The 115,343-nt window shown below is 67.3% G+C and carries 103 protein-coding genes, 4 tRNA genes and 2 pseudogenes (2 of these 109 running past the window's edge); 37 read left to right on the top strand and 72 right to left on the bottom strand.

From position 1 onward, the window contains the following. Positions 1 to 108 carry the final stretch of a saccharopine dehydrogenase NADP-binding domain-containing protein gene (locus tag IPN02_01140; GenBank protein ID MBK9295485.1) on the top strand. It extends 1,131 nt beyond the left edge of the window, so the window shows 108 of its 1,239 coding nt (coding positions 1,132-1,239); the start codon falls outside the window, past its left edge; its stop codon occupies positions 106 to 108. A 310-nt stretch (positions 109 to 418) separates the two neighbouring features. On the opposite strand, the gene IPN02_01135 is transcribed toward IPN02_01140, so the two are convergent. The 3 genes from IPN02_01135 to IPN02_01125 form a co-directional block, all read right to left on the bottom strand. Further along, positions 419 to 4,432: a DNA-directed RNA polymerase subunit beta' gene (locus IPN02_01135; protein MBK9295484.1), complete on the bottom strand. Its 4,014-nt coding sequence runs from the start codon at positions 4,430 to 4,432 to the stop codon at positions 419 to 421. A 110-nt stretch (positions 4,433 to 4,542) separates the two neighbouring features. Continuing rightward, a complete protein-coding gene (locus tag IPN02_01130) occupies positions 4,543 to 8,130 on the bottom strand; it encodes a DNA-directed RNA polymerase subunit beta (GenBank protein MBK9295483.1) in 3,588 nt (1,195 codons plus the stop codon). 220 nt (positions 8,131 to 8,350) lie between these two features. Continuing rightward, positions 8,351 to 9,046: a class I SAM-dependent methyltransferase gene (locus tag IPN02_01125; protein ID MBK9295482.1), complete on the bottom strand. Its 696-nt coding sequence runs from the start codon at positions 9,044 to 9,046 to the stop codon at positions 8,351 to 8,353. A 207-nt stretch (positions 9,047 to 9,253) separates the two neighbouring features. On the opposite strand from IPN02_01125, the gene IPN02_01120 reads away from it, so the two are divergent. Further along, positions 9,254 to 10,912, top strand: coding sequence for a DUF2142 domain-containing protein (locus tag IPN02_01120; protein ID MBK9295481.1), 1,659 nt, complete (start codon positions 9,254 to 9,256; stop codon positions 10,910 to 10,912). 30 nt (positions 10,913 to 10,942) lie between these two features. Here the strand turns inward: IPN02_01120 and rplL are convergent, their stop codons facing one another. From rplL to secE, 6 genes and pseudogenes are all read right to left on the bottom strand, one after another. Continuing rightward, positions 10,943 to 11,320, bottom strand: coding sequence for a 50S ribosomal protein L7/L12 (rplL, locus tag IPN02_01115; protein ID MBK9295480.1), 378 nt, complete (start codon positions 11,318 to 11,320; stop codon positions 10,943 to 10,945). A 2-nt stretch (positions 11,321 to 11,322) separates the two neighbouring features. After that, entirely contained in the window at positions 11,323 to 12,042 is a 720-nt protein-coding gene (gene rplJ / locus IPN02_01110; GenBank protein ID MBK9295479.1) for a 50S ribosomal protein L10, read from the bottom strand. A 276-nt stretch (positions 12,043 to 12,318) separates the two neighbouring features. Continuing rightward, positions 12,319 to 13,012, bottom strand: a pseudogene (locus IPN02_01105) (50S ribosomal protein L1). A gap of 111 nt (positions 13,013 to 13,123) precedes the next feature. Beyond that, positions 13,124 to 13,729 carry a 50S ribosomal protein L11 gene (gene rplK, locus IPN02_01100; GenBank protein MBK9295478.1) on the bottom strand — a complete coding sequence of 202 codons (606 nt, stop codon included), beginning with the start codon at positions 13,727 to 13,729 and terminating at the stop codon, positions 13,124 to 13,126. 127 nt (positions 13,730 to 13,856) lie between these two features. Next, positions 13,857 to 14,714: a transcription termination/antitermination protein NusG gene (gene nusG / locus IPN02_01095; protein ID MBK9295477.1), complete on the bottom strand. Its 858-nt coding sequence runs from the start codon at positions 14,712 to 14,714 to the stop codon at positions 13,857 to 13,859. Positions 14,715 to 14,790: 76 nt separating this feature from the next. After that, the gene (gene secE / locus IPN02_01090; protein ID MBK9295476.1) at positions 14,791 to 15,087 is read right to left on the bottom strand and encodes a preprotein translocase subunit SecE; all 297 of its coding nucleotides are present in this window, start codon (positions 15,085 to 15,087) and stop codon (positions 14,791 to 14,793) included. 371 nt (positions 15,088 to 15,458) lie between these two features. Between secE and IPN02_01085 the strand changes: the two genes are divergently transcribed. The 3 genes from IPN02_01085 to IPN02_01075 all read left to right on the top strand — a co-directional run bounded on the left by IPN02_01085 (position 15,459) and on the right by IPN02_01075 (position 17,677). Then, positions 15,459 to 15,851 (top strand): PPOX class F420-dependent oxidoreductase, encoded by a 393-nt coding sequence (locus IPN02_01085; GenBank protein ID MBK9295475.1) that lies wholly within the window; start codon positions 15,459 to 15,461, stop codon positions 15,849 to 15,851. A gap of 97 nt (positions 15,852 to 15,948) precedes the next feature. Next, positions 15,949 to 16,425 carry a MarR family transcriptional regulator gene (locus IPN02_01080; GenBank protein ID MBK9295474.1) on the top strand — a complete coding sequence of 159 codons (477 nt, stop codon included), beginning with the start codon at positions 15,949 to 15,951 and terminating at the stop codon, positions 16,423 to 16,425. Continuing rightward, a complete protein-coding gene (locus tag IPN02_01075) occupies positions 16,415 to 17,677 on the top strand; it encodes an MFS transporter (GenBank protein MBK9295473.1) in 1,263 nt (420 codons plus the stop codon). Before IPN02_01080 ends, IPN02_01075 begins: the two co-directional genes overlap by 11 nt. An 829-nt stretch (positions 17,678 to 18,506) precedes the next feature. Here the strand turns inward: IPN02_01075 and IPN02_01070 are convergent. Beyond that, a complete protein-coding gene (locus IPN02_01070; GenBank protein ID MBK9295472.1) occupies positions 18,507 to 19,820 on the bottom strand; it encodes a cation:proton antiporter in 1,314 nt (437 codons plus the stop codon). A gap of 72 nt (positions 19,821 to 19,892) precedes the next feature. Between IPN02_01070 and IPN02_01065 the strand changes: the two genes are divergently transcribed. The 7 genes from IPN02_01065 to IPN02_01035 all read left to right on the top strand — a co-directional run bounded on the left by IPN02_01065 (position 19,893) and on the right by IPN02_01035 (position 25,056). Next, a complete protein-coding gene (locus IPN02_01065; protein ID MBK9295471.1) occupies positions 19,893 to 20,993 on the top strand; it encodes an ABC transporter ATP-binding protein in 1,101 nt (366 codons plus the stop codon). Next, positions 20,990 to 21,856 (top strand): sugar ABC transporter permease, encoded by an 867-nt coding sequence (locus IPN02_01060; protein ID MBK9295470.1) that lies wholly within the window; start codon positions 20,990 to 20,992, stop codon positions 21,854 to 21,856. The genes IPN02_01065 and IPN02_01060 overlap by 4 nt, the downstream gene beginning before the upstream one ends. Next, positions 21,846 to 22,085, top strand: coding sequence for a hypothetical protein (locus tag IPN02_01055; GenBank protein MBK9295469.1), 240 nt, complete (start codon positions 21,846 to 21,848; stop codon positions 22,083 to 22,085). The genes IPN02_01060 and IPN02_01055 overlap by 11 nt, the downstream gene beginning before the upstream one ends. Then, positions 22,076 to 22,693 carry a carbohydrate ABC transporter permease gene (locus IPN02_01050; GenBank protein MBK9295468.1) on the top strand — a complete coding sequence of 206 codons (618 nt, stop codon included), beginning with the start codon at positions 22,076 to 22,078 and terminating at the stop codon, positions 22,691 to 22,693. Before IPN02_01055 ends, IPN02_01050 begins: the two co-directional genes overlap by 10 nt. A 15-nt stretch (positions 22,694 to 22,708) precedes the next feature. Continuing rightward, the gene (locus IPN02_01045) at positions 22,709 to 24,199 is read left to right on the top strand and encodes an extracellular solute-binding protein (protein ID MBK9295467.1); all 1,491 of its coding nucleotides are present in this window, start codon (positions 22,709 to 22,711) and stop codon (positions 24,197 to 24,199) included. A 302-nt stretch (positions 24,200 to 24,501) separates the two neighbouring features. Further along, positions 24,502 to 24,744, top strand: a complete 243-nt coding sequence (locus tag IPN02_01040; protein MBK9295466.1) for a type II toxin-antitoxin system RelE/ParE family toxin — start codon at positions 24,502 to 24,504, stop codon at positions 24,742 to 24,744. 3 nt (positions 24,745 to 24,747) lie between these two features. Further along, on the top strand, positions 24,748 to 25,056 hold the full coding sequence (locus tag IPN02_01035; GenBank protein MBK9295465.1) for an XRE family transcriptional regulator: 309 nt from the start codon (positions 24,748 to 24,750) through the stop codon (positions 25,054 to 25,056). 394 nt (positions 25,057 to 25,450) lie between these two features. Here the strand turns inward: IPN02_01035 and IPN02_01030 are convergent. The 7 genes from IPN02_01030 to IPN02_01000 all read right to left on the bottom strand — a co-directional run bounded on the left by IPN02_01030 (position 25,451) and on the right by IPN02_01000 (position 28,386). Next, positions 25,451 to 25,523: transfer RNA gene (locus tag IPN02_01030), tRNA-Trp, on the bottom strand. A 94-nt stretch (positions 25,524 to 25,617) separates the two neighbouring features. Further along, a complete protein-coding gene (locus tag IPN02_01025; GenBank protein ID MBK9295464.1) occupies positions 25,618 to 25,986 on the bottom strand; it encodes a hypothetical protein in 369 nt (122 codons plus the stop codon). After that, positions 25,976 to 26,653, bottom strand: a complete 678-nt coding sequence (locus IPN02_01020) for an RNA polymerase sigma factor (protein MBK9295463.1) — start codon at positions 26,651 to 26,653, stop codon at positions 25,976 to 25,978. Before IPN02_01020 ends, IPN02_01025 begins: the two co-directional genes overlap by 11 nt. A 100-nt stretch (positions 26,654 to 26,753) precedes the next feature. Next, a complete protein-coding gene (gene rpmG, locus IPN02_01015) occupies positions 26,754 to 26,915 on the bottom strand; it encodes a 50S ribosomal protein L33 (GenBank protein ID MBK9295462.1) in 162 nt (53 codons plus the stop codon). An 11-nt stretch (positions 26,916 to 26,926) separates the two neighbouring features. Then, complete coding sequence (gene tuf / locus IPN02_01010; protein ID MBK9295461.1) at positions 26,927 to 28,114, bottom strand: elongation factor Tu; 1,188 nt, start codon at positions 28,112 to 28,114, stop codon at positions 26,927 to 26,929. A gap of 56 nt (positions 28,115 to 28,170) precedes the next feature. After that, positions 28,171 to 28,247 (bottom strand) — tRNA-Met (locus IPN02_01005). A gap of 66 nt (positions 28,248 to 28,313) precedes the next feature. Continuing rightward, positions 28,314 to 28,386, bottom strand: a tRNA-Thr gene (locus IPN02_01000). A 260-nt stretch (positions 28,387 to 28,646) separates the two neighbouring features. Between IPN02_01000 and IPN02_00995 the strand changes: the two genes are divergently transcribed. From IPN02_00995 to IPN02_00980, 4 genes are all read left to right on the top strand, one after another. After that, positions 28,647 to 29,078 carry a hypothetical protein gene (locus tag IPN02_00995; GenBank protein ID MBK9295460.1) on the top strand — a complete coding sequence of 144 codons (432 nt, stop codon included), beginning with the start codon at positions 28,647 to 28,649 and terminating at the stop codon, positions 29,076 to 29,078. Between the two features lie 132 nt (positions 29,079 to 29,210). Continuing rightward, positions 29,211 to 29,702 carry a DUF1269 domain-containing protein gene (locus IPN02_00990; protein MBK9295459.1) on the top strand — a complete coding sequence of 164 codons (492 nt, stop codon included), beginning with the start codon at positions 29,211 to 29,213 and terminating at the stop codon, positions 29,700 to 29,702. Between the two features lie 143 nt (positions 29,703 to 29,845). Next, on the top strand, positions 29,846 to 30,535 hold the full coding sequence (locus tag IPN02_00985; GenBank protein MBK9295458.1) for a hypothetical protein: 690 nt from the start codon (positions 29,846 to 29,848) through the stop codon (positions 30,533 to 30,535). A gap of 67 nt (positions 30,536 to 30,602) precedes the next feature. After that, positions 30,603 to 31,115 (top strand): N-acetyltransferase, encoded by a 513-nt coding sequence (locus IPN02_00980; GenBank protein ID MBK9295457.1) that lies wholly within the window; start codon positions 30,603 to 30,605, stop codon positions 31,113 to 31,115. A gap of 45 nt (positions 31,116 to 31,160) precedes the next feature. Here IPN02_00980 and IPN02_00975 read toward each other — a convergent pair. Further along, a tRNA-Tyr gene (locus tag IPN02_00975) sits at positions 31,161 to 31,245 on the bottom strand. Positions 31,246 to 31,383: 138 nt separating this feature from the next. On the opposite strand from IPN02_00975, the gene IPN02_00970 reads away from it, so the two are divergent. Beyond that, positions 31,384 to 31,872, top strand: coding sequence for a YajQ family cyclic di-GMP-binding protein (locus IPN02_00970; protein MBK9295456.1), 489 nt, complete (start codon positions 31,384 to 31,386; stop codon positions 31,870 to 31,872). Positions 31,873 to 31,908: 36 nt separating this feature from the next. Here the strand turns inward: IPN02_00970 and IPN02_00965 are convergent, their stop codons facing one another. The 3 genes from IPN02_00965 to IPN02_00955 all read right to left on the bottom strand — a co-directional run bounded on the left by IPN02_00965 (position 31,909) and on the right by IPN02_00955 (position 33,908). After that, complete coding sequence (locus IPN02_00965) at positions 31,909 to 32,436, bottom strand: hypothetical protein (GenBank protein MBK9295455.1); 528 nt, start codon at positions 32,434 to 32,436, stop codon at positions 31,909 to 31,911. A gap of 10 nt (positions 32,437 to 32,446) precedes the next feature. Then, entirely contained in the window at positions 32,447 to 33,049 is a 603-nt protein-coding gene (locus IPN02_00960; GenBank protein ID MBK9295454.1) for a hypothetical protein, read from the bottom strand. Between the two features lie 64 nt (positions 33,050 to 33,113). Then, positions 33,114 to 33,908, bottom strand: a complete 795-nt coding sequence (locus tag IPN02_00955) for a zinc metalloprotease HtpX (GenBank protein ID MBK9295453.1) — start codon at positions 33,906 to 33,908, stop codon at positions 33,114 to 33,116. A 188-nt stretch (positions 33,909 to 34,096) separates the two neighbouring features. Here IPN02_00955 and IPN02_00950 point away from each other — a divergent pair, with 188 nt between their 5' ends. Then, on the top strand, positions 34,097 to 34,744 hold the full coding sequence (locus tag IPN02_00950; protein MBK9295452.1) for an endonuclease III: 648 nt from the start codon (positions 34,097 to 34,099) through the stop codon (positions 34,742 to 34,744). 16 nt (positions 34,745 to 34,760) lie between these two features. On the opposite strand, the gene acs is transcribed toward IPN02_00950, so the two are convergent. Continuing rightward, the gene (gene acs, locus IPN02_00945) at positions 34,761 to 36,794 is read right to left on the bottom strand and encodes an acetate--CoA ligase (protein ID MBK9295451.1); all 2,034 of its coding nucleotides are present in this window, start codon (positions 36,792 to 36,794) and stop codon (positions 34,761 to 34,763) included. A 296-nt stretch (positions 36,795 to 37,090) separates the two neighbouring features. On the opposite strand from acs, the gene IPN02_00940 reads away from it, so the two are divergent. After that, positions 37,091 to 37,888: an HAD hydrolase family protein gene (locus IPN02_00940; protein MBK9295450.1), complete on the top strand. Its 798-nt coding sequence runs from the start codon at positions 37,091 to 37,093 to the stop codon at positions 37,886 to 37,888. Between the two features lie 106 nt (positions 37,889 to 37,994). On the opposite strand, the gene IPN02_00935 is transcribed toward IPN02_00940, so the two are convergent. From IPN02_00935 to ndhC (IPN02_00865), 15 genes are all read right to left on the bottom strand, one after another. Beyond that, a complete protein-coding gene (locus IPN02_00935) occupies positions 37,995 to 38,750 on the bottom strand; it encodes a FixH family protein (GenBank protein ID MBK9295449.1) in 756 nt (251 codons plus the stop codon). A 130-nt stretch (positions 38,751 to 38,880) separates the two neighbouring features. Beyond that, complete coding sequence (locus IPN02_00930) at positions 38,881 to 40,713, bottom strand: copper resistance protein CopC/CopD (GenBank protein MBK9295448.1); 1,833 nt, start codon at positions 40,711 to 40,713, stop codon at positions 38,881 to 38,883. Further along, positions 40,700 to 41,836: an SAM-dependent methyltransferase gene (locus IPN02_00925; GenBank protein MBK9295447.1), complete on the bottom strand. Its 1,137-nt coding sequence runs from the start codon at positions 41,834 to 41,836 to the stop codon at positions 40,700 to 40,702. Before IPN02_00925 ends, IPN02_00930 begins: the two co-directional genes overlap by 14 nt. 11 nt (positions 41,837 to 41,847) lie before the next feature. Further along, on the bottom strand, positions 41,848 to 43,362 hold the full coding sequence (locus IPN02_00920; GenBank protein MBK9295446.1) for an NADH-quinone oxidoreductase subunit N: 1,515 nt from the start codon (positions 43,360 to 43,362) through the stop codon (positions 41,848 to 41,850). 4 nt (positions 43,363 to 43,366) lie between these two features. Continuing rightward, the gene (locus IPN02_00915) at positions 43,367 to 44,896 is read right to left on the bottom strand and encodes an NADH-quinone oxidoreductase subunit M (protein ID MBK9295445.1); all 1,530 of its coding nucleotides are present in this window, start codon (positions 44,894 to 44,896) and stop codon (positions 43,367 to 43,369) included. 131 nt (positions 44,897 to 45,027) lie between these two features. After that, positions 45,028 to 47,271: an NADH-quinone oxidoreductase subunit L gene (locus IPN02_00910; protein MBK9295444.1), complete on the bottom strand. Its 2,244-nt coding sequence runs from the start codon at positions 47,269 to 47,271 to the stop codon at positions 45,028 to 45,030. Between the two features lie 4 nt (positions 47,272 to 47,275). Then, positions 47,276 to 47,572 carry an NADH-quinone oxidoreductase subunit NuoK gene (nuoK, locus tag IPN02_00905; protein ID MBK9295443.1) on the bottom strand — a complete coding sequence of 99 codons (297 nt, stop codon included), beginning with the start codon at positions 47,570 to 47,572 and terminating at the stop codon, positions 47,276 to 47,278. A gap of 2 nt (positions 47,573 to 47,574) precedes the next feature. Beyond that, positions 47,575 to 48,099, bottom strand: coding sequence for an NADH-quinone oxidoreductase subunit J (locus tag IPN02_00900; protein MBK9295442.1), 525 nt, complete (start codon positions 48,097 to 48,099; stop codon positions 47,575 to 47,577). After that, entirely contained in the window at positions 48,099 to 48,653 is a 555-nt protein-coding gene (locus IPN02_00895) for an NADH-quinone oxidoreductase subunit I (GenBank protein MBK9295441.1), read from the bottom strand. Before IPN02_00895 ends, IPN02_00900 begins: the two co-directional genes overlap by 1 nt. Before the next feature lie 179 nt (positions 48,654 to 48,832). Beyond that, positions 48,833 to 49,438: a hypothetical protein gene (locus tag IPN02_00890; GenBank protein ID MBK9295440.1), complete on the bottom strand. Its 606-nt coding sequence runs from the start codon at positions 49,436 to 49,438 to the stop codon at positions 48,833 to 48,835. 240 nt (positions 49,439 to 49,678) lie between these two features. After that, on the bottom strand, positions 49,679 to 50,713 hold the full coding sequence (locus tag IPN02_00885; GenBank protein MBK9295439.1) for an NADH-quinone oxidoreductase subunit H: 1,035 nt from the start codon (positions 50,711 to 50,713) through the stop codon (positions 49,679 to 49,681). Beyond that, complete coding sequence (locus IPN02_00880) at positions 50,710 to 51,792, bottom strand: NADH-quinone oxidoreductase subunit D (GenBank protein MBK9295438.1); 1,083 nt, start codon at positions 51,790 to 51,792, stop codon at positions 50,710 to 50,712. Before IPN02_00880 ends, IPN02_00885 begins: the two co-directional genes overlap by 4 nt. 86 nt (positions 51,793 to 51,878) lie before the next feature. Next, positions 51,879 to 52,694: an NADH-quinone oxidoreductase subunit C gene (locus IPN02_00875; protein ID MBK9295437.1), complete on the bottom strand. Its 816-nt coding sequence runs from the start codon at positions 52,692 to 52,694 to the stop codon at positions 51,879 to 51,881. After that, positions 52,691 to 53,209 carry an NADH-quinone oxidoreductase subunit B gene (locus IPN02_00870; GenBank protein ID MBK9295436.1) on the bottom strand — a complete coding sequence of 173 codons (519 nt, stop codon included), beginning with the start codon at positions 53,207 to 53,209 and terminating at the stop codon, positions 52,691 to 52,693. The genes IPN02_00875 and IPN02_00870 overlap by 4 nt, the downstream gene beginning before the upstream one ends. Beyond that, positions 53,200 to 53,577, bottom strand: a complete 378-nt coding sequence (ndhC, locus tag IPN02_00865) for an NADH-quinone oxidoreductase subunit A (GenBank protein ID MBK9295435.1) — start codon at positions 53,575 to 53,577, stop codon at positions 53,200 to 53,202. Before ndhC (IPN02_00865) ends, IPN02_00870 begins: the two co-directional genes overlap by 10 nt. A 101-nt stretch (positions 53,578 to 53,678) precedes the next feature. Here ndhC (IPN02_00865) and IPN02_00860 point away from each other — a divergent pair, with 101 nt between their 5' ends. Then, a complete protein-coding gene (locus tag IPN02_00860; protein ID MBK9295434.1) occupies positions 53,679 to 53,906 on the top strand; it encodes a hypothetical protein in 228 nt (75 codons plus the stop codon). Continuing rightward, the gene (locus IPN02_00855; protein MBK9295433.1) at positions 53,903 to 54,445 is read left to right on the top strand and encodes a hemerythrin domain-containing protein; all 543 of its coding nucleotides are present in this window, start codon (positions 53,903 to 53,905) and stop codon (positions 54,443 to 54,445) included. Before IPN02_00860 ends, IPN02_00855 begins: the two co-directional genes overlap by 4 nt. 14 nt (positions 54,446 to 54,459) lie before the next feature. Here the strand turns inward: IPN02_00855 and IPN02_00850 are convergent, their stop codons facing one another. Beyond that, the gene (locus IPN02_00850) at positions 54,460 to 54,792 is read right to left on the bottom strand and encodes a hypothetical protein (GenBank protein MBK9295432.1); all 333 of its coding nucleotides are present in this window, start codon (positions 54,790 to 54,792) and stop codon (positions 54,460 to 54,462) included. Between the two features lie 93 nt (positions 54,793 to 54,885). On the opposite strand from IPN02_00850, the gene IPN02_00845 reads away from it, so the two are divergent. From IPN02_00845 to IPN02_00825, 5 genes are all read left to right on the top strand, one after another. Continuing rightward, complete coding sequence (locus IPN02_00845) at positions 54,886 to 56,424, top strand: ATP-dependent DNA ligase (protein ID MBK9295431.1); 1,539 nt, start codon at positions 54,886 to 54,888, stop codon at positions 56,422 to 56,424. A gap of 250 nt (positions 56,425 to 56,674) precedes the next feature. Beyond that, positions 56,675 to 60,937: an FHA domain-containing protein gene (locus IPN02_00840; protein MBK9295430.1), complete on the top strand. Its 4,263-nt coding sequence runs from the start codon at positions 56,675 to 56,677 to the stop codon at positions 60,935 to 60,937. A 318-nt stretch (positions 60,938 to 61,255) separates the two neighbouring features. Continuing rightward, entirely contained in the window at positions 61,256 to 62,092 is an 837-nt protein-coding gene (locus IPN02_00835; GenBank protein ID MBK9295429.1) for a hypothetical protein, read from the top strand. After that, the gene (locus IPN02_00830) at positions 62,092 to 62,679 is read left to right on the top strand and encodes a hypothetical protein (protein MBK9295428.1); all 588 of its coding nucleotides are present in this window, start codon (positions 62,092 to 62,094) and stop codon (positions 62,677 to 62,679) included. Before IPN02_00835 ends, IPN02_00830 begins: the two co-directional genes overlap by 1 nt. 94 nt (positions 62,680 to 62,773) lie before the next feature. Next, entirely contained in the window at positions 62,774 to 65,227 is a 2,454-nt protein-coding gene (locus IPN02_00825) for a protein kinase (protein MBK9295427.1), read from the top strand. 88 nt (positions 65,228 to 65,315) lie between these two features. On the opposite strand, the gene IPN02_00820 is transcribed toward IPN02_00825, so the two are convergent. From IPN02_00820 to IPN02_00760, 13 genes and pseudogenes are all read right to left on the bottom strand, one after another. Continuing rightward, on the bottom strand, positions 65,316 to 66,500 hold the full coding sequence (locus tag IPN02_00820) for an MFS transporter (protein MBK9295426.1): 1,185 nt from the start codon (positions 66,498 to 66,500) through the stop codon (positions 65,316 to 65,318). A 65-nt stretch (positions 66,501 to 66,565) separates the two neighbouring features. Continuing rightward, positions 66,566 to 68,605: an FHA domain-containing protein gene (locus IPN02_00815; GenBank protein MBK9295425.1), complete on the bottom strand. Its 2,040-nt coding sequence runs from the start codon at positions 68,603 to 68,605 to the stop codon at positions 66,566 to 66,568. A gap of 153 nt (positions 68,606 to 68,758) precedes the next feature. After that, a complete protein-coding gene (locus IPN02_00810; GenBank protein ID MBK9295424.1) occupies positions 68,759 to 70,300 on the bottom strand; it encodes an NADH-quinone oxidoreductase subunit N in 1,542 nt (513 codons plus the stop codon). A gap of 8 nt (positions 70,301 to 70,308) precedes the next feature. Next, on the bottom strand, positions 70,309 to 71,922 hold the full coding sequence (locus IPN02_00805; protein ID MBK9295423.1) for an NADH-quinone oxidoreductase subunit M: 1,614 nt from the start codon (positions 71,920 to 71,922) through the stop codon (positions 70,309 to 70,311). Beyond that, positions 71,922 to 73,988, bottom strand: coding sequence for an NADH-quinone oxidoreductase subunit L (nuoL, locus tag IPN02_00800; GenBank protein MBK9295422.1), 2,067 nt, complete (start codon positions 73,986 to 73,988; stop codon positions 71,922 to 71,924). Before nuoL ends, IPN02_00805 begins: the two co-directional genes overlap by 1 nt. Before the next feature lie 4 nt (positions 73,989 to 73,992). Then, positions 73,993 to 74,319, bottom strand: coding sequence for an NADH-quinone oxidoreductase subunit NuoK (nuoK, locus tag IPN02_00795; protein MBK9295421.1), 327 nt, complete (start codon positions 74,317 to 74,319; stop codon positions 73,993 to 73,995). Next, complete coding sequence (locus IPN02_00790) at positions 74,316 to 75,014, bottom strand: NADH-quinone oxidoreductase subunit J (GenBank protein ID MBK9295420.1); 699 nt, start codon at positions 75,012 to 75,014, stop codon at positions 74,316 to 74,318. The genes nuoK (IPN02_00795) and IPN02_00790 overlap by 4 nt, the downstream gene beginning before the upstream one ends. Before the next feature lie 104 nt (positions 75,015 to 75,118). Then, positions 75,119 to 75,712: pseudogene (nuoI, locus tag IPN02_00785) on the bottom strand (NADH-quinone oxidoreductase subunit NuoI). After that, the gene (nuoH, locus tag IPN02_00780; protein ID MBK9295419.1) at positions 75,712 to 76,986 is read right to left on the bottom strand and encodes an NADH-quinone oxidoreductase subunit NuoH; all 1,275 of its coding nucleotides are present in this window, start codon (positions 76,984 to 76,986) and stop codon (positions 75,712 to 75,714) included. The pseudogene nuoI and the gene nuoH overlap by 1 nt, the downstream one beginning before the upstream one ends. Continuing rightward, positions 76,986 to 79,667 (bottom strand): NADH-quinone oxidoreductase subunit NuoG, encoded by a 2,682-nt coding sequence (nuoG, locus tag IPN02_00775; GenBank protein ID MBK9295418.1) that lies wholly within the window; start codon positions 79,665 to 79,667, stop codon positions 76,986 to 76,988. Before nuoG ends, nuoH begins: the two co-directional genes overlap by 1 nt. Then, positions 79,660 to 81,123 (bottom strand): NADH-quinone oxidoreductase subunit F, encoded by a 1,464-nt coding sequence (locus tag IPN02_00770; protein MBK9295417.1) that lies wholly within the window; start codon positions 81,121 to 81,123, stop codon positions 79,660 to 79,662. The genes nuoG and IPN02_00770 overlap by 8 nt, the downstream gene beginning before the upstream one ends. Continuing rightward, positions 81,120 to 81,767 carry an NAD(P)H-dependent oxidoreductase subunit E gene (locus tag IPN02_00765; protein MBK9295416.1) on the bottom strand — a complete coding sequence of 216 codons (648 nt, stop codon included), beginning with the start codon at positions 81,765 to 81,767 and terminating at the stop codon, positions 81,120 to 81,122. The genes IPN02_00770 and IPN02_00765 overlap by 4 nt, the downstream gene beginning before the upstream one ends. Positions 81,768 to 81,899: 132 nt before the next feature. Then, a complete protein-coding gene (locus IPN02_00760; GenBank protein MBK9295415.1) occupies positions 81,900 to 83,432 on the bottom strand; it encodes a cellulase family glycosylhydrolase in 1,533 nt (510 codons plus the stop codon). A 252-nt stretch (positions 83,433 to 83,684) separates the two neighbouring features. Here IPN02_00760 and IPN02_00755 point away from each other — a divergent pair, with 252 nt between their 5' ends. Next, positions 83,685 to 84,569 carry a hypothetical protein gene (locus IPN02_00755; protein MBK9295414.1) on the top strand — a complete coding sequence of 295 codons (885 nt, stop codon included), beginning with the start codon at positions 83,685 to 83,687 and terminating at the stop codon, positions 84,567 to 84,569. Between the two features lie 60 nt (positions 84,570 to 84,629). Here the strand turns inward: IPN02_00755 and IPN02_00750 are convergent, their stop codons facing one another. Further along, positions 84,630 to 85,664: a magnesium transporter CorA family protein gene (locus tag IPN02_00750; protein ID MBK9295413.1), complete on the bottom strand. Its 1,035-nt coding sequence runs from the start codon at positions 85,662 to 85,664 to the stop codon at positions 84,630 to 84,632. A gap of 78 nt (positions 85,665 to 85,742) precedes the next feature. Here IPN02_00750 and IPN02_00745 point away from each other — a divergent pair, with 78 nt between their 5' ends. Continuing rightward, positions 85,743 to 86,717, top strand: coding sequence for a DMT family transporter (locus tag IPN02_00745; protein MBK9295412.1), 975 nt, complete (start codon positions 85,743 to 85,745; stop codon positions 86,715 to 86,717). Here the strand turns inward: IPN02_00745 and IPN02_00740 are convergent. The 11 genes from IPN02_00740 to IPN02_00690 all read right to left on the bottom strand — a co-directional run bounded on the left by IPN02_00740 (position 86,714) and on the right by IPN02_00690 (position 95,590). Beyond that, a complete protein-coding gene (locus IPN02_00740) occupies positions 86,714 to 88,015 on the bottom strand; it encodes an NADH-quinone oxidoreductase subunit D (protein MBK9295411.1) in 1,302 nt (433 codons plus the stop codon). The genes IPN02_00745 and IPN02_00740 overlap by 4 nt on opposite strands. A gap of 102 nt (positions 88,016 to 88,117) precedes the next feature. Beyond that, positions 88,118 to 88,615 carry an NADH-quinone oxidoreductase subunit C gene (locus IPN02_00735; GenBank protein ID MBK9295410.1) on the bottom strand — a complete coding sequence of 166 codons (498 nt, stop codon included), beginning with the start codon at positions 88,613 to 88,615 and terminating at the stop codon, positions 88,118 to 88,120. Then, a complete protein-coding gene (locus IPN02_00730) occupies positions 88,612 to 89,193 on the bottom strand; it encodes an NADH-quinone oxidoreductase subunit B (protein ID MBK9295409.1) in 582 nt (193 codons plus the stop codon). Before IPN02_00730 ends, IPN02_00735 begins: the two co-directional genes overlap by 4 nt. Further along, positions 89,193 to 89,684, bottom strand: coding sequence for an NADH-quinone oxidoreductase subunit A (gene ndhC, locus IPN02_00725; GenBank protein ID MBK9295408.1), 492 nt, complete (start codon positions 89,682 to 89,684; stop codon positions 89,193 to 89,195). The genes IPN02_00730 and ndhC (IPN02_00725) overlap by 1 nt, the downstream gene beginning before the upstream one ends. A gap of 2 nt (positions 89,685 to 89,686) precedes the next feature. Then, positions 89,687 to 90,676: a hypothetical protein gene (locus IPN02_00720; protein MBK9295407.1), complete on the bottom strand. Its 990-nt coding sequence runs from the start codon at positions 90,674 to 90,676 to the stop codon at positions 89,687 to 89,689. A gap of 3 nt (positions 90,677 to 90,679) precedes the next feature. Then, positions 90,680 to 92,128, bottom strand: coding sequence for a c-type cytochrome (locus IPN02_00715; GenBank protein MBK9295406.1), 1,449 nt, complete (start codon positions 92,126 to 92,128; stop codon positions 90,680 to 90,682). Between the two features lie 72 nt (positions 92,129 to 92,200). After that, entirely contained in the window at positions 92,201 to 93,082 is an 882-nt protein-coding gene (locus IPN02_00710; GenBank protein ID MBK9295405.1) for a Rieske 2Fe-2S domain-containing protein, read from the bottom strand. 70 nt (positions 93,083 to 93,152) lie between these two features. After that, positions 93,153 to 93,911 (bottom strand): menaquinol-cytochrome c reductase cytochrome b subunit, encoded by a 759-nt coding sequence (locus IPN02_00705; GenBank protein ID MBK9295404.1) that lies wholly within the window; start codon positions 93,909 to 93,911, stop codon positions 93,153 to 93,155. Positions 93,912 to 93,924: 13 nt separating this feature from the next. Then, positions 93,925 to 94,710, bottom strand: coding sequence for a cytochrome b N-terminal domain-containing protein (locus IPN02_00700; GenBank protein MBK9295403.1), 786 nt, complete (start codon positions 94,708 to 94,710; stop codon positions 93,925 to 93,927). 33 nt (positions 94,711 to 94,743) lie between these two features. Beyond that, entirely contained in the window at positions 94,744 to 95,160 is a 417-nt protein-coding gene (locus IPN02_00695) for a 4Fe-4S dicluster domain-containing protein (protein ID MBK9295402.1), read from the bottom strand. A gap of 4 nt (positions 95,161 to 95,164) precedes the next feature. Beyond that, complete coding sequence (locus IPN02_00690) at positions 95,165 to 95,590, bottom strand: hypothetical protein (protein ID MBK9295401.1); 426 nt, start codon at positions 95,588 to 95,590, stop codon at positions 95,165 to 95,167. A 230-nt stretch (positions 95,591 to 95,820) separates the two neighbouring features. On the opposite strand from IPN02_00690, the gene IPN02_00685 reads away from it, so the two are divergent. The 3 genes from IPN02_00685 to IPN02_00675 all read left to right on the top strand — a co-directional run bounded on the left by IPN02_00685 (position 95,821) and on the right by IPN02_00675 (position 100,692). After that, positions 95,821 to 96,564 (top strand): c-type cytochrome, encoded by a 744-nt coding sequence (locus tag IPN02_00685; GenBank protein ID MBK9295400.1) that lies wholly within the window; start codon positions 95,821 to 95,823, stop codon positions 96,562 to 96,564. Positions 96,565 to 96,711: 147 nt separating this feature from the next. Continuing rightward, positions 96,712 to 98,064: a geranylgeranyl reductase family protein gene (locus IPN02_00680; protein MBK9295399.1), complete on the top strand. Its 1,353-nt coding sequence runs from the start codon at positions 96,712 to 96,714 to the stop codon at positions 98,062 to 98,064. Between the two features lie 192 nt (positions 98,065 to 98,256). Beyond that, positions 98,257 to 100,692, top strand: a complete 2,436-nt coding sequence (locus IPN02_00675) for a flippase-like domain-containing protein (GenBank protein ID MBK9295398.1) — start codon at positions 98,257 to 98,259, stop codon at positions 100,690 to 100,692. Positions 100,693 to 100,772: 80 nt separating this feature from the next. Here IPN02_00675 and IPN02_00670 read toward each other — a convergent pair whose 3' ends face one another. The 4 genes from IPN02_00670 to IPN02_00655 form a co-directional block, all read right to left on the bottom strand. Beyond that, positions 100,773 to 102,251: a sugar transferase gene (locus tag IPN02_00670; protein MBK9295397.1), complete on the bottom strand. Its 1,479-nt coding sequence runs from the start codon at positions 102,249 to 102,251 to the stop codon at positions 100,773 to 100,775. A 181-nt stretch (positions 102,252 to 102,432) separates the two neighbouring features. Further along, positions 102,433 to 102,654, bottom strand: a complete 222-nt coding sequence (locus tag IPN02_00665) for a hypothetical protein (protein MBK9295396.1) — start codon at positions 102,652 to 102,654, stop codon at positions 102,433 to 102,435. A gap of 69 nt (positions 102,655 to 102,723) precedes the next feature. Continuing rightward, positions 102,724 to 103,044, bottom strand: coding sequence for a hypothetical protein (locus tag IPN02_00660; protein MBK9295395.1), 321 nt, complete (start codon positions 103,042 to 103,044; stop codon positions 102,724 to 102,726). Between the two features lie 37 nt (positions 103,045 to 103,081). Further along, a complete protein-coding gene (locus IPN02_00655; GenBank protein ID MBK9295394.1) occupies positions 103,082 to 103,888 on the bottom strand; it encodes a hypothetical protein in 807 nt (268 codons plus the stop codon). Positions 103,889 to 104,012: 124 nt separating this feature from the next. On the opposite strand from IPN02_00655, the gene IPN02_00650 reads away from it, so the two are divergent. The 4 genes from IPN02_00650 (at position 104,013) to IPN02_00635 (ending at position 106,384) form a co-directional block, all read left to right on the top strand. Then, on the top strand, positions 104,013 to 104,465 hold the full coding sequence (locus tag IPN02_00650) for a hypothetical protein (protein MBK9295393.1): 453 nt from the start codon (positions 104,013 to 104,015) through the stop codon (positions 104,463 to 104,465). A 74-nt stretch (positions 104,466 to 104,539) separates the two neighbouring features. Then, positions 104,540 to 105,061 (top strand): DUF4916 domain-containing protein, encoded by a 522-nt coding sequence (locus IPN02_00645; GenBank protein MBK9295392.1) that lies wholly within the window; start codon positions 104,540 to 104,542, stop codon positions 105,059 to 105,061. 153 nt (positions 105,062 to 105,214) lie between these two features. Further along, the gene (locus tag IPN02_00640; protein ID MBK9295391.1) at positions 105,215 to 106,057 is read left to right on the top strand and encodes a MoxR family ATPase; all 843 of its coding nucleotides are present in this window, start codon (positions 105,215 to 105,217) and stop codon (positions 106,055 to 106,057) included. A gap of 33 nt (positions 106,058 to 106,090) precedes the next feature. Beyond that, a complete protein-coding gene (locus IPN02_00635) occupies positions 106,091 to 106,384 on the top strand; it encodes a Dabb family protein (GenBank protein MBK9295390.1) in 294 nt (97 codons plus the stop codon). A 61-nt stretch (positions 106,385 to 106,445) separates the two neighbouring features. On the opposite strand, the gene IPN02_00630 is transcribed toward IPN02_00635, so the two are convergent. After that, entirely contained in the window at positions 106,446 to 107,420 is a 975-nt protein-coding gene (locus tag IPN02_00630) for an NYN domain-containing protein (protein MBK9295389.1), read from the bottom strand. A 51-nt stretch (positions 107,421 to 107,471) separates the two neighbouring features. Next, entirely contained in the window at positions 107,472 to 107,891 is a 420-nt protein-coding gene (locus IPN02_00625) for a type II toxin-antitoxin system VapC family toxin (GenBank protein ID MBK9295388.1), read from the bottom strand. 190 nt (positions 107,892 to 108,081) lie between these two features. Here IPN02_00625 and IPN02_00620 point away from each other — a divergent pair, with 190 nt between their 5' ends. Both IPN02_00620 and IPN02_00615 read left to right on the top strand, forming a co-directional pair. Next, complete coding sequence (locus tag IPN02_00620; protein MBK9295387.1) at positions 108,082 to 108,222, top strand: hypothetical protein; 141 nt, start codon at positions 108,082 to 108,084, stop codon at positions 108,220 to 108,222. Next, positions 108,219 to 108,920, top strand: a complete 702-nt coding sequence (locus IPN02_00615; protein MBK9295386.1) for an HAD family hydrolase — start codon at positions 108,219 to 108,221, stop codon at positions 108,918 to 108,920. Before IPN02_00620 ends, IPN02_00615 begins: the two co-directional genes overlap by 4 nt. Positions 108,921 to 109,032: 112 nt before the next feature. On the opposite strand, the gene IPN02_00610 is transcribed toward IPN02_00615, so the two are convergent. The 3 genes from IPN02_00610 to IPN02_00600 form a co-directional block, all read right to left on the bottom strand. Then, entirely contained in the window at positions 109,033 to 113,700 is a 4,668-nt protein-coding gene (locus tag IPN02_00610) for a DEAD/DEAH box helicase (protein ID MBK9295385.1), read from the bottom strand. A gap of 52 nt (positions 113,701 to 113,752) precedes the next feature. After that, positions 113,753 to 114,556, bottom strand: a complete 804-nt coding sequence (locus IPN02_00605) for a VIT1/CCC1 transporter family protein (GenBank protein ID MBK9295384.1) — start codon at positions 114,554 to 114,556, stop codon at positions 113,753 to 113,755. Positions 114,557 to 114,620: 64 nt separating this feature from the next. Further along, positions 114,621 to 115,343, bottom strand: the 3' portion of a protein-coding gene (locus IPN02_00600; protein ID MBK9295383.1) for a TetR/AcrR family transcriptional regulator. The gene runs 36 nt beyond the window's last position; only the last 723 of its 759 coding nucleotides appear in the window; its start codon lies beyond the right edge, outside the window; it ends in the stop codon at positions 114,621 to 114,623.

The raw sequence follows: 115,343 nt of genomic DNA, 5'->3' as shown, positions 1-115,343 counted from the left end.
GGCGACGCGCTCCCAGAGGCTGCCGGCGTGCTTACCCCGGCCACCGGGATTGGTCGGGCGCTGGTCGACCGGCTGATCACCCGCAACTTCGACATCTCGATCCGCTAACCCGGGGCCAATCGCACAGCACCTCTCGGCAACTCGGGAGCCCAAACAACCGCCAGACCGCGCCCTGCACTCCCCACTTCGCCTGGTGACGGCGACTCACCGCAACTCGGGAGCCCACACAACCGCCAGACCGCGCCCTGCACTCCCCAGTTCGCCGGGTGACGGCGGCTCACCGCCACCGGGTCCCCCTCGCCGGGCCAGGGGCCAGGTTCGCCGGGTAAGGGCCGGGGCCGGACGCGGCACTGCCCGACAGCCGTCGCTGCCGGGCAGTGCCGTAGTCATCGGTGGCGGCACACGTCGTGCCGCCCGGCTAGCCGCCGACGCCGGCTTCGGGGGTGGTCCCGGCGTCGGGCACGGAGCCGATCACGCCACTGCCCTCGGCGGGCGCTGCTGCGCCGACCAACTCGGCGTTGGCGCCGGCCTGCTGTGCCAGGTAATCGGCACCGCCCTGTCCGTCGTCGTCGGAGCTGAAGTACGCCATCGGCTCATAGTCGGGGGCATAGGTGTCGATCTCGGTGAAGCGCTCCATACCGGTACCGGCTGGGATGAGCTTGCCGATGATGATGTTCTCCTTCAACCCCATCAGGCCGTCGTAACGGCTCTCAATGGCGGCCTCGGTGAGCACCCGGGTGGTCTCCTGGAACGACGCTGCCGACAGCCACGAATCGGTGGCCAGCGACGCCTTGGTGATGCCCATCAGCTCCGGGCGGCCGTCGGCGGGGCGACGACCCTCTTGAAGCAGGCGGGCGTTGGTCTCACGGAACGTCTGGGAATCGACGCGCTCACCGGGAAGGAACGACGAGTCGCCAGGCTCCTGAATGGCCACGCGGCGGGTCATCTGGCGGACGATCAACTCGATGTGCTTGTCGTGGATCGACACACCCTGGTCGCGGTACACCTTCTGTACCTGGTCGACCAGGTACCGCTGGGTGGAGTACACGCCCTGGATGTCCATCAGCTCCTTCGGGTCGCGAGGACCCTCGACCATCGGGTCGCCGGCGGTGATCTCGTCACCGTCGGCTACCTCGAGGCGAGCCTCGCGGGCCACCGTGTAGGTGTCCTCCTCGCCGTCGTCGGAGACGATCGTGATCACGCGACCCTTGCCGTCGTCCTCGCCGATGCGCACGAGGCCGGAGGTGCGAGCCAGCACGGCCTTGTTCTTCGGGGTACGGGCCTCGAAGAGCTCGACCACGCGGGGCAGACCACCGGTGATGTCGCCGCCGGCGGAGGCGATACCGCCGGTGTGGAAGGTACGCATGGTCAGCTGGGTACCGGGCTCGCCGATCGACTGGGCGCCGATGACGCCCACCGCTTCGCCGGGCTCGATCGTCTTCGACGTGGCGAGCGACGTGCCGTAGCCCTTGGCGGTGATACCGAAGGTGGACTCGTCGGTCAGCGGCGACAGCACCCGAACCCGGGTGACCGAGTCGTCATCTCGCAGGGTGGCCATCAACTCGAGGCCAACCTCGGTGCCCTTTTCGACAACCCGGCCATCGCTCAGCGTGATGTCATCGGCCAGGGTGCGGCTGAACAGGCGGGTATCGAGGTAGCTCTTCACGGCGCGGTCGCTGGGCGACGTGCGCTCGGTGCCGACGAAGTTGCCCTCCAAGTCGGAGAAGCCGTCGGGGTGCACCTCGTTGACCCAGATACCGCGAACCGGACCACCGGTGGAGAAGGGGTCCTCCTCGTTGATGATCAGTTCCTGGGCGACGTCGACCAAGCGGCGGGTGAGGTACCCCGAGTCGGCGGTACGCAGTGCCGTGTCGACCAGGCCCTTACGGGCGCCAGGCGTGGCGATGAAGTACTCCAACACATCCAACCCCTCACGGAAGTTGGACTTGATCGGGCGAGGAATCATGTCGCCGCGAGGGTTGGCCACCAGGCCACGCATGCCGGCGATCTGACGTACCTGCATCATGTTTCCGCGGGCACCGGAGCCGACCATCATGTTCAGCGAGTTGAACTTCTCGTTGCCCATGGCTTCGGACACGGCCTCGGTCACCTCGGTGGTGGCCTCCGACCAGATCTCGACCGCCTTCTGGATGCGCTCGCCGTCGGTGATGACACCACGGCGGAAGTTGCGCTCCACCTTCTCGGTGTCGTCCTCGAAGCGGTCGAGGATCGACTTCTTCGACTCCGGGGTCTTGACGTCGGAGATCGCCATGGTCAGACCCGACTTGGTCGACCATTTGAGGGTCAGTTCCTTCAACAGGTCCAGGCTGTGAGCGACGGTCGAGTTGGGGTAGAAGATCACCAACTGGTCGACCAGATCGGACATCTCGTTCTTGCGGATCGAGTGGTTCCAGTAGGGGAAGTCCTCAGGCAGCACGGTGTTGAACAACACTCGGCCGGCGGTGGTTTCCAGCCGGTCGGAGCCGTCGGGGCCAGGACGCAGCGTGATGCGGGCGTGGGCCTCGAGCATGCCGGCCTCGATGTCGCGCTCGACCTGCTCGAGGTGACGGTAGGTGCGACCCTCGCCGATGGCCCCTTCTTCGGGCTCGGTGAGGTAGTAGGCGCCGATCAGCATTTCCTTGGTCGGTGTGACCATCGGGCGACCGTGGGCGGGCGACAACAGGTTGTGCGCCGACAGCATCAGCACCCGGGCCTCGGCCTGCGCCTCGGCGCTCAGCGGCAGGTGCACCGCCATCTGGTCGCCGTCGAAGTCGGCGTTGAACGCGGTGCACACCAGCGGGTGGATCTGGATGGCCTTGCCCTCGACCAGCACGGGCTCGAAGGCCTGGATGCCGAGGCGGTGCAGCGTTGGTGCACGGTTCAACATCACCGGGTGTTCCCGAATGACGTCCTCGAGCACGTCGTAGACGGCGGACCGGCGGCGCTCAACCATGCGCTTGGCCGACTTGATGTTCTGGGCCAGCTCACGGTCGACCAGCGCCTTCATCACGAAGGGCTTGAACAGCTCGAGCGCCATCAGCTTGGGCAGGCCGCACTGGTGCAGCTTGAGCGTGGGGCCGACCACGATGACCGAGCGGCCGGAGTAGTCGACGCGCTTGCCGAGCAGGTTCTGGCGGAACCGGCCCTGCTTGCCCTTCAGCATGTCCGACAGCGACTTCAGCGGGCGGTTGCCCGGGCCGGTGACCGGCCGGCCGCGGCGGCCGTTGTCGAACAGTGCGTCGACGGCCTCCTGCAGCATGCGCTTCTCGTTGTTGACGATGATCTCGGGTGCGCCGAGGTCCAACAGCCGCTTGAGGCGGTTGTTGCGGTTGATCACCCGGCGGTACAGGTCGTTGAGGTCGGACGTGGCGAAGCGGCCACCGTCGAGCTGCACCATCGGGCGCAGTTCCGGCGGGATCACCGGGACCACGTCGAGGATCATCGCCCGCGGGTCGTTCTCGCGGGCACCTTCCTCGGCGGTGCGGTTGAAGGCGGCAACGATCTTCAGGCGCTTGATGGCCTTCTGCTTGCGCTGGGCCGACAGCGGCTTCTGGCCCTCGGCCGGGTCGATCTGCGCCCGCAGCTTGACCTCTTCCTCCACCAGGTCGATCTCCTCGATCAACAACTTGATGGCCTCGGCGCCCATGCCGCCGGTGAAGTAGTCGCCGTAGCGGTCCTCCAGCTCACGCCAGAGCTCTTCGTCCTCGATGATCTGACGGGCGTGCAGGGTGCGGAACTCGTCCCACACCCGCTCGAGGAGGTCGAACTCCTCCTCGTAGCGCTCGCGGATGGCGGTCAGGTCCTTCTCCGCGTCCTTCTGGCGCTTGCGGATCTCGGCGTCCTTGGCTCCGCCCTTTTCCAGCTTGCGAACTTCGCTCTCCAGCTCGGTGTGGCACTCGGCCAGCTCGAGCTCGAGCTCCTTGTTGATCTCCTCGCGCTCGGCCAGATAGTCGGCCTCGAGGCTCTGAAGGTCCTCATGGCGCTGATCGACGTCGACGGTCACCACCAGGTTGGCGGCGAAGTAGATCACCTTCTCCAGCTGCTTGGCCTTGAACTCCTCCTTGGGCTCGGTGCCCGAGAGGAGGTAGGCCAGCCAGGAGCGGGTGCCGCGCAGGTACCAGATGTGCACCGAGGGAGCCGCCAACTCGATGTGGCCCATGCGCTCACGTCGCACCTTGGACCGGGTGACCTCGACGCCACAGCGCTCACAGATGATGCCGCGGAAACGCACCCGCTTGTACTTGCCGCAGTAGCACTCCCAGTCCTTGGTCGGACCAAAGATCTTCTCGCAGAACAGGCCGTCCTTCTCGGGCTTGAGCGTGCGGTAGTTGATGGTCTCGGGCTTCTTGACCTCGCCGTTGGACCACATGCGGATCTGTTCGGCGGTGGCGAGTCCGATGCGCAACTGTGAAAAGTTGTTGACGTCAAGCATGAAAGGCGCTGACTCCTCTATCTGGGCTTGCTGGGTGGCGTTACTGCGTGGTGTGGGTAAGCGGTGGAGCCCACAAATGGGGCGGCCGCGACGAGCCGTTGTTGACGGGGTTAGCCGCGCATGGCGGGGCGACGCATGTCGTCCTCGTCCGAGCCTCGCTCGGGGCGGGACAGGTCGATGCCCAGCTCCTCGGCGGCACGGAAGAACTCCTCGTCGAGCTCCCGCATCTGAATCTCGTCGCCTTCCTCGGAGAGGACCTCGACGTTCAGGCACAGGGCCTGCATCTCCTTGATGAGCACCTTGAAGCTCTCGGGGATGCCCGGCTCGGGGATGTTCTCGCCCTTGACGATCGCCTCGTAGACCTTGACCCGTCCCAGGGTGTCGTCCGACTTGATCGTCAGCAGTTCCTGCAGGCAGTAGGCGGCGCCGTAGGCCTCGAGGGCCCACACCTCCATCTCGCCGAACCGCTGACCGCCGAACTGGGCCTTACCACCCAGCGGCTGCTGGGTGATCATCGAGTACGGGCCGGTCGACCGAGCGTGGATCTTGTCGTCGACCAGGTGGGCCAACTTCAGGATGTACATGTAGCCGATCGAGATCGACTGGTGGAACGGCTCGCCGGTCAGACCGTTGAAGAGCGTGGTCTTGCCGGTGGTCTCGATCAGCCGCTTGCCGTCGCGGGACTCCGGGTTGAGGTTCTCGAAGATCTTCTGGATCGTCGGGTGCTTGCCGGCCAGCTCGGTCTCGTCCCACTTGGCGCCGTCGAACACCGGCGTGGCGACGAGGGTGGCGGGGCGGGTGGTCGGGCGGGTCTTGGTTTCGGTGCCACGCAGCGGGGGTTCGCCGACAAAGTCGCCGTCGTTCTCCCAGCCCCAACGGGCGGCCCAACCGAGGTGGGTCTCCAGCACCTGTCCCACGTTCATACGGGACGGCACGCCGAGCGGCGTGAGCACGATGTCCACCGGGGTGCCGTCTGCGAGATACGGCATGTCCTCGATCGGCATGATGCGGCTGATGACGCCCTTGTTGCCGTGGCGCCCGGCGAGCTTGTCGCCCACCGAGATCTTGCGCTTCTGGGCGACGTAGACCCGCACCAGCTGGTTGACGCCCGGAGCCAGCTCGTGATGCTCGTCACGGCTGAACACCTTGACGTCGATCACCTTGCCCTGCTCGCCGTGGGGCACCTTCAGGGAGGTGTCGCGAACCTCGCGTGCCTTCTCGCCGAAGATCGCCCGCAACAGGCGCTCCTCGGGGGTCAGCTCGGTCTCGCCCTTCGGCGTGACCTTGCCGACCAGCACGTCGCCGGCGTCGACCTCGGCGCCGATGCGCACGATGCCGCGCTCGTCGAGGTCGGCCAGGATCTCCTCGGACAGGTTGGGGATGTCCCGGGTGATCTCCTCTTCGCCCAGCTTGGTGTCGCGGGCGTCCACCTCGTACTCGTGGATGTGGATCGAGGTGAGGACGTCGTCCTTGACCAGCCGCTCCGACAGGATGATGGCGTCGTCGTAGTTGTAGCCCTCCCACAGCATGAAGGCGACGAGCAGGTTCTTGCCCAGCGCCAGCTCGCCGTTGTCGGTCGAGGGGCCCTCGGCGAGGATGTCGCCTTCGACGACCTTCTGACCGGCGGCCACGCGGGGACGCTGGTTGATCGACGTGTCCTGGTTGGAACGCTCAAACTTGTGCAGCCGGTAGGTCGTGCGACCCTTCTTGGCGTACTCGACCGTGATCGTGCGACCGTCGACCTGGGTGACGATGCCGTTTTCTTCGGCCATCACCATGTTGGCGGCGTCACGGGCGGCCCGTGCCTCGATGCCGGTGCCGATGAAGGGCGCTTCGGCCCGAACCAGCGGCACGGCTTGGCGCTGCATGTTGGCGCCCATCAGGGCGCGGTTGGCGTCGTCGTGCTCGAGGAACGGGATCAGCGCGGTGGCGACCGACACGATCTGCTTGGCCGACACGTCCATCAGCTGAACCTCGGAAGGCTCGACCAACTCGATGGCGGTGGTGGCGCCGAGGAACACGTCGCGCTCGAGCTGGAGCTTCAGGTCCTGCAGCGAGGCGGCCTGGGGCGAGCGGCGCACCAGCACACGCTCGTCGAGGAAGTTGCCGTCGTCGTCGAGCACGGCGTTGGCCTGAGCGACGGTGTAGAGCTCCTCCTCATCAGCGGGCAGCCATACGATCTCGCTGGTCGCCCGACCGTCGGTCACCTTGCGGTACGGGGTCTCGATGAAGCCGAACTCGTTGACCCGGGCGTAGGTGGCCAGGGCGCCGATCAGGCCGATGTTCGGGCCCTCCGGCGTCTCGATGGGGCACATGCGGCCGTAGTGGCTGAAGTGCACATCTCGAACTTCGAAGCCTGCCCGCTCGCGGGACAGACCGCCGGGGCCGAGCGCCGACAGGCGGCGCCGGTGGGTGAGGCCCGACAGCGGGTTCACCTGGTCCATGAACTGGCTGAGCTGCGAAGTTCCGAAGAACTCCTTGATCGCAGCGACCACAGGGCGGATGTTGATCAGGGTCTGGGGCGTGATCGCCTCGACGTCCTGGGTGGTCATGCGCTCGCGCACCACCCGCTCCATGCGGCTCAGGCCGATGCGGACCTGGTTCTGGATCAGCTCGCCCACCGACCGGATGCGGCGGTTGGCGAAGTGGTCCTGGTCGTCCAGGCGGTAACCGGGGGTTCCGGCGGCCAGGTTCAACAGATAGGTGGTGGCTGCGAGCAGCTCCACCCGCGACAGCACCGACAGATCTGCGTCGGGCACGTCGACGTGGCCCTCGAGCATGGGGAACACCTCGAGCAGGTGCTGCACCTCGGGGCCGAGCTTGCGGTTCAGCTTGTAGCGGCCGACCCGGGACAGGTCGTAACGACGGCTCTCGAAGAAGGCGTTCTGGAAGTAGTTGCGCGAGGACTCGGGCGTGGCCGGCTCACCGGGCCGGGCGCGCTTGTAGATCTCGATCAGCGCTTCTTCCTGGGTCGGCGCCAGGTCCTGATCCTTCTCCCACTGCCCCTCGAGGAAGTCGAAGTGACGCACGAAGGCGTCGAGGAACCCGGGGACGTTGTCTTCACCGAAGCCCAATGCCCGGATGAGCACGAACAGGCTGAGACGACGCTTGCGGGCCACGCGGGTGCCGGCGGTGACGTCCTTGCCGGGCTTCTGCTCGACGTCGAACTCGATCCACTCACCTCGGTAGGGGTGGACCGTGCCGGTCACCAGCTGGTGCTTGGACAGGTTGCGCAGGCGGAAGCGTTCGCCTGGCTGGAAGATCACGCCGGGCGAACGGACCAGCTGCGACACGACGACACGCTCGGTACCGTTGATCACGAACGTGCCCCGGTCCGTCATCATGGGGAAGTCGCCCATGAACACGGTCTGTTCCTTGATCTCGCCCGTGTTCTGGTTGACGAACCGCGCCTTCACGAAGATGGGCGCCGAGTAGGTCATGTCCTTTTCTTTGCACTCCTCCACCGTGAACTTGGGTGGGGGGCGCAGATCCTCGTCGTGAGGATCGAACTCCAGCTCGAGGCTGAGCGTCTCGGTGAAATCTCGAATGGGCGAGATATCCCGAAAGGCGTTGGCCAAGCCGAAATCAACGAACCATTTGAAGGACTTCCGTTGAACGGCGATGAGGTCCGGGATGTCCAAAACCTCTTGGAGGTTTCCGAACGAATAGCGTTCCCGAAGCGGTGGTGCTGACGACAAGGCCTACTCCTCGCTGACGCGATGCAATCGTGGTGAGTTCCGTGCCGAGGCGCGCAAGGTCCCCGGGGATGGATCCAGGGGGAAGAACGGGCGCTGGCACGGCTAAGAGAGTCTAGGACTCCCCAGGGGCAGCCCACAAGGCGCGATCCGCAGAAAACTCCACGATGAGCACAGACTCGGATCTCAGTCGACCACGAGGTTGCGCTGCAGGATAGGAAGATCAGGCCGGATCGTCAACGGTTTGTGCCAATTTGTTCTCCCCCGACGGCTCGTCGGGGCGGCGCAGACGGATGAGGTAGTGGGCATACGGGGCCAGAGCATGGTCAAGCCGTCGCTGTTCTTCGACGACCAGCCCGGCGGCCTCAAAGATCTGGGCCATCTCCCCGACCGGGCGGCAGTGGATCGGTTCGGGGCCGGCGACCAGCCGGTCGTGCAGCCGGTTCCAGTGGTATTTCCAGCGGGGGGCCACGTCCAGGTCCTTGACCAACGCCTGCCCACCGGGAACGAGCGCCGCCGCAACCGCCTGGGCCACCCGAGCATGGCTCTCCGCCGGGAAGTGGTGCAGGGCGTCGCAGATCAGCACCGTGTCGTACACGGCCGGCTCGTCGATCGCCGTGGCGTCACCTCGTCGCAGCGTGACCCGGGGGCTGCGCTCCTGAGTGCTGGCGATCAGGTCCACCTTGGCCTCGTCGAGGTCGATACCGACGAACTCCAGGTTGGGGTTGGTCTCGGCCAGATAGCGCTCCAGCATGCACAGCCCGCTGCCCAGCGACAGCACCCGCCCGCCGCGTCCGCGCAGCTCGGCATCGAGCGGGCCGACTGGCGCCACCAGGAAACGAGCGACGACGAAGGCTCGGGTCACCGGAGGCGCGCCCCGGTAGGAGGCGATCGTCGAGCGCAACGCGGCGAGGTTCATCGGTCGGCCAGGGCCATGGAGGGTCACCGGATCCTGCCAGTACACCTGGCTGAGCGATTGCGGACTCCAGGAAGCTAGCGGCCCGGCCCATCCGATCGCACAGCCCTCCTGGTTCGGTCACAAAGCCCTTCAGGTTCGATGCCCTAGCCTGCGGGAGCCGTTTGAACTCCCCGCAGCGAGATCGCCCCAAGGTTCGGACATGATTCGATGAGCACGACCGAACCCCCCCGGCGGCCCGCCGAGCGCCACACGTGGTGGCGAACCTTCGGCCTGTTGACGTTGGCGGGGGTGGCGTGGGTGCTGGCGACGCCGTTGATGACCGGCCCCGATGAGGTCTACCAGGCCAGGCGGGCCGCAGCTGTGGTGCGCGGCCAACTGACGGGGAACGAAACCTCGCTCTCCCCGTTGCTGGTCGAGGTGAAGGTTCCAGAAAGCTATCGACGGGCCGACGAGGTGGAGCGCTGCTTCCTCGGCGATTTGGTGGAGGGAGTCCCCCAGGAGGGAATGAAGCTCCCACCCTCAGACTGTCCCCCGTTTGGCGGGTCAGACCGGATCGTTGGCGCCAACACCGGTCAATACAGGGGCCAGCCCTTCTTTTATGCTCTGGTCGGGCTGCCGACGCTGATCGACTCCGGGGCTGCCGGCGCGTACCTCATGCGGCTCATTGGTGTGGTCGCCACAACGGCGCTGCTGGCCTCTGCGACGGTCTCGGTTCGCCGAAGCCAACGGTCCCGCTTGGCATGGCTGGCGCTGTTCGGCACCGTGACCCCGATGACGATGTATCTGTCGGCCTCGACCAACCCGAGCGCCGTCGAGATCGCCGCCGCCCTCGGAGTCTGGGCCACGGGCATGCTCCTTGCGCGAAGCGACGTCGAGTTCACCCGCCGGGAGGTCGCCAGGTTCGGCATGGCCCTCATCGTCCTCATCGGGGCGCGAGGACTCGGCCCCGTCTTCGCCGTGCTGCTGCTCGTCCTGCTCTCGGCGATGGCCGGCAGATCCAGGATGGTGCACCTCGCTCGACGGGTCGACGTGTGGGGTTGGGCGGTCGGGGCCGGGGCGATGACCGTCGCCTCAGCCGCCTGGCTCTGGACGATCCAGCGCGACTTCCCGCTCCCCGACCGCCCAGGATCGGGCTGGGCCACCGCCGTCAGCTATCTGCCCTTCTACCTGCGCCAATCGGTCGGCGTGTTTGGCCAGAACGACAGCGCGTTACCCGAACTCGCCGTTTGGGCATGGGTGGTGACCCTGCTCGTCGTCTTCGCCGTCGGAGTGTGGCGTTGCACGCCGAGGGCGGCGATCATCGCCGGCCTGACACTGATCGGGGGCCTGACGATTTCGGTGACGGCGGAGGGGCTCAGCCTGCCCCCCATCGGGTTCTTCTGGCAGGGTCGCTACGCCCTACCGCTGCTGCTGGGCGCCTTCTTGGTCGCCACCTGTTCCTCGCCTCGCCGGAACGCCGATGACCGAGGCATCGAAACGTCGGCACAGATCACCAGAGACCCGGTGAGGCCGGGCGACCTCGGATCATTGCTCCGCCAACCCGAGACCTCGACAACCGCCGTCCGAGTTGCGCTGAACGTGTTCCTCACCGTCCACGCCATCGGGTTCCTGAGCGTTGCCCGCCACCACGGGGCCAAAGGAGGCGCTTCGCTGAGTTGGTGGAACCTGCTCGTCGATCCCCGCTGGAGCCCACCGCTCACCTTCCCGGTGCTCCTCGTCGTCTACGTGGGCGCCCTGGGAGCGTTGGCCTGGGGGATCGGACGCTCGGACGCGACACCGCCTCCCAGCGAAACGCTGGGAGGCGGTGTCGATCACATAGCTCTTCGCCTGACCGCTCATCGCGAGACCAGCAAACCGGCCTCGTGATCGAGCTGCGCCGCAGCTCAAGCTCCGTGCTTACTTGAGCTCCACGGTGGCGCCAGCGGCCTCAAGGGCCTCCTTGGCCTTCTCGGCCTCGTCCTTGGGCACGCCCTCGAGGACGGGCTTCGGGGCGGCCTCCACCAGATCCTTGGCCTCCTTGAGGCCCAGGCTGGTGAGCCCACGCACCTCCTTGATGACCTGAATCTTCTTGTCGCCTGCGCCGGTCAGGACGACATCAAACTCGTCCTTCTCTTCCTCGGCCTCGGCGCCACCGGCGCCGGGAGCGGCGGCCATGGCGGCCACGGGTGCGGCTGCGGTCACCTCGAACTTCTCTTCGATCGCCTTGACCAGCTCGTAGGCCTCGACCAGCGACAGGTTCGAGATTTCTTCCAGGATGTCGTCAACTTTGCTCATGCTCAGCTCTCCTCAGTGCTTTCCGCCGCGTCGGCGGCGGGTGCTTCGGTGTTCGTGTCTGGGGTTGCGTCGTCGGCGGGTGCCTCGGGCGCGTCGGCGGCGGGTGCCGCCTCGGTGGTGGGCTCAGCGGTCGCAGCGACGTCGTCGGCGAAGACTCCGCCGTCAATCGCCGCCTGCAGCACGTAGGCCAGGGAACGGTGCGTTCCATGAATCCCGGCTGCCAGCCCGCGGGCCGTGCCGTTGATGCCGGCCGCCAGCTTGGAGTAAATCTCCGGGCCGGAGGGCAGGTCGGCCAGCGCCTTGACGGCCTGGTCGTCGAGGACGTCGCCGCCCATGACTCCGCCCTTGAGGACCAGCAATGGCTGACCCTTGGCAAATTCGGTGAGCGCCTTGGCGGCTGAACCGACATCGCTGGCCACAAAGGCCATCGCTGTCGGACCGACCAGCAGGTCGGCCAGATCCCAGTCCAATTCGTCCGCTGCCCGTCGAACCAAGGTGTTCTTGTACACCTTGTAGACGGCGCCGGCCTCGGTCAGCGAAGCCCGAAGGCTCTGCAGTTCCTTGACCGACAGGCCGCGATACTCGGTGAGGATCACGGCTTCTGCCTCACTCATCCGCTCCTTGACCTCGGTCACCACGGCCACTTTTTCGGGCCTGGGTTCCTTGGCGTCGGCCTCGGCTTCGTGCTCGGCTGCTTCTGGATGTTCAGGATTGTCTGTCACGCTCACACCTCCTCTCGTTGTCTCGGTGGTTGGTGATGGGGTTGAAGATCTCACCCGCATGGCGTTCCCAACGCGAAACGGGTGCCCGCAAGCGGACACCCGAACAGGAGGAGGTGGCACGGAAGTGTCACCAGATCTGAGGAGTCCGCCTAGTTCGGCAAGCCGGGGCTGATTACGAGCTTTCCGGCCAGGGCCGGGAAGTTCACCGAAGGTCTCAGGCGATCTGATCTTGAAGGGGCAAGGCTAGCGGAACCGCCGGCCTGCGCCGAAACGCTGCTACTTGGTGTCGTACGCTCCGGTGTCCACGCGGACGCTGGGGCCCATCGTGGAGGACAGGGCGACCTTCTTCAGGTACTTGCCCTTGGACGCCGACGGCTTGGCGCGAACGATCTCGCCCATGACGGCCGCCAGGTTGGCGTCCAGCGCGTCGGGCTCGAAGCTCGCCTTGCCGATCGGGACAGCCACGTTGCCGTGCCGGTCGGTGCGGTACTCGACCTTGCCGCCCTTGAACTCGCCAACAGCGGTGGCCACGTCGGGGGTCACCGTGCCGGTCTTCGGGTTGGGCATCAGGCCTCGGGGGCCCAGCACACGGCCCAGCTTGCCGACGGTCGGCATCATGTCGGGGGTGGCGATGGTGAGGTCGAAATCCATCATGCCGCCCTGGATCTCGGCGGCCAGCTCCTCGCCGCCCACGAAATCGGCACCCGCAGCGCGCTGCTTCGGCCTGCTCGCCCTCGGCGAAGACCGCAACGCGGACGTTCTTGCCCGAGCCGGACGGGAGCGACACCGTGCCGCGCACCATCTGGTCGGCCTTACGGGGGTCGACCCCAAGGCGAACCACCAGGTCGATGCTCTCGTCGAAGTTCTTCGTCGCCAGCGACTTCACCAGCTCCAGCGCCTCGCGCGGGCCGTGGAACATTTCGCGGTCGTAGCGACGTGCTGCGTCGCGGTACTTCTTGCCTTTCGCCATGATGGCTGCCTCTCGTTAGATGTGGATATGGATGTCGTCCCCGGGGCGAGGTACTCCCCCGACGGGTCGAATATTGAGCGTCCCGGATGAGCGCCCGGGCCGCTGCGAAGGTCAGCCTTCGGAGTCGGCCGACTCCTCGGCGTCCCCAGCAATCGCGTCGGCGGCCGCTTCGGCCATCCCGCCACTCGGCGCCTCTTCGGCGGCCTGCAGCGCTTCCTGGGCGGCCATCATGGCCTCCTGGGCATCGGCGTCAAGCAACGGCGCCAGCTCCTCGCCCTTTTGGTCGTCCCACAGCACGCGGATGCCCATCGACCTGGCGGTACCGGCGACCTGCTGCTTGGCCTGCTCGAGGTCTTTTGTGTTCAGGTCGGGCATCTTGGTCGTGGCGATCTCGGCCAACTGAGCTTCGGTGATCTCGCCGACGGCACCGCGCCCGGGCAGCTGGCTGCCCTTCTCCAACCCGGCGGCGGCGCGGATCAGCACTGCGGCGGGCGGGGTCTTGAGGACGAACGTGAACGACCGGTCCTCGAAGATGGTGATCTCAACGGGCACGATCGTGCCTCGCTGGCTCTCCGTCTGGGCGTTGTAGGCCTTCGTGAAGTCCATGATGGCGATGCCGTGGGGGCCCAGGGCGGTACCAACCGGCGGCGCAGGCGATGCCTGGCCGGCCGGGATCTGGATCTTGACGACTGCCGAGACCTTCTTCTTTGCCATGATGTGCTCTCTCGTGTGGTGCGATAACTCGACGTTGCGGGGGGAATCTGTCGCCCGGAGTAGGCCCGGGGCGACGCAGGCACAAGGGACCAGTGTGCGCTGCGAACAGCCCACACGGCAAGGTGGGGCCCTACAGCTTGGCCACCTGGGAGAATTCCAGCTCGACCGGGGTCTCCCGGCCGAAGATGTTGACCAGCACCTTCAGCTTCAGCTGATCGGCGTTGATCTCGACGATTTCGCCGGAGAAATCGGCGAACGGACCCTGCTTGACGCGCACGGTCTCGTTGATTTCGTACTCCATGCGGGGCCGGGTGCGCTTGGGGGCGTCCTCGTCGTCCTTCTTCACCTGGAGGAACTTCTCCACCTCCTTGCGGGGCAAGGCCGAGGGCTTGTTGCCTGCGCCGACAAACCCGGTGACACCGGGAGTGTTGCGCACGACGTACCAGGCATCGTCGTTCAAGCGGGTGCGCACCAGCAGGTAACCGGGGAACATCTTCTTCTGGACGACCACCTTTTTGCCCTGGCGGATTTCGCTGACGTCCTCAACGGGGATGACGACCTCGTAGATCCGCTCCTCCATGTTCATCGACAGAGCGCGGGCCTCAAGGTTCTTCTTCACCTTGTTCTCGTAGCCGGACTGCGTGTGCAGCACGTACCACTTACCCGGCTTGTTGAAGGGGCTGATCTCCGGCTCGGGGGCAGCGCCCTCTTCGAGCAGTGCGTCCTCGTCGAGCACCTCGGGGCCAGGCTCGACGCCCGCCTCGTCGGAAGCGGACCCTTCGCTGGCGGCATCCTCGTCGGTGGAAGCATCCACGTCGGCGTCAACCTGCTCCGCGGTATCAACCTGCTCCGCAGTATCAACCTGCTCCGCAGCGTCAGCCTGCTCCGCAGCGTCAGATGCTTCGGTGGGAGCATCGACGGCCGTGTCGGGTGCCTCTGGGGCGTCGTCGACCGGGTCGGTAGCGGCGGTGGGTTCGATATCAGTCATGTGTTTTCCTGGCTGGGGATCGATGGGTGCGGTTCCTGCGGGCACGATCGGGTGCAGGCAAGCGGTGCTGGATGGATCACAGCCCGGGGAGAGACGAAGCGGCCGAGATCAGCCCGGCGGCGGGAGTCGCGTCGACGCCGCTGTCGAAGAGGAAATCCTGCACGAACTTCAGAAAGATCCAGTCGAGGACGGTGACGAAGATCGTCAGCGCCACGATGGCGACCAGGACGATGATCGAGTATCGGATCAGCTCCTCACGGGTGGGCCATGCCACCTTGCGGAGCTCGCTGCGCACCTCCTTGAAGAACTGCGTGGGCGAAGTGCGCTCCTCCTTGCGGACGGTCTTGGCAGGCTGACGCCGGTCGCGCGCCATCGGCGATCCCTCGGCGTCGACTTGTCCTGCCCGCTGCATGGCGCGCTTTTGCTCACGGTTCATTGCCATCGGTTCACCCTCCGGCGAAACAAGGGGGTTGAGTGCTGTCGGTTCACGTCGGGACCCTGCTCAGCAGCTCGGTTCGGGTTCCGGCCACCGCTTTTGAAGACGGCTGACGATTCTACTCAGCCGAACCCGATGTGTACCTACCCGAGCGGCGAGACTCGGCGACGCAACCCGGAGCGAACGCACCACCATAGGCGCTCCGGCCGACCGTGGGGCACCTCCTCAGCGACAGCTGTCGTACTCGTCGACCCGACTGCGCCCAGCGGGCGTTCCGCTCCCCCGAACTCATCGTTACCCTGGCACTCATGACACTCGACGCAGACCTCAAGACGATGGCCCAAGCAAAGAACTTCGCTGCGCTGACGACGCTCATGCCCGACGGGCAGCCCCAAACCCAGCTGATGTGGGTGCACGCCGACGACGAGCACGTGTTCATCAACACCGAGACGGGACGCCAGAAGTACCGCAACGTCGAGGGCGACCCCCGGGTGACGATCACCGTGTTCGACGCCGACAACCCCTATCGCTACGTCGAGGCCCGAGGCCGCGTGGTCGAAACCGAGACCGGCGACGTCGCCCGGGCAAACATCGACGAGCTGGCCCAGAAGTACACCGGCGCCGACTACGCCAACCCGATCGGCTCCGAGCGGGTGATCGTGCGCATCGGCGTCGACCACGTTCACAAGAACGGCATCTGAGACCTCGGCCCTGCGGATCAGGGCCGCAGACGAACACCAACACCCAGAGCTGCGCCCCCCACCGGAAGGCTGCCACCGTTGGTAGCGTCTCGTCGTCATGGCTCCTCCGTTCAGCGATACCCGTTGGGACACCTTCGGCCTGCTCAAAGAGGCCTACCTGGCGCTCGATCAACGCTTCGCCGAGGTCACGGAGCGGATCGTGCCGGTCGACCGTTCGGTCGTCGACCTGCTGGTTCGGCTGGCCCGCAGCCCTCAACAACGCGCACGGCCGACCGACCTGGCCCGAGGACTGTCGATGGTGCCCAGCCACATCACCAGGTGCCTCGAAGAGGCCGAACGCCGAGGCCTGATCGAACGCTGCGCCCACCCGAGCGATGGCCGCTCGACGCTGATCGTGCTCGCCCTCGCGGGCGAAGAGTTGTTGTCACAGCTCGAGGGGCCCCTCGCCGACGCCCGGGATCGATTCATCCACGGCCTGCTCGGCGAACGCGACGTCGCCGAGCTGGAGCGCCTCACCCGGACGCTCCGCAACCATGCCCAGGGCGAGGCCGGACGATCCCCCGATGGCACGTGAGGACCCGATAGGCGCCCCGTCGTCCGCAGCACCGGAGCGGCGACGCACCCTCGCCTCGCTCAGCTCGCGCAACTACCGGCTGTTCTTCTTCGGTCAGACCGTGTCCCAGGTGGGCAACTGGTTGACGATGGTTGCGCTGACGCTTCTCATCCTGCGGCGCACCGACAGCGGCCTGGCGGTCGGTGCATTGTCTGCCTGCCAGTTTGGACCCGTCCTGTTGCTGTCAGCCTGGGCGGGGGTGGTCGCTGACCGTTCCAACAAGCGCAACCTGCTGCTGATCACGCAGTCGCTGGCGATGTGTGAGTCCTTCGCCCTCGGTGCGCTGGCGTTTATGGACGAGGCGCCGTTGCTTGCCTTCTACGGTGTCGCCGTCGTCGGCGGGTTGTTGCTGGCGATGGACAACCCGGTGCGTCGCTCGTTCGTCAACGAGATGGTGCCCCTCGAGGACGTGTCCAACGCAGTGTCGCTCTACAGCGCCATGAACAGCCTGGCCCGCATCCTGGGACCAACCCTCGCCGGCGTACTGATCGTCAGCGTCGGCTACGGCTGGGCGTTCACGATCGACGCCATCTCCTACGTGGCCGTGATCAGCTCGCTGGTGCTGATGCGTCCCGCCGAGCTGCGCCCGGCGCCCGTCACCCCGAGGGGTGCCGGACAGGTACGGGCCGGGCTGCGCTACATCGGCAGCGTCCCCGAACTGTGGATCACGTTCTCCATGCTGCTGGTCATTGGGATCCTCAGCTACAACTACAGCGTCGTGCTGCCGCTGTTCGTCGTGAAGGGCCTGAACGGGAGCGACGGGGCCTACACCTTGCTGTACTCGGCGTTCAGTGCCGGCGGCCTGATCGGGGCGTTGATCGTCGCCCGGCTCCACACGATCACACCCCGCACGGTCGGGACCAACGCCGCCGCATTGGGGGTGGGCCTGATCGTGTTGTCCGCAGCGCCCAACGTGCCGGTAGCCGTCGTGATCGCCGTGTTCGTCGGCGGCACCAGCATCGCCTACATGACCGCCACCACGGCGATCGCCCAGTTGCGCACCGACCGCCAGATGCTCGGCCGCGTGCTCGCCGTTCAGATGGTGCTCCTGATCGGCACCACCCCGATCGGCGGGCCCATCCTGGGGATGCTGGCCGATGCTGTCGGTGCGAGGGCGCCGGTCGTCATCGGCGGCCTGGGAGCCCTGGCCGCAGCTGCGTTCGGTCTGATCGCATCGACGCGCCTGATCGCCGCCGACAACGCATCGGCTTAAGCGGCCAGGGTCGGTCCCTCCGCCGCCGGTGGTCATCCGGCACGCAGCGCCAAGCTTGTCGACGACTCTGCAATTGCTCGGCTGTCTTACCAACCCGGCATCACCAGCCTGTTCACTATGATCGACCTGTTTGACGTGCCCAACACAAGTGAGGGGCCGGGGCGTGCTCGGGAGACGGCTTTTGGGAATCAAGTTGGCCTGTGGGTTCAGCGCTTGTCTGTTCGCTGCGGCCTGTGGCGGGCCCGACTCAGCACGCGAGCCAAACTTCACCGTGACGGCAGCCCCTGCCTCAGCGACCAGCATCGACGCAACGACGACACCAAAGACATCGATCCCCTCCCCCAGCTCGACCATCGTTGCCACGGTCAGCGCCCCGCCGACGACCAACGCACCATCGCTACCGACGGTCGACGACCAGGCGAGCCCGGCGCCCGAGGCCGATATCGGCCCAAGCAATGGGAGTCCAAGTTGTGACGCTGCGACTCTGGCCAACGTGTGGAATCAACGCTTCGACGGCGACTTCCCCCTCGAGTTGGGCCCGTACGAGTTGACAGACGCGGTGTGCGACAACGGCGTCGCCACGGGCTTTGTAAGCCAATCTCGGGACGATTTGGGGAATCCCGACTTCGGCCAGGCAGTCTTCATCGCCGGACCGAATGGTTGGACGGCCGTGGGCAGGGTCAGGGCCCCAACCTGTGACACCGAGATGAGGCTTATTGAGTCATACGGAATGAACTCGGAAGCTGCCCAGGCTGCAGCCAGGCTGATGCAGGTGGAGGCTTGTTAGCGCTCGACGCAAGGGCGGCGGCGATAACCCGTCAGCCACCGGCTAGCGCTGCGAGGGCTCGATCGGAGGTTGCGTCACGTCACGTTGCGGAGCATCCGGGTAGAGGCGCTTCAGCACCGGCCCGGTGAGGGCGGTGGTGACCAGAGCCATCACGACGATCACCGTGTAGGCGCGGGTGTCGATCACGCCGAGGGACAGCCCGACGGTGGCGACGACGATCTCGAGGGCGCCGCGGGCATTGAGCGAGGCGCCCAACCCGAGGGAGTCACGCCGGTCGACGCCACCCGCCCGTCCGCCCGCGTAGGAGCCGACCACCTTGGCGGCGGTTGCGGCCAAGGTGACGACGATCGCCCACAACGCCACCTCGGGGTCGGCGAGCTGGGTCAGGTCGACACGAATGCCCGCCACGGCGAAGAACAGGGGTGCGAAGATGCCGTTGGTGGCCCACTCCATCGCTTGAAAGCCCTCGCTGCGCGCCAGTCGGCTGCCCCCAATGGCGATGCCGGCGATGAACGCACCGATCACCACCTCGATGCCAACCGCCTGGGTGATCGTTCCCACCGCCACCAGCGTCAACGCCACCAGGCTGATCTCGGCGGCGGGCCCGCCTGAGCGTCGCTCGACCGCCAGCGATATGCGATCGAGGGCCCCAGGCCCGTAACGGATCACCACCACCCCGGTCACGGTCACCGCCGCGACCGCGGTCACCAGCGGGGCCAGCTCGAAGGAGCCCGACTCGGCGATACCCACCACTACCCCGAGCAGCAGCCAGCCCACGATGTCGTTGACGGTGGCGACGCCGAGCGCGACCTGGGCGAAGGGACGGTCGATCAGCCCCAGATCACTCAGGATGCGGGCGGCGACCGGGAGCGACGAGATGGCGAACGCCACGGCGAAGAACATCAAGAAGACGGCCCGCGCCGCGCCGGCGCCCACAAAGAAGTCCGGCAGCAGCGAGCCGACCACCGCCCCCACCACCAGCGGCATGCCCAGACTCCCGACGGTCACGAAGATCGCCGCCCGGCCTTGGCTTCTGATCGTCGACAGGTCGACCTCGGCACCCGTCGTACCGAGCAAAAAGACGATGCCGACCCAAGCCAGGCCCAGCAGCAGACCCGCCTGGCGCTCGCTGGCAGGGAACAGCCAGGCGAACCCCGTCGGCCAGAGGTGTCCAAACAGCGACGGCCCCAGCACGACGCCGGCGAGCAATTCGCCGATCACCCGCGGCATGCCGATGCGGCGGGCGGCGTAACCACCAGCCCGGGCGAAGAACAAGACGACCAGGATCTGACACCACAGCACCAACAGGGAGTGCTCGTCCAGAGGCGGCAGCGGCGCTACCGCAACCAGGGGCATACCTGAGACTACTGGCGACCGCCGGTGCGATATGGCCGCTGTTGGTAGTCTCCCGGCCTCAAGGGGAGGGTCATGGCCGGTATTTCATTCCACGAGGTCACGAAACGCTTCGGTGACGTCGTTGCGGTCGATGACCTGACACTCGACATCGAAGACCGCGAGCTGCTCGTGCTGTTGGGCCCCTCCGGCTGTGGCAAGTCGACGGCGCTGCGCATGATCGCGGGGCTCGACGAGCCGACCAGCGGAACGGTGAGCATCGGCGAGGAGGTGGTGAACGGAGTCGATCCGGGAGACCGCGACATCGCCATGGTCTTCCAGAGCTACGCGCTCTATCCGCACATGACCGTCTTCAAGAACATCGAAGCGCCACTCCTGAGCCGGCATGTCTCGGTGGACGGTGGCACACCCCGTCGGCTCGACGCCGCCGAGCGCCGGTCGAGGGTGGTCGAAACCGCGGCCACGCTCGACCTTGGTGACTATCTGGACCGCAAGCCGGCTGCCCTCTCGGGAGGGCAACGCCAACGGGTTGCGCTGGCGCGCGCCATTGTGCGTCGTCCACGCGTGTTCCTCATGGACGAGCCGCTTTCCAACTTGGACGCCAAGCTGCGAACCCAGACGCGTCTCGAGCTCGTCGAACTGTGGCGTCGGCTGGAGACCACCTTCGTCTACGTCACCCACGACCAGGTTGAGGCCATGACCATGGCCAGCCGCATCGCCATCCTCGTCGAGGGCCGGCTGCAACAGGTGGGGCGCCCCCAGGAGGTCTACCAGCGTCCGGCCAACCTCTTCGTGGCCCGCTTCATCGGCAGTCCCCCCATGAACACGCTCGACGCCACGGTGGGCCAGGTCGGCGAAGGGTACGTGGCCCGGGTGGGTGATGTGGCGCTGCCACTACCGCCTGACGTGCCGGTGTCGGCCGACCAGCGAATCGTCGTTGGGGTCCGGCCCGAGCACCTCCGCATCGACGCGGACGGCCCGCTCGACGCGGTCGTGCGCAATGTGGAAATGCTGGGTCACGAACAGCACGTCATCTGCGAGGTGGCCAACCAGCTGCTCATCGTCCGGGCGTCCAGCGACGTGCCGATCGTGGAGGTGGGGACCTCGATGCGGCTCCGGCCGGATCCGGGACAGCTCCACATCTTCGAAGCCGAGAGCGGGGGACGTCTGGCATGAGGCGACGTAAGTCGGCACTGCGTGAGGCCCTGTTCGGATACTCGCTCCTGCTGCCCGCCTTCGCGCTCCTGGGCGTGTTCGCCTACTACCCGCTGTACCGCCTGGTGCGCTTCTCGCTGTACCGGCCCAACCGGTTTGGGACCGGCGAGGTATACGTCGGCCCGTCCAACATCACCGACGTGCTCGGAGGAGAGGAGTTCCGGGACGGACTGTGGATCACGGTCAAGTACCTCATCTACACGGTACCGACGGGCCTGGTGTTGGGCTTGCTGCTGGCCCTCGTGGCGCACCGGCGGCTGCGGGGCATCAAGGCGTTTCAGGCCATCTTCGCCTCGACGGTGGCCACCTCGGTAGCGGTCGCAGCGGTGGTGTTCTTCGGCCTGGTCAATCCGAAGATCGGCAAGTTCGGCCAGGTGAGTTTCATCGATCTGTCGAAGTCGGACAGTGCCCTGCGGGGTGTCTCGCTCACCTCCATCTGGCAGAACATCGGCCTGACCTTCGTGATCGTGCTGGCCGGCCTCCAGGCGGTACCCGACCAGCTCATGGAGGCCGCGCAGCTGGACGGCTTCGGGCCGGTCCGCCGGCTGTTCAAGGTGACGCTTCCGCTGATCTCACCCACCCTGTTGTTTCTGGTCGTGGTGCTGATGATCTTCGGCTTCCAGGCCTTCGCCCCGATGGAGATCCTCACCAACGGGGACCCCGCCGGCAGCACCGAAACGCTGGTGTTCAAGATCTTCAACCGCCAGGGACCAAGCCTCATCAGCGAGGGTTCGGTGATGGCGCTTGGCCTGTTCGGCCTCACGTTTATCGTGACCCTGATCCAGCTCACGATCCTCAACCGGCGGGTTCACTATGGCGAATGAGTCCTCGGCGACCCGTCGCCGCACGCGGGTGTCCGTGGCGGGCTGGTATCTGCTGCTGACGGGGTTGTCGCTCATCATCTTGTTCCCCGTGTGGATGACCATCGTGCGCGCCCTCTCCGAGCCCTTCATCTACATCGAGGAGGGCCAGCCGCTCTACCCGGTCTCCATCGACTGGGGGGTCTTCTCGACCGCGGGTCCGATGGCGACCTGGGACGGTCGATGGCCTTGACGCTCCTGGTCACCGCCATCATCACCGTGTTCCAGCTGGTGACCTCCGTGCTGGCCGCCTACTCGTTCGCCTTTGTGCGTTTCCCCTTCAAGAACACGCTGTTCGTCGTGTTGCTCGCCTCGCTGCTGCTGCCCGTCGAGGTCACCCTGATCGCCAACGTGCGCACCATCCGAGAGCTCGGGTGGCTCGACTCGGCTCAAGGCCTCAGCGCACCGTTCCTGGCCTCGGCCTTCGGCATCTTCCTGATCCGCCAGGGGTTCCTCGGGGTCCCCTCCGAACTGCGCGATGCGGCGCGGATCGACGGGTTCGGGCACTTCGCTTTCCTGCGGCGCGTCGCCATCCCGGTGAACCGGCCGATTATCGCCTCGTTCACGCTGATCACGGCCCTCGCCGCCTGGAACCAGTACCTGTGGCCCAGGACGGCAACCACCCAGGAACGCTGGGAGACCATCCAGGTGACGCTGCGAAGCATCAGCGTGCAACGACCGGAGCGCTTCAACGTGGGGGTGGCGGCGGCGATCATTGCCTCGCTTCCCATCCTGGCGCTTCTGGTGGTGTTCCAGCGACAGATCATTCGAGGCCTCACCGCCGGAGCGGTGAAGGGCTGACCCAGGAGGAACCAAGTGCAACGATCAGGAACGACCAGGCGGTATCGCCGGGGCATCGCTGCGGTGCTGACGGCCGTCATGGTCGCCGCTTCGTGCGGCGGATCCGACGCGACGTCATCGGCAGATGGTGGCGAGGTGACCTGTCCCGTCGAGGCACTTGAGCAGGCGGACGGCCCGGTGGAGATCACGGTGTGGCACAGCTACGTCGCGCTCGCCAAGCGCACGCTCGAATCCCTGGCCGATCAGTACAATTCCTCCCAGGACCAGGTGAAGGTCACCGTGGAAAGCCAGGGTGTCGGCCCCCAGGAGCTGCACCGCAAGATCGAACAGGCCGCCCCCGACCGTTCCCTTCCCGCCCTGGTGGTGCCCGACGACACCAAAACCCGTTGGATCGCCGACAGCGGCCTCTTCCTCCCGGCCGAGGCGTGCTTCGAGGCCGACCCTGCGGCGGAGAAGATCCGGGAGGACTTCCTGCCGATCGTCCCCGCTTCCTACACCATCGACGATCAGCTGTGGCCGGCGGCGTTCACCACCTACACGGCGCTGATCTACCTCAACCGGGAGCACTTCCAGGCGGCTGGTCTCGACCCCGACGACCCGCCGGAGACCATTGACGAGATGATCATCGCGGCCCGCGCCATCAAGGCGGCCAACGTCCCCGGGGTGGACAGGCCGATGGTGTTCAAGGCGCAGGCGTTTCTGCTGGAATGGTGGCTGTCCGGCGCCGGGCAGGAACTGGTGAACGAGGACAACGGCCGAAGCGGCACCTGGGCCACCGAGTCGAAGTTCGACAATCCGGTCACACGCAACATCCTCACCACGCTCCAGGAGGCGAAGACGGAGGGCCTGCTCGACGTCACGCCCGGCGCCGAGGCCAATGCCGATCACCTGCTGGCCATGGCAGGCCGCCAGTCGTCGTTCGTCGTCGACTCCTCGGCGGCGGCATCGACCGTGGCCGGAGTCATCGAGGGCACGGTGGCGGCCGAGGACCTCAAAGCGGATCTCGGTGTTGAGCTTCCGCCCGGCCTGCAACTCGACCTGGACATCGGGGTAGGTCCCTATCCCGGTGTCGAGGAGGCAGGCCGGGGTCAGGTGGGCGGGCAGGTCTGGTACATGACCAACACGGTGCCCGACGAGCAACAGGCAGCTGCGTGGGACTTCATGAAGTTCCTCAACTCCATCGACTCCCAGGTGCAGTGGGGTGTCGATGGCTCGACGGCCCCGGTCAGCAAGGCCGCAGCCGAGGACCCCAGGCTGCAGGAGGCCTGGACGTCGTCGCTGGGCGGCCGCTGGCAGAAGGTGGCCTACGAGGTGCTGGCCGGCATCAACACCGACTTCCCCGGCCCGGTCATCGGGCCCTACGACCAGGTGCGTCAGGCCATCAAGAAGTGCATGGACCAGGTACTGCTGGATGGCGAGCCCGTCGACGAGGCCGTCAAGGAGGCCGACGCCACCATCACCGCAGCCCTGGAGTCCTACAACGAGGACGTCGAGGCCAGCGGATAGGTCTCGACCGGACCCGTTACGAACAGCGACATCGAGCGGGCAAATCGACGACCTTGTGGCGGCACCCGGTCGCCCCAACAAGGATCGGCCCCGTGCCGCACCTTCGACCGTGCCATAGCCATAGGTTGGAATCTATATCGAGTCGACCCTATACCGGTCGCGTGACTTGGGAGATCAACGGCACCGACGAGTTCTCCAACTGGTACACCCACCCTGGCTGAGCCCCAACAAGACGCCGTGATCGCCATCGTCGAGCTGCTAGCAGAGCACGGACCCAACTCGACCGGCCGCACGCCGACCGGATCAAAGGATCGAACTACCACAACCTCAAAGAACTCCGGCCCCGAGGCGCCGCCAAAAACTGTCGGGTCCTGTTCATCTTCGACCCACGTCGACAAGCCATCCTCCTCGTCGGCGGAGACAAGACCGGTCAATGGGCCACGTGGTACCGAACCGCAATCCCCGAAGCAGAACAGCTCTACAAGGACTACCTGGACGAACTTGAGGCCCTCGGTCTCCTCGACAGCGATGAACAAGGACGATAAGCCATGGGACACCGCAAATTCACCGACATCGTCGGCGAGATCGACGAGAACCGTCGAGCCCGCATCGACGCCATCAAAGAAGAAGCTCGCGCCGATGCCGTCGCGTTCAACCTGTCCGAACTTCGCCGCCACCGCTCACTCACCCAAGTGGAACTGGCAGAACGATTGCAACGAGCACAGGCGTCGATCTCAGCCATGGAGACCGCCGACGACAACCTGCTGTCCACCTGGCGATCAGTCGTCGAAAGCATGGGAGGCCACCTCGAACTCGTCGCAGTGTTCGACGATGAACGAATCGCCATACCCAGCTGACCACAACGATCCAACAGCCTGGGCAGAGACGGGCTCAACGACTCAGACCCCGAGCTAACACCACGGGTGGGACTCGCCCCTCGGCAGATGCTCGCGTTCATGCAATGGTTCCATCGTCGCTGGGTGCAGCCGATCGGATGTGCCGTAGTTGACGGCAGCGAGTTGCACGTGTCGGAGCGCTATTGGCGGTCTCTGGTCATGTGGGATGCCGCTCTACCTTGTGGCTGATGGCGCCGGACGGCCACCAAGTCGGATGCGTAGTTCCTCGCCGGGCTGTACGGACCTCAGCTCAACCGAGCCTTAGCGGTGCTGGAACCAGCGATCAGTTAGCGCGCCAGACTCGTGCAACTCGACGACGATCAGGTCGAGATCCCCCCGAAAGGAACTTGACTTGCAGGGCAGGAGGGAGTCGAACCCCCAACCGCCGGTTTTGGAGACCGGTGCTCTGCCAATTGAGCTACTGCCCTTCGCCCGATACCCGAGGGTTTCGGTGAAGCGACAGCCTACCGGAGGAAGCCGGCGTTCGGAAGCTGGGTTTCCGCCGGGGCAGCCTGACGGCCTTCAGGCCGATGCGGCGGTCTGCCCAGAGCGACGGGAGCGGACGGCGATGACGACCGCTCCGGTCACGCCCGCTGCGGTGGCAGCAGCGATGCCGCCGGCGTAGGCGGCGCGGCGCCGGTTGATCAGCGAGCGGATCGCCTGATGTTCGCCCACCTCGCCGACCGACGCCAGCAGCTCGGCGAGCACACCCGGCGCCGGCTCGACCACGTCGGTACGCAGCGTGTGCATGGCCCGCAGCAGCTTGCGGTACTGCACCAGCTCGGCCTGACAGCGCAGGCAGGTCTCGACGTGGGCACGCTCGGCTGGACCGAGCCCATCGGTGCCATCGACCGCTTCGGGCAACGAGTCGGCTATCCGTTCACAGATCACGGCTGCCCACCGCTATGTCCGGCAGCAGCTCGTCGCGCAGTTGATGTCGCGCCCGGTGCAGGCGCACCTTGGAGGCCGACACCGAAATGCCCAGCTCTGAGGCGATGTCGTCGTGGGGCAGATCGTAGATGTCCCGAAGCACCACGACCGCTCGCAGCTTGGGCGCCAGCGTGCCCAATGCTTCGTCGAGGCGAGCGCGAAGCTCGGTGCTCTCGGCCCGGCCGACCGGGTCCCGGCTTGGCTCGGCGTCGGCCGGCTCGCGGTGTTCGTCCAACTCCTCGTGGCGATGTCGCGACCGCTTCTTCAGGTAGCTCGACGCGCAGTTGGCCGTGATGCGGTACATCCACGTGGAAAACTTGGAATCCCCCCGGAACTTGTCCAGGCTGCGGTAGGCCCGCAGGTAGGCCTCCTGGGTGACGTCGAGCGCGTCGTCCTCGGAGCGGCACAGCCGCAGGGCCAACGTGAACACATCCCGGTAGCTGGCGGCCACCAACTCCTGGAACGCCTCGCGGTCGCCCCCCTGCGCTGCCTCCACCCACGCTGCGACCTGGTGGTCGTCGGCCTGACCGTCGGGCGAGCGCCGGACCCGGACGGGGCGCCGCCTCCGGGCGGGTGCGTCTGGAAGCGAGGGGGCCGGTGTGGTCGATGCTGGTTCGACTTGCGCCACGGCCTCAAGGTTACGCCCGCTCCGATGGCGGGACGCGGCAAGGCCGGACGCTTGGCGCCCGGCCTTGCCGTCGTACGTGGTCATCGGGGTGACCGGTTGGTCAGCGGGTCTCGCGATGCACGGTGTGCTTGCGATCCCACGGGCAGAACTTGGACAGTTCCAAACGCTCCCGGGTGTTCACCTTCGACTTGACGGTGGTGTAGTTGCGACGCTTGCACTCGGTGCATTCCATCGTCGCCTTGATTCGCTTGTCAGATGCCATGGCTCGTTCCTCTACTTGATGACTTTGGTGACCCGGCCCGCACCCACCGTACGACCACCCTCACGAATAGCGAACCGCAAGCCCTCCTCCATCGCGATCGGCGCAATCAACTCCACCGACATCGACGTGTTATCCCCAGGCATCACCATCTCCTTATCAGCAGGCAACGTCACCGTCCCAGTCACATCCGTCGTCCGGAAATAAAACTGCGGCGAATACGCCGAGAAAAACGGCTTATGCCGACCACCCTCATCCTTGGTCAACACATACACCTGACCCTCAAAATCAGTATGCGGCGTAATCGAACCCGGAGCAGCCAACACCTGACCCCGCTGCACATCATCCTTCTCCACACCACGAAGCAACGCACCAATATTGTCCCCAGCCTGCCCCTCATCCAGCAGCTTCCGGAACATCTCCACACCAGTACACGTCGTCTTCGTCGTCGGCTTCAAACCAACAATCTCCACCGCATCACCAGTATGAACAGCACCCTGCTCAATCTTCCCGGTCACCACCGTCCCACGACCCGTAATCGAGAACACATCCTCGATCGGCATCAAGAACGGACGATCCAAATCACGCTCCGGCTGAGGAATATAGGCATCCACCTGCGCCATCAACTCCATCACCTGATCCTGAGCAGCCTCATCACCCTCCAACGCCTTCAACGCAGACACCGGCACCACAGGAATATCATCACCAGGGAACTCAAACTCGGACAGAAGCTCACGCACCTCAAGCTCCACCAGCTCAAGAAGCTCCTCATCATCAACCATGTCCACCTTGTTCAAGGCAACCACAATCGACGGCACACCCACCTGCCGAGCCAACAACACATGCTCACGCGTCTGCGGCATCGGCCCATCAGCAGCCGACACCACCAAAATCGCGCCATCCACCTGCGCCGCACCCGTAATCATGTTCTTGATATAATCCGCGTGCCCCGGCATATCCACATGCGCATAATGACGATTCTCAGTCACATACTCCACATGCGACACATTGATCGTGATCCCACGCTCACGCTCCTCCGGAGCCTTATCAATATTGTCGTACGCCGTCGCCTCATTACCCGGCACCCGATCAGCCAACGTCCGCGAAATCGCCGCAGTCAACGTCGTCTTCCCATGGTCAATATGACCCATCGTCCCCACGTTCATATGAGGCTTGTTCCGCTCGAACTTCTCCTTGGCCATGAGGGCTGTTCTCCTAATTCCTGTGGGGTGAGAGTGGTTGGTGTTGCTTGGGTTTGTGGTGGCGACGGTCGGGGTCGAACCGACGACCTCTCGATTATGAGCCGAGCGCTCTAACCACCTGAGCTACGTCGCCGGTGTGACTCCCGGGAACGTCCCGGTCGCCGTAGGTAGGGCCCGAGAGTGACGGACCGGTTGGGAGAGCCCCCTGTCAGAATCGAACTGACGACCTTTTCCTTACCATGGAAACGCTCTGCCGACTGAGCTAAGGAGGCATGGCGCGCTGGGAGTCCCGGCGAACCGACGAGCCAGTGTATCGAAGCGCCGCGCGCTCACCAATCGGGCGCCGGGAACCTCGGCAGCGGGCGACCCACCACACGCACTCGCCTGGCGCTCAGCAGTGCAGGATCAGCGCTTGCCCATGGCACAACCGTTCGTGTCCCGATAACTTGAGTTCAGTTGGCTCGGGACTACGAACTTGAGACCGACAACCTGTCCGAACACTTCGGAGCAGGCACGACCTGGGGGGGTCATCATGGGTTTCGGACCGATCGAGGTCATCGTCGTCGTCTTCGAGGGTAATGAGTTCACCGGGGAGATCCTGCCCGAGCTGAGACGCTTGGTCGACGCGGGAACGGTCACCGTCATCGATGGAGTCTTCATTCGCAAGGATGCCGACGGTTCGGTGACCCATGAGGGCCTGGAGGGCCTCAGCGACGACGAAGGCGCCAAGTCGCTGGTCGATGTGCTGAAACGGGCCGGCGCTTTGGTGTCCGACGACGACGTCGCCGACTTGGCCAACGACATGACACCCAACACGTCGGCCGCCCTGCTGGCCTTCGAACACACTTGGGCCAAGCCGTTCACGCAGGCAATCGTGAGTTCCGGGGGCGAACTGCGGGCCGATGTTCGGGTGCCTGGATCCGTCGCCGATGCAGTGCTTGCCGCCAGCGACCTGGACGGCTGAACCGACACATCGCATGTCGATCGCACGCTCGACACCCGGTCCCCAAGAAACGGCTCAGAAAGCGTGCTCCCAACGACGCCGATTGGCATCGTTGTCCGATACATTCGGTCTTCCCAAGGACGAGGAGCACACATGTCGACACTGACCGTTTGGAAGTTCGATGACCCGGCCGGCGCACAGCAGGCCGAAGAGAAGTTGGTTGCCCTGAGCAAGGAGCACCTCATCACGGTCCTCGACGCCGCCATCGTCACCTGGGAGGAAGGTAAGAAGAAGCCGAAGACCCGTCAGGCGAACAACCTCGCAGCCGCAGGTGCACTCGGTGGCGCGTTCTGGGGTTGGCTGTTCGGCCTGCTGTTCCTCGTACCACTGTTGGGTATGGCGATCGGCGCCGCCGCCGGAGCCCTCGGCGGCTCGATGGCAGATGTCGGCATCGACGACGACTTCATCGACTCCGTGAAGAGCCAGGTCGTTCCCGGTACTTCGGCGCTGTTCCTGATGACGCAGGACGCCGTCATCGATCGCGTCTCGGACGCCTTCGACGGCACCAACGCCCAGCTGGTGAAGACCAACCTCTCCAAGGACCAGGAAGAAGCCCTGCGCTCCGCATTCGCTGACGAGGACTAAGGCTTCGAGCGCGGACACACCGGGCTCGCTGCCCGGGTGGGGCACCACGGACAAGTACCGGCGCGACGCGTGAAATGATGACACCGGCCGGAGGCTCTGCCTCCGGCCGGTGTTGTTCCCACCCACCCCCGAAAGACTTGCCCATGTCCTCACCCGACGCTTCAACCCCCGACATGACCAGCCGCAACGACAGCACGACCGACGAAGAGCGGCTCCAAGACCACAAGGACCGTCTCGAGCTGTTCGCTGTGCTGCTGATCGCGCTCACCGCCGTGATGACTGCCTGGTCGGCATTCGAGGCCACCAAGTGGGGCGGCGTGATGGCGATCAACTTCGCCGAGGCAGGCGCAGCGCGTACCGAGTCGATCCGCAACAGCGACGAGGCCAACCAGCAATTCACCGTCGACGTCTCGTTGTCCACCCAGTTTGTCAACGCCACGGCCAACGGAGATGCCGAACTGGCCAAGTTCTACCAAGACCGGTTTCCTGAGCACCTGGCGATCGCCACCGATGCCTGGCTGAAGACGAAGCCGTTCGAGAACGCTGACGCCCCCTCCAGCCCGTTCGACATGAACGAGTACGTCCTGGCGGCCAGCGACCGGGCCGACGAACTGGAGAAGCAGGCCGAAGCCAAGGCGAAGGCGGCGATAGCCGCCAACGAGGACGGCGACAACTACACACTCACGTCGGTGCTGTTTGCCAGCGTGATCCTGTTGGCCGCCCTGTCCGGCAAGGTCCGAGCGCTGCGGACCGAACACTCTCTGCTCGGTTTGGCCGTGGTGTTGTTCATCGCCTCGGTCGCCGTCATCGCCACCTACCCGATCCAGATCTAGCCGCCTGCGCCCGGCCCGGGGTGGGCCGACTGCACCGAGGGTGGGCCACCGTCGTAGCGTCGCCGCAATGCGCCTCCGCTCCGCCACCACCGCAGATGCCGAGGCGATCCTCGAGATCTACAACCTCGAGGTGCTGACGTCCACGGTTACGTTCGACCTGATCCCCCGCACGGTCGACGGTCAAGCTGCCTGGCTGGCCGAGCGCCGCGGCGCGTACTCGGCGGTCATCGCCGAGGTCGACAACGAGGACGGCACGCCCGTCGTTGTCGGGTTTGGTTCGTTGTCTCGGTACAGAGAGCGGGCCGGCTACGCCACGACGTGTGAGGACTCGGTGTACGTGCACCGGGACCACCAGGGCGAAGGCATCGGGTCGACGTTGCTGACCGAGCTGGTCGCGCTGGCCACCGACCACGGCTTTCATACGGTGATGGCCAAGATCGTCGGCGGACACCAGGCCTCGATCGCACTCCACGAACGGGCGGGGTTCAGCATCGTCGGACGGGAGCAAGAAGTCGGTCGCAAGTTTGGCCGCTGGCTTGACGTGGTGCTGATGCAACGGATGCTGGCGCCCAAGAGTTGACGACCCCGGGCGCGCAACAGGCCCGCCGAGGCGGGCCTGTTGAACTGGTGGGCCGGGTAGGATTTGAACCTACGAAGGCTAAGCCGGCGGAGTTACAGTCCGCTCCCTTTGTCCACTCGGGCACCGACCCTCAGCCCGGACACGATAGCGGGGGCCGCCGCTCGGGGCACACCCGACAACGTTCCCCATCCGTGGCGCTGGCCAAGCTGCCGGCGCCACGGCACACTGCACCAAGGTTCCGTCCACCGTCATCCCAGGAAGGCCCAACATGCCCAGCTTTGACATCTCCTCCGAGGTCGACCACCAAGAGGTCACCAACGCCATGGATCAGGCGGCCCGCGAGGTGTCGACCCGCTTCGACTTCCGGGACACCGGCTCTGCGGCGGAGCTCGGAGAGGGCACGATCACCATCCGCTCGATGAGCGAAGATCGTTTGCGGGCCGTCCGCCAGGTGGTCGAGGAGAAGCTGGTCCGTCGCAAGGTGTCGCTCAAGGCACTCGATTGGGGCAAGATCGAGCCGGCTTCCGGCGGGAGCGTTCGTCAGGTGGCCACCCTGGTGGCGGGCATCAACTCCGACAAGGCCCGCGACGTCAACAAGTTCATCAAGGGCCTCGGGCTGAAGGGCGTACAGACCCAGACACAAGGTGAGCAGGTTCGGGTGATGGCGAAGAAGCGCGACCAGCTTCAGGCGGTGATCACCGAACTGAAGGGCCACGACTTTGGCATCCCGATCGACACCGGCAACTTCCGCGACTGAGCTACCGCCCGCCGGTGACGGCCGAAGCGTTCGGCGTCAACCGCCGACAGCAGCTTTGACCTCTGGCCACGTTTGGTCATCCCGCACATCCTCCAGCGAGTACCTGCGGGCCGCTTCGAGTTGCTGGTCGCCGAGGCCGAGACCTGCAGCCAGCGTGTCGGAGTTGTCGCAGTGGCCCACGGCATAGATCGTCATGCCAAAGTAAGACCGCTGGAAGTCGTCGATCACACTCTTATCGGGCGCTTCCTCCGCCGTGAGGGCCATCTTGGAGAACTCGACCACCTCGGCCACCTCGGGCTTGACCTCCTCGGGGGCCGACGCATCGAGGCGGCCAAAATCGGGTTCGTCCTGCACGACGATGTCGGCCAACTCATCGCAAAACGATTCAACCCCGGCCGTCGGGGCTGCGGCGGGTTTGGTGGTCACCGCCTGCTGGGCGCCGTCACCGCCGTCGGAACACCCGCTCAGGGCCGCCAGGATGACGGCTGCTGCGGCGAAACGCTGACCAGCTGAGCGCACCCGGCTGCCTCGACGGCCCTGGCACTCGGCAACGGGGTGAAACAAGGGTCGAACCTCAGCCCTGCTGGATCTCGGCGTAGATTTCTTTCCACTTGGCATCGTCCTCAACGTCCGCAACCGAGTACTTCTTGAGGACCTCGACCCCGTTCTCGTCGATGCCGATCGCCTCGATCAGGCCCGACGCATCGGGGCACTCATCGATGGCGAAGATCGTCACGCCGACCACCGAGCGGATACCGCGTTCTTGCAGTTCGGCGCTGGGCTGCTCGGTCGACGCCGCCTCGTTGGCTGCCTTGGCGAGCGTGTCGACCAGCGGTGCGACCTCGTCAGGCGCGGTCGCCTGCAACTGGCCGTAATCCTGGTCGCCTGCGGTCTGGTTGGCCACGTCGGTGAGCGCTTTGCAGAAGCCCTCAATATTGGGCTTGCGTTCAGGTGCCGACGTCGCCGAGGAACCGTCATCCTTCGCGGTTGTCTCGCTGGCCGCGGCGGTCGTCTCGGACACACTGTCGCCGGCGACGGTGGTCTCGCTCGACGTGTCGCCCTTGGCGGCATCGTCGCCATCGTCGCTGCAGCCGGCCAGCAGCAGGGCGCCGACAGCGACAGCAGCCACCAAGCCTCGCTTCACGCTGGAGGTGGACACGATCATCGCTGAAGTCATCGTCGTACGCTACGACGGCCCGGGGCACTCGCCACAACTCCGATGCCGGCCCAGGGGCTGTTGCTCAGGCCCATGACCCACCCCGCAGGCGCGAGATCCGTTCCTCGACCGGGGGGTGGGTGGAGAACAGGCTCGCCATCCCGCCGCGTCGCAGGGGGTTGACTATGTAGGCCTGCGCCTGCGCTGGATTGATGTCCGCAGGGATCCGCTGGGAGTACAGGTCCAGCTTGTCCAGCGCTCGGGCCAGCGGTTCGCCGGTCCCCAGCAGCTTGGCCGCCGAGGCATCGGCGGCAAACTCGCGGTTGCGGCTGATCGCCATCTGGATCAGCGCTGCGGCGATCGGTCCGAGGATGATCATCGCCAGTTGCTCCAGGCCGCCTCCGTTTCGGTCACGCCCACCGCCACCACCCCCACCGAACATCGCTCCCCACATTGCCATCCGCGCTGCGAACGTGATGGTCGAGGCGACCGCAGCTGCGACGGAGCTGGTCAAGATGTCACGGTTGCGGACGTGGGCGAGCTCGTGGGCGAGCACCCCCCGGATCTCCTCCCAGGTGAGCGCCTGCAACAGCCCTTCGGTGACACACACCGCGGCGTGGTGCGGGTTGCGGCCCGTGGCAAAGGCGTTGGGCTGAGGGTTGGGGCTCACGAACAACCCCGGCATGGGGATCTCGGCGGCGGTGGTCAGCTCGGTCATGATCTGGCGGTATTCGGGAAGCGCACCCTCGGGGACCGGCTTGGCCCGCGCCGATGCGATGGCGAGTCGATCGGAGAACCAGTAACTGCCGCCGATCATCACCACCGACATGCCGAACGCGATCATCAGGCCCGACTGCCCCCAGAACGACCCGATGGCCATCAGCAGCCCGGCGAGGCCGGCCAGCAATGCAGCGGTCTTGAGGTTGTTGAGCACGGCATCAGTCTGCCCCGGTTGCTGAGCCTGCAGGCATCGAACTGAGAGCGCTCCCGGGTTGGTCGAGCAGCCGTCCCTGCGGGAGTGTGCAACCGATGAACCGGCTGCTTCGACTTGCCCTCCCTGTGGTCACCATGAGACGCAGTGACAAGGCCGATCGGATCGGCGAGATCCTCGATCGGCTCTACCCGGAACCGCCGATCCCGCTCGATCACCGCAACCCCTACACGCTGCTGGTGGCGGTGGCCCTGTCGGCGCAGACCACCGACAAAAAGGTGAACGAGATCACCCCGGCGCTCTTCGACCGGGCGTCGACACCAGAGGAGATGGCCGCGCTCGACCCCGACGAGATCCTTGGGCTGATCCGACAGATCGGCCTTGCCCCGACCAAGACCCGCAACCTGTCGACGATGGCCCACCAGATCGTCGAGGCCGGCGGGGAACTCATCCCGACGTTTGAGTTCCTCGAGTCACTCGCCGGCGTCGGTCACAAGACCGCCGGCGTGGTGATGGCCGCGTCGTTCGGGGTGCCGGCTTTTCCGGTCGACACCCATATTCACCGGCTGGCGGCCCGGTGGGGGCTGTCCAACGGAACGACGGTCGAGAAGACCGAGGCCGACCTGAAGGCGGTGTTTCCCCGGGACACGTGGAACCGACGCCACCTGCAGATCATCTATTTCGGGCGGGAGTACTGCCCCGCCCGACACCACGACCTCACCACCTGCCCGATCTGCTCCTGGGCGGCTACTCAGAAACGCATCGCCCAGGAGGCCCGCCGCTAAAGCGTCGGGGCGCCGCTCAGCCGTCGCTGGCGGCCGAGGCCCCGTCGGCGATTGCAGTCACCACCGACTCATCGGCCAGCGTGGTCGTGTCACCCAGCTCGCGCCCCTCGACCACGTCGCGCAACAAACGCCGCATGATCTTGCCGGAGCGGGTCTTGGGCAGGTCAGGCACGATGATCACGGTCTTGGGACGGCTGATCGCACCCAGCTTGGTGGCGACGTGCTGGCGGATCTCCTCGCCCAGCTCGTCGGAGGGCTCGTTGCCGCTCCGCAGGATGACGTAGCCCACGATGACCTGACCCGACACGTCGTCCTTCGCCCCGACCACCGCTGCCTCGGCCACCGCCTCGTGATCAACGAGCGCCGACTCCACCTCGGCGGTGGAGATCCGGTGACCCGACACGTTCATCACGTCATCAACCCGGCCGAGCACCCACAGATAGCCGTCCTCGTCCAGGCGGGCACCGTCGCCGGCGAAGTACTTGCCCGGGTACTGGCTCCAGTAGGTCTGCTCGTAGCGCTCGGGGTCGCCCCAGATGCCCCGCAGCATCGACGGCCACGGCTTGGTGATCGCCAGATAACCACCACCCTCGGTGATGGCGTTGCCCTGGTCGTCGAGCACCGCCACCTCGATGCCGGGCAACGGAAGGGTGGCCGACCCGGGCTTGGTGGGAACGATGCCCGGGAGCGGGTTGACCATGCTGGCCCCGGTCTCGGTCTGCCACCAGGTGTCGACGATCGGGCAGCGCTCGGCGCCGATGTGCTCGTGGTACCACATCCAGGCTTCCGGGTTGATCGGCTCGCCGACCGTGCCGAGCAGCCGCAGCGAGGACAGGTCGTGGCGTCCGGGCTCCTCGGCGCCCCACTTCATGAACGTGCGGATCGCCGTCGGTGCGGTGTACAGCTGCGTGACGCCGTACCGCTCGATGATGTCCCAGAAGCGGTCCTTGGGCCACGAAGCCCGGTCGCCGCTGCGATGCTCCTCGGTGGGGGTGTCGGGCGTGCCCTCGTACATCACGCCGGTCACGCCGTTGGCGAGCGGCCCAAACACGATGTAGCTGTGGCCGGTCACCCAACCGACGTCGGCCGCACACCAATAGACGTCGTTTTCGGGCTTGAGGTCGAAGATCTGCTTGGTGGTCCACGCCACCTGGGTGAGATAGCCGCCGGTGGAGTGGATGATGCCCTTGGGCTTCGCCGTCGTGCCGGACGTGTAGAGGATGTAAAGCGGATCCTCGGAGTCCATCTCCTCGGCCTCGCAGTGGGCGTCCACCCCCGCCACCGCGTCGGCATAGGGAACGTCGCGACCCTCGACCATGGCGACGTCGGTGCCGCAGCGGTCGACGACCAGCACCTTCTCGACCGTCGGGCAATCCTTCAGGGCGGCATCGACGTTGGCCTTCAGCGCCGATGGCTTACCCCGGCGATAGCCGGCGTCGGCGGTGATGACCACCTTGGCCTCGGCGTCGTTGACCCGGTCCCGGATCGAGTCGGGCGAAAAGCCGCCGAAGATCACCGAGTGGATGGCCCCGATGCGAGCGCAGGCCAGGAGCGACATCGGCAGCTCGGGGATCATGGGCAGGTAGACGACCACCCGGTCGCCCTTCTCGACGCCAAAGCCGCGCAGCACGTTGGCCAGGCGGGAGACGTCCTCGAGCAACTGGGCGTAGGTGATCGTGCGGGTATCGCCCGGCTCGCCCTCCCAGTGGTAGGCCACGCGGTCGCCGTGACCGGCATCGATGTGACGATCCAGGCAGTTCTCAGCGACGTTGAGCTTTCCCCCGACGAACCACTTCGCATACGGCAGGTTCCACTCGAGGGTGGTGTCGAAGTCCCGACGCCAGGTGATCGTCTCGCGGGCGATACCAGCCCAGAACGCTTCCGGGTCGGCGGCGGCGCGATCGTAGATCTCCGGGTCGGACAGATTGGCCTGAGCGACGAACTCCTCCGGCGGAGAGAACGTCCGCTCCTCGGAGTAGAGGTTCTCGATCGTCCGTGCGGTGGTTTCCTCGGTCATGTGTCCCCCTCGTCTGGCCTTCCCCTGCACCATACCGGCAGCGTCATGGGATCGACTTCCAGACAGCATGCAGAAGTCGGACCGGTGGCTTTCGCATGGTGGTGATGCATAACTCGGCGGTCCGACTCTCGCACCACGGTTCTTCGACGACCGCCGACGCTCGAGGCCCGGGTTGGTTTCAGCACCCGGTTGAACGTCGAGCGAGCCTACGCCTGCGAACCCCGGGTTTGACGGGTGCCACCGAGGCAATGGAGCCTGCCTCTCGATCCCCCACCCCCGGCTCGGCCAGCGCCATAACAACCGAGCCGCCAGCCCACATTGAGGAACCCGTGCTCCCACTGATCTGCATCGACGTCGACGGCACCCTGCTCGGCAGCTCCGGCGTGCCGACCGACGGGGTGTGGACGGCCGCCGAGGCCGCCATCGCCCGAGGTCAGCACCTGGCGATCTGTACTGCTCGGGTGGCGGTGGGCCCGACGTGGGACTACGCCCGCAGGCTCGACCCCGCCGGCTGGCACATCTTCCACTCCGGGGCCGCGCTGATCAACGCTGAGACGCTGGAGGTGGATGGCGAGGTCGTCGACGAAGCCACGATCACCGCCTGCGAGCGGCTGGCCGTCGAGCACGGCTGGGTGCTCGAGTACTACTCGGCCTTTGAGATTGCCTGCCCATCCACGGAACCACTCGCAGTCGAACACGCCGGCCTACTGGGCCTCGCCCACCAGCCCCGCAGCCGAGACGACCTCACCGGCCCCCTGGTGCGGCTGCAGTTCGTCGTGCCGATCGAGGACACCGACGCCGTGCTGGCTGCCGTGCCCGCCGGTGCCCAGGGCACCGCTGCCACCTCACCGGCGTTGGACCATGCTGCGTTCATCTCGGTGACCAAGGCGGGGGTGTCCAAAGCGACCGCCATCGCCAAGCTGGCGCACCGCTTGGGCTTCGGCCCGGAAGCGGTGATGATGGTCGGTGACGGTCAAAACGACGTGAGCGCCATGGAGTCGGTCGGCTGGGGCGTGGCGATGGGAAATGCCGACCCGACAGCGTTGGCGGCCTCACGTCTCCAGGTGGGCCATGTCGACGACGACGGACTGGCCGATGCGCTGACGCTCTCGGTCGACCTGGGCTGACCCCCGGGCCGCGCGGCGCCCCCCCCCCCCCGCGGGGACCCCCCCCCCCGGGCCCCCCCCCCCCCCCCCACCACCCCCCCCGCGCCGCCGGGCGGCCCCGGCCCCCTTAGGTGCCAGGGCCTCCCGGGGTTTCCCCGGACGGCGGCCCCCCGTCTGCCGAGGTGGGCCCGGTCGGATCAAGAGATCCATCCTCACCTGCGTCGTCCTTGTTCGAGCGCAGGGCGTAGGCCATCGCCATCGCCACGCCGGCCGCAACGACCGCCACCAGCACGGCGATGCCCCAGGGGAAGGACCCCTCATCGGCGTTCTCGGCGGGCAGGGCGTCGTCGGACACGATCGCTGTATCGGCCACGGTGGTCGGGCTGCCGTCCGGCAGGCTGGACGCAACCGGTGGGTCCTTCTGTGCGGCAGAGGTAGGCGCCGCTTCCGTTGCCGGGGCGGCTGTGGTTGCCGGCGCGGCTGTGGTTGCCGGTGCGGGTTCGGGGATGGCAACCCCGATATCGAGTGTCGCCTCGGGGTCCGCCGAGGTCACCGTGAACGTCCAGTCACCTGATGCGGTGACAGGAACGGTGCCTTCGTAGGTTCCTGGTTCAGGCGCACGTGCAAGAGCGACCTGAGCACCCTCCGCGCCGGACGGGTCCACGGGCATCACCTGCACGGTGGCGTCATCCACCGGCTCGGCGTCGTTGTCGTAGATCAAGGTGACCCGCAGGTTCGCCGCAAGTTTGTCAGCGACCGGCTCCTGGGTGATCGGGGTGAACGTGGCCTCCGGGCCGTGTGCTCCGGCCGGGCCGACCATGGCCACGAAACACGTGGCCATCACCACCAGCAGTGCCCCAATACTCCAACGACCTGAACTCATCGACGTTCTCCCTTCGGCGCCGACGGACGATACCTCACCTCCATCACCCAGCAGGGAGGGTGCAGACCGACCGGACAGACGCGCCCACGGTTGAGTTCGGAGCACTCCCTCGTCCGGCAGGACGGGGCGCTCAGCCGTCGATGTTCACCTGGAAAGTGGCCCGAAGAAACTCGGCGGAACCTCGGCGTGCGTCGACGGTGACCGTCCACAACCCCGGCGCGGTCAAGACCACATCGTTGGCCGTGATGTGGCTGTCGTTGAGCTTGATCAGCTTCGGCTCGATCGGGCCGAGGTCGGCGGCTGGCAAGGTGAACGACACGGTCAACCCGCTGAGGTCGTCCGGCGGCGGGCCGGCGGGATTGACGACGGTGACGTGGGCGACGTTCGGGCCCACCCGACGCGGCGATATCTCCACTTGGGCCTGGTAGGGCCCAAAATCGGCCACCTCGCTGAACACTTCGGCCCCGACCGCCGTCGCCGCCTGACCGACCGGGTCGGCCGCCGTGTCCCTGGGCAGGGCCGTCGCTCCGAGAACGCCACCCAGTGCCACTGCGCACGCCACCAGCACCATCTCGGCATGAATCGCCCGTTGGAGGGCCGAAGCACTGCGCCGGGCCGCCGTGGCGTCGGCCTCGTCGGTCGACAGCTCGGGGAGTGCGCTCGCCAGGGCAGGGATGAGCACCCACCGGTTCCTGGCCGCCAGCACGACTGCGCCGGCCAACACCAGCAGCTTTCCCAGGCCGAGCAGGCCGTATCCCGACGTCAGCAGGCCCGCCGGACCGCCGATGCGCACCCACAGCAGCGCGCCACCGGTTGCCAGCAGAACCGCGACTGCGCCCATCCCCCACGGCGAGAACCGCACCGCTCGGCGAAGCAACTCACGGTGAGCGGCGAGGGCAGCGGCCGAGTCGGCCGATGGCGGGACTCCAGAGGCCAGGGCGTCCGAGGCTCGGCTCTCAAGGCCCACTCGCCGAACGCAACCGGGCAACACACCTGCCATCCAGACGAGCGCCGACACCCACAACCCTGCGGCGAGGACATGGGCCACCGTGCCGAAGGCGCTGAGCGCCACAGGAGACAGCACCGTGGCATGACCGACGAGCGCCGCGGCCACAACCACACTCGTCCACACGACCCCCAGGCTGCGACTGCCGAGGCGCCCTGCCCGGCACATGAGGTGCCCGTAGGCGACCAAGAGCACGGTGGCAACAAGAAACCGCCCGCTCGGCGTGCCGAGGACGATCTGCGCGGCGGCCGCCGGGTTGGAGGCTCCTCCGGCCAGCGCCGCCCACAGCTCGGCGGCCACCACGAGGATGACACCGGCCCAGGCGGCGGCCACCAACGGCCGCCATCTGGTGATACCCGCCCACAAAAGCTGACCGGCCAGAACAAACAGAGCGAGGAACGACACGCTGCGACCGACGGCGCGCAGTGCGGTGATCGCCGGAGACTGGCCGGTCGAGCCCAGCGCAACGTCGGCGCCGCCCCCTTCCGCTCCCAGGTTGAACGTCCAAGCACCGCGGATGGGGTGGCCGTCGGCGGACACCGCTTTCCAGTCGACGGTATAGGTGCCCTCGTCGCTGAGATCGGGCACGTCGATGCGCACCTCGGAACCGTCGGCGGTCGCCTTGGTTCGGGGGACCACCGCTCCGGCCGGGTCGAGCAGTCGGATCCCGTCGTTGCTGACCGAGACCCCTTCGCTGTAGGTCATGACCACCACCGGGGGTGCCTTCGCGACGGTCGCCCCCTGGGAGGGAGTGGTCGAGATCAGCTCGGCGTGGGCCCCTGCCGGCGCTGCCCACCACAGCGCTGCGAGTATGCCCAGAGCGACAAGCAGCACACCGCGCCGTCGCCCGATCCGACGACCGGACACCTCCCGCCCGGCCCGCTCTTCTCGGTGAAAGAACCTCGCCCGACGGACGGGCCACTCCCGCCTGCCCGGCACCGGGCTAACCACGGGCATCCCACTCGGCGACGAGAAATGCCCCTAGTCCAGCCGGATCGATCAGCGCGGGCGCCTCGTTGAGCACCGAGGTGTCCCGGGCCCAGGCCAAGTCCATCGTCCCCGCCCGCTCATCCAAGCGCCGACGCGCCGATCGGACCAGCTCGTCGATCCCCCAGGCGGCCAGCGCCTCGGCCTGGGTGCTCAGGCGGTCCGGGGGCGGCAGCTGATCGAAGGCCACGTCGCTCGTCAGGTCACGGCGCCCCAGGTCCTCGACCGGGTCGGTGCCCACCGCACCCTGCGCGTATGTCCTCAACCATCCCTCCCGGGCCGCCACCTCGGCGGTGGTTCGGGTGCCGTAGTCGACGACCAGGAGCGCACCCGTCGCCAGCCGGCCGAGCGCATCGTTCACCCAACGGTGCCCCGCTTCACTCCAGGGCACAGGGGCCTGCTCGGGGACCGCCCCCCACCAGGGCAACGACCGAAGGCGCTCGGCGTCGGCTGCCTCGACCGGCCGCCATGACAGCGCCACCGCAGCGCCGTTTGATTCGGGCGGGGGTGGCTCGCCGCCAACCGGCGCCACCCCGGCCCAAAGTTCCTCGATCTGTGCACCGTTGCGCTGCACCACCCGGGCGGCCAGGTTGTCGAGCAGCTCGTGAGCGACGATCACCCCGCACACCCGCTCGGGCAGCTGTTCCTGGGAGACCACCGCGACGTCGCGCTCCTCCGCCCACTCGATCAGGTTGACGTGACCTTCACGCTGCGCATCAGATCGTTCGACGACCACGACGTCGAGGGCCCCGGCGCACCGGGGTTGCGCTGTGACCACCGCCCGCACCAAAGTGCCCGGCCCGGAGCCAGCATCGACCAGCGTCCACCGGTCGGGCCGACCGGCCGCGTCCCAAAGGGCGTCCAGGCGGCGGGCGAGACAGGCGCCGAAGAGCGGGCCCAGCTCGACGCTGGTGAGAAAATCTGCACGTCGGCCGGCCGCTCCGCCGGTGTCATAGAACCCGACCCCGGGCTCGTACAGCGCCAGGTCCCAGAGGCGATCGAAGCGCAGCCCGCCGGCCAGCGCGTCGCTCAACCGAGGATGCAGGCCGGCGGCGGCTTCGGCGCCCAGCTGCCGACCCGGCCGCTGCGACAACTCCGTGGCGGCTATCCGCCGAGCCCGGCCGCCACGGTCGGCACCGTGCTCAGCTGGGTCACAAGGTCGGGCAGGACGCCGGTGACCACCGTGAGCACCAGGCAGATGGCGATGGCGGCGATGAGGTTCACCGGCACCTTGATCGGGGACACATCACCGTCGGGCGCCTCGTCGAACCACATCGCTCGGGCCACCGCCATGTAATAGAAGGCACCGATGGCCGTGTTGACCGCCAGGATCACCGCAAGCGCGTACCCCATGCCGGTACCGGCGCCGACCAAAACGTTCATCACCGAGAACTTGGCGTACCAACCGCCGAGTGGGGGCATGCCGACCAGCGAAGCGAGAAACAGGGTGAACACCGTGGCGAGACCGGGGGCGTAGCTGAACAGGCCGCCGAACGTGCTCCGCTCGGCCGAGCCGGTCTTGCGGGCGATGGCGATCACGCAGGCGAATGCACCGAGGTTCATTGCGGCATAGATGACCAGGTAGCTGACGATCGCCGACATGGCCAGCTCGGAGTTGGCCGAATAGACCGCAAACGGTGCCAGGATGAACCCTGCCTGGGCGATGCCCGAGTAGGCGAGCATGCGGACGACGTTGGTCTGGCGCAGGGCGATGAGGTTGCCGACGGTCATCGACAACGCCGCGAGGATGAACATGACCGGCTGCACCACATCGCTGCGTTCGGCAAAGGCGATGAACACCAGTTGGATCAGGGCTGCGAACCCGGCGGTCTTGGAAGCGACGGCGAGGAAGGCGGTGATCGGGGTGGGCGCACCCTCGTAGGTGTCGGGAGCCCAGGCGTGGAAAGGAACCGCCGATACCTTGAACCCGAATCCGGCCAGGCTGAAGATCAGGGCGACGACGACGATCGCGGTCGGAGAGTCACCCTTGCCGATGGCGGTGGCGATCTCGGCCAGGTTGGTCGATCCGGACACCCCGTAGAGCAGGCTGAACCCATACAGGAAAATGCCGGTGGCGAAGACACCCATCAGGTAGTACTTCAGCCCTGCCTCGTTGGACTTCACGTCCCGTTTGCGCCAGGCGGCCAGCATGTAGGCCGGGATTGACAGCAGTTCGAGGGCGATGAAGACGGTGATCAGATCCATGGCCGAGGCCATGACCGACATGCCGACGACCGAGGCCAACATGAGGGCGTAGTACTCGCTCTCCCAGTAGTCGCCCTCGGCGACGTACTTGCTGGACAGCAGCACCACGATGTACCCGGTGACCAGGAACAACGCCTTCAACGCCAGCGCTCGGTCGTTGACGACGAAGGCGCCGGCAAAGGTGCTCCGTACCTCGGTCGAGGACATCGCCAGGGTCAACACGGGGATGAGGGCGGCGAGGAATCCCAGGCCGGCCAATCCTGGGATGAAGGGCCGGGCACGCTCGAGGAACACCGAGTCGGCCAGAACGATCAGCAGCGCTACGCCCGCCAGCACGACCTCGGGCGCGATCGCGTGCCAGTCAATGGAGGTATTGACGAAGTCGGCACTCTGGCCGAGGAGCGAAGCGAGCACGAGATCAGCCTCCGAAGCCGAACGCTGTGGTCATGGCCTCAACCGCGGGGTTGGAGATACCCATCACCAACGCGGGCAAGACGCCCAGCACGACGATCCCGATGATCATCGGCGTCCAGGACACCCATTCGGTCACCGACACGTCGGCGATCTCGGGATCCTTTTCGAATTCCTTGTTGGGCACGCCGAAGCTGGTGCGCTGGAACAGCCACAGCAGGTATCCGGCGGCGAGGACGGTGCCGAGGGCAGCGATCACCATCAGGGTACGGAACAGACCCTCGTTGATGCCGGGAGCCGGAGAATAGGCGGCGAGGATGGCGGGAAACTCACCCCAGAAGCCGGCCAGGCCGGGCAGACCAAGCGAGGCCATGGTGGAAAGGCCGAGGATCCAGCCCAGCTTGGGGGCCTGGATCAACATGCCACCCAGGCGCTTGATCTCCAGGGTGTGGTAGCGCTCCTTCATCGAGCCGGCGATGAAGAACAGCAGGCCGGTGATCAGGCCGTGGGCCACCATGCCGAAGATGGCGGCGTTGATGCCGATGTCGTTCATGGCGGCGATGCCCAACATGACGAAGCCCATGTGGGATACCGACGAGAACGCGATCAGGCGCTTCATGTCGGTTTGGGCCAAACACCCGAGTGCGCCGTAGATGATGCCGATCACCGCCAGCACGCCGATGACCGGCGCCCACTGCCTGGCGGCATCGGGCAGGATCGGCAGGGCGATGCGGATGAACCCGTAGGAACCCAGCTTCAGCAGCACCGCAGCCAGGATCACCGAGCCCTGGGTTGGTGCCTGAGTGTGGGCATCGGGCAGCCAGGTGTGGAACGGGAACATCGGCACCTTGATGCCGAAGCCCATGAACATGCCGCCGAAGATCCACAGCGCTGCGCCGCTCGAGATACCGGCTGCGGCGGTGGGCAGCGCCCGCATGTCGAAGGTCTGGGGGTCGGAGAGGAAGTAGACGGCGATGAAGCTGACGATCATCAGCGCCGAGCCGAACAACGTGTACAGGAAGAACTTGATCGCTGCGTACTGACGCTTCGGACCGCCCCACACGCCGATCATGAAGTACATCGGCAACAGCACGATCTCGAAGAAGACGAAGAACAGGATCAGGTCCTGGGCAACGAAGGTACCGATCATGCCGGTCTCGAGGATCAGGATCAGGGACAGGAACGCCTTCGGGTTCCCCGGGCTGGGGATGTGATCGAGGCTGTAGATCATCACCAGCGGCACGATGAACAGTGTCAGCCCCAGCAACGGCAACGAGATGCCGTCGACGCCCATGATGAACCGGCTCCCGATCCGGGGGATCCAGGACTGGTCGACCACGAACTGCAAGTCCTTGGAGGCGTCGTAGTTGAAGCCGGCGAACACTGCAACGCCTAGGGCGGCGGTGGCCAGCGAGGTGATCAGCGCGATGAGCTTGTGGGCGCTCTCGGCCTCGTTGGGGACGAGCACCATCATGACCAACGCCCCGATGAGGGGCAGGAAGGTCAGCAGCGGAAGTACCCAGGTTTGGTCCGACATGTGGTGGATCTCCTGTTACTGGCGGTGAAACGAGGCGACCCGGGGGGCCGCTGGGGGAACGATGGACAAAGGTGCGCGGCGATCCGCGTCAGGGGTTGAGGTCCGCGGCGGCGCCGTGGTCAAAGCGGTGATCATGCGGTCAGGACCGCCACGAAGATGCCGGTGAGGATGGCGGTGCCGGCAAACAACAACACGCCGTACTGCTGCACCTTGCCGGACTGCATCTTGGACAGCCCGGCGCCGGTGCCGCTGGCGGCCATGCCCGCGCCCCTGACCGCCCCGTCAACGACGCCTTGGTCGATGCGGGCGTAGACGAACTCGCCCACCTTGGTGGCGCCGGCGCCGACGCCGTCGACCGTGCGGTCGAGCACCTTCTGGTTTGCCCAGTAGGCGGCCCGCGCAAGCGGCCCCTTGACGAAGCCAACGATCACGTCGGTATAGAGCCAGTCCAGGTAGTACTTGTTGACCAGGATGGTCTTACCCACCCGAGCGAGCTTGTTGCGCGAGGCCAGGCCTTCGAGCACGGTCAGCTTGCCGGTATAGAAGCTCCACACCAGCGCTGCCGACACCAGCGCCACGATGAGCGATATCCCGGCGAGCAGTGGGTTGAACGCCGCGTGGGTGAAGCCGTTGGCAGGCCCTGGGAAGTAGGCACCAACCGGCTCGACCGCACGCTCGAAGCGGAGGCTGAGCCATGACGGCAACTCGACGAAGAACTTCTCCGGCAGGTTGACGAACCCGGCGACGACCGCCAGACCGGCCAACACGAAGAGCGGCACGGTGATGCGCGCCCCCGACTCGTGCGGCTGGCCGTGGCCTCGGTAGTCGCCGAAGAAGGCGTACCAAACCGCCCGGGTCATGTACCCGGCGGTGCAGAACGCACCGATCAGCAGCGCAACCAGCACGAAGTAATAGCTGCCCACTCCTGCGTTCATCCCACCGGTGCCCGCCAGGATCTCGTCCTTGGACCAGAAGCCGGCCAACGGGAAGATGCCCGCCAGGCTGGCCGCAGAGATGACGAACGTCCAGAAGGTCTTGGGCATGACCTTTCGCAGGCCCCCCATGTCGTCGACCATGTCGAAGCTGTGGTGGCAGGCGTGGCTGAGCGAGCCGGCGCCGAGGAACAGGCTGGCCTTAAAGAAGGCGTGCGTGAACAGGTGGAACATCGCCGCCGTCCAGGCGCCGACGCCCAGCGCCGCCACCATGAAGCCCAACTGGGAGATGGTTGAGTACGCCAGGACCTTCTTGATGTCCTTTTGCACAAATCCCAACAGCGCACCCAAGACCGCTGTCACCGAGCCGACGAGGGCCAGCATGTTGAACGAGCCGCCGGCGATCGACAGGCCTTCGAAGAACACGGGGTACAGCCGGGCGACCATGTAGATGCCGGCCACGACCATCGTGGCGGCGTGGATCAGCGCAGACACAGGCGTCGGCCCGGCCATCGCGTCCGGCAGCCAGGTGTGCAGGATGAACTGACCCGACTTGGACATCACCGCAGCCAGCAGCGCCAGCGAGGCGACGGTGAGCGCGGTCTTGGAGATCGACCCGTCGTTGGCGGCGATGTTGATGTCCATGATCGAGAACGTCTTGCCCGACACCCAGAACAGCACGGTCACGCCGACCAGAAGACCGATGTCGCCCACTCGGTTGGTGAGGAACGCCTTGAGCGCCGCGTCGGAGTTGGGTTGCTCCTCCCACCAGTGGCCGATCAGCGCAAAGGAACACATGCCCACCAACTCCCAGCCCACGATCATCTGGATCGTGCTCTGGGACATGACGAAGAACAACATCGACGCGGTGAACAGGGAGAGGAAGGCGAAGTAGTGGGTATAGCGCCGGTCGCCGGCGACGTACTCGGTGGAGAAGATGTACACCAACAGCGAGATGAGCGTGACGACCACCAGCATCATCACGACCAGGCCGTCAACCTGCGTGCCGACCGTGACCGTGGTATCGCCGGACTGGAACCAGGTAACGCAGTTGACGACCGGACGGGTGAACCCTTCCGCCTCGCCCGCCTCGGATGCGGGGGCGAGCGGGGCAGCAACCTCACCGGCTGGGGCGAGGGCCTGTTCGCCGGCGCCGTCTCCGGAGCCGGCTGCCGTGCCCTGGGCACCATCCACCTCGGCGACCGCAGCCGAGCAGGCCGGATTGACGTCGGTCAGCGCCGCCACCTCGTTGGGGGACGTGTCACGGGTGACCCATTCGCCGGCGGTCACCAGCGACAGTGCAAAGCAGATGCCAACTGCGGCGATCCCGATGGCGTGGCCCTTGCCGGGCGTCCGCTTTCCGAAGAACAGGATCAAGGCGAAGCTGGCCACCATGATGGCCGGGAGCAGCCAGACCTTGTCGAGCATGATGGTCGTGATCACCCAATCACCCCTTCAACTCGTCGAGTTCGTCCAGCTCAACGCTGGCCTTGTTGCGGTAGATCAGCATCACGATGGCCAAGCCGACGCCAACCTCGGCGGCAGCGACGGCGATAACGAACAAGGCGAACACCGAACCGTCGACGCCGTGTTGGCCCCCGAATGCGATCAGGTTGAGGTTGACCGAGTTCAAGATGAGCTCGATCGACATGAGCACCAACACGCCGTTACGACGGGTGAGCACCCCGTACACACCGATGCAGAAGAGAACCGCTGCCAGTAGAAGGAATTGATTGACCAGCACCGCTACTCCTTTCGGGCCAGGACGATGGCCCCGACCAGCGCCGCCAACAACAACAGCGACACGAGCTCGAAGGGCAACAGGTAAGTCGAGAAGATCGCGTCGGAGATCTCTTGAGTCGGGTTACCCGCCGTCGGGCGCACCTGATCGCCGCCAAAGCTGTCGATGAGCGAGTAGGCCATCACAACGAACAGCAACACCGCAGTGCCGATGCCGAAGGGGATCATCTTGCGGTTTGATTCGACCCCCTCGGCACCCGGAGTACGGGTGAGCATGACGCCGAAGAGGAACAGCACGACGATTGCCCCGATGTACACCATCACCTGGGTGACGGCGAGGAACTCCGCCTGTAAGAGGATGAACAGGCCGGCCATGCCGGCCAACACGACGACCAGCCACAGGGCGGCATGCACCACGTTGGTCGTCGTCACCACCCGTACCGCGCCATACAACATCAGCGCGGCGATGAAGCCGAACACGATGTTGACCGGTACCGCATAGCTGGCCGTCTCGGCCAGAAGGGCCACCATCAGGAGCTCTCCTTGCGGGGAACCTTTTTCTGCTTCACCTGTGCGCCCGACTCGTAGGTCTCAAAGTCGGGCACGGTCTCAAACCACTCACCTAGTCGTTCCTTGTCGTGGAGCAGGTCGGCGATCCTCACCTCGGAGTACTCGTACTCCGGGGTCCAGAACAGCGCCTCGAATGGGCAGACCTCGACGCAGATGCCGCAGTACATGCACAGCGAGTAGTCGATGTCGAAGCGGTCGAGGTCGTTGACCGAGCGAGGCTTGCCGCCGGGGCGGCGGGGCGGGGCCAGCGTCTTGTGGCCCTCGATGTAGATGCACCAGTCCGGGCATTCCCGGGCGCACAGCATGCAGGCCGTGCAGTTCTCTTCGTGGAGGGCGATGACGCCGCGAGCACGGGGCGCCGGGGTTTCCTTCTCGTGCGGGTACTGAACGGTGGCGGCGCCTTTGGCCGGAGAGGGCGGCTTCAGTGGACCGTCCGGGAACATCGTCTCCATGGCGGTGCGAAGGGTGAGCCGCAGGCCCTTGACCAAACCTTGTAGTGGGGGTTGTGGAGGCATGTCATTTCTCCCAGCGGACAGCGCAGGCGGTAGAGCCAGATCGCTGCTCGCTCGCGTCGGTGAGCGGTATCACGGTGGGTAAGCTTTTCACGGTCGGGGCCGCGCGGGCCATTCCGCACGATGGCTTGACTTCGTAGCGTCGAACGGCGACGCCGACTCGCGGCCCTGAGGGTGATGAATCAGCCGATCGTGGTGCTGGTGTCCATGTCCTCCATGCCCATGTCGCCAAGGCCCATCATCATGCACCCCAGCAGCGGCGCCATGGCCGGATCGTTCTCGTCCAGGTCGTCACCGCTGAGGATCATCTCGGCGAAGCTCTGCTCGATGACCTTCCAGTCGATCCCCTCGAAGCACTCCTTCATCTCGGGCGTAAGATCCTGACCGCTGGAGTCCAGCGACTCCATGAACACCTGCTTCAAGTCGACGCACTCGGTGAACGAGTCGGCCACCACTTTGCGGTCGCCCTCGGACAGCTTCTTGAAGTCCACCTGGTCGCCGTTGCCGGACATCGCTTCAGGGGTGAAGCCGGCCTCCTTCATCTTGTCGACGCCGATACCGTCGACCATGTCGTCCACCCAGCACTGGGCCTGATCCTTGGGGATGGAGTCGTCCTGCCCGGAGGACGACTGAATGGCGCCGGTCAGTTCATCGACGTAGGCCTGATCTTCACTGGTGCGATCGCTCGTGCCGGAGCTGCCGGCGCCCGAGTTCGACGTCTCGTCGCCGCAGGCCCCCAAAAGGAGTGCCACCACACCGATAACCACCACGAACCTGGTACGTCCCACGACGACTCCTCCTTGTTGCGAACCGCTGACCATAGGCGACCGCCGGGTGCTGAATCCCCTTTCCCGGGCCCGGAAATCGACCCCTCAACAGGCCGGTGAGCCGGCCGGCAACGGCGCCACCCGTCAGCTGGTGGTCGACCTCGCTCAGTCGCGAGGGGTCGGCCCCTGGGCCGTCGCCGGTCGCACCCACGCGGCACGGGCCGACGGTCCTGATTGGTGCGTCGACGCGCACTCGTCAGCTCAGAAGGCGACTTTGAAGATGGCCGTCGCTGCGATGTTGACCAGCGCTGCGGGGATCATGAACTTCCAGGCCAGGCGCTGCAACTGATCCTCGCGGAAGCGGGGGAAGGTGAAGCGCACCCAGAACACGATGCCGGTCAGGATCAGCACCTTGGTGGAGATCACCAGCGGGCCCACGACGTGGAACGCCGAGTTGCTGATGCCCCACGATGCCGGCAGCGCCCAGCCTCCCAGGAACAGGGTGGAGGCGATGGCCGAGAACCCGATCGCAGCAGCGAACTCCGACAGGAAGAACATCAAGAAGCGGACGCCGGTGTATTCGACCATGAAGCCGCCGACCACTTCGGATTCGGCGATCGGCATGTCGAATGGCGGCTGGGTGAGCTCGGCCTGCATGGCCACCAGGAAGATCACCAGACCGATGATCTGGGTGAACATGTAGGGGTTGCCGATCCAATCGATCCCGAAGATCGCACCGTTGGCCTGGGCGGACACGATGCCCTGCATGTCGAGGGTGCCCGCCTGGATCACCACGCCGACCACCGCCAGGATCAGCGGCAACTCATAGGCGATCAGCTGTCCGGCGGCGCGCAGCGCACCGATCAGCGCGTACTTGTTCGCCGACGACCAACCGGCGATCAGCACACCGATCGTGGACACCGACGACACGGCGAGCACGAAGAAGATGCCGGTGCCCAGGTTGGCGACGTAGCCGTTGGGCCCGGCAGGGATGACGATGAAGAGCAACAGCGCGCTGGCCAACACGAGGAACGGTGCCAGACGGAACAACCGCTTGTCGGCGTCCCGCGGGGTGATGTCTTCCTTCTGCAGCCACTTGCCAACCTCAGCCACCAACTGCAGCGAGCCGAAGGGCCCGGCTTCCATCGGGCCCAACCGGCTCTGCATGAACGACACGAACTTGAACAGGTACAGGTACACGGCAGCAGCCGTGAGCGTCAGGGCCACGATCGTGGCCGCAAGCACCCGGATGAGCGTCTGCTGCCAGTAGGCCAACTCCAGCGCGAAGATGCTCACTTGTCGATGTCTCCCAGGATGAAATACAAGCTGGCCATGATGCTGACGATGTCGGGCACGTAGACGCCCCGGAGCAGCCAGGGTGCGATCGACACGTTGTTGAAGCTCGCCGAGCGGATCTTCACCCGGAAGGGCATCAGGTCGCCCTTTGACACGATGTGGTAGCCCATCTCGCCCAGCGGATTCTCGGTGGCCACATAGGCCTCGCCTGCGGGCACCTTGATGATGCGGGGCACCTTGGCCATGATCGGCCCGGACGGAATTCCGTCGCAGAGCTGGTCGATCATCCTCGTCGCCTCGCGGGTCTCCTGCAGACGCACCCAGTAGCGCGCAAAGCTGTCGCCGTCGGGGTGGGTCCAGACCTTCCAGTCGAGCTTGTCGTAGACGAGGCCGACGTTGTTGTCGCGCCGGATGTCCCAGTCGATGCCCGAGGCGCGGGCGTTGGCGCCCGACAGCCCGTACTGCAGGGCGACATCGGGGGGGATCACGCCGATGCCCCGGGTGCGCTCCTGGAAGATCTCGTTGCCGAGGAGCAGATCGTCCATCTCGTCGCAGAAGGAGCGGACCTTCTCCATCGCCTGCTTGGTCTCTGCAATCCAGCCCTTGGGCAGGTCGTCGAGCAGGCCACCGATACGGTCGAAGTTGGGGTGGAAACGCCCGCCGGTGACCGCCTCGATCTGGTTGAGCACGAACTCGCGGTCGCGGAAGGCGTAGAAGATGGCGGTGAGGCCGCCCACCTGCACGCCCATGTCCCCGAGGAACATGATCATGTGGCCCAGGCGGCTCATCTCGAAGAGGATCGTGCGAATCCACTGGGCGCGCTCGGGCGCCTCGACCTCCATCAGCTGCTCGGCGGCCAGGATGAAGGGCACCTCGTTGGCGAAGCTGCCCAGCCAGTCGATGCGGTTCACCAGCGTGGTCACCTGCGGGTAGGTGCGCACCTCGGTGAGCTTCTCGTAGCCCCGGTGCATGTAGCCGGCGAGGGGCTCGGCGGCGATGACCTGCTCGCCGTCCAGCTTGGCGACGATGCGCAGCGTGCCGTGGGTAACCGGGTGTTGCGGCCCGATGTTGAGGGTCATGCCCTCGGTCTCGAGCTCGATGTTCAACCGGGCGTCGGCCGCCTGCGCGGCGACGTAGTTGAGCTTTTCGCGATCGGTGATGGCGGTCATGACGCTCCCTCCGGCGGGGCCTCGGGTACCGATGTATCGGCGGCTGAAGCCTCGGGGTCAGACACATCAATCACCGGGGCATCGGGGGCCGAGACTTCGGCGACCGGGGCTTCGAGTGCGGGGTTCGCCGGTTCGGCAACCTCCGGCTCGGGCATCGGCTCCACATCGACGATACCGGGCCACGGCTTCACCAGGCGGGCCAGCAGCGGGAAGTCCTTGCGCAGCGGGTAGCCCTCGAAGTCGCCGGGCAGGTAGAGGTTGCGGAGGCCGGGGTGGCCATCGAAGGTGACCCCGAACATCTCCCATGCCTCACGCTCGTGCCACTCGGCACCGGCGTAGGTGTTGACCCAGGTAGGGACCGTCGGGTCCTCGTCGCTGCTCGTGTCGGCCCGTAGGCACAGCATCTCGTTGGTGGACAGGTTGCGCACCCGGGCAAACACCTGGAAGCGACGGTCGGCGCCGCAGATGCCGGGGGTGATCTCGGCCTGGTCGGCGGCGGCCGACACCCGCTCGAGCGTCTCCGATCCGGTCTCGAGGTAGCGCCCGTAGGGCGACGGCAGCCAGTCGAGCACCGACAGGAAGCAGAAGTAGCGGAAGCCGAGGTCGTAGCGAACCACCTGGGCCGCTTCGCCCCACGACTCGGTGGTCAGGCGGACGTGGGTGTCCAGGCCCGGCAGCACCTCTGAGCCGACGACGGCGTCGCCCAAGTGGTGACGGAGGGAGGCGACCAGCGCCTCGCGAGCCTCGTCGCGCTCCTCGGTTGCCTCGTCGTCGGAGGCTTCGTCGGTGGTCGCCGGAGCATCGGTGCTCACAGGTCCTCACCCCCGACCGTGATCGCGTCGCCGCGCCAGCGGGCGCCCATGTCCTCGTTCTGGATGCGCTGCTGCAACAACACGACGCCTTCCAGCAACGCCTCGGGCCGGGGCGGGCAACCGGGGACGTAGACGTCGACCGGAATGATCTGGTCGACGCCCTTGGTCACCGAGTAGCTGTCCCAGTAAGGGCCACCGGTGTTGGCGCAGCTGCCCATCGAGATCACGTACTTCGGCTCGGGCATCTGGTCGTACAGGCGCTTGACCACCGGCGACATCTTGTCGGTCAGGGTGCCCGAAACGCACAGCAGATCCGCCTGACGGGGGCTGGCCGGTAGCGGAATGACGCCGAGGCGCATGATGTCGTAGCGGGGCGCGCCCATGCCGGCAGCCATTTCGATGGCGCAGCACGCCAAGCCCCACTGGTACATCCACAGCGAGTATTTGCGGGACATGTTGAACAGTTTGGACAGCGGCTTGGGAATCTTGCCGCCCTCCACCAGGCCTAGACCCATCTCAGCACTCCCTTTCGCCAGGCATACAGGAGGCCCAGCAACAACACGCCGACGAACACGCCCATCTCGATCAGGCCGAAGACGCCGTACACCTCCAGGCGGGTGGCCCAGGGAAAAATGAACACGGCCTCGACGTCGAAGATCACGAACATGAGGGCAAAGAGGTAGTAGCGGATCTGGCTCTGCGACCAGGCCCAGCCCACCGGGTTGACGCCCGACTCGTAGGTGACGTACTTGTCCCCCACATCACGGGCGGGTCGAATCAGCCTGCTGATGCCCAACAACAGGGCAACCAGGCCAAATCCGGCGGCGCCCATGAGCGCCGCAGTCAGGTATGAGCGAAGAAATTCCGATTCGGCGGCCAGCACGATGATGCAATCTACTTGCGGCCCGAGAGTGGCACCAAAGGAGCGACGGCCGGTACCGCCCAACACGCTTGCTTCGTCCGACGGAATGCACGCTCATGGACATGAAAGTCGAGTTGATTCCCGTGCCGGTCGCCGACCCGGACGGCAACACCCTCACCCTCCAGGAGATGTCCTGGCGCACGGTCGTGCTGGCTGGCCACCTGCTGATCGGAGTATCTGTTGCCGAAGCGTCATTCTCCCGGCTGGATGCCACCCAAAAGGATTGGTCAACAAAGTGGTCGGGTACACCACGGCGCTACCAGAGCGATCACAGGAGCGTGAGCCCATGACCGATGCCATCACCCAACTGAAGGACGACCACGAAAAGGTCGAGAAGCTGTTCAAGAAATACGAGGACACGACGGACCGGGCGATCAAGACCCGGCGGAAGCTGGTCGATCAGATCATCGAGGAGTTGTCGACCCACGCTGCCATCGAGGAGCAGGTGTTCTACCCGATCTCCCGGGTGCTCTCCGACGAGGCACATGATCAGACCTTGGAAGGCCTCGAAGAGCACCACCTGGTCAAGATCACCCTCGCGGAACTCGAGACGTTGGACCCCACCGACGAGCGGTTCCATCCAAAGGTGACCGTATTGATGGAAAACGTGCGCCACCACGTCGAGGAAGAGGAGAACGACCTCTTTCCCATGATGCGCGAGACCTTCGGTCGCAACGACATGTCCGACCTTGGAGCCGCGCTTGACGAGGCTCGGTCAACTGCGCCGACCCGACCCCACCCGGCCTCGCCAGACGCCCCGCCCGCCAACCTGGTGACCGGGCTGGTTGCCGGCATCATCGACAGAATTCGCGACAGCATTCCGGGCTGACACCCGGAGAGGCTTCACCTCGTTGCTGAGGGCATGCGGACTCGGAGGATTTGCTCGACCCGATCGGGATCATCGGGCGTGATGACCGGGATAGGCCACTTACCAACTTCCAGGTCGAGTGCCCAGGTCTTCCGCGGACGGGTTCCGTCGAGATTGTAGAAGTGGCGGAAGTCGCCCGAGCCCCAGATGCGCCATCGACCGCGAAGCCGGGTCATTCGACGCCGGGTGACCGCCGACAGCGAGGAGTACGGGATTCGCTTGTGGCCCCAGAGGTAGTACCAGCGGATGTGCACGCAGTGCTCGTCGCAGGCGATGCGGCCGTCGTCGTAGATCACAGGAATCCCCATCCGGATGTGTCGAGAGGCACGTCTCTGAACCATAGGCCCGCGCCACCAGCCGGGTCGTTCGGCGGCGCCGTCGTGCGCTGACAAACTGCCGGGATGCGCTTTGCCGATGTCGTCGCTACCTCTGCCCTGGTGGCATCCGAGTCCGGACGATCCGCCAAGCGAGACCTGTTGGCCGGCCTGCTCGCTGCGCTGGCGCCCGACGAGGTGGTTCCGGCGGTCGGGTTTCTCACCGGCGAGCCACGTCAGGGTCGCATCGGGGTTGGCTGGCGCACCATCGCCTCGCTCGACCACCCCGTCGCGGTCGAACCGACGCTGTTGATCGCCGACGTGGACGTCGCGCTGAGCGCTGTTGCAGCGCAGACCGGACCCGGTTCCGGTGCCGCCCGGGTGGCACTGCTCGAGGCCGTATACGGCCGGGCCACCGCTGACGAAGCCCGATTTCTCACCCTGTTGCTCGGAGGCGAACTGCGCCAGGGCGCCTCGGCGGGGGTGATGGTTGAGGCCGCCGCCAAGGCCGCCGGCGTCCCGGCCACCCAGCTCCGCCGGGCCACCATGCTGGGCGGCCGCCTGGACGACACGGTGGCGCTCGCCCTCACTGGCGGCGCCGCAGCGCTGGGCGAGGTGTCGCTGCGGGTGGGCCGGGCCGTCCAGCCCATGCTGGCCTCGTCGTCCGCCGACGCCGCCACCGCCTGGGAGGACGCGGCTGTTGACGGTCTGGCAGTGGTGCAACACAAGCTTGACGGCATCCGCATCCAGGTTCACCGAGGCGCATCGCCAACTGGCGGGCCCGATGCGATCAGGGTGTTCACCCGCAACCTCAACGACATCACCGATCGCCTCGGCGACGTGGTCGATGCCGTGGCCGACATGCCCGGCGGTGCGCTGGTGCTCGACGGCGAGGCGCTGGTGACCGACCTCGACAATCGGCCCGTCGCCTTCCAGGACACCGCCGGGAGGGTGTCGGCCGACCAGGCCCGACCCGAGACGGTGCGGCCGTACTTCTTCGACGCGCTCCACGTCGACGGGGTCGACCTGATCGACGCACCGCTCACCCAGCGCCTCGACGCGCTGCGGCGCAGTGCCGCCGGCTGGGTGGTCGAGGGTGCACAGGCGACCAGTGCTCACGAGATCGCCGACGTCAACGAGGGCGCCCTGGCCGCCGGCCAGGAGGGTATCGTCGTCAAGGACCCCACCAGCGCGTATGCGGCCGGGCGGCGCGGCAGTGCCTGGCGCAAGGTGAAGCCGGTGCACACGCTGGACCTGGTGGTGTTGGCCGCCGAGTGGGGTCACGGTCGCCGCCGCGGCTGGCTTTCCAACCTGCACCTGGGCGCACGCAACCCCGCCGGAGGGTTCGTCATGGTGGGCAAGACGTTCAAGGGGCTCACCGACGCGCTGCTCACCTGGCAGACCGACACGCTCAGCTCCCTGGCCCGCTCGGCGGGCAACCCGACCGACGGTCACGTCGTCACCGTGCCGCCCAGCCTGGTCATCGAGATCGCCGTCGATGGGGTGCAGCGGTCCACCCGCTACGACGGCGGGGTGGCGCTGCGTTTCGCCCGCGTGGTTCGCTACCGCCCGGACAAGACACCGGACCAGGCCGACACGATCCAGACGGTCCGCGAACTGGGCTGAGGTCCGGCCTCAAGCGGACATCGGTGCTCGGCTCCAACTGGTGCCGACCCGACCAGGCGACGAGCGGCGTTGATGCCAACCGGGGCAGTAGCCGAAGGTGTCGACTTCGTTGGCATGCATCGGTTCGCTCACCAACCCATGCTGCCAATCACTCACCCCGGGTCGCGACACCCAGTGCATCCGCCCGCTGACGCAGCCACGCTGAGATTGCATTGCGTCGACAACGCCGATGAGGGCGAGGGTGCGGGTGATGAACCGCGAGTGGATCGAGCTGTGGCTGCACCGGGGGGACGATGCCGAACCCGAACCGCTGCGGGTCGGCTACTCGCCCGGCGCCACCGCGGCCGAAGTCATCCGGGCGCTCGCCAGCCACGTAGGCCAGTCCGATCACGCCGATCACATCGACGCGTCACTCGGCACCGAATGCTCGCTCGTCGGGGTCGATCCGGCCATCGGGGTGATCGACCCCGAGGCGGCCCTGCCCCATGGTGGACCGCGACGCGGCCAGGTCGTCAGGATCTACTGCGCAACCGAGCCGTCCCAGGGGACGGTCGCACCGACGATGGTGGCGGTCCGGCGAGGTCCCGACCGAGGCCACCGGGTGCCGCTCGGCGAGTCCCTTGTGGTGGGCCGAGCACCGGGCTGCGACCTGGTGCTGGCCGACCCGGCGGTGTCACGACGCCACCTCCGCCTCACCCGCCGTCGGGCCCTCGTCGAGATCGAGCCGCTCGGCGAAAGCGTCATCGGCCTCGACGGTCGACGACTGCGCACCTCGATGCCGGTGGAACCGGGAAACCCGATCCGGCTGGGCGACAGCGAGCTGGTCATCGTGGCGCCCACCCGACCGACGGCCGATGCTCCCGGCTCCCACCAGCGGCCGCCGCGGGCACCGTGGTGCCCCAACCCACCCAGCCTCGACATCGCCGAACCCCCTCGTCGCACGGGCGTGGGCACCGTGCCGTGGCTGTCGATCGGTCTGACCGCGGCATTTGCGATCGTGATGATGAGCGGGGGCGGATTCGGCGGTGGCATGGCCGGCAACATGATCTGGTTCTTCACCCCGCTGCTGCTGGCCTCCGGGGCGACCGAGTACGCCTGGTCGGCTCGCCGGACTGACCGAAAGGCTCGGGCCGCGTGGCGGACGGACCTGACCCATCGATGTCGTGCCCTCGCAGCGGCGCTCGAGATGGAACGCCGCCGGGAGGCCCATGCCTTCCCACCTCTCTCCGACTGGGCGCTCGCCGCACAGTCGGGCTCGGCGCGGTTGTGGGAACGTCGGCGCGAACACTCCGATGCCCTGCGCCTGCGGCTGGGTCTCGTTCAGGGGCGGGCCGCAGTCACCGGCGAACTGGCGTCGGTCGGCCCTGCCGATCTGCTGGCCGAGGCCTCCAATGCCGTCGAACGGGTGCGCTGGCGTCACGATCTTGTCTCGGCATTGAATTTGGCCGAGGTTGGCTCGCTCGGGATCCACGGCCCCGATGCCCACCTCTTGGCCGCATCGCTGGTAGCGCAGCTCGTCGCTGCGGTCGGTCCGGAGGACGTGGCGTTGGCCGTCGCCGTCACCGAGGGTCACGCACCCGGGTGGCGATGGGCGGCTGCCTTGCCCCACCTCCGCTCGGCGGCCGAGCTGCTCGACGGCCCCAGCACGGCGGGCGCCCGCAACCACGACCAATTGACCGCATCGCTCGCCGCGCTGGGTGCGGCCCGTCGCCGACGTTGCGACGAGACCGATGGTGAGCGGCGTCAGGCGGAGGTGCCGATCGTCGTCGTGCTCGATGGCGAGCTCGGTTCCCAACTCGAACTGCGTCGCCTCGCCGCCCTGTGCCGGTTCGGTGACGTGGGCATCCACGTGATGTGGTTGGGTCGGCGTCCGTCAAGAACCCCCCTGGGCTGCGGCGCAACGGTGACCACCTCCCGGCCCGGCCGGGCCACCGTCGTAGCGGCACCGGGAGAAGTTCCCCAGCAGGTGCGCTGGGAACACCTCGACCACCGCGTCCTCGACCGGCTGACCCGTCACCTGGCGCCTCGCCGGGACGGTGATCGCACCGGCACGGGTGCCGGGCTTCCCGCCGCCGTCTCCCTCGCCTCGATACCGGGACGCATCCCCGAGCCGGGCGGGCTCGACGCCATCATCGGGGTGGGTCCCGACGGCCCAACCCGCGTGGACCTGCGCCGTGACGGTCCCCACGCGCTGGTGGCAGGCACCACCGGTGCGGGCAAGAGCGAACTGTTACGCACCCTGGTCGCCGGGCTGGCCATGGCACATTCACCGCAGCGGCTCAACTTCGTGCTTGTCGACTTCAAGGGCGGCACGGGCATGGGCCCGCTCGCACGTCTGCCACACGTGGCGGGCATGATCACCGACCTCGACGTCGACGAGGCCCAGCGGCTTCGGCTGGGCCTCGAGGCCGAGGTCGACCGGCGCCTGCGGCTGCTGGACGGGGCCGGGGTGGAGAACCTGGCAGCGATGGAACGTCACGACCCGGTCGGAGCGCCGCCGGCGATCGTGGTGGTGATTGACGAGTTCGCCGCGTTGGCCCGGCGCGCACCGACGGTGCTCGACGCCCTGGTCGACCTGGCCCAGCGTGGTCGCAGCCTGGGGATCCATCTGGTCCTGGCCACCCAGCGTCCTCGCGGTGTCATCTCGGACGCCATCCGAGCCAACACCAACCTCCGGCTCGTCGCCCGCATGGCCGACGCTGAGGAGTCGATCGATGTGCTCGATAACCCTGCAGCGGCCCGGCTGGCGGTGGGCATCCCCGGTCGGGTGCTGATGCGGGTGGGAGCAGCGACGCCCACGGTTGTGCAGGTGGCGTTCACCGGAACGACCGTGGGTGAGCGGCCGCCGATAACCGTGGAACCGCTCACCCTGGACCGCCCGTCGCCCGGTCCGACGGTTGCACCCTCAGCGGGGGGCCGGACCGAGGCCGAGGCCGTGGTCGCCTCCACCCGCAGGGCCGCCGGTCATGACGGCGCCGCTCGGCGGCTGTGGCTGGAGCCGTTGCCGCCCCTTCTCGACCGGGCTGCCTGGGCTGCGCTGGTCGACCGGCGACCCGATGTTCACGCCGAGGCCATCACCCGCCGGGACCCACCCCGTCCGACGACCGCCACGACGCCAAGCTGGCCCATGGCGGTCGCCGACCTACCACGACGCCGACAACGAGGCCTGTGGACCATCGACCCGACCGGCGGGGTGCTGGTGGTGCTCGGCGGTGGCGGCTCCGGGCGCACCTCCGCCCTGCGGGCCCTGGCAATGACGGCGGCGCGCAACGGGGCCGCCGTCACCGGCCTCGACGGGGGTGGGTCGCTCGCCCGGCTCGACGGTGCGACGGTTGGGACGGATCCGCAGGTCTCGCTGGGTGCGATCGTGCCCGTACGCGACGACGAACGCATGGCTCGGCTGCTGTGGTGGCTGGAGACCGACCCAGCCATGACACCGAGGGTGCTGATCATCGACGGTTGGGAGGGCATCTGGGATCGAGCCGACCAGGCCGGTACGTCGAGCTGGTTCGCCCGGTTGGTCGAGCTGGTTCGAACGGCGCGCGGCCGGGGCCTCACCGCAGCGATCAGCGCCGATCGGGCCGGAGCCCTCCCCCCCGAGGTTCGTAGCTCCCGCACCGAGGTGCTGGCCCTTGCAGGGGCGGAGGCCGAGCCGGACCTCGGCCTCGACCGGCCTCCAGCCGCCGGCCAGCCGCCGGGTCGGGCCCGGTTGGTGACCGCACAGCCCCACCTGTTGGGCGGCGAGTCCGACCCGACCGAGGGCCCGCTCGTTCAGCTCCGCTGGATGGCGCCGGACATCGACCCCGGCCCGGCCCGGCCCGTCCGGCGGGACCATCCCGATGCCGCCCCGCTGTTGTCGACCTACCCGGCCCGGCTGCGGTCGTGGGACCGTTCGGTGGCGGAGCACGCGCCCCACGAAACCGGCGTGTGCTTCGGAATCGACCTGGAACGCGACGCGCCGGTAGGCACCCCTCCCCATGGCCCGTTCTGGGTGCTGGGGCGCCCGCGCAGCGGACGGTCGACTGCGCTGGAGGCGCTCAGAGCATTTCGGCCGGCTGGGACCGTGGGCCTCAGCGTCCTCATCCGCCCCGGTCGATCGATCGGTCAACCCGGCGCCTGGGATCGGGTCTTGGGCGCCCCACCCGACGCAGAGGGGGGATTCGGCACTGCCGAGCCGGTAGCCATGATGGCGATCGACGATGCACACCGCCTGGACGACGACCACTGGGCGTCGTTGGACCGATGGTTGGCGACGCTGAACGAACAGTGCCACGCCCCACTGGTGGCAGTGGCCGCCGATCCGGCCTCGCTCGACCGCTGGAACCCGGTGGTGACCTCGTTGCTGGGTCACGGTGCAGGCCTGATGCTCGCTCCGGAACCAGACGAGGATGGTCGCTTGTTGGGGGGTGATCTGCCCCGCTACCGACCTTTTGCCATGCGTGCCGGCCGCGGCTATCTCCTCAAACGGGGGCAGGCACCCCGCGCGGTTCAGGTGGGCTGGCCCGACCTTTGAACGACCCTCGACATCAAGCTACGCGGCGCCGGTCGGTCGACGGGTCGCGCGACCCGTAGACCCACGCAGCTCGTTGTGGTCTGATGGGTCAATCGGGGCGCCGGGACGCCCCGGCCGGGTTCTTGAACCCGGGGCGCTGACCACGGACGGAACCATTGATGGGCAGCGTGAGCGAACGATGCCGGTGGGCGGAGCCGTAAAGGCGCCGCCGGTGAGAGACGCCGGTGGCCACCTTCAAGGACAAAACCGGGGGACGGAACGATGTCAGCTCGAAGTGTCACGGATATCCGGCGGAGCGGAGGACATCACCACACGGCCATGGCCGGGACACCTCCGACCGGCCCCCCAGAATCCGAGGTCGACGTGGAAGCCGGCCCGGGCATCGGCACCGACGTCGGTCCTGCCTCCGGTCCCGGCCCCGACCAGTCCACCGACAGCCAAACACTGGTCGTCGAGTTCTGTGGCGAGGAATGGCTGGTCGGCCCCGACGATCATCTGGACTTCGGAAGGGCAGCCGGGCTGACCATCGATGAGTCCAACCGTTACCTGCACCGGCGGGCCGGGTGCTTTCGCCACAGAGCGGATCGTTGGTGGCTGCGCAACGAGGGCTCACACCTGCCCTTGAGCGTGCTGGAGTCGGTCGGCCGTCCGATGGTTGTCTTGCCACCCGGGGTGGAGACGGCGTTGTCGCCCGGCGAGTTTGCGGTGGTGCTGGCGGCCGGACCGACCCGATACGAGCTGCGGGGCCGGTGCCCAGACCCCCATGACCCCGCTGTCCCGCACGACGACCCGACACCGGGCGAGACCGAGCTCGACCACACCGTTCGCTGGGGTGTCTTCGAACTCAACGACGATCAGCGAGCGCTTCTGGCGGCCTTGGCGGAGCCCCGGCTGCGCGACCCGCTCGTCGAGCCGGAGCGGCTACCGCCCAACCGGCAGACGGCGATGCGTTTGGGCTGGACACTGTCGAAGTTCAACCGCAAGCTCGACCACCTGTGCGGCCGCCTCTCGCGCCACGGCGTCCGCGGCCTGCAGGGACGGGTCGGCACCACTGCCAACGACCGTCGCCAGAACCTGGTCGAACACGCCCTTGCCCACCAGCTGGTGCAGCCGGCCGACCTGGCGTTGCTCGACGACCTGAAGGGAACCCGGTGATGACCGACCACCTGCTGAGCGCTTCCGTCCTCACCGACTCGGACCGCACGAGGGTGGCGCCCCGGCGTCGGCCCGACGCTCGACCACCGCTTCCGGCGGGCGTGGCCCCGCCGACAACGCGACGCATTCGCCCGGTGCCGCCGGTTGATCCCCACTCCCCCTGGGGTGACGCAGCCAGCTCCGAGCCAGACGACTGGGACCGTCGCGCCGACCGACTGCAATGGTGGATGTCCGACCTCGGGGGCCCGTACCCGGTCAGCGTCGAGACCACCCACGACCGCGAGGAGGCAACCCACCTGCTCGAGCGAGGCCTTCGCCGTTTCGGCATCGACGTGATCGAGGCCAACGCGTCGCTGTTGAAGGGCCTGTCCCCTCCGCCCCCCGAACCAGCGCTGGTGCGCCTGGTTCGATGGCTCACCCGACACCCCGCCCGCTTGGAGGTGGTCGAAGTGCGGCTGGAGCCGACGGGGCACCAGTGCCGGGTGACTGCCCGGGCCAGCGGCGAGCGAGCCGCCGAGGCGCTGCGGGTGGCCCTCTCCGAACTCTCACCCGCTCCCCGACAGCCGGCGACATCGCTGGCGGGGTAGAGCGATTCGTATCGCTCACACCACCGCTGGGTCGGCCCCGCCGGACGACCCCGACGCCCCGGACCAACCCCCGGGATATGGTTCGCCGCGCTTGGTGACCGCAGCGGTAGCGGTGCGAGCCCGCCCGGGTTGGCAACGATGGCGCTGCGACCTGATCGATGAACAACCTGGCGGCACCCACCCCGAGAGCAGCGCTCACGCCGCCGGGCGAACGCCCGAAGATGCACGCGGGCTGGGCCATCCCAGCGTGGAGCTGCGGAAGTCGAACGATGGCGAAGCGCTTCTGTTGGCGGCCAGGGCCCAAGCACGTCTCGATGGCCACCCCGGCGTCGTGGCGGTTCACCAGGCGCGCCCGATCAGCGGCGGTCGATGCGAGGTGCGCCTGGGGTGGGCCGGCACCACGCTGGCCGGTGTGATCGGGCGACGTCGAGGCTCCGACCAATCGCCGTCCGGCGCCGACGGGCGGGAGGCACCGTCCATCGCCGATGGACGAGCGGTCGCCCCGGCCGACCTGGCACCCGGGCAGGCGCCAGACACGCGGCTGCCCGTCGCCGACCTGATCACGATCGGCGCCACCCTGGCCGCCACCCTCGACGACGCTCATCGGCTGCGTCCACCGCTGGTTCACGGGGCGCTCGACGCCACCGCCATCCGGCTCGATCGCTGGGGCCGGGCCCGCCTGGACGGTTTTGGCGCTCGATGCACCGAGCGGACCGTTCCCATCCCGGCTGACGACGTGTACGGCCTGCTCCTCACCTTGGGCGACGCCCTCGGAGTCGTGCCGCCGAACGGCGCACCCGCCGCTGTCGATGTGCGTCATCGCCAGGGGGTTGGCACGAGCTGGACGGCTGAAGCGGAGCCTCACGAGCCGGCCGTCGCGTTGATCTCGGAACTGCTGGCGTCGGTCACCCGGCGCCAACCCGACATCATCGCCGCCGGGGACCTCGGCCGAGCCCTGGAAGCCATGGCCGCCCGAGGCTCGGCGGGCTCAATCCTCTCCGGCGAAGCGCCGAACCCCGCAGAGCCGGCTGCGGTCCGGGCGAGCATCGGAACGCATCGCCAGGTGATGGGTCGCGCGGGGCCGGTTCGCCACGACCATGACGCAACAGCGGTGCTCGGCGGCGTGGCTCGGTCCGTTCCCCCCGGGCCCCTCCCCAATGGGCTGCGGCCGCTCCGCCCACTTGGGCAGGGCGGCCACGGCGAGGTGTGGCTGGCCCACGATCCCCTGTTGGCCCGCAATGTGGTGGTGAAGGAATTTTCCGCCGGCTCTTCGGCGGCCATGCCTTGCCCAACCCCCATGGCACGCGAGCTGACTGCCCTCACTCAGCTCGCCGGCCACCCGGCATCGATCGAATGCTACGGGACCGTCGCCGGGGAGCGACCTGTCCTGGTGTTGTCGTGGTGTTCGGAGGGCGCTCTCGACCCTGAACGCCGCTGGAGCCCAAGCGAGCTCGCCCAGCTGGGGGCGCAGGTCGCCGATGCGCTCGCCGTCCTCCACGGGCGCGGCCTGGTGCACGGCGACATCAAGCCACACAACCTGCTGCGCGACCGCTGGGGACTGGTGCGGTTGGCCGATTTCTCGTTGACCTGCCCCACCGGTGCCCCATCTGCGCCCGAGTGTTCACCCCGACACGCCCCACCCGAGCAGCTCGACGGCGGGCCGCTCAGCCCAGGGGCCGACCTGGCTGCGTTGGCCGCCACCCTGTTTCACCTGGCGGAGGGACGGCCGCCACTCGACCGCGGCGACGGGACCGAAGCCCTGGTAGCCCGGCGGCGGGCCGGGGCACTCGAGGCGCCTCCGGCCTCGCTCGCCGGCCTGCCCGGCCTGTCCGACTGGGTGATGGCGTGGCTGGAGCCCGACCCGGCCCGACGCCCATCGGGGGGCGCCGCGGTGGCAGCCGCCACCCTGCGCGCCCTGTACCGACCCGATCAGATCGCATCAGGTTCGGATCCCCCATCTCCGCGGCGACACCACCAACGTCCCCGAAGTCCCCGCTTTCGGGCGACGATGGTCGCCACCGCTCTCGCAGGGATCGTCGCCCTCGGGGCCCTCGCTCTTGGGGGTCCTGGCCCGGGACCGTCGCGGAGCGACAACCCCCGACCGACGATCGGCGACCGCGCGTCCCCTGCCACCGATTCCAATTCGGCTACAGATACCAACACAGATGCCGATACCGAGGCTCGGGTGACCGGTCTCGCCCGGCGGCTACCCCCCGCCGACCCGCTCGGCGCCGATGCACCCGCCGGGCTGACCCTCGATCGTCGAGCGGACGGCACACTGCTGCTGATCCGCACCGGGGATCCGGACCCGGACCTGTCGTGGGTACTGCGCCGCGACGATTACCCGAGACGTGGCGGGATCATCGAAGACCGTCCCAGCGCCTCGGGGCTGGCCGGCGTCGGCGGAACAATCGACGGCCCAGGGCCGATGCTCCGCCCCGGCACCGAACGATCATCGGTCCTCGCCGATTCAGCCGGGGCATCCTGCGTTCGGGTGGTGACGTCCCGCCAGCCCGCCGAGGTGTCGGAGCCGCTGTGTTGGGACTGAACTGCGAGGTACCGCCGCCTCGCCAACCGATGCTGAACAGCAGCGTGATGAGCGGAACCCGTCGTGTCGGGCGCCCATCATCCCGTACTCACCACGCGTCGGCCGGTGCCGAGGAGCCGGTCGAGCGGGCGAAGGGGCCGGCCACCCCCAGGATCACGATGGCGATGCCCAGAACCGAACCGAGCCCGAGGACGACCGAGGTGGACACGACCTTCAGCAGTCCGCCGGCGATCAGCGGTCCCGCCGTTTGACCGAACCGGCTGGCCGAGGTCCAGGCGGCCAACGCTGCGGCTCGATGCTCGTCGGGGGTGTTCGACACCGTGACCTCCTGCAGGGTGGGCACGAACATCCCCTCCCCGCCGCCGTAGAGCAGGGCTGCTGTGACGACGAGCACCAGGGTGCCCGCAGCACCGAGCAGCAGGAAGGTCACCACAAAGATGCCGCCACCTCCGATGATCAGCTGACGGACAGCGAACACGGCGCGCAGGCGCCCGAGGTTGAACGCAACCAGCGTCGACGTGACCGCCGGTACCGACAACACCGCTCCCCGCTTGGCGGCGTTCAGCCCGAACTCGCCTTCGAGGTGCAGCGGCAACACGGTGAGGAACAGCCCGTAGATGCCGATGAACACCAAGGTTGCGCCGACGATGCTGGCCAGGTTCACCGGATGGCGCACCGCATCGATCGCCCCGCGCAGCTGGTCGGCGACCGAGTCGATCCGGACGGAGGGGGTGGGTGTGATGACGAACCAACCGACCAGCGCCAAGGGCAGCGCAGCCGAATACAGGGTGAAGGTCACCCGCCAGTCGAAGAGTTGGGTGACGCCGCCCGAGATCAGCGGCAGCACTGCCAGGCCGGTGGTGAGCACCGCCGAATTGCGACCGATCAGCTTGGTGCGCCGGTCACCGCTGGTGACGTCGCCGATCAACACGACCGCCAAATTGAGCAGACCGGCCGAACCCACGCCTTGAAGAAACCGGGCGACGATCAGCAGCGGCAACGTCGGCGCCAGGGCCACCGCCGTGCCGAAGATGCCGAACATGCACAGGCAAGCGACGATCACCGGTCTGCGACCGATGCGATCGGCGGCGATGCCGACGATCGGCGCCACGAAGATGCCCGCTACCGAGCCCGAGGCGACGATGAACCCCGAGGTCGCCTCAGACGCCGAGAACTCGGCCAGCACGTTGGGCAGCGCCGGGGTGACCAGCGCGTTGGATGTGATCCCCACCAACGTCAAGGCAAAGGGAAACCACAGCGGTGTGCGGCGCATCAGGGGCACGGTAACGGCGAGAGTCGCTCTGCGGCCCCTCGCTCGTCGGGCCGATCAGCTGACGATTACTCGTCGGAGTCCGTCGGACGAGGCGCCCGGTACTCGAACCACCGTTTGCCGAAGACGACCCGCTCGCCATCGCGCAGCACGTGCGGGGCTTCGGCATCGAGCCGGGTCAGCTCACCCGGCGTGGCCTCGACGAACGTGCCGTTAGCGGAGCCACAGTCGACGATCGACACCTCGTCCAGCCGGCGGCGCAACTCGACGTGGTTGCGCGACACCGCCTGGGAGTCATCGGTCATCGTCAGGGTGTGCAGACGCGAGGGGTCGTCACGTACCCCGGGGTCGGGCCGACGCCCGATCAGCACGTCGCCGGGCAGCTCGACCGCCACACCATCATCGAAGAGCAACAGCGGGATCGACTGATCGTCATCGAGACCGTCGGAGTCCCAATCGCGTTCGTTAGTATCGTCCTTCGGGGTGCCCTCGTCCTCTGAAGCGGAGTCTTCGTCGGAACCGTCGTCGTCGGCCGGCTCACCGGTCACCAGGTCGACATCGGCGGCTCCCACATCGCTCGAAACCGCCCAGTCGCCGGCCCATGGCTCGTCGCTGAGGGGAACGTCCTCCGACGCTGGGGCGACAAAGCTGTCGTCAGCGAAGGGATCGTCGCCAAACTCGGGGTCATCGGGACGAGGATCGCCCGAGAGACGTTTGTCGCCTCGTGCATCGGCGTCCTGATCGTCCGATGCCGAGGCGTCGGATGCTGCGCCACCACCTGGTGCCCACGCCGGCGGCGGAGGCCATGCGTCGTCCGGGGGCGGCGGGGCGGAACCGTGGTGGCTTCGGCCCGGCGCTTCGGTGGTCGACGTCGCCGCCGTCCCCCCACCCGAGGAGCCCGACACCATGCCGCCGGGCACGCTGGGGGTGGTCACGATGGGCACGAGACCCGTCGCCTCACCAGCGGGTGACTGATCGTCGATCGGCGGGCCGTCGGGCTCGCCGTTCTCGGTGAAGGTCGAAGCGGACAGGTGCTCGCCGGTGGGTTCGGGGCGCTCGACGCCCTCATCGCCGGCCTGGCCGGCGGATCGGGCGGTGGCAGGGGTGGCGGAGCCGGAGGTGCCCGAAGGCTCCGGCTCCTCGCTGACGAGGCCGACCAAGCCGTCGGCATCGGTCGGCTGGCTGCCGAACTCGGCGTCGAAGGGCAACTGGTGACGGGACTGGCCCGAACCGCCGCTCACGGCGCCCGGTGAGCCCCTCGGGTCGGAGCCCGGACCGCCCTCGGTGGCGTCGCTCTCCTCGGGGGCGGCATCGGAAGCGGCGTCCCCGACCGTGGGACGCTCCGTTGCCGCCACCCGCTGCGAGCCGGCGGATGCGGGCGCAACCGTTCCGGGGGCGGCCACGACACCACCCGAGCCTGCGCCCGACTGGGCCGGTTGCGCCGCGGGCGGCTGGACGTCCCCACCGACCTCGGGTGCGGACACCGGCGGCTGGGACAGTGCGGCGGACCGATGTTGGTCTGAGGCTGACTCCGCACCGACCGGGGAGGCCGCGGGCTCGGGGGAACCGGCGGTGCCACCGGAGGCCTCGCCCGAAGTGGCAGGGCCGGTCGCCGATGAGGTGGCGGCCGCGCCGGCCACCGATCCGGGAGACTCGCCGCCACCTGGGATCAGCAGCACACCATCGGCGGGCACGACGCCGTGTTCCAGGTCGACCCGGTCGGGGGCGAGGCCTGCGCTCACCCCGAGTTCGATGCGGTCGGGCTGCTGAGCCAACACGAGCTGGGCCCACATGCCCGACACGTCGGCCACCACCCGTCGACCGTCGCCGACCAACACCTCGGAGCTGCCGGCCGCCATGCACAGCAGGGACGACCCGGTCTGCAGGACGGCGGCGAAGTCGGCCACCGTGTCGCCGGAGCGGGCCAGTAGCCAGCCGGCCAGGTCGCGGAACGCCAGCGCTGCATCGTCGTGATCGGTGCGCGCCACCCGATCGGCGAAGGCAGCCCCATCGCTCCATCCCGAGCTGACGAGGACCACGCACCCCGGCCACGAGTAGAGCTCGCCCGAACCGTCGGTCGGGATGGTGCGGTAGCCGTTGATCGCCATATGGGGAGCCCCTCGCTGGTTTGGATCTGCCGAACCCACCACGATCGTCGAGGATCACCCCGAGGAGCGGTGGACGCCTCAACTTACCGGGCCGGGCGCCCCCGGTGGGGCACCACGGGGAGTACGGTCATCCTTACGCTGTGCGGTGAGCGCTCAGCCGAGGATGACGACGGCCTGGCGGGTCAGGTTGGTGATCAGCCCGGGGAAGACTCCGGTGAGCACCACGCCGATCAGGCACAGCCCGATCGTGATCATGGCCGTTCGAGGCAGCAGCAGCTGGCTGCGGGTGGCCGGCGCGGGGGCATCCACGGCGTCGTCATCGGACGCCCAGAACATCGCACCAACGATGCGCAGGTAGACGAACGCCGAGATCACTGCGCTGAGCATGGCGGCAACGCCCATCCACCAGAGGTTGGCATCCACCGCTGCGGCGATCACGCCAAACTTGGCGAAGAAGCCGCCGGTGAACGGCACCCCCGCTTGGGCCAGGACGAACACCACCAAGGCCATCGCCAGCCCAGGACGGGTTTGGGACAGGCCTCGAAGGTCGGCGAGCGATGTGTGGCCGTCGCCTTCACGGCTGATGATCGTCACCACGGCGAAGGCACCGATGGTCATCAGGGAGTAGATCGCCAGGTAGAACAACGCCGCCGAAATGCCCTTGTCGGAGGCGGCCGCCAGGCCGACGAGGATGAAGCCGGCATGGTTGATCGACGAGTACGCCAGCATGCGCTTCACGTCGGTCTGGACGATGGCGCCGAGCGCCCCGCCGAAGAGCGACAGCAACGCCAGCGTTTCGATGACCGGTCGCCAATCGCCCCGGTAGGCGGGGAGCGCAACGACGAGCACCCGCAGGAGGCCGACGAACCCGGCGGTCTTGATCGCAGAGGCCATGAAGGCGGTGACCGGGGTCGGGCTGCCCTGGTAGACGTCGGGCGTCCACCAGTGGAACGGAACCGCCGCCACCTTGAAACCCATACCGACGATGAACATTGCGATGCCACCGAGCAACAGGTTGTCGGCGGTCAGGCCTTGACCGTCGAGGTACAAGCGCATGCGGCCCAGGTTGGTCGTGCCGGTGGCCCCGTACATCAGCGCAATGCCATAGAGCAGGAACGCCGACGCTGCGGCTCCAAGGATGAAGTACTTCAGCCCTGCCTCGAGCGACCCGATGCGGCGCCGGTGCATCGCCGCCAGCGTGTAGGCGGCGAGCGACAGGATTTCCAGCCCGATGAACAACACGACGAGGTCGTTGGCAGAAGCCATCACCATGCCGCCGGCTGCGGAGAACAGCATCAGGGCATACGGTTCGACGCCCTCGAGCCCCTCGCGGGCCAGATAGCTGTGGAACAGCAGGGCGACCAGCACGACCGCACCGGCGATCACCCAGTACGAGAAGACGGAGAAACCGTCGACCCCCACCGCTCCGGACACCGCCGAGGTCGGCCCACCGGTCGGGTCCACGATCATCGACCACAACGGGATGCCCGCCGCCATCGAGGCGAGGCCGATCGCCGCCGTGCCAAAGGACGCGACGTGGCGCGGCACTCCGCCGGGCAGCAACGCTGCGAGCAGCAGCAACACCAACGCGCCGCCGAACATGATCAGGACCGGTGACAGGTAGCCCCAGGCCACCTCGGGGGTGACCGCCGGGCTGCCGCCCTGGGCCACGCTGCCCGGAAGTGCTTGAAGCATCGTGGCGATCATCCTTCGCCCTCCCCGGACAGGCCCGTCTCAGCGTCAGCATCTGCGGCGATCGGTGCCGTCGGCCTCTCGGGTGCCCGATAATCGCTATGTCGTTCCAACTGGGTGACCACCCGCTCCACCGAGGGGGTGATGCGTTCGAGCACCGGCTGCGGGTAGACGCCCAAGAAGACGATGATGGCCACGAAGGACGCCATCAGCCAGCGTTGGCCGGTCTTGAGGTCGGTCATCGATTCGTTGTCGCCGGTCGGTTCGCCGTGGAAGACCCGTTGGTAGGCCCACAGCAGGTAGAACGCGGCGAGGATCACGCCGAAGACGGCGACGACCGCCCACCAACGGTGCGTCTGCCAGGCCCCCAACATCGAGAGGTACTCGCCGACGAAACCGTTCAGCCCGGGCAGACCCACCGAGCTGAGCATCACGAGCATGAAGAACCCGGCCAACATGGGCGCCTTGACCTGCAGACCGCTCAGCACGTTCATGTCCCGGGTGTGGCGCCGCTCGTAGATATAGCCGACCAGCAGGAACAACGCCGGGGTGGAGATGCCGTGGTTCAGCATCTGGATGACACCGCCGTTGAGGCCGATGATCGTGAGCGAAAAGATGCCCAACACGATGAAGCCCATGTGGGCGATCGACGAGTAGGCGATCAGGCGTTTGAGGTCGGTTTGCATCCCGGCCACGATGGCGCCGTAGATGATGCCGATCACCGCAACGGTCATCATCACCGGGGTGGCCCAGCGGGCGGCCTCGGGAAACAGTTCCAGGCCGAAGCGGATCAGCCCGTACGCACCGAGCTTCAACAACACGCCCGCGAGGACCACCGAACCGGCGGTCGGCGCTTCGGTGTGGGCGTCGGGTAGCCAGGTGTGCACCGGGAACAGTGGCACCTTGACGGCGAAAGCGAGAGCGAAGCTGGCGAAGATCCAACGGGCGGCGTTGGTCGAGATCGCCTGGCTGGCGGTCAGCTCGACCAGGTCGAAGCTGAGACGGCCGGTCGCACGCTGGTTAAGGAACGCCAGCGACAACAGCCCGACCAGCATGAACGCCGAGCCGAACATCGTGTACAGGAAAAACTTGTTGGCGGCATAGGTGGCGTTACCGTGCCCCCAACGGCCGATCAGGAAGTACATCGGCACCAGCACCAGCTCAAAGCAGGCGAAGAACAACAGCAGGTCGAGCGACAAAAAGGCGCCGATCGAGCCGGCCATCAAGAGCGACATCCAGGCGTAGTACGCCTTGGGGGCGTGGCCCGCTCGGGCGCCGAGGATGCTGATGGGGAACAGCACCGCCGTCATCACGACGAGGAACAGCGAGATGCCGTCCACGCCAAGGTGCCAGGAGATGCCCCAGTCGGAGATCCAGGGGGTCTGCACCTCGAACTGGTAGCCGGCATCCCCACGCTGGAACTGGGTGAGCATGTACACCGACAGCGCAGCGGTGACCAGGGCGCCGAGCAGGGCCACCTGACGTGGCGTGTCCTCGCCGCGGGCTGGCACCAGCATCACGGCCAGCGCGGTGAGGATCGGTGCAAGCACCAGGGCGGGCAGCAACGCCGGCAGCTCCTCGGACGTCGAAGCGAGCAGGGTGGAGGTAGCGAGCATGGCCGACATCAGATGGTCATCCTGGTCACGAAGTACACCAACACGGTGGCGGCGCCGACCGACAGGCCGAGTACGTAGCGGCGCAGTTGGCCGGTCTGCAGGCGGCTCAGGTAGCGACCGTCGCGCATCGACAACCGGCCGAGACCGTTGACCGCTCCGTCGATGATCTGACGGTCGAACTCGGCCAGCCCGTCAAAGAACCGACGGCCGGGCCCGGCAACGAAGGCGGACAGGCCCTCGTCGTAGTGCCAAGCCGAGCGAAAGAAGTTGGGCTCGATGCGGCGAGGGTCGGCCTTGCGCAGCAGGTAGACGCCGTAGCCGGCGGCAATACCCAACAGCGCGGTGATGACGGCGATGACCGCCAAGGTGATCAGCGTCGAAGCTCCGGGCGCCTCGTGGGGATGGGCCAGAACCGGCTCAATCCATTGCTCGAGAAAGCGGGTGCTCGTTGAGAAGGGCGTGCTGAGCAGACCGCCGATCAGGGCCAAACCGGCGAGCGCCACCAGCGGGATCCACATCAGGGGCGGCGATTCGTGCGGGTCCTGGCCCGCTTCGAGGCCGATGCCTTCCTCCCGGGGCTCCTCGATCGGCACCAGTGCCCAGTCGGTCCCACGAGCGTCCGGGCCGCCCCCGGCGGCGACGAGCACCGCTGCGGCCTCGACCTCGACATCGCCCTCACCGGCCGCCACCGCGGCGGCAGCGTCGGCGGCGGCGTCTTCGGCAGCGACCTCCTCCGGCCGGAAGCGCTCGTCCCCGAAGAACACGAGGATCACCTGACGGGTCATGTAGAACGCGGTGAGCAGGGCGGTGAGCAGGCCGAGGGCCCACAGCACCTTGCCGGACGGACCGAACTCCCAGGCGCCGGCGAGGATGTCGTCCTTGCTCCAGAAACCAGAGAATGGCGGCACGCCGGCGATGGCCAGCCAGCCGATGATGAACGTTGCGGACGTGATCGGCAGGTACTTGCGCAGCCCACCCATGCGGCGCATGTCCTGGTCGCCGTGAAGCGAGTGGATCACCGACCCGGCACCGAGGAACAACAGGCCCTTGAAGAAGGCGTGGGTGACGACGTGGAAGATGGCGGCTCCGTAGGCGCCGGTGCCGACGGCGAGGAACGTGTAGCCCAGCTGCGAGATCGTCGAGTAGGCGAGCACCTTCTTGATGTCGTTCTGGGCCAGCGCCACCGTCGCCGCCCAGAAGGCGGTCAGCACGCCCACCCAGGCGATCACGTCGTTGGCCCAGGCGGCCTCGAACAGGATCGGGTTGAGGCGGACCAGCAGGTAGACGCCCGAGGTGACCATGGTGGCGGCGTGGATCAGCGCCGAGACCGGCGTCGGACCTGCCATCGCGTCTGGCAGCCAGACCAACAGCGGCAGCTGGGCCGACTTGCCCACGGCGCCCATGAAGAACAGCAGCGCGATGGCGATGGCGGTCGCTCCGGTGATACCGGCCGCTGCCGCCGAGATGTCGAGGTAGTTGAGTGAGCCGATCGTGGTGAACACCAAAAAGGTGCCGAGCATGAACCCGACGTCGCCCACCCGGTTGGTGATAAAGGCCTTCTTGCCAGCGGCGGCGTTGACCTCGCTGCGGTACCAGAAGGCGATGAGGAAGTACGAGCACGCCCCCACCCCCTCCCAGCCGAGGAAGGTGACCAACAGGTTGGAACCGGTCACCAGCATCAGCATCGAAAAGGCAAACAGGTTGAGGTAGAGGAAGTACTTGGAGAACTTGGGATCCCCGTGCATGTAGCCGATCGAATACAAGTGGATCAACGCGCCCACGCCGGTGACGAACAGGCACATCGTGATCGACAAGGGGTCGGCGAGGAAGCCAATGTCGACGCTGAAGGCCCCGGCGGGGATCCAGCGAAACAGGGTGACGGTCACCTCGCGTTCCTCTTCGCCCAGGCTGAGCAGCCCGGCGAACACCACGACCGACGAGACGAACGCCCCGCCCATCATGGCGGTGGCCAGCCAGCCGGCGCGCTCGCCCATCTTGGGGCCTGCGATCAACAACAACACGACACCCAGCAGGGGGAAGGCGGGGATGAGCCAGATCAGCTCGGCGAGGTTCATCAGCTCAGCCCCGCAGTACCGAAATGTCGTCGGCGGTGGCGCCGGGACGGCGACGCATCAACGCCACGATCAGGCCAAGCCCGACCGTGACCTCGGCTGCTGCCACCACCATCACGAAGAACACAGTCATTTGGCCCACCCGGTCGTTGAGGGTCTGGGAGAACGACACCAGGGTGATGTTGACGGCGTTGAGCATCAGCTCCACACACATCACCATGATCAGCACGCTCTTTCGAACCATCAGGCCGACCAGCCCGATGGCAAACAGGCCGGCGCCCAACAGCAGATACGCGTCCTGACCGATGGTGAGGTCGGCGGCGAGCGGCGTCACTGCGGATCCTCGCTGTCGCGGACCAGATCTCCGGGCGATCCGGCGGCCTCGACCGGGCGGGGGCTGGGTGCCTGACCCGCTGCGCCGAGGTCGTCGTCGGGATCGTCGAGGAAATCCTCGGGGACGTCCGATTCGAAGATGTCGGTGACCTCCGGGTAGTCGTCGGCGTCGATTGGCGCTTCGCTGGAGCGACGGGACAACAGCACGGCCGCCACGACGGCGATTCCGAGCAGCGCCGAGGTGATCTCGAAGGCCCATACGTAGTCGGTGAACACCAGGCGGGCCAAGCCCTCAACGTCGCGCTCGCCCTGCAGCGAGCGGGTGACCGCCGCATCGGCGCCCGCGCCCTGGTCCCCGGCGAACAGGGCCAGCACCGACAGTACGGCGATGGCACCGCCGACCACGGCGGCGGCGACCTGCTGACCTTTGAGACGGTCGGCATCGAGGCGTTCCAGGCGATCGACGCCCAACAACATGATCACGAACAGGAACAGCACCACGATGGCGCCGGCGTAGACGATGATCTGCACGGCAGCCAGGAAGTAGGCCTCCTGGGCGATGAACAGTACGGCCACTCCGAACAGGGTGGCGATCAGCGACAGCACATTGTGCACCGGGCTACGAAACCCGACGACACCGAGTGCGCCGCCCAGCACGATGGCCGCCGAAATCGCAAAGACGACGAACTCGACCATCAGTGGGCCCTGCCTTCGTTGTGAAGGGAGTCGGGCTTGAGCGCCTCGGAATGTTCGGCGGCGTCGACCTGGTTGGTCGCCGGCTGATGATCCTCGATGGTCGACTGGCCGACCTCGGGGGCCCGCACGCCGAAGCCAAGCTCACCCGACCAGGCCACCACGCCTTCGAAGCTGGCGTCGCCCTGCGGCGATGTGGCCCGCATCCACGCCGACGTGTGCTCGTCCTCGTCGCCGGACCACAGCTCCCACGGTTGCCGCTGGGCACGACCCTTGTCGTCGGTGAGCAGCTCGGCCTTGGTGTAGATCGCATCGCCGCGCTGGCTGAAGGAGAAGGCGAACTGTTTGGTTTCGGTGATCGCCTCGGTCGGACACGCCTCGACACACAGGTCGCAGTGGATACAGCGCAGGTAGTTGATTTCGTAGACGTAACCGAAGCGCTCGCCCGGAGAGGTCGGGTCGTCGGGATCGTTGTCGGCGCCCCGCACGTAGATGCAGTTGGCGGGGCACACGCCGGCGCACAACTCGCAACCGATGCACTTCTCCATGCCGTCCTCGTACCGGTTGAGCACGTGTCGACCGTGCAACCGGTTGGGACGGGCGGTCTTTTCCTTCGGAAAGTCCACCGTGACGACGCGCCCGGTGTCGGACCGCTTGAACAGCTTCTTGAACGTCACGGCAAAGCCGTCGAGATAGCCCATCAGCGCCTCCCGGCCAGGTTCGATGATGATCCGGCGTTCGTCGACGGCCCGGCGTCCTTCGGCGGCAGCTCCACATCGGCCATCAACTCCAGATGACCATCGCTCCTGCGGGTCGCCGCCGCGCGCGAGGCGGCAACGATCGACGCCCATCCGGCGAGCAGGACGATGATGACCACACCGATGACCGCCCCCATGTTCCAACCCTGGTCGGCGCCCACCTTGATCGCGGTCAACACCAGGAACCAGCCCAACGCCAGCGGGATCATCACCTTCCAGCCGATCTCCATCAGCTGGTCGTAGCGATAGCGGGGCAGCGTGGCCCGGAACCACACGAAGACGCAGAGAAACACGGCCAGCTTGGCAAAGAACCAGAGGAACGGGATCAGCCAGGTGCCGAGGAAACCGGTGAGGCCGAACGTCGGGCCGGCCGGTCCGCCAAAGAACAGCGTGACGATGACCGCCGACATCGTGACCGTGTTCATGAACTCGGCCAGATAGAACATGGCGAAACGCATCGAGGAGTATTCGGTATTAAACCCGCCGACCAACTCCTGCTCCGCCTCGACAAAGTCGAACGGGGGCCGGTTGAGCTCGGCGGTGGCGGCGATGAAGAACACGATGAACGGAACCAGGCCGGTCATCCACAGGTTCCAGCTCCAGGTGGCCTGGCCAGCGACGATGCCGTTGGTCGACAGAACCCCGGCGGCCAGCAGGATCGACGCGATCGACAGGCCCAACGCGGCCTCGTAGGACACCATCTGGGCCGAGGCTCGCACCGAACCCAACAGGGGATACTTCGAGCCGGAGGACCAACCGGCCAGCATCACGCCGTAGACGGCGATGCCCGAGAACGCCAGCATCAACAGGATGCCGAATTGGGGGTCGGCCACCTGGACGAAGGTCTTGTAGCCAAACACCGACACCACGCCGTCGCTGCCATCGTTGAAGTTGCCTGCCAGCGGGATGATGGCAAACGTGCCGAAAGCGGGGACCACCGCCAGGAACGGGGCCAGCCGAAACACCACCTTGTCGGCGCGGTCGGGCAGCAGGTCCTCTTTGAAGGCCAGCTTCAGTCCGTCGGCCACCGTCTGGAGCAGCCCGAAGGGCCCGGCCTTGTTGGGGCCGATGCGGTTCTGCATGTCGCCGATGAACTTACGTTCGAACCAGACCATGAGGATCACCGCCACCAGCAGCGCAGTGAACGCGAGGACCGCCTTGAGCACGACGATGCCCACGACCGCCCAGCCGATGTTGCCCGACAACATTGGATCCATTACTGAGCTCCCCCCGCATGTCCAGAACCACCCGGATCGTCGAGCGTCTCGACCCGCACCTCGGTGAGGGGTTGGTCCGGATCGCACAGTGCAAGCGCTCCGGGCTGGGCGCCGGCGTTGAGCTCCAGGTTGCCCCGGGCGACGGCGTGGTCGCTTCGGGCGGGCACGGTCACCGAGCCCGATGGCGACCGGACGGTCAACTCGGCGCCCTCGGCGATGCCCAACTGACCGAAGTCGGCCGGGTTCATGCGCAGCTCGGACGAGGTGGCCAGCGGAGCACTCGAGGGCATGGCCCCCAGCATGGTCCCGCGGTCGTAGAGGCGGCGGGTGAGCACGAGGCGGAACGAGTAGCTCGAGATGGCCGGCACCTGGGTGACCTCGGGCGCTACAAATGCGAGCCGCTCGGGGAGGCCGGCTTCGGCCCAATCAGTGTCGTCGATCACCGGCACCAGCACGCCGTCCTGACGACCCGGGTCGCCCAGCAGGTCCAGTTCGGCGCCGGCGAAGGTCGGCACCACCCGCTCGATCTCGGCCTGAATGCCCTCGATCGAGGTGAGGCCCAGGTCGGTGCCCAGGCGGGCGGACAGCTCGGCGGCGATCACCCAGTCGGCCCGGGTTGAGCCCGGCGAGTTGACCCGCTGTCCCAGAGCACTGACCCGACCCTCGAGGTTGGTGGTTGTCCCGCCGACCTCGGCATGGGCGGCCACCGGCAACACGATGTCGCCCGCCAGGGAGGAGGCGCTGTGGTGGGTTGCCAAGCTGATCACGGTGGCCCGTTCGAGTGCCGCAGCGGTGTCGACGTCGGCGACCAGGTCGGCGAGCGGATCGGCGCCGAGCAGGATCAACGTCCGGATCCGACCGTCGGCGGCGGCCTCGATGATGCCGGCGGCGTCCAACCCGGTCGTCTCGGGCACGCGGTGCCAACGCTCGGCCATCCAGTCACGACCGCCGTCCAGGGTCATACGGCCGGGCAGCAGCCCGGGGGCCATACCCAGTTCGAGGGCGCCGCGCACGTTGCTGCGCCGCAGGGCGGTCAGGAACGTAGCGTCACTGCGGGCGCTGGCGATGGCGGCGACGGCGTCGGCCACCGGGCCGATCCCCTCGGCCAGCGAGCGGCGCCCGATCACGACCCGCAGCGGGCCGTCGCTGTCGAGCAGCCGCGCGGCGGCTGCGAGCAGGTCGGGGTCGACCGAGCCGGCGGGTTCGTGACCGACGTTGAGCAAGGCGGCGACCGACCGGCCCAACTCGCCCATTGGGATGGGCAGGTTGACCGTGGCCAGGTCGTCGAGGCTGCCGCTGGTCGGCGATGCATTGATCAGCTTCACCCGGTCGCTGTTGACCGCATGACGCAGGCGCAGGAACAGCACCGGCAGTTCCTCGCGCGGGTCGGGTCCGAGGTAGAGCACGGTGCCGCCCGGCTCGCAGACCTCATCGATCGTCGCTGCCGGCAGGCCGAGCGTCAGGTCGGCGGGCAGGCCGTCGCCCAGCTGGGCGTCGACGTGGTCGGTGCCCCAGACACCCTTGGCCAGCTTGGTCCAGGCGTAGGCGGCCTCGTTGGTCAGACGCGCACCGCCGAGGACCCCGATCGACCCCGGGCCGTCGGTATCGATCGCAGTTCGGATCGCGATCGCAGCGGCCGAGTAGGCCTCCGACCAGCGTGCCGTCTCCAGACGACCATTGCGGCGGATCTCGGGTGTTTCGATCCGGTCGTGCTTGAGGGCCTCGAACCCGAAACGACCGCGATCGCACAGCCAACCCCAGTTGACCGGGTCGCTGTCGACACCCTGAAAGCGCAGCACCTCGTCCCTGCTCGACTGCACGGTGATCCGACAGCCCACCGAGCAGGACGTGCACGTGCTCTCGACCTCGGCCAGGTCCCACGGTCGTGCCTTGAACCGGTACGGCTTGGCGGTCAGCGCTCCGACCGGGCAGATCTGGACGGTGTTACCCGAGAAGTACGAGGCGAAGGGCTCGTCGGGGAACGTCGAGATCTGCATCGTGTTGCCGCGGCTGACGAACGTGATCAGCGGGTCGCCGGCCACCTCATCGGCAAACCGGGTGCAACGGTCGCACTGGATGCAGCGCTCCCGATCGAGGTAGACGGTCTCCGACAGCGAGATCGGCTTCTCGAAGTGGCGCTTCTCCTCGACGAAGCGGCTCTCGCCCGGCCCGTAGGCCATCGACTGGTCTTGAAGCGGGCACTCACCGCCCTTGTCGCACACCGGGCAATCGAGCGGGTGGTTGATCAGCAGGTACTCGATCACCCCGTCCTGGGCCTTCAACGCGTTGGGGCTCTCGGTGTGGACGACCATGCCGTCGGACACCCACTGCATACAGCTGGGGGCCAACGCAGTGCCGCGCGGGCCTTCGACCTCGACCAGGCACATCCGGCACATGCCGACCGGCTCCATGCGCGGGTGATAGCAGAACCGCGGGATGTACACGCCGTGGCGCTCGACCGCATCGATCAGCAGATCGCCCTTCTGCACGGTCATCGTGCGCCCGTCGACCGTGATCTCGACCGGATCGGTGATCTCGATCGGCTTGGGGTTCTCCGGGGCAAACCTGGTGAGCGTCGGCCGTTGACGGCCGAGCTCGACCCGCACCTCGGCCGCGCCGGCGGTGTCGGCATCGACCCCGTCGACCGTGGCCACGTCATCGGCAGCGGTGTCCTCAGACATGCGCACCTCCAGCGGCAGAAGCCCCGTCGACCCGATCGGCCGGTGGTGGGTCGGCGGTCACGGTCAGGCGGGGACGGTTGTTCTCGGCCGCCGCGATGTAGGCCTCGAACTCCGGCCGGAAGCGGCGGAGCGCCGAGGTGATCGGGGCCACCGCAGAGGGACCCAAGGGGCAGATCGTCGTCTGCCTGGGCGGGAACGGCACCGCTTCGAGGCCCTCGGCCTCCCAGGCGGCGTTGGGGTAGGGCCCGGGGGAGATGTTGTCGCCGACCGACGCCAGCAGGCCCAGGTCCTCCGGACGGCCGTAGCCGTCGATGATGCGGCGAAGGATGCGCTCGAGCCAGGTGGTGCCCTCACGGCACGGGGTGCACTTACCGCAGCTCTCCCGGGCGAAGAAGCGCACCAGCCGCAGACAGGCGGCGACCGCATCGGTGGTCTCGTCCATGGCGACGACTGCGCCGGAGCCGAGCATCGAGCCGGCGCCGCCCACCACCTTGCCCTCGAGTGGCATGTCGAGCTGTTCGGGGTAGAACCACGGCGCAGAGCCGCCGCCGGGGATGAACATCTTCAGCTCGTGGCCTTCGCGGATGCCCTGGCCGAAATCCTCACCGAAGAACAGGTCGCGGAAGGTGGTCGTGCCCTGGGCCACCTCGTAGATGCCCGGTCGGTTGACATGTCCCGACAGGGCGATCAGCCGGGTGCCCGGGCTGGTTTCGGTGCCGACGGCTCGGTACGCCTCGGTCCCGTGGGTGATCAGCCACGGCAGGTTCGATAGTGTCTCGACGTTGTTGACGATCGTCGGCGCCATGTAGAGGCCTTTGGCGGCCGGGAAATACGGCGGCTTCAAGCGCGGCATGCCGCGCTCGCCCTCGAGCGACTCGATCAGGGCGGTTTCCTCGCCGACGATGTAGGCGCCGGCACCCCAGGCCATGACGATGTCGACCGAAAAGTCCGAGCCGGCGATGTTGCGGCCGACCAGCCCGGCCGCGTAGGCCTCGTTGAGGGCGGCGGCGATGCGCTCCTGGGCATGGGCCATCTCGCCACGCACGTACAGGAACACCTGTGCCGCCCCAACCGCGTAGGCGGCGATCAGCGAACCTTCGATCAGCTGGTGCGGATCGCGCTCCATGAGCAGACGGTCCTTATAGGTGCCCGGCTCGGACTCGTCACCGTTGACGACGATGTAGCGAGGCCACACGTCCCCGGGCATCAAGCCCCACTTTGCACCCGCAGGGAAGCCGGCGCCACCGCGGCCGAGCAGGGTGGCATCGCGCACTGCGGTCGCCACGGCAGAGGGCGCCATCGTGAGCACCCGCTCGAGTGCCTGGTAACCCCGGTAGCTGCCGGTGCTTCGATACCCATCGAGGGTGTGGCCGGCGGGCTCGGCGAAGCGTGACGACACCACCATCGGAACATCGGCGCCCGCACCGAAGGTGGTGATGTGATCGCGGTAGCTCATCGGTGCTCACCCTCGTCGGATGCGGGCGCCAGCTCCGTCTCGCGTCGGGCAAACCACCTGGGGGGCGCCACCTGCGTTTCGGGCGGCGCAATGATCGCCTGGCGATCGGCCGGGATGTGCTGACGGACCAAGGCCAGGGTGCCGTGCGGAGGCACGACCTCATCGATCGCCCCGGACGCGATGTCGTCGAGCAGCTCATCGAAGTCCTCGGCGCTCAGGTGGCCGAAGTAGCGGTGGTTGACCTGGCACATCGGCGCATCGGTGCATGCCGCCAGACACTCGGTGTCCTCCAGCGTGACGCGACCGTCGGGTGTGGTCGAACCGGAGCGGATACCCAGTCGTTCCTCGGCCCGGGCCAGCAGATCGGCCCCACCCATCACCATGCAGCTGATGTTGGTGCAGATGCCGAGCACGTAGCGCCCCGTCTCGTGCATCTTGAACATCTCGTAGAAGGTGGCGGTGCCCTGAACCTGGGCCGGCGTGACGCCAACCAGTTCGGCCACATGGCGCATGCCTTCGTCGGTGAGGTGACCGTGCTCCTCCTGCACCAGGTGACACAAGGGGATCACCGCCGACTTGGGGCGCGGGTAGCGGGAGACGATCTCCCTGGCCAACGCTTCGTTCTCAGGGCTTAAACGGCTCACGATCCCACCTGCCTAGGCCCGCTCGCGGGTGAGGAAGGAATGTGCCGCCACGGGTCGGGGTGCATTGCAGCGAAGGCTACCGACACCATCGCGACCCACCAAACCCGCTGCGGCACAGCGTGGTGCGGAGAGCTAACGGGTGCGGCCATCGGTCAGGTCGACGGCGTAGGGCATCCAACCGGCAGCATCGGTGTCCGGGCAGGAAAGCCCGTCGACGGTCAGCAGCGCAAAGTCACCACCGAAACGCCCGCCAACCGACAGCTGCCACCAGGTGCGCGACACCGGCGCCGGGGCGCCGCCCACCTCTGCCCCATCAAAGATCTCCTGGCTGTGCTGGGCATAGGCCGTTGTGGCCTCGAGGTCGCCCTGGGGGGCGCAGGTGTTGTACGTGCCGTACTCGCCCACGAAGATCGGCAACGCCCCGGCCGCGGCCCAACCCTGCATTTGGGCCAGGTAGTCGCGCCGCTCGGTCAGTCGCTGATCGAAGGGCACCTGCTCGGGGTCGTAGGCCGGGCGGCCCGGCCGGGCCTGGTAGGAGTGGTCCTGCACGTCGGCCGAGGCCCACCCCTCATTCGAGTACCCGGCACCGGCTTCGGAGCCGCCGGTGACAGCGATGGTGTAGTCGTGATGCGACCACACGACGTTGGGCTGCGAGATCGGGGTCAGGTCGACGCCAAAAAGGCTGGTGTCACCCTTGTTGGGACTGAGGATCAGGATCTTGGTGGGGTTGGCGCGTCGCAGCGATGCCTCCCCCTCGGCTGCCAGCCACTTGGCGTAGACCGAGTCGATCAGGTTCTGGCTGCGCGAGATCGCCGAGCCACCGGACGATTCGGCCTCGCTCACCGGCTCGATCGCAACCACGTTGCGACCCCGAGCGGTCGAGGCGTTGTAGCGCTCGAGAATCGTGCGGAGGAACTCGGTTGTCTCGGGCAACACGAGCACCTCGTCCATCAGCTCACCCAACTCCCTGGGCCGAGCCTTGCAATCGGCGTCCTGGGGCTGACCGGTGACCCGTTGCCAGGCCCAGGCCGGCACATCCCACTTCGCTCCGGACAGGCGCTCATCGGCGTCGCACGGCCCATCGGGCGCCCGCACGTGGATCACGTCCAGGATCACGTGGATGTCCGCAGCGGCGGCGTCGTCGATCATCCGGTCGAGCGCATCCAGCCCGTCGGGGTCGATCTTGATCGCGCCGTCGGCATCCTCGTATTGAAATCGAGGCCAGTCCAGCGCAACCCGCACGACCGAGAAGGCCGGGGCCCCCTCGGCGGCCATGGCGCTCAACTCGGTGTCGAGCAGCTCGGACGTCCACTCGCCGCCTCGCCGATACGGACCCTGCTTGAGGTTCACCCCGCTGAGCGCCACCGGTGTCTCCGCAGTGGGCGCGGCGCCGGGCGCCAGGGCCAGGGGACTCACCTCGTCGCCGTGGGCGCCGGTCTGAACAAACGCATGGGGCGACCGAGCGCAGAACAGCTCCTCGCTGCTCGGGCAGAGCTCGACCGGTTTCAAGGTGGTCGATGGGGCAGTCGCCACTGGCGACCCCGACGGCGTCGTCCCAGCGGTGCGTGCGGCCGACCCCTTCGAGGACTCCGACGAGCAGGCGACCACCACGACCGCCACCGCCAGGAGGGCCAGCGCAGCGCGCGTCTGCCGAAGCGCACTCATCGATGTGCTCCTTTGGCGCGCACCGGCGCGGCCGCGCTGCCTGTGATCATCCGCTCCGCAGCCTGCCGCCGCATACTCGTCTCCGCCCGTTCGCGTCCGCCCGCCAACGGGCCCGGCCGAGAGTCTGCCCCACGGAGCGCTCCAACACCGAGCATCGACATCGCCGGGCTGACCAGCTCGGGTAGGTTTGAGCGACACGATCCAGGCTCGCTGCGGTCAACACGGCGAGAGCCGCAAGCTGAGGAGACCGACTTGGCATCGGGGCACAGCTGGTTCCACCACCTGGTTGGCTTCAGGGAGACCACTGGGGATGAGGTGCGTGCGCAGCTCGTCGTCGACGGAGATGTGTTCACTTCGCTGGCAAACGGGCGGACGTTGACGTATGGCAGCCTGGCGACGCCGTCCTTGGCCGAGCTGCGGGCATCGACGACCGGGCGGCCAGGGCCGCTCTCGGTGAGCGAGATTGTCGCCGACGTGGCCGAGCTGCACGCCGACCCGCAGAACGAGGGCGCGCTCTTCCAGGTGGCCTCGCAGTTCAACCTGCTCGAGATGGTCAACCAGCACATCACCCCCGAGCGTGGGGTGACCGGCTACGCCGCGGATCGGACACAGGGGCCGGCGTGCGCCGTCGCCTGTGGCGCCGGCACGATCTACCGCAACTGGCTGGTGCCGATCGGGAACTCGATCGGACAGAGCGAAACGACCCAGGTCGACTGCCTGAAGGACCTGGGCAAAACGCTTGGCAACGACGACGGTCGGCTCTGGACGATGACGAACGGGTACGCCCTGGCGACGCCTGGCGGGCTGGCGGATATTGCCGATCGGGTGGCCGAGATGGCACCCCAGGATCGGGACGTGCTGATGGGCGGCCTCCGCATCGGCATTCAGGCCGGTACGGAGGTGACATTGCCCGGCGCCGGACATCCGACCCAGGCGTACGCCCCCCCCCGCCCCCCCCGCCCCCCCCCCCTCCCCCCCCCGGGGGCCGGGGGCCTCTCCCCCGCCCCTCCCCGGTGCGGCCTACGAAGCGACGTTGCTGGCGGGGGTCGCCAACGCCGAACGCACCGGCAACAAGCGCCTGTACCTGACGCTGCTCGGGGGCGGAGCGTTCGGCAATGTGGAGAGCTGGATTCTTGAGGCCATGGAGCGGGCGTTCGATCGTTGCTGCGATGCCGATCTCGATGTGGCCGTCGTGAGCTACAGCCAGTCGCGCCGCTTGAAGATGGCGTACAGGGTCAACGAGCAGATCAGCATCAGCGCAGCCGACAGTGCGGCACCCCAGTAGCTGGCAAAGCCGGGAAACCGCACGTTCATGCCGTAGTAGCCGCTGACCAGCGTGGGTACGGCGATGATCGCCGCCCAACTGGTCACCTTTTTCATGATCAGGTTCTGGCGGTAGTCCCGTAGGCTGAGGTTGGTCTCCACGATCGTCGAGACCAGTTCCCGGAGGGCGTCGGTGCTCTCAATAACCCTCAGTATGTGGTCGTAGACGTCCTGGTAGTAGGGGTACAGGTCGCTGGCAACCACGCCGCGATCCGGGCGCATCAGCCCGGTGATCACCTCGCGCATCGGCACGGTGAGCCGACGAAAGCGCAACAGCGCCTGGCGCATCTCGAACCAGTTGCGCTGGCGAGCGGGATCGACCGGCTGGTCGCGGAAGATACCGTCGCTGATCTCCTCGTAGAAGTCGTCGAATGTCGCAACGACATCGAAGTAGGTCTCGACCACTGCGTCGAGCAGCCCGTAGAGCAGAAAGCTGACACCATGGCTGACGAGGTCGCCCGAGTGATCCCAGCGGGCCAGCAACGGCTCCAGCGGGAAGTCGTCGTTGTGGCGAACGGTCACCAGCCAGCGGTCGCCGATGAACGCGTCGATCCGGGTGTTGTGCAGTTCGCTGCCGCTCCCAGTCGTCGAGAGAGCGTGACACGACAGGAACAGATGCGAGTCGTAGTGGTCCAGCTTCGGACGCTGATGGGACTCCAGGGCATCCTCGACGGCCAGGTCGTGCAGTCCCAACTCGGCGGCAATGGCGTCGAGTTGGGTGGTCGCCGGCCGGCAGAGATCGATCCACACCACGGTGTCGGCCTGCTCCAGGTAGTCGGACACCCGATCGAGGCCAAAGTGGCGATCGATGACGTTGCCGAAACGATAGGCCCGGCTGGCGACCGCCGGTGCCCCGCCGAACAACACCTCCGATGGTCGGGGTTCCGACGACGGCTGCGGCCCGATCATCGCCCGAGGGTATCTGGCGCCGCTCATGGTTGGCGTCATCGTCGACGGCGACCGGCCGCCGTCGGCGAGACTGTGACGATGCCCGACCCCTTCGCCTCAGCCCCGGTGCGCTCGCTTTCGCCCACCCGAGCCTTCGGCGCGGTGGACTGGGCGATGTTCGTCTCGATGGCGGGTATCTGGGGTTCGTCCTTTCTGTTCATTGCGATCGGACTCGAATCGATCAGCCCCGGCTTGGTGACCTTGTTGCGGGTGGGCCTGGGGGCACTCACGCTGGCCGTCTTGCCCGGACCACCCATGGCGGTCGACCCCGCCGACCGCATCAAGGTGGTGGCACTTTCGGTGCTGTGGGTGGCCATTCCGTTCACGCTCTTTCCGATCGCCGAACAGCACATCAACTCGGCGGTCACCGGATTGCTCAACGGCGCCATGCCCATCTTCACCGCACTGTTCGGCGTGCTGTTCTTTTCCACCCGCACCAGCGGGGCCCAATTGGCCGGGGTCGGGGTCGGCTTCATCGGGGTGATCGCCATCAGCGCCCCCTCCGCCGGTGAGGGTGGCACTCAGGCGTGGGGGGTGGCCCTCGTCGTCGTCGCCACCATGTGTTATGGCATTGCCATCAACCTTGCCGCCCCCTTGCAGGCCAAGTACGGCTCCCGTCCGCTGATGGGCCGCATGCTGGCGTTGGCAACGCTGTGGACGCTGCCCTACGGCCTGTGGGGACTGCCGTCGTCAGGCTTTGCAATTCGCCCTGCGCTGGCGGTTGCGGTGCTCGGCATCGTGGGCACCGGGCTGGCTTTTCTGATCATGGGCAGCCTGGTCGGCCGAGTGGGCGCAACCAGGGCCTCCTTCATCACCTACCTGATCCCCGTGGTTGCCCTGGTGCTCGGGGTGGTCTTTCAGGGCGACCAGGTCGAGGCGCTGGCCGTGATCGGTGTCGTCTTGGTGATCGGCGGCGCTCTGATGGCCAGCCGCTCCGAGACCCCCGGGACCACGCCGCCTGCGACCCCCACCTCGACGACCGTCGATACAGCCGGCACCGAGGAAGCGTCCTAGCGGTCGACCTCGCCCATGATCGGGTCGACCGACGAGATGATCGCCACCGTGTCGGCGATCATCGAGTCGCCCATCAGGTGGGGTAGCGACTGCAGGTTGTGGAACGACGGGCCCCGGATGTGCATGCGATAGGGCGTGCCCGAGCCGTCGGACACCATGTAGCAGCCCAGCTCGCCACGGGGACTCTCGATCGCCGTGTACACCTCACCCTCGGGCACTTTGAAGCCCTCGGTGTAGATCTTGAAGTGGTGGATCAGCGCCTCCATCGACTCGTCGATGCGGGCCCGAGGCGGCGGCGTGACCTTCTTGTTCTGAACCTTGTAGTTGCCCTTGGGCATCTGATCGATGCACTGGCGAAGGATCTTGATCGACTCGCGGATCTCGTTGACGCGAATGGCGTAGCGATCGAAGCAGTCGCCGTAGCTGCCAACGATCACGTCGAAGTCGAGGTGCTCGTAGGCCAGGTAGGGCTGCTCGCGGCGCAGGTCCCACGCATAGCCGGTTGACCGCAGGATCGGGCCGGTTGCGCCGAGGGTGATCGCCTCCTCGGCCGTGATGACGCCGACGCCCTGAAGCCGTTCCCGCCAGATCGGCTGACCGGTCATCAGCTTGTCGAACTCCTCCAAGCGACCGGGAATGAGATCGAGCACCGATTCCAGCTCGGCCTGCCAGCCATCGGGCAGGTCGGCTGCCACGCCGCCGGGCCGAATGAAGTTGTGGTTCATGCGCAGGCCGGTGACGAACTCCAGGAACCGCAGCGTCTCCTCACGCTCGCGCCAGCCGTACAACATCATGCCGACGGCACCCAGGTCCATGCCGTTGGTGGCCAGGTAGAGCATGTGGGAGCTGATGCGGTTGACCTCGCACAGCAGCGTGCGGATCCACGTGGCCCGCTCGGGCACCTCGACGCCCAACAGTTCCTCGGTGGCCAGCGAGAACACGGTCTCGTTGAACAGCGGGGCCGCGTAGTCCATGCGGGTGACGTTGGTGGGACCCTGGAGGTAGGTGAGCTGCTCACCGGTCTTCTCCATGCCGGTGTGCAGGTAGCCGATCACCGGGCGTGAGCGACGGATCGTTTCGCCCTCCAGCTCGAGCACCACCCGCAACACGCCGTGCGTCGAGGGGTGCTGGGGGCCGAGGTTCATGATCATGTTCTGATCCTCGGTGAGCCCCGAGTGCTCCTCGGCCTCGGATTCGGTCAGTCGCAGGACGTACTTGTCGTCGAGCAGTTCGGCGCGTGCGGCGTCGAGGGCGTCGAGCGCGGCCGACGGATCCAGTTCCTCGGGGGAACCGGCCAAGGAACTTGGGGCGTGTGATGACCCGCCGATGGACGACGCTGGATCGGTCGGCGCGTCCGAGATCGGTGCGGTTGGAGACGGCGCGTTTGGTGACACGACTGCTCAGGCCTCCTTGAACTGCACGGGGATGTCGCCCACTTCGAAGTCCTTGCGGAGCGGGTGCCCCTCCCACGAGTCGGGCATGAGGATGCGATCGACGCCCAGGTGGCCTTCGGGATGGATGCCGAAGAAGTCCCACACTTCGCGCTCCGGGAAGTCGACGGACGGCCAGACCGACATCAGGCTGGGAATGGTCGGATCATCCTCGGGCACCTGCACGCGCAGACGCAGCCGGCGGTGATGGCGGTGGTCGATCAGGCAGACGACCACCTCGAAACGCTCGCCTGTCACACCCCCGGGCAGGGGGCGATCCGGGTTCAACAGGTAGTCGACGCCGCACAGGTCGACACACATCCAGTACCCGTCGGCGCGCAGCAGTTCGGACACGTCGAGCAACCGCTCGCGGGGTACGAACATCACCCGCTGGTTGCCTTCCCCCGTCGTGGGAAACTCGGCGAACCGATCGAGCGTTGCCTCATCGGTGACGGCGGTATCGCTCATGAGCGGGGTGCCACGGTGACCGACTGACCCAGGTTGGGGCCATCGATGTGGATGTTGGCGCCGCCGTTGTAGCGTTCCCGCCGGCCAAGGATCTCGCCCGCACGGATCGACGCATGCAGCGTTTCGATGCCGTGCATCAGCGTCTCCGGGCCCGGGGGGCAGCCGGGCACGTACACGTCGACCGGGACCACCTGATCCACGCCCTGCACCAGGGCGTAGTTGTTGAACATGCCGCCGGTCGAGGCACACACGCCCATCGAGATCACCCATTTGGGGTTCATCATCTGGTCATAGATCTGGCGGAGCACCGGCGCCATCTTCTGGGAGACCCGACCGGCGACGATCATGATGTCGGCCTGACGGGGCGAGGCCCGAAACACCTCCATGCCGTACCTGGCCATGTCGTAGTGGCTGCCGCCGGTGGCCATCATCTCCAGTGCACAGCAGGCCAGACCAAACGTGGCGGGCCATGACGACCGGGTGCGGGTCCACTGCACCAGATCCTCCAACTTACCGGTGAGGAAGTTGTGCTCTAGGCCGGCGATGCCGTCGTTTCGGAAGGTCAGGTCGTTGCTCATCAGGCCGCCTCGGTCTCGGGGCGCGGGGTGGGGATGTCGACGACCGCGCCGCGACCCTCGGTGCCCACCCGACGCACGGTCGTCGTGGTCGTGCGGTGGGCGCCGATGCGGATATCGGATTTGCGAAGCCGCTTGATCGGCCCCCAGTCCAGCGCACCGTTGGAGACGAGGAACAGGAAGGGGATGAACAGCGTGGCCGAGAACAGCACGATGTCACCCAACCCGAAGCCACCCAACTCCCGGAAGATCTGGGTGAACGGGTACAGAAAGATGATCTCGATGTCGAACACGATGAAGATCATGGCCACCAGGTAGAACTTCACCGGGAAGCGCGAGGAAACGTCGACCTGATCGACGATCCCACACTCGTACGGTGCGTTCTTGCGGGGGTTGGGCTGAGGCGGGTTGAGCAGCCTGCCCAGCAAGGAGGAGATACCGGCGAACAGCGCGCCGAGGATCACCAGGGCCAGCACCGGCAGGAACTGGCCCATCGTCAGTCCTTCTCCTGCTCGTGAGCCTCGACCATGGCCATCTCAAGCTTGTCGCGATGGTGCAGCAAATAGGCAAAGGACACGAACAGCACCAAGCTGACGAGGGTGAACAAGGCAGGTACAAACCGTTTGTTGCCCAGGTTGCGCAGCTGGATCACCGACAGGGCATCCACATCGGTTCGGGGTTGGGTGGTCGCCGGCGGCTTGGAAGGATCGGGCTCGAAGTTCTTCGCCTGCCGCACGGTCACCACCGAGAGCAGGTCGGGGTTCTTCGGCTCGAAGATCGAGGTGATGCGCGTCCAAGCGCGGCTGAGCGCCGAAGTGTCATCGTCGGGCAGCTGCGGTTCGTCGGCCGTCTTGCCGCCGTAGAAGAAGACGTCCTCGACGAAGTAGTCCGCGGTTCCGGTAAATCCGGTCAGGCTGACCGACCGATCCGACGCCAGAACAGCATCGGCAGCAGCCGTGGTTTCGCCCCGGCGGGTGTCCTGCTCGGACAGGATGCGCCAACCACCCAGTTCTTCGTTGAGGTCCTCACGGATCTGGGAGTCGAGTGACGCCACCTTCGACAGCGTCAAGCGATGTTCCTGAGGGTCGGTCTCTACCAGCGAAGCGAATGCCGGGTCTTCCATGGCGGTGGCTTTGATGTCCGGGTACCGGTTCAACAGTTCCACCGGGTCGGGCAGATCCTCAGGTCGGGGAAGCGAATTGACCTGCTCGGTGACCGTATCGGAATCCCGCGACATGTTGACTTCGATGGCCTGCCACGACGGATCTCGGCCCTTGAGGCCGATGCCGTACATCCACCACACGGAACTCATCAGGAAAATCCATCCGAACAACCCAGCAAGGGTGATCAGGATGCCCAGCTTCACGCCGGTGTTGGTCGAGATGATCATGAAAATCGAACCGGGTAGCACGGCGACGGCGACGGCCACCACGAGAATGCCCCGGATCGTCGGGTCAAACGTGATCGCTGCGATCAACGAGAACATGGATCAGCCCTCTTCGGTGGGATTGGTCGGGACCGAACCGGCGGGTGCGGCAGCGGTTGGCGCGGCGTCGGCCTGCCCTTGGGCATCTCCACCAGCGGGCACCGCCGGATTGACGGTGGGGTCGGGAGCGGCGTCAGCCGGGGCAGCCTCAGACGATGCCTGGGGAGCGTTGTCAGGGTTGGCGCTGGGAATGCGATCCAAGTTGCGTTCGTAGGTGACGACCGACCACACCTGAGAGGGGTCGTACATGCCGAGCGTTCCCAGCTGGGGCACGCCCTCCGCATCGGCGTTGGGGTTGAGGCCAAAGCCGGGCATCTTGCCCGAGCCGACCGAGCGGCTGAAGTACTTCACGCCGTCCTCGGAGCCGGACATGATGAACTCGAAGTGCTCGTTGGGTGTCGACCGGGTCTCGATGCCCTGCAGACGAGGCCCCATGGCGCCGTACTGCAGGTCGTCGAAGGTCTCGCCGCCCTGGCCGTATGCAGCGCCGGGTACGTGACACCGTGCGCAGTTGTAGGCGCCGGAGGCAGCGTCGAGGTTGAAGAGGATCTCTCCGAGCTGCAGCTCGTCCGCCTCATCGAGCCGCGACATCGCAAACTTCCTCTCGTCCGGCGCGAGGCCTTGGTCTTCCGCCTCGGCACCCGCCTCCTTCGCCTGAACGGGATCGACGGGCAGCGGCAGGTCGGCCACGGTCTTCTGAGTTCCGGAGAACTCGCTGAAGGCCGCAGCCTTGTCCTCGTTCACCTGGCGGACGTCCATCATCCGCTGGGCCAGACCCTTATCGATCTGGGAGACAGCGTCGTCGATCTCCTTCGTCATTTCCTCTGGCTTCAGCTGCACCGACCACAGGTAGTCGATCACCTGGTCGATCTGCTGCTCGGTGAGGGGGCCGCCGCCGGGCAATCCCCAGGCAGCCATCGGCGTACCGGGCCGGCCGTAGTTGAGGATGTAGCGGACCTCGTCGACCGAGAAGCGCCACAGCACGGTGTTGAGCGCCGGGGCGTTCCACTGCACCTGGTCGACAAACTCGCCCTGTTCGTCGGTGATGACGAACGTCGCCACGCCGCCGACGCCTTCGGCCGCGTGGCAGTTGACGCACTGGGCGCCCTGCTCGTAAATCTCCAAGCCCGCCTCGACGAACTTCTCGTCGAAGGACTTCACAGCACCGGCCTGACGGCCGGGTTCGGCCAGCCAGTACAGCGGCAGGGCGACGGCGATCAGCAGCAACAACCCCACCGCTGCCATCAGCGAACGGTCGAGCTTGGTGGTCTCCAGCTCGTCGTCGTCCAAGTACGGCTTGCGGTTGGCGGCCAGTTCAAGCTCCGAACCGATCTCCTGGCGGCCCTTGCGGGCCTGGATCACCAGGTAGGCCACGCCGCCGAGCGCGACGACGACGAGCACGAGAAGGCCGATCGATCGTTGCGTGGTCTGCTGGGCTAGCAGCATCGTCATGTGTGCGACTTTCGTGCTCGAGGTCGGGGATCAGCGAATACAGACTGGAGCCGGGCGGCCCTCAGCGCAAAATCACTCTTCGGCGGAGCCGATGCAGTGCGGGCCCTCGGCCTCTTGGCCGGTGGTGTTGGTACCGATCGGGGGGCCTTCGACGATGGCTCCGGTGTTGACAACGAAGTTGCCGCCGGAGATCTCCATGGCGAAGCGGTCCATGCCACGAGGGGCAGGGCCGGCCTTTTTTTCACCGACCTGGTTGTACTGACTGCCGTGACAGGGGCACTCGAACCACTGTGAGGTGCCGCAGTCGGGAACGCGGCAACCGAGGTGGGGACACTTCTGGTAGAGGGCGAGCAGGCCCGCTTCCATGCCGACCAACTCGGGTGGGCTGTACACGCTGCGGGCCTTCTGCAGGGCGGCGCTGGGAAAGCGGACCAACCAGGCACGGGCTTCCGGCTTGTAGAGAAAGCCGCCACCCCCATCGATCGCCGACTCGAGGTCGGCAACCTTGCCCATGTTGATCTTGGAGCCGAACCCGCTGGAGCCGGTCGGCCACAGGAAGGCCACCATCGAGGCCGCTCCGAACGTGGCGGCGCTAAACGCTGTCAGCGTGACCGCCGACCGGTTGAGGAACTGCCGACGGGTGACGCCAATCGTCTCGGGGTCGGGCGGGGTGAAGGTGGCCACCTCCGCCTTGGAGGCGGGAACGACCTCCTTGGACACACGCTCGATCTCGGCGCTCTGCTCGACCATGCGGCCGGCCGGCACACTCTGACCCTGCTTGGCCTTGCGCTGACGGCGGTCGTTGCGCAGCGTCTCGCCCTTCAGGTCGCCGACGGCCCGCTCGCTGTTGCGGCGCAAAGCGGTGGCCAGGACCATGACGGCGGCCAGAACGACCAGAACGATAACTGCAATGAGGATCACGCCCATGGCGTCGCTCGCTTCCTCTCCGTCCACCCGGGACGGATGAATCGGGGTTGTGTGACGTGGCGGTGAGTGTTGTGGCGTTGGTCCATGTCAGCCTGGCTCAGAACTCGAAGAAGATGCCGTCACGCCACGGCAGCGTGAAGTTGAAGCCGGGTCCCCGGAAGAACGAACCGATGATGGTCAGGACGCCCCAGAACATCAGGTGCACGGTCATCAACGCGATGGCGAACTTCCGGAACTCCGGCTTGTTCGACGGGTTCTTGTCGATGTACGGCGCCAGGATCAACAGGAAGATGCCCATGCCGGGAATGGTCACGCCGGCGACCATCGGGTGGAACATCGTCAGCAGTTCCTGAAGGCCCAAGAAGTACCAGGGAGCCTTCGAGGGGTTGGGCGTCTGGTTGAAGTTGGCCAGATCCTGCAGCGGAGCGTTGACCACCCAGGAGAAGATCAACAGGAACGCCGTCACCAAGAGGGCTGCTACGAACTCGATGAGCAGGAGGTGTGGCCAAGTGTGGACCTTGTCCATCGGCTTGGCCTTGACGTCCTGGATCGAGCCGGACTTCACCACGGTGAGCAGGCGCTGGGTGTGTCCACCCGGGCCGGCGGCCGTCGGAGGCCCTGGGGGCGGAGCGGTCGCTACCGCCGTGCCACCACCGGTGGGCGCCACGCCGGCTGCGTCGCCGCCGCCGGCCTGCTTGGCCTTGGCGGCCTTGGAGCGCTCCAACAAGTGCGCCGGGATACGGCTGTCACCTGCCGGGGCAGCATCGCCGCCGCCCGCATCAGCGGGCGCCTCGGTCTTGGCCTTGTCGCGGGCGGCTTGAGCCCGCTTGAGGAGATGTTCGGGAACTTCGGTCATGGGTGTTCCTCTCCTAGAGCGGTCCGGAGATGCCGCCGTCCTTACGGACTCTCCAGAAGTGGATAGCCATAAAGATCACGGTCACGAACGGGAAGAATAGGACGTGGAGTACGTACCATCGAAGCAGTGTATTGGAGCCGATCTCGCCTCCGCCCAGCAGCACGAAACGCACCTGCTGACCGAACACCGGCGTGTAGCCCATCATGTTGGTACCCACCGTCACCGCCCACAGGGCCAGCTGATCCCACGGCAGGAGGTAGCCGGTGAAGCTGAGCAGCAGGGTGAGGGTCAGCAAGATGACGCCGATCACCCAGTTGAACTCGCGAGGCGCCTTGTAGGCGCCGTGGTAGAAGACCCGGGCCATGTGGAGGAACACCGAGAGCACCATGAGGTGGGCACCCCACCTATGCATGTTTCTGACCAACAACCCGAACGTGACCGAGGTCTGCAGCTGGTAGATGTCACCCCAGGCCTGGGCGGCGGTCGGCCGGTAGAAGAACATCAAGAAGATGCCGGTCACCGTCAACAGGATGAACAGGAAGAAGCTCAGGCCACCCAGGCACAGCGTGTAGCTGACCTTGACCGCGTGGCGCTTCACCTTGACCGGGTGTAGGTGGTACAACACCGAGTTCATCACCACATAGCTGCGGTTTCTCGGGCTGTCCGAGTATCCCTTCCGGAAAATGGATCCCGGACGGAAGATGGAGTTCCACGCTTGGGAACCCTGGGTATCGGCCCACAGCTTCGTCATCCGCTCTTGGAGCTTTTGAGTGCCGCCGGAGGACATGGTCTTGGCCACGAACTACTCCCTGATCTCAGTCGTCGTTACTGCTCAGCCCAGCCGCATCCCATAGCCGTAGCCATGGGTTGGGGTGCGCTGATGTTGGTCGCCGCCGGCGGCGGGAGCCCCGATCTTGCCGAGGATGATGACGCCCGTCGGGCATCGGTCGACGCACAGTGCGCACCGGGTGCACACGTCGTCATCGATGAGAAACATCACCTGGTCGGACGGATCCTGACCGGGCTGCTCGGTGTCGATGGCCTCCTCGATCGCGTCCGGGGTGACCATGTGGATGCACTTCCACGGGCAGATGTCCACGCAGCCTTCGCACATGATGCATTCGGACTGGTCAATGTGGATGAACTGCTTGGGCTTGACCGCCCGGCCCAGGTAGTCGGCGTCGACCTCCTGGAGCACGTAGTCGTCGACGAACTCGGGAAGCGGTGGGTTGGCATCGGTGACAGCCATCGACTCACCCCTTTTTCACGAGCGGGCGGCCATAGGTGGAGACCGGCACCGGCTTCGTCGTGCGCTGCGAACGGTTTTGCCACCAGGCCCAGATCCAGATGTTGAACCCCAGTCCGACGATGTAGATCATCGTGGCGATGACGTCACGGGCGACGACGGCCGGGATGTTGATCGGGAACCAGTTGAGCCAGGTGCCGTCCGGACCGAGCCACACCAGGTCGCTCCGCCAGCCGAGTTCGGCGTCGGCAAAGGTGAGCCACTGGTGGGGCACCACCGCATAGGCCCAGAAAAACACGCCAAAGACGTAGGTGGCACCCACCATCGCCTCACCCCAGGTGAGGGGCGTGCCCTCGGGTCGACGCTTGGCGTAGGGGAACACCGGGAGGATCATCAGAACCAGGATCACGATTGTGGTGATGAAGGCAACCACTGATTCTCCTCGCTAGCTGGGATTGGACGAAGTCGGTCCCAAACGGACCGGGTGGGATCGGACTGAACTCTACCCATCGGGTCCGCAGTTCGTGAATCGGCTCACAAGTGCGTCGACGGCGGGTTGGAGTCCGTGACGGTTTACCACTGCGGCGCCGCGAGGCACCAGATGGCGACCGATTCGCCGGGCTGTGTTGTTGGGGCTTCTGGGTCGGTCCTAACATAGCGAGCGTGACCGAGATCCCCGAACACCTGCTGGCCCGCAGCCGTGAACGCCGCGCTGCGCTGGGCCTTGGCGGCGACGATGCCGGCGGCAGCGCCGCCGCACCGGCGCCGGCCACTTCGGCCGCTCCCGCAACGAGCGCGGCGGCCACCCCGGCCCCTGCGCCCGCCGCCGCTCCCCCGGCTCCGCCGAAGCCACCCAAGCCCGACCTTCCCTGGGTGGCGGCCGCCAAGCGGCGTCGCAAAGTCCCCGCCTTCGCCCAGGCGATGCTGGTCGGTCTGCCCCTCTGGGCGCTGATTTTCGCCTTCACCAACGATGTACCTACCTCCGACGAGCTCACGCCCTTGGCCTCGGGCGCAGAGGTGTACGGCACCAACTGCGCGGCATGTCACGGCGCCGGCGGCGGTGGCGGCAGCGGTCCCGCACTGGCCGAGGGTGCCCTGCTGGTCACCTTCCCCGATCCGGCCGAACAGGTGCGTTGGCTCTACCTGGGCTCGGACGGCTGGAAGACCGAGGTCGGTCCCACCTATGGCGGGGTCAACAAGGCGGTGGGCGGCGGCATGCCCGCCTGGGCCAGCCTGTCCGGCGAGGAACTGCTCGACGTCACCCTGCACGAGCGGACCACCCTGTCGGGCGAAGAGTTCAACCTCGAGGACTGGCAGGCCGTGCTCGATGACCCGATCTTGGCCGACAAGCAGGCTGAGCTCCAGGAGACGCTCGACAAGTGGGAAGCCGAGCCACCGGTCGAGTAATCGTTCCCTCCTCACGACGGCCACGCTCGTCGAGGGCGGTCGTGCGCATTACCGCACGGCTTTAAGCAGCGGGCTCCGGCCGCTATGACCACGCCCGGCTTCGACCGCGAGGCAGGCTGAGGGGTCCCCCATGCCTGGAGAACTCCGATGACCGCCACGCTCACCCCAGCCGACGTCGCCCCCAACGCGCCCGTTCCGGTGTCCCCGATCGCCGGTGCGACCGCTCAACCCAATGGCGTCCCACCCGAAGGTGGACGTCGACACCAGGTGCTCGTCATTGGGGGCGGACCAGCCGGCGCCGCGACCGGCTACTGGCTGGCCAAGGCCGGCATCGACGTCGCCATCGTCGAAAAGGGTGTTTTCCCTCGCGACAAGACATGTGGTGATGGGCTGACCCCCCGCGCTGTCACCCAGCTTCAGGACATGGGCCTGAGCGATGAGCTGGAGCGGTTCCACAAGTACTCGGGCCTTCGCACCATCGCCCACGGCCGCACGATGGAGCTGGCGTGGCCCGACCACCCGATCCACCCCAACTACGGCTACGTCGTGAAGCGCTGCGATCTGGACACCTTCGTCGCCGACAACGCCGTCGCCGCCGGAGCGGTGATGCACCAGGGCACCGAGGCAGTCGGCCCGGTCTTCGAGGGCGGCCAGTTGATGGGCGCCACCGTCAAGCACAAGGCGTCCGGCGAGACCTATGAGTTGCGCAGCGACTTCGTCGTCGTCGCCGACGGCGCCAAAGGCCGCTTCGGCCGGGCGCTCGGCACCGCCAGAAACCGCGCGATGCCCCAGGGTATGGCGATCCGTGGCTATTACGAGAGCCCGCTGCACGCCGACCCGTGGATCGAATCCGCCCTCGACGTGCGCGACCGTCAGGGCAACGCGGTGCCCGGCTACGGATGGGTCTTCCCGCTGGGCGACGGCACGATCAACGTCGGCATCGGACTGTTGTCCACCTTCTCGGGTTTTAAATCGGTCAACACCAGCCACCTGATGACCGAGTGGGCTCACACCCTGCCCGACTACTGGGGCATCGACCCCACCGCCCCGATCGAGGCGCCCACCGGCGGGCGCCTGCCGATGGGCGGCTCGGTCAACCCCAAGGTCGGCCCCAACTGGCTGGTGGCCGGCGACGCCGGCGGCTCGATCAACCCGTTCAACGGCGAGGGTATCGATTACGCCTACGAGACCGGCCGCATCGGCGCCCGGCTGCTACGCGAGAGCATCGAGGGCGGCTCAGCCATCCCCCTTCAGCGCTACCCGCAGCTGCTCGATGACGAGTACGGGTTGTATTTCAAGGTCGGCCGTCTGTTCGCCCAGATCATCGGTCGACCGGCACTCATGCATCAGCTCACCCGGGTGGGCATGCGCAGCCGCACGTTGATGGAGTGGGTCCTGGCGATCATGGCCAACCTGCTGCGCCCCGACGAGCTGGGTGCGGCCGAGCTGGCCTACAAGTCGGCTGCCACGATCGCACGGGTCATCCCCGAACGGGTGTAGCGCTGCCCGTGCCGAACCGAACACACCGCCCACCACCCACCGTTTGCGGCGCGGTCTGGACCCAAGGCCGCCAGACGACCAAGATCCGGTGATGGGCAGCAGCACAATGGGTCCTCGGTTGATCGGACGCGTCTCCCTGGCCGTCGGGTCACGGCGATGACGCAGCCACCACCGTCCCCCGCGTTGGGGTCAATGTCGAGACCGAAGCCGACCGCCCCCGCCGCCGTGTACTCGAGCGGCGGAACCCCGGCCGAAGAGGAACTGCTCGGGTACCAGCGCTCGCCCGTCGACCTGCTCCGGGTGTGCATCTTTGCCGTCATCGCTGCAGCGCTGATCGTGGTGATGCTCCTCGTCCAGGATTCGGTCGTGCGACTCGAAGGCGATGCCGTCCGGTTTCTCGACCGGCTGCCCGGCACGATCGAGCGGATCATCCACGGGTCGCTCGAATGGCTGGGCTTCGTCGTCATCGGGGCCATCGTGCTCGTCCCCCTCGTCACGAAGCGTTTCCGGTTGTTCGGCTACGTGTTCGTCGCCGACGTCTTCGCGATCGGTGCGATGGCCCTCGTCCTGCACTTCGTCGACCGCAGTACCCCCAAGGCGATCGTCGCCCAGCTGACCGCACGCGACGGCATCACGGTGGCGACGACCTCGGGAGCGCTGGGCATCGCCGTCTGGACCGCATCGTTCATCGTGCTCGGCCCCTTTGTCGTGTCGCGTTGGCGTCGGGCCGCCAATATTGGGATCACCGTCCTGGTCGTCATCCGCCTGTTCGTCTCCTACAACCTGCCCGGCACCCTGATCATGGCCCTCCCGAGTGGAGCCACGATCGGGGCTGCTGTGCTGTACGCCTTCGGGCGGCCCGATCGCCGCCCGAGCGCAGCGAGGATCACGAAGGCGCTGGTCAACGACGGCTTGGCCGTGCGGCAGCTCAGCATCCTCGCTACCGACACCCCCGGATCGACCCGGTGCGAAGCGGTGCTCGAGGATGGCTCGCAGCTGCACGTCCGAGTGTCCGGGGAGGAACGCCGGGCCGCCGACCTGCTCAATCGGCTGTACCGGTTTATCCGCTACAAGCACGCCGGGGACGACCGCCCGTTCGCCTCGCTGGAGCAGAGCATCGAACACGAAGCGCTGATGGCCTACGTCGCAAGGGACGCCGGGGTTCGAACACCCGGGGTGCGCGCCGTCGCCCCGACAGGGCTGGACTCGGTGCTGATCGCCTACGACAGGGTCGAAGGGTGCCGGATCGACGAACTCGACGCAGGGACGCTCGGCGACGCTGCCCTCGACGACGCCGGGGTGCGCGACGCGTTCGCGCAGCTAGCCGCCATGAGAGGACGCCGCGTTGCGCACCGGCGCGTGGGGCAGAGCACCCTCATCGTCGGGGCGGAGGGCAGCGTGTCGCTGGTCGACTTCGCCTTCGGCACGCTGGCGGCGGACGACTCGCTTCTCGCCGGTGATGTTGCGCAGGCACTCGTCGCCATCGCCCTGATCGCCGGGGCGAAACGCACGACCCCCATCGCTATCGACGTGCTCGGTAGCGACGCAGTCGTCGCCGCTCTCCCCCGACTACAACCCCAGGCGCTGGCCCAACCCACTCGGGAAGCACTGCGTCGGCACAAGGGCCTGCTCGACGACCTGCAACGCCAGATTCGGGAAGCGACCGACGTCGAGGACGTACAGCTCGCTCAGCTGGAACGGGTCGACAAGAAGACCGTGCTGATGCTGGTCGTTCTCGCCGCCGCGACCTACGCCATGCTCCCGCAGATCGCCAACGTGCCCAAGATGGTCCAACGGCTCGGCGAGGCCAACTGGTGGTGGATGCCCGTGATCGCCACCTTCACCGCCGTCACCTACGTCGGCGGGGCCGCCGGACTGGCGGGCGCCGTGCCCATACGTCTGCGACCCGGGCCGCTCACCGTTTCACAGCTGGCTGCGTCCTTTACGGGCACCCTGGCGCCGGCAGGGGTGGGCGGTATGGCGCTCAGCGCCCGCTTCCTCCAAAAGCAGGGCGTCGACAAGGCTGTGGCTGTGTCGGCGGTGGGCCTCACCACCGTGGCCGGCTTCCTCGTCCACATGTCGATGCTCGCCATCTTCGTTATCTGGGCAGGCCGTCGCGCATTCCGCGGCGTCTCGCTCCCCAAGCCGGAATCGCTGCTCATCGGGCTTGCTGTCGTCGCCGTGTTGGCCGGCCTCGCACTGCTGGTGCCGGCCACACGTCGGCTCTTGCGCGAGCGCGTCTGGCCGACCATCAAGCGATCCGCCGATGGCGTCTCCGACGTCGTGCGCCGTCCGGCCAAGATGCTGGAGCTGTTCGGCGGATCCGCGCTGGTGACGTTCGGCAACATGTTCGCCCTGTACTTCGCCGTCGTGGCCCTCGGCGGCGGCCTGCCGCTGGCCTCGATCGGAGCGGTCTACCTGATCGGTGCCAGCGTGGCATCGGTGGCGCCGACCCCGGGGGGCATGGGCGCCATCGAGGCCGCATTGGTCAGCGGGCTGGTCGCTGCCGGCCTGACCAACGCCGCAGCGGTGCCAGCGGTCATCCTGTTTCGCCTAATCACCTTTTGGCTGCCCAACCTTCCCGGCTGGATCGGGTTTCGCTGGCTCCAGCGCCACGAGTACATCTGACGTCGCAGCGAAACCCGACCACACGGGTCGCTACATCGCCCAGCCACACGGGTCGCTACATCGCCCAGCCACACGGGTCGCTACATCGCTCCTCGCGACGACAACACCACTGGCAGGGTCTTGGCCAGGATGCCAACGTCGACCAGGATCGACCAGTTATCGACGTAATACAGGTCGAGACGCTGGTAGTCGGCAAAGGACGTGTTGCTGCGACCGTTGACCTGCCACATCCCCGTGATGCCGGGCTTGACCCGCAGTCGGTTATACAGCTCGGGGTCCCACTCGGCCATCTCCGAGGCCAGGGCCGGGCGGGGGCCCACCAGGCTCATCTCCCCCCGCATGACGTTCCAGAGCTGAGGCAACTCATCAAACGAGGCCCGACGCAACCAGCGACCGACCCGCGTGATGCGCGGGTCGCCGCTCATCTTGAACATTGGACCGTCGGCCTCGTTCAGCTTGTCGAGTTCGGCCAGTCGGGCTTCGGCATCGATGACCATCGTCCGCAGCTTCAGCACCTCGAATGGCCGGGCATGCTGCCCCACCCGGGTCTGGCGAAACAGCACCGGCCCAGGCGAGGTCAGCTTGATCGCCACAGCAGCACACAGCAGAAACGGCGATGCGAGAACAAGGCCCAAGCCGGCGAGCAGCAGGTCGAAGCTTCGCTTCGCTGCGGTCCGCCAGCCGTAACGCGCCACCGGCTCGACGTAGGCGACGGGAAATCGACCGAGCGGCCGCACGGTGAGTCGATGGGAGGCGATGTCGCGCAGCGGCCAGGTGATCTCGACGTGCAACCGCGCCTCGGACAACTCCCGAACCAAGCGGTTGGAGCGTTCCAGGCTCATCGCCGTGGTGGCGATGATCACGCCCTGAGCCTCTTTGGCATCGGCCAACTCCACCAAGTCCTCGCTCTGGTGATACACCGGGATGCCATCGATCGTCTCGGGGGCATCGGGGTCGTCGTCAACGAAGGCGACCACCTCGTAGCCGAGGTGTTTCTCGATGACGAACATGGCCGCCAGCGCCTGGGCCTCAGCGCTCGTGCCGACCATGAGCACGCGCTTGGTCGATGCCCCCCGGTAACGACGACGGGCAAAGATCCGCCGGGCCGCGTAGCGCTCGGCCCCCAGCGCCAGGTTGCCGACCACCAGCAGCCCGGCGAAATAGCCGCGCGAGATCGCCAGGTCGAACAGCGAGGCGATCACGACCAGCGCCACGATGCCGATGAAGATGGCGTGGGCGCCGCGCCGAACCTCGTCGATCAGTCTGGCGACAAACCGGGTGGTGTACAGCTTGTGCTGCACGAACACCGTCGGCCACACGGGGACCGACAGCACCAACAACGCCAGGTGCCGGCGCCAGTCCCCGGGCCCCCACCCACCCAACCGAGCTACGACGAGCATCACGACCAGCGAGCTGGCCAACATCACGACCGTATCGACGGTCGCCAACACCACCTTGGCGGCAAGCCCCGGGTGGCCGAGGGAGGGCGACCGAAAGTCGAAGTCGACCAGCTGTCCCGCAAAGTGGGATTGCCGCGTCCCAACCGCTTCTGTCGCCATGTGCGCCGCTCCCGCCAAGGTGCTCTCGCAAGCGCCCTTCAACCGGTGTACTTCCACCGAGGACGCGACCTTGAGTGTATCCAATCCGGGTCCACTATAGCGGGGTGGAATCAGGGTGATTCAAGAGCTATGTCGGGTTCACCCACCCTCCCGGATGAGATTCAGACGACAATTCCCGGGTTTACGGAAGTGCGTCCAGGACATCGTCGGGGGACACGGGACCCTGCCATGAGTCGACGACCTTGCCGTCGGCGTCCAACAGGATGCCGGCCGGTTGGGCCCGAATCCCGAGCATCTGCCACGAGTCGAAACCATCTTCCCAGAGCAACCGGGTGGCGGACATGTCGAATTCGGAACCGAATGTTTCTGCGTCGGCGAAGGTGTCCTGGGTGCCCAGGCCCACCACGGTCAGGTCATCTGAATGCTCTCGAGCCAACTGCTCGATGTCGGGAGCCTCTGCCCGACAGACGGGTCAAAAGGGGGCCCAGAACCACAGCAGGGTTGGCCGGTCTGTGGCGGCCACATCGGCGAGGGCCACCTGAGACCCGTCGGCGACGACCCTGAGGTTGATGGCGTCTGCCGCCTCTGCATCGAGCGGAGCCTCGCCGCCGGAGCTGGACGCGCTTGGTGCAGCATCGCCATCCGCAACGGCGCTTGGCCCGTCACCGCCGCAGCCCACGGCCAGGAGTGCGCCGGTCAGGACCACCCCACCGACGACGGAACGGATTGAAAGCGCACGTCCTGGCCGCAACGCACCGGACCGCTGGGTCACAGGATCGGGGACGGGGGTCACACCCTTCACGGTATCCCTCGTCGGATCGGCCTCAACATCACCTGCGCCGCTTCGGCTCACCGAGCGGGTCCTCCTGACACGTGGGGCACCAAAAGGTGACTCGCTGGCCCGCGCCCATCCGTCGCGTGGCGATCGGCGTGGCACAGCGTCGACACGACGCGCCGGCTCGCTCGTACACGGCCAGACCACCGGGGACCGTGCGACGCTGCCCGCCGACCAGGTTGGCACGCAGTTGACGCGCAGCGGTCGTAACCAGCCGACGACGCGCCGCACGGTCGAGCGAACCGACGGGGGTGGCGGGGTGGAGCTTCAGGGCCCAACACACTTCGTTGCGATAGACGTTGCCGACCCCGCAGCAACAGCGCTGGTCGAGCAACACATCACCCACGTCGGCGTCCGGTTCGGCGAGCCGCTCGATCGCCTCGACCGCAGCGTCGAGGTCGGCGTCGACCAGGCACAGGTCAGGCCCCAGGTGGGCGAGCGGTGAACGGGAAGTACCGAGGTCGGCGACCGGCCAGGTCCGCACCATCGGGGCCGAAAAACACAGGGCCTGCCAATCCCTGACGTCGACTCGGCAACGGAGGAGGTGCTGCGGTTTCGGCCACCGTCCACCCGTCTCGACCAGCCTCCAGGTGCCGGCCATCTGCAGATGGGTGTCGATGATCAACCCACCGGAACAGCCGATCAGCAGGTGTTTGCCCACAGCCCGAACCCAGTCGATCCGTTCACCGGGTCGAGGGCGGAGCCCTTGGAGGCGCGGCGCTTCGAAGCGCACCAGCTCGCCGCCCTCGAGCGCCGGTCGAAGCCGGGCGGCGGTCTTGTACAGGGTGTCTCCCTCGGGCATCGTCACAGGATGCCGCCGCCAGCCGCCGACGCCACCTCGGTCGTGGCACACTGAGGGTCCCCGCATGCGGCGGGCGCGAAGCGGGTACCGCTACCACGGTCCCGCCGTGAACCCAGGAGCACCGATGCCTACCGAAGTAGCACTCGCACGAGCCAGGATGCTGGCCGACAACCTGATGATCTCGGAAATTCCTGATCTGCGCTCGCGGGTGGCAACCCGGCTGGCCGAGCTGGAGTCCAGCCCGGAATCGGGCCGGGCGCACCGCCTGGCGGAGCAGATCTCACAACTGCTCGACGAAGCGGAGGGATTGGACGACGCTCAGCGGGCGCTGCTGCGAGGAGCGGTGGAGTACTTCGTGCTCGAGGACGATTTCGAACCGGGTCTGCAGGACGACGCCGAGGTCGTCCGTTCGGTCAGGGCCGAACTGGGCCTTACCGAGGTACCCGACCTTTTGGCAGCCGATGCCGCCGAACCCGAGAAGCGGTCCGCCCCCGCAGTGCTGCCGGCCGACGAGGAAGCGCTCGAACTGATTGAGGACGATCGCGATCAGGTGTTCGAGGACTCGCCAGAGCTGTGAGCGACCAGGGAGCGGGCGGCGAAGGTTCGTTCGGCGAGGTGGAGGTGGTCCACCCGTCGGCCAACGGCAACCCCTTGGCCGAGTCGGGTTGGCTCAGCCCTGAGCGGCTGGGTTCGGCCCGTGACTCGGTGCCGATGGTGTACGTCAACGCCGTGCCGGTTCGGGTCAACACCGCCGGCGAGGTGGTCGAGGTGGGCCTGCTGTTGCGCATGTTGCCCGACGGCTCGATGAGCCGGGCGGTCGTCTCCGGGAGGGTCCTGTACGGGGAGCGGGTGCGCGACGCCCTGCTGCGGCACCTTGCCAAAGACCTGGGGGCCGACGCCGAGCCCCGGCTGCCGGCCTCGATTGCCCCCTTCACCGTTGTGGAGTACTTCCCGGACCGGGAGGTCACCGGCTTCCACGATCCTCGCCAGCATGCGATCAGCCTGGCCTACGTCGTGCCGGTTGGCGGCCCGTGCTCGCCGGCCCAGGATGCCCTCGACCTTGCCTGGATCACCCCCGAGGAAGCAATCTCAGTGGCGACCGGCGGCGAGATGGCCAACGGCCAGGGACGCCTCATCCGCATGGCACTCGCCCACGCAGCCGCCCTGCCCTGACCGACGGGCCTGCCCCGATCATGACGTTGCGTCGCAACGGCGCCGCCCTGATCGGTGGCCTGCCAAGCTGACGGCGTGTCCATCAACTCCACGCTCGATCCGCTGCGCTCCGAACTCGACCGGTTGGACTACCTGGCCGACGAGGGCCTGGCAATGGCCCTGTTCTTGGCCATGCGGCTGAGCCAACCGCTCCTGTTGGAAGGCCCTTCCGGCGTGGGCAAGTCCTCCGCCGCCACGGCGCTGGCCGCTGCGCTGCGCACCCCGCTGATCCAATTGCACTGCTACGAGGGCAGCACCGCCGACGACGCGCTCTATCGGTGGAACCGGCCCAGACAGGTGCTGGCGCTCCGGCGGGCCGAGGCCACAAACGACCTTCCCCCCGACCAGGCACAGGACGTCAGCCCGGCAGCGACGCCGGCGACGTCGCTGGACGACCTCTTCACCGCGGACTTCCTCATCGACGGGCCGCTGCTGCGTGCGGTTCGCCACGACGACGAGGTGCCAGCTGTACTCCTGATCGATGACGTCGATCGAAGCGACGCTCGCTTTGAGGCCCTGTTGGTGGAGTTTCTCGGGCAGATGTCGGTGACCGTGCCCGAAATCGGCACGTTTGGCCCCAAGGTTCCGCCGATCGTCATCATTACGTGCAACGGCAGCCGTCCGCTCAGCGACGCACTCAAACGGGGCTGCCACTACCACCGGATGGAGCACCAGTCGGTCGAACGAGCGGTCGAGATCGTCCGCCGCCGAGTGGGTGACGCCGGGCTGCCGCTGATCGAGGCAGCAACCGCATTCGTCTTCGAGGTACGGACACTCGACCTGGACTACCCGCCAGGGCTGGCCGAGTCGATCGACTGGGTCGCAGCCCTCACCGCACTCGGCCTCGTCGAGTTCGAGACGAACGTTGCCCGCTCTACTCTGGGCTCGATCGCCAAGACCCCCGAGGACCTCGAGGCGATCGGCTCTGCGCTGGACGGGCTGGCCGATTCGCCCTGATCAGCGCACCACGGCGCATGAGATAATGAGGCCATGTTCCGCCACGTGCTGCTGCTGACCATGCGAGATGACGCCGACGACACCCAGGTCAACGCCTTGGTGGACGCGCTGCGTTCCCTTCCCGCCCAGATCCCCGAGATCGTCTCCTACCGAGCGGGCCGGGATCTGGGGCTCCGCGACGACACCGCCGACGTGGCCATCGTGGGCGAGTACGCCGACGAGGCCGCTTGGCGCGCCTACCTGGCCCATCCCGCGCACAGGGCCGTCGTCACCGATCACGTGGAACCGCTGGTCGCGCACCGCCAGTCGGTTCAGTTCCACGACTGACGGCGCCACAGCGACGCCACCCCATGTGGTGCGGCATCCGGTTCCTCAAGATCGTCGAGGGTCACGATGATTCCGGAAGGGAGCGCAGAAACCGTCCGGCACCCGTCACGAGCACACCCGGGGGCAGGCGGCCGATCAGGCCACGGTCGGAGGTGACGACCGTTGTTTCAGGATGGTCGCCGTAGCGGGCCTCCACTTCCTCGACGATGCGATCGTCGGCGGCGTCCCGGCCCTTCCGTCGGGCATAGAGCACTTCGAGGTTGCCGCCGGCCGCCGCCGAGATCGCGTCATCGGGCGATCCGTCGAACACGAGCGCCAGCGCAGCGTCGATCGACCGGGCCCAGCGTCCTACCCGTTCGGCCAGCCGCGCGGCCGCTGCGGACGGGTCGTTCCACCACCCGTCGGCAGCAGATCCCATCACGTTGTTACCGTCGATCACCCAGAGTGGCGTGGACTGTCCCTCCGCCACCGGGTGCTCCACCCCCGGGTGCTCCACCCCGCGCTTCCGCCCCGTATTCACCGTTGGGCCACCGAGACCTTCTCGCCCGCCGGTGACCGACAGCAGCTCGCCATAGCTGGTGCGGTACACACTCTTCGGGGTGCCTGCCGCCGCCCAGAGCTCGCCGACCTCGCTGAGCGAGCGATCGACCAGCACGGTGAGGCCGCGGGGTAGCCCGGCGGGGCTCACACCGCCGATGGCAAAGCCGGTGCCGGACCGCACGGAATCCGCATCGGCCCGCCCGATCGTGGCGCCGTCGAGGGCGGCCCCCAACGCCTCGGTGTCCACCCGGTCGTCGCCGCCCATCACCACAATGATGGGTGCGCCGTCGGCGAGAAACACCAGGGTCTTGGCGATCTGGGCCTGCAACACGCCCAAGGCCGCCGCCGCATCGGCGGCAGTGCGGGTCGACTCGTCAAAGTGCCGAACCTCGGCGTCGATCCCGGCCGCGTCGAGGGCCTCAACCACCCGGGCGACGCTGCCGGACGTGCTCGCCGTTGGGGCGACACCTGCGTTCGTAGAGGTTTCGTTGCTCATCATCGAATGATCCCATGTTCAGCGACCGTGCGGCCGATCCCGGGCAGCCGCTCACGTCTCAAACGGGTTGATCACCAACAGACCGACAAACCGGTCAAAGTCGGCCACGTTTCGGGTGACCAAGGCCATGTCGTGCGCCAGCGCGGTCGCTGCGATGAGGGAGCCGGCAAGCGGAGCAGGATCGGGCACGTGGAGCGACGCCGCCAGAGCGGCGACCTGACCGTCGATCGGGAGCAGGCGCCTCGCAAACGTCGGCATCACCGCCTCCGAGAGCCAGGTTCGCAGGACGCTTCCGGTTGCCCGGTCACGCCGTTCCGCCAGGAGCACGCCGAGCTCCAGTTCATGGAGCGACATCGTCGACAGATACATCTCCGTCGCCGGCACCCCGTCCGCCCAACCGATCAGACCCGGATCGGCCTGTGATCGGGATTTGCGAAGCTCCGACACGATGCAGGTATCGAGGACGAACATCAGTCAAACATCGCGGGCGTGCCGTGCTCGGGAGCGTGGCGGGTCAACTCGATGTCACCATACCCCGGGCAGGGACAACAGCCGCCCCGCACCCGCGTGCCCCCGCCCTCCCTACAATTCCCCCCGCCACAGCATGCCGAACCCTCAGCCCACCTCCGCGTCAACGTGCCGTCGCTCTAACTTGATGCGAATGTCGTGGAAGAACGAAACGACGGTGTTGGTCGGCGTTGAGGAACAGCTCGCCTGGATGCGCGAGGCCGGCCTGGCCCGGGTCGGCTGCAACTGGCGCTGGCGGGGCTTCGCACTGCTGGCCGGGCAGGCAGCCCGATGATCGTCGCCCTGAGCTTCGATGCCGACCAGACGCTGTGGGACTTCGACGCCGTGAAACGTCGGGCACTTCGGGCGACCATCGCCGAGATGGAGCGGCGCGGCGACGTGCCGGCCGGCGCCGTCACCCCCGAGGCGATGGACCAGGCGCGGGACGTGCTGGTTCAGCGGTTCCGCGGCGCCACCCACCGGCTCGAGGAGGTGCGGGAGCGGTCCTTTGCCGAGGTGCTGACTGCGCAAGGCCACCCAACGCCCGATGCCGCGGCGGCCGTCCTCGTCGAGCACTACATGAACATCAGGTTCAACCAGATCGAGCTGTTTGCGGACGTCGCCCCGGCGATCGCCTTGCTGAAGGGCCGCTATCGACTGGGTCTGCTCAGCAACGGCAACACCTACCCGGAACGGTGCGGGCTCCACGACACCTTTGACGCTGTGGTGCTCGGCCCCGACCACGGGTTCGAAAAGCCGGACCCCCGGGCGTTCGCCATGGTCGCATCCCAGCTGGGGGTCGACGTCACCGAGCTCGCCCACATCGGCGACGACTGGGACGACGTCGAGGGCGCCAACGCAGCCGGTGCCACCTCGATCTACCTCAACCGGACCGGTGATAACCCCGGGTTTCGATCGGACGCAGACCACGAGGTGCGCGACCTCGACGAACTGGTGGGGCTCCTCGACGGGGAGCTTCGGCCCCAGGCCTAGGCAGGGCGGACGAGCGTCTCCAAGGACGCAACCGCGCCAGACGCACAATCCACCTGAGCGCCCCGCCCCGGGCTGGGTCCCAACTCCCAGGGTGTCGACTGCGCTGGGGCTGTCAGCGGAGGGTGAGGCCCCGGTAGCCGGTCTGGAAGCCGGCCGCTTTGAAGGTGGGTGCCAATCGATGGGAGGCCGACGGCTCACCGTCGATCGTCGTCAGCTCCATCTTGGACACCCGGCCGTCCTCGACCAGCTGCGCCATCGCAGGCACCCACAGCTCAGTGCGGGCGGCCGCTCCTCCACGGCTGTCGCCGATGTTGCTGGTGTCGTTGCCGTCGTCGCCGCTGAAGGTGATCAGGCTGCGCTGGCCACGGTCGAGGTAAGCCGCCGGGATGCCGTCGATGAGCACCACGTGGGCGCCCACCGTGCGCGTGGGGTTGCCGGAGGACTCGGGCCAGGCCAGCGCTGCGCCGTAGGGCTGGGCGGTGTCGACCGCCGCCAGAGTGCGCACCTGGGGCTCGGCGGGCGCTGACTCCCGTTCGGTTCGCAGCCGCTCGGCAGCGCCCTCGTGGGCAAACTGGGCGGCGCCCAACCCGGCGACGAAGTACCCCCGGCGCACCTCGCCCCGCTCCTCCAACAACTTGAGCACCGGGTACACCCCGGCGAAGCCGCCCTCGGCCCCCTCGGCCAGCGCCATCTCCCGGGTGAGCACGCCGTAACGGTCGAGCAGGCTCATCGCCCGCGCGGTGCGCACCTCCACCGAGGCTGAGCCAGGACCGGACCCGGACGGCGCTGCGGCGCCACCGGTGAGCCCGGCGACCAGCGACCAACGGCCGGCCGCAGCGGGCGGGCCCAGCCTGGAAACACGCGCCCCCCGGGGGGGGCCAGCGCCCCGCCGGCCTGCGCGACCGCCACGTCCCCGGCCGCCACCGCCCGACGACAGGCGACGGCGCGGCCCGGCCACCACGCGTGAGCGCACCGGGGCCAGCGAGTCGTTGGTGACCACACCCGCCCACACCAGGTCCCACAGCGCCTCGAGCACGGTCGGATCGTCGTAGGGGAGCTCGGCGGCGGCGACGGCGGCCTGAAGATCGCCCCAGAAGGAGGCACCGGATGCAGCCAAACGCTCGGTGATCGCCCGGTGGTGCGGCTCGTCGGGCGACTCGATCGGCTCGGGCAGCAACAGCGCCGCCCGGTCTCGAAAAGCCAGCCGGATGCGACCGTCGCTGGCCCCCAGCGACCCGGCGCCGGCCCACACCACCTCGCCAGACGTGCACAGCTCATCGAGCATCGCCGGCGAGTAGTCGCGCACCCGCACGCCCAGCAGGTCGACGTCGAGGATCGACACGGCCAGTGCGGCGCCCTCCAGCGTCTCGACGGCATCGGCCACCGCGTCTACGCCGGTGCGGCGGCTGCCGACGTGCTGCCAGGAGGGCAGGAACCGGGCCAGGGCGTCGCCATCAACCGGCTCCACCTCGCGCCGCAGGGCGGCCAGGCTGCGGCGCCGCAGTTGGCGCAGGACGTCGGCATCCACCCACTCGCTGCCGGCGCCCCCCGGGCGGAACTCGCCCGAGCTGACCACCCCGTCGGAGGCCAGCCCGTCCAGCGTCACCCGCACCACATCGAGCGGAAAGCCGAACCAGGCGGCCAGCTCGGTGGCGGTGAACGGGCCGTGGGTGCGGGCGTAGCGACCGACCAGGTCTCGAACCGGGGTGGGACCGGCGTCGGTGAACTCGGTGGGGAGCCCAAGGGGGACAGGCACGCCGAGTGCGTCGCGGAGCCGCCCGGCGTCCTCGGCCGCCGCCAGCCTGGCCTCGCCGGCGATCGACACGTCGTAGGCGCGTCGTGCGGTGACCAGCTGCTCGATCCAGGCGCCCACCGTCGCCGCATCGGCCTCGCTACGAACCTCGATATCGCTGGCCGCCAGCGGCCCGATGGAGCGCAGCAGGTCGTGGGCCTCGTCGGCGTCCCGGGCCCGGCGGCCGTCCGCCAGGCGCTGGCGTTCCAGCTCCACCTGGGCGACGACGTCGGCGTCGAGCAACGAGCGCAGCTCCTCGGAGCCGAGCAGGTCGGCGAGCAGGTCACGGTCGAGGGCCAACGCCGCGGCCCGACGTTCGGCCAGCGGGGCGTCGCCTTCGTACAGGTACACCGCCACCCAGCCGAACACCAGCGACTGGGCGAAGGGCGAGGCGGTGTCGGTATCGACGGCCACCAGCCGGGTGCGGCGCTGGGCCAGATCGCCGAGCAGGGTGCGAAGTGCCGGCAGGTCGAAGTGGTCCTCCAGCAACTCCCGGGTGGCCTCCAACAGGATGGGGAACTGCGGATACTTGGCGGCGACGCCGAGCAGGTCGGCCGCCCGCTGGCGCTGCTGCCACAGCGGGGTGCGCTGGTCGGGGCGGCGCTTGGGCAACAGCAACGACCGGGCGGCCGACTCCCGAAACGCCGAGGCGAACGCCGCCGTCGACGGCAGAGCCGCCACGACGAGCGCCTCGGCCTCGTCCGGGTCGATCATCAGCTCCTCGAGCGGCAGCTCCTCGACCGCCTCGGGCAGGCGGATGACGATGCCGTCGTCGGCCCACATCACCTCGACTGCGCCCTCGCCCAGCTCCTCGTCCCAGCGGTCGGCCAGGCGCTGGCGCAGCGCCACCGCCCAGGGGGCGTGCACCCGGCCGCCGAACGGCGACAGCACGCAGATGCGCCAGTCACCGATCTCGTCGCGAAACCGTTCGACGACGATCGTGTGGTCGTCGGGGACGACCGAGGTGGCCTCGGCCTGATCGTCGAGGTAGCCGAGCAGGTTCTCGGTGGCCCACTCGTCCAGCCCAGCGGCCCGCAGCCTGGCGGCCCCATCGCTGCGCTTGGCGGAGCGCACCTCGCGCACGAACGCGCCGACCGCACGGCCCAGTTCCACGGGGCGGCCGGGCCCGTCGCCGTGCCAGAACGGCATCTTGCCGGGCACACCGGGCGCCGGGGTGACCACCACCTTCTGGAAGGTGATGTCCTCGATGCGCCAGGTGGTGGCGCCCAGCAGGAAGGTCTCCCCCACCCGGCTCTCGTAGACCATCTCCTCGTCGAGCTCGCCCACCCGGGTGCCGTCGGGCAGGACCACCGCATAGAGCCCCCGGTCGGGGATGGTGCCGCCCGACGTGACCGCAATGCGTTGGGTCCCGCGCCGGGCCCGGACGACATCGTCGGTACGATCCCACACAACCCGGGGCGACAGGCCGCCGAACTCCTCGGCCGGATAGCGGCCCGACACCAGGTCCAACGTGTTGCGAAACTGGGCCTCGGACAGCTCGGCGAAGTTTGCGCAGGCGCGAGCCATGCCGTACAGCTCGTCGACGGTGACGTCGTCCAACGCCACGGTGGCCACCAGCTGCTGGGCCAACACGTCGAGGGGGTTGCGCACGATCCTGGTGTGCTCGATCTCGCCCGAGTGCATGCGCTCGGCCACCACCGCCGTCTCGAGCAGGTCGGCCCGGTGACGGGGGAAGATGCGCCCACGCGAGGGCACGCCCACCTGGTGCCCGGCCCTGCCAATGCGCTGCAACCCGGCGGCAACCGAGCCGGGGGAGGCCACCTGGATCACCAGGTCGACCGCACCCATGTCGATGCCCAGCTCCAGGCTGGAGGTGGCGACCAGCCCGGCGAGCTCGCCACGCTTCAGCTCGTCCTCGATCAGCAGCCGTCGCTCGCGCGACAGCGACCCGTGATGGGCCTTCACCAGCTCGATGCCGTCCGGGTTGGACGTACCGATCGATTCGGCGCCGGCGGCGACCACGTCGGAGCGGCCCGTCGCCGTCGCAGCCTCCGCCTGGAGGTTGGCCTCGTCGTGGAGTTCGTTGAGTCGGCTGGCCAGACGCTCGGACATGCGCCGGGCGTTGACGAAGATCAGCGTCGAGCGATGTTGCTCCACCAGCTCGAGCAGGGCCGGATGCATCGAGGGCCAGATGCTGCGCCGCTGCGGCCCGGCGGCGGCCGCACCCGCCTGGGGTTCCTCGACGATCGTGCCGAGCGACGCCATGTCCTCGATCGGCACCCGCACCTCCAGGTCGAGTTCCTTGGTGATACCGGCGTCGACGATGCGCACCGGGCGCGGCTTGGAGGCGGCGCCGCTCACCTCCCGACCCCCGAGAAACCCGGCCACGGTTTCGAGGGGCCGCTGCGTCGCGGACAATCCGATGCGCTGCGGGGCCGGGTGGTCGTGGCCGGTCACCCACGCGGTGAGACGCTCCAGGCTGAACGCCATGTGGGCGCCGCGCTTGGTCGTCGCCAGCGCGTGGATCTCGTCGACGATCACCGTCTGCACACCGGAGAGTCCCTCCCGGGCGGCCGACGTCAGCAGCAGGTAGAGCGACTCGGGGGTGGTGACCAGGATGTCGGGCGGGTGGCGGGCCATCTTGCGCCGGTCCTCCTGCGAGGTGTCGCCGGTGCGCAACCCCACCGAAGGCGCGGTGAACGACCCGCCCAACCGTTGCGCCGCCAGCTCGATGCCCCGGATCGGGCTGCGCAGGTTCTTCTCGATGTCGACCGCCAACGCCCGCAGCGGCGACAGGTACACCACCCGGGTGCCAACTCCGTCCGGCCGGGGATCGGTACCCAGCCGGTCGATCGCCCACAGGAATGCCGCCAGCGTCTTGCCCGACCCGGTCGGGGCGCACAACAGGGTGTGCTCGCCGGCCGCGATCGGCGGCCACGCCAAGGCCTGGGCGGGGGTCGCCTCGGGAAAGGCCGCGCCAAACCAGGTCCGCACCGGCTCGGAAAATGCCGCCCCGGCATCCTCCAGTTGGGCCTTCGCCGCTCGGTCGGCGCGTGCACCGCCCACTTCGGCGGCGGCCTTAGACGTTGGCACCCACCACCGAACCGATGCCGTAGGTAATGACGCACGAGAAGGCGGTAATCAACACCTGCCGCGCCCCGGAGAGCACCACCGACCGTTCGGTGAACCGGGCCAGCAGACCTCCGACCACGGCCGACAGGATGGTGGCGGCGACCACCGATGCCACGATGGCGCCGGTGCCCGAGCCGATGATCCACGGCACCAGCGGCACGATGGCGCCCACCGTGAACGCCACGAACGACGACCCGGCCGCCTGCCATGGCGAGCCGATCGACTCGGCGTGCAGGCCCAGTTCCTCCATGGCATGGACCTCGAGGGCCAGCTCGGGGTCGGCCATCACCTGGGTGGTCATGCGTTCGGCGGTCTGACGGTCGACACCGCGGGACCGATACAGCCTGACCAGCTCGCGATGTTCGCTCTCCGGATGATTCTTGATCGCCTCAGCCTCGACGCTCAGCTCACGCTCGATCAGTTCCTTTTGCGCCTGCATCGACACGTACTCGCCGGCGGCCATCGACACCGCTCCGGCGATCAACCCGGCCAGGCCGGCGACCAGCACCGTGTTGGCCGGTGGGTTGGCGCCCGCAACGCCAAGGATGAGCGCAGTGTTGGACACGAGCCCGTCGGAGATACCGAACACCGCAGCCCTGGCGGCGCCCCCGGAGACGTCTCGGTGATGGTGCACCTGCCAGTTCGCGCCGGAACGACCCGAGGAGTGGGTGCGGTCCTTGGCGTGGGCGTGGTCGTGGTCGGGGCTGGACTGGGTTGGCGCCGATTCGCCGATGTCTGGCTGTGCAGGCATGCGTGCTCCGAAGGTAGGTCCTGCCGTGGTTAGCCCGCAGGATACCCAGCCCGTTCGGCGCTGGTCAGTCCCGGCCGTCGCCGGACGCCGACGGTCCGGCCAGGCGGCACCCCGCCTCCCGCATCTGCACGTCGAAGAACTCCTCCGGATCGGCGACCACGTTCTGGAACTGGCCGAACAGCTCGAAGCTGAGGTGGCCGAACAGCTGGGTCCAGACCCCGGTCGCCGCCCTCAGCTGCCCATCGCTCAGCTCCGCCCCGTCCGGGTGTGCGGCCGACGAGCGGCCGATGGCGTCCTGGGACAGCGATCGGATGACATCAAGGGCCTCCGCCGTGGCCGGCGGTGCGTCGAACCGATGCTGGAGAAGCTCACCGTCCGCAGCCGCATCGGTCAGCACCGACAGCCATGTCGACGTGAGGCGCCGGGCCGGCTGGGCGGTCTCCGGGGGCGCCACGTAGCCGGGCACGGGGCTGCCGTAGATCAGTGCGTACTCATGTCGGTGCTTCAGCGCCCACGACCTGATCGCTCGAGCAAGGCTGACCCACCGCTCGACGAACGGCTTTCCCGCCGATTCGACGGTGGCACGTTCTGCCGCCGAAGCGAGATCGCCGTAGGCGTCGGAGATCAGCGCTGTCAGCAGGTCGTCGCGGCTCGGGAAGTACCGGTACAGCGCCGAGGAGGCCACGCCCAGCTGTCGGGCGACCGCCCGGAGCGACAGCGAGTCGGCCCCGTCCGTGCGCAGCTGCGACCTGGCGGCCGCTTTGATCTCGCCGACGAACTCGGCGCG

Origin of the sequence: Candidatus Microthrix subdominans, from assembly GCA_016719385.1 — a bacterium.
GTDB lineage: Bacteria > Actinomycetota > Acidimicrobiia > Acidimicrobiales > Microtrichaceae > Microthrix > Microthrix subdominans.
The sequence above is the reverse complement of the archived record's forward strand: the minus strand, read 5'-3'. Positions and strand labels throughout refer to the sequence as shown.

What these genes read in the sequence shown, in the direction of transcription:
- IPN02_00625 (MBK9295388.1), bottom strand. Translation starts at nt 107,891, where the DNA reads ATGTTCGTCCTCGATACCTGCATCGTGTCGGAGCTTCGCAAATCCCGA.
- IPN02_00715 (MBK9295406.1), bottom strand. Translation starts at nt 92,128, where the DNA reads ATGACGATGCTGCTAGCCCAGCAGACCACGCAACGATCGATCGGCCTT.
- rpmG (MBK9295462.1), bottom strand. Translation starts at nt 26,915, where the DNA reads ATGGCATCTGACAAGCGAATCAAGGCGACGATGGAATGCACCGAGTGC.
- IPN02_00640 (MBK9295391.1), top strand. Translation starts at nt 105,215, where the DNA reads ATGGCCCTGTTCTTGGCCATGCGGCTGAGCCAACCGCTCCTGTTGGAA.
- secE (MBK9295476.1), bottom strand. Translation starts at nt 15,087, where the DNA reads ATGGCGCGCGACCGGCGTCAGCCTGCCAAGACCGTCCGCAAGGAGGAG.
- IPN02_00980 (MBK9295457.1), top strand. Translation starts at nt 30,603, where the DNA reads ATGCGCCTCCGCTCCGCCACCACCGCAGATGCCGAGGCGATCCTCGAG.
- IPN02_00990 (MBK9295459.1), top strand. Translation starts at nt 29,211, where the DNA reads ATGTCGACACTGACCGTTTGGAAGTTCGATGACCCGGCCGGCGCACAG.
- IPN02_00930 (MBK9295448.1), bottom strand. Translation starts at nt 40,713, where the DNA reads ATGCCCGTGGTTAGCCCGGTGCCGGGCAGGCGGGAGTGGCCCGTCCGT.
- IPN02_01135 (MBK9295484.1), bottom strand. Translation starts at nt 4,432, where the DNA reads ATGCTTGACGTCAACAACTTTTCACAGTTGCGCATCGGACTCGCCACC.
- IPN02_00635 (MBK9295390.1), top strand. Translation starts at nt 106,091, where the DNA reads ATGTTCCGCCACGTGCTGCTGCTGACCATGCGAGATGACGCCGACGAC.
- IPN02_00680 (MBK9295399.1), top strand. Translation starts at nt 96,712, where the DNA reads ATGACCGCCACGCTCACCCCAGCCGACGTCGCCCCCAACGCGCCCGTT.
- nuoH (MBK9295419.1), bottom strand. Translation starts at nt 76,986, where the DNA reads ATGGATCCAATGTTGTCGGGCAACATCGGCTGGGCGGTCGTGGGCATC.
- IPN02_01070 (MBK9295472.1), bottom strand. Translation starts at nt 19,820, where the DNA reads ATGCCCCTGGTTGCGGTAGCGCCGCTGCCGCCTCTGGACGAGCACTCC.
- IPN02_00870 (MBK9295436.1), bottom strand. Translation starts at nt 53,209, where the DNA reads ATGGGTCTAGGCCTGGTGGAGGGCGGCAAGATTCCCAAGCCGCTGTCC.
- acs (MBK9295451.1), bottom strand. Translation starts at nt 36,794, where the DNA reads ATGGTGCAGGGGAAGGCCAGACGAGGGGGACACATGACCGAGGAAACC.
- IPN02_00615 (MBK9295386.1), top strand. Translation starts at nt 108,219, where the DNA reads ATGATCGTCGCCCTGAGCTTCGATGCCGACCAGACGCTGTGGGACTTC.
- IPN02_00805 (MBK9295423.1), bottom strand. Translation starts at nt 71,922, where the DNA reads ATGTCGGCCATGCTCGCTACCTCCACCCTGCTCGCTTCGACGTCCGAG.
- ndhC (MBK9295408.1), bottom strand. Translation starts at nt 89,684, where the DNA reads ATGGGCCAGTTCCTGCCGGTGCTGGCCCTGGTGATCCTCGGCGCGCTG.
- IPN02_00815 (MBK9295425.1), bottom strand. Translation starts at nt 68,605, where the DNA reads ATGGCGATCAACGGCTACCGCACCATCCCGACCGACGGTTCGGGCGAG.
- IPN02_01125 (MBK9295482.1), bottom strand. Translation starts at nt 9,046, where the DNA reads ATGAACCTCGCCGCGTTGCGCTCGACGATCGCCTCCTACCGGGGCGCG.
- IPN02_00845 (MBK9295431.1), top strand. Translation starts at nt 54,886, where the DNA reads ATGCGCTTTGCCGATGTCGTCGCTACCTCTGCCCTGGTGGCATCCGAG.
- nuoG (MBK9295418.1), bottom strand. Translation starts at nt 79,667, where the DNA reads ATGTCTGAGGACACCGCTGCCGATGACGTGGCCACGGTCGACGGGGTC.
- IPN02_01060 (MBK9295470.1), top strand. Translation starts at nt 20,990, where the DNA reads ATGAGGCGACGTAAGTCGGCACTGCGTGAGGCCCTGTTCGGATACTCG.
- IPN02_00855 (MBK9295433.1), top strand. Translation starts at nt 53,903, where the DNA reads ATGACCGATGCCATCACCCAACTGAAGGACGACCACGAAAAGGTCGAG.
- IPN02_00630 (MBK9295389.1), bottom strand. Translation starts at nt 107,420, where the DNA reads ATGAGCAACGAAACCTCTACGAACGCAGGTGTCGCCCCAACGGCGAGC.
- IPN02_01055 (MBK9295469.1), top strand. Translation starts at nt 21,846, where the DNA reads ATGGCGAATGAGTCCTCGGCGACCCGTCGCCGCACGCGGGTGTCCGTG.
- IPN02_00860 (MBK9295434.1), top strand. Translation starts at nt 53,679, where the DNA reads ATGAAAGTCGAGTTGATTCCCGTGCCGGTCGCCGACCCGGACGGCAAC.
- IPN02_01050 (MBK9295468.1), top strand. Translation starts at nt 22,076, where the DNA reads ATGGCCTTGACGCTCCTGGTCACCGCCATCATCACCGTGTTCCAGCTG.
- IPN02_00895 (MBK9295441.1), bottom strand. Translation starts at nt 48,653, where the DNA reads ATGCCTCCACAACCCCCACTACAAGGTTTGGTCAAGGGCCTGCGGCTC.
- IPN02_00650 (MBK9295393.1), top strand. Translation starts at nt 104,013, where the DNA reads ATGCCTACCGAAGTAGCACTCGCACGAGCCAGGATGCTGGCCGACAAC.
- IPN02_00605 (MBK9295384.1), bottom strand. Translation starts at nt 114,556, where the DNA reads ATGCCTGCACAGCCAGACATCGGCGAATCGGCGCCAACCCAGTCCAGC.
- IPN02_00695 (MBK9295402.1), bottom strand. Translation starts at nt 95,160, where the DNA reads ATGGCTGTCACCGATGCCAACCCACCGCTTCCCGAGTTCGTCGACGAC.
- IPN02_00810 (MBK9295424.1), bottom strand. Translation starts at nt 70,300, where the DNA reads ATGCTTCAAGCACTTCCGGGCAGCGTGGCCCAGGGCGGCAGCCCGGCG.
- IPN02_00935 (MBK9295449.1), bottom strand. Translation starts at nt 38,750, where the DNA reads ATGAGTTCAGGTCGTTGGAGTATTGGGGCACTGCTGGTGGTGATGGCC.
- IPN02_01035 (MBK9295465.1), top strand. Translation starts at nt 24,748, where the DNA reads ATGGGACACCGCAAATTCACCGACATCGTCGGCGAGATCGACGAGAAC.
- IPN02_01075 (MBK9295473.1), top strand. Translation starts at nt 16,415, where the DNA reads ATGGCACGTGAGGACCCGATAGGCGCCCCGTCGTCCGCAGCACCGGAG.
- IPN02_00730 (MBK9295409.1), bottom strand. Translation starts at nt 89,193, where the DNA reads ATGAGCAACGACCTGACCTTCCGAAACGACGGCATCGCCGGCCTAGAG.
- IPN02_00840 (MBK9295430.1), top strand. Translation starts at nt 56,675, where the DNA reads ATGAACCGCGAGTGGATCGAGCTGTGGCTGCACCGGGGGGACGATGCC.
- IPN02_00950 (MBK9295452.1), top strand. Translation starts at nt 34,097, where the DNA reads ATGAGACGCAGTGACAAGGCCGATCGGATCGGCGAGATCCTCGATCGG.
- IPN02_01065 (MBK9295471.1), top strand. Translation starts at nt 19,893, where the DNA reads ATGGCCGGTATTTCATTCCACGAGGTCACGAAACGCTTCGGTGACGTC.
- IPN02_00960 (MBK9295454.1), bottom strand. Translation starts at nt 33,049, where the DNA reads ATGACTTCAGCGATGATCGTGTCCACCTCCAGCGTGAAGCGAGGCTTG.
- nuoL (MBK9295422.1), bottom strand. Translation starts at nt 73,988, where the DNA reads ATGAACCTCGCCGAGCTGATCTGGCTCATCCCCGCCTTCCCCCTGCTG.
- IPN02_00735 (MBK9295410.1), bottom strand. Translation starts at nt 88,615, where the DNA reads ATGAGCGATACCGCCGTCACCGATGAGGCAACGCTCGATCGGTTCGCC.
- IPN02_00720 (MBK9295407.1), bottom strand. Translation starts at nt 90,676, where the DNA reads ATGTTCTCGTTGATCGCAGCGATCACGTTTGACCCGACGATCCGGGGC.
- IPN02_00835 (MBK9295429.1), top strand. Translation starts at nt 61,256, where the DNA reads ATGGCCGGGACACCTCCGACCGGCCCCCCAGAATCCGAGGTCGACGTG.
- IPN02_00705 (MBK9295404.1), bottom strand. Translation starts at nt 93,911, where the DNA reads ATGACCGAAGTTCCCGAACATCTCCTCAAGCGGGCTCAAGCCGCCCGC.
- IPN02_00790 (MBK9295420.1), bottom strand. Translation starts at nt 75,014, where the DNA reads ATGGTCGAGTTCGTCGTCTTTGCGATTTCGGCGGCCATCGTGCTGGGC.
- IPN02_00750 (MBK9295413.1), bottom strand. Translation starts at nt 85,664, where the DNA reads ATGATCGGGCCGCAGCCGTCGTCGGAACCCCGACCATCGGAGGTGTTG.
- IPN02_00760 (MBK9295415.1), bottom strand. Translation starts at nt 83,432, where the DNA reads ATGAGTGCGCTTCGGCAGACGCGCGCTGCGCTGGCCCTCCTGGCGGTG.
- IPN02_00620 (MBK9295387.1), top strand. Translation starts at nt 108,082, where the DNA reads ATGTCGTGGAAGAACGAAACGACGGTGTTGGTCGGCGTTGAGGAACAG.
- IPN02_01080 (MBK9295474.1), top strand. Translation starts at nt 15,949, where the DNA reads ATGGCTCCTCCGTTCAGCGATACCCGTTGGGACACCTTCGGCCTGCTC.
- nusG (MBK9295477.1), bottom strand. Translation starts at nt 14,714, where the DNA reads ATGACTGATATCGAACCCACCGCCGCTACCGACCCGGTCGACGACGCC.
- IPN02_00820 (MBK9295426.1), bottom strand. Translation starts at nt 66,500, where the DNA reads ATGCGCCGCACACCGCTGTGGTTTCCCTTTGCCTTGACGTTGGTGGGG.
- IPN02_00830 (MBK9295428.1), top strand. Translation starts at nt 62,092, where the DNA reads ATGACCGACCACCTGCTGAGCGCTTCCGTCCTCACCGACTCGGACCGC.
- IPN02_00655 (MBK9295394.1), bottom strand. Translation starts at nt 103,888, where the DNA reads ATGCCCGAGGGAGACACCCTGTACAAGACCGCCGCCCGGCTTCGACCG.
- IPN02_00985 (MBK9295458.1), top strand. Translation starts at nt 29,846, where the DNA reads ATGTCCTCACCCGACGCTTCAACCCCCGACATGACCAGCCGCAACGAC.
- IPN02_00850 (MBK9295432.1), bottom strand. Translation starts at nt 54,792, where the DNA reads ATGGGGATTCCTGTGATCTACGACGACGGCCGCATCGCCTGCGACGAG.
- IPN02_00955 (MBK9295453.1), bottom strand. Translation starts at nt 33,908, where the DNA reads ATGGCCATCGGGTCGTTCTGGGGGCAGTCGGGCCTGATGATCGCGTTC.
- IPN02_00675 (MBK9295398.1), top strand. Translation starts at nt 98,257, where the DNA reads ATGTCGAGACCGAAGCCGACCGCCCCCGCCGCCGTGTACTCGAGCGGC.
- IPN02_01085 (MBK9295475.1), top strand. Translation starts at nt 15,459, where the DNA reads ATGACACTCGACGCAGACCTCAAGACGATGGCCCAAGCAAAGAACTTC.
- IPN02_01120 (MBK9295481.1), top strand. Translation starts at nt 9,254, where the DNA reads ATGAGCACGACCGAACCCCCCCGGCGGCCCGCCGAGCGCCACACGTGG.
- tuf (MBK9295461.1), bottom strand. Translation starts at nt 28,114, where the DNA reads ATGGCCAAGGAGAAGTTCGAGCGGAACAAGCCTCATATGAACGTGGGG.
- IPN02_00995 (MBK9295460.1), top strand. Translation starts at nt 28,647, where the DNA reads ATGGGTTTCGGACCGATCGAGGTCATCGTCGTCGTCTTCGAGGGTAAT.
- IPN02_00880 (MBK9295438.1), bottom strand. Translation starts at nt 51,792, where the DNA reads ATGACCCTCAACATCGGGCCGCAACACCCGGTTACCCACGGCACGCTG.
- IPN02_00900 (MBK9295442.1), bottom strand. Translation starts at nt 48,099, where the DNA reads ATGGTGGCCCTTCTGGCCGAGACGGCCAGCTATGCGGTACCGGTCAAC.
- IPN02_00670 (MBK9295397.1), bottom strand. Translation starts at nt 102,251, where the DNA reads ATGGCGACAGAAGCGGTTGGGACGCGGCAATCCCACTTTGCGGGACAG.
- IPN02_00770 (MBK9295417.1), bottom strand. Translation starts at nt 81,123, where the DNA reads ATGAGCTACCGCGATCACATCACCACCTTCGGTGCGGGCGCCGATGTT.
- IPN02_00745 (MBK9295412.1), top strand. Translation starts at nt 85,743, where the DNA reads ATGCCCGACCCCTTCGCCTCAGCCCCGGTGCGCTCGCTTTCGCCCACC.
- rplL (MBK9295480.1), bottom strand. Translation starts at nt 11,320, where the DNA reads ATGAGCAAAGTTGACGACATCCTGGAAGAAATCTCGAACCTGTCGCTG.
- IPN02_00915 (MBK9295445.1), bottom strand. Translation starts at nt 44,896, where the DNA reads ATGTCGGACCAAACCTGGGTACTTCCGCTGCTGACCTTCCTGCCCCTC.
- IPN02_00970 (MBK9295456.1), top strand. Translation starts at nt 31,384, where the DNA reads ATGCCCAGCTTTGACATCTCCTCCGAGGTCGACCACCAAGAGGTCACC.